The organism is Pontivivens ytuae (genome assembly GCF_015679265.1).
GTDB lineage: Bacteria > Pseudomonadota > Alphaproteobacteria > Rhodobacterales > Rhodobacteraceae > Pontivivens > Pontivivens ytuae.
Genome location: NZ_CP064942.1, coordinates 900,001 through 1,007,382, shown reverse-complemented (window position 1 = coordinate 1,007,382; position 107,382 = coordinate 900,001). Strand labels below are relative to the sequence as shown.

The window sequence follows — 107,382 nt, the reverse complement described above, 5'->3', positions numbered from 1 at the left end:
GCGCACACCTTCGCGGACGCTTGGCGGCCCGGGATCAAGGTGCCCGAGATGGACGAGGCGCTGCACACGGCGCGGCGGGGACCGCAAGAGCTGGTCCGCGCGCGGGACCTCACCGACGGGGCACTCTTCACCGACGGGAACGCGGCGTGGCTCACATATCGAGGCGCCGCGCACCGCTGGAGTTTCGAGGGCTACGGTCCGCCCGAATGCCTTCCGGACGGACCGGTCCGTCCGTTGACGCCTCTCCCGACGATCGCGTTGCTCGCCGCAGGCTATTCAGTTCAGATCGACCCCAGCGCCGAGGCCGACTAGCGCCCCACTACCGCGCTGCCGATGGGCCGCCAGCGGACCACGTAATAGGGACCCGCGGGCTCGGTGCTCGCGCCTGCATTGAGCGGCGGCGTGTTGTTGAGGCGGTTGACCGTCGCGTACATCCAGCCGTCCGGCCCCGCCGACATCCCGTCCGGCCACTCGATGCGCGGGTCCGCGACCAGCACGCGGTAGCGCCCGTCCGGCCCCGTCACGCCGATCGCATTGCCGCCGCCGTCCGTGATATACACGTTGCCGATATCGTCCACCGTGATCCCGTCGGAGGGCGGCTTGTCGCCATAGCGCTCGACCAGGGCGGCCAGCTCCTCGGCAGGCAGCTCGGGATCGGCGAGCGCCGCGGTCGGCACCCGCCAGACCGCCGTCCCGTTCATCGCGCCGTAGTACACCCACTCATTATCCGGGCTGATGGTAATCGGATTGAGCGCCACCCGCGCGCGCGAGCCATCGGGGTTCCGCAGCAGCTCCCCGCGCACGATGAAATCCACGTCTTCCGCCATGGTGGAGACGTGGCCGTCCAGCGCCCGGCGCCCCTCGCCGGTCTCGAGATTTATGATCGCGAAACCGCCCGCGATGTCGGCGGTGTAGGCGAGCGGCCGCTCCGCATCGAGGGCGAGGTCGTTGTGGAAGGATCCCTCCACCGACGCCTCCGCCGGGATGTCGATCGCCGCCTCCAGCTCATCGGTCTGTGTGTTCCAGCCGACGAGGCGCTGCTGCACCTGCCCTCCGCTGCCGTTGTCGAGCATCCAGACGACGCCGTCGGCGGAGCTCCGTAGGCCCAGCACGGCGGCGAGGCCCGTGCCGTCCGCCTGCCGCGGCCCGGCCCAGCGGGGCGTGGGGAAGGGGACGAGGCTGCCATCCTCGGTCAGCTCCACCACCCGCATCTCGGGCGCGTAGAACTGGTGCAGGCTGAGGATGATCCGGCCGTCCGGTGTCACGGTGACGTTACCCGGCCCCTGGTCGAGCTCGGCGACGACCTCGAAGGTCTGGGCGGTGAGGGGGGTGGCCGCGACCAGCGCGGCAAGGGCGATACGGGCGATCATGGGGACGCTCCTCTCCTGCAATTCACGGGCAGGGAGATAGCGCGTCGGACCCTGCCTGCTACCGATCTCCGAGGGCGAGCGCACCGGCAAATGTCAGGAACAGCGAGCCGGTGATGCGGCTGCGCCAGCGCGCCACCCGCGCCGATGCGCCGAGCCGCCCGCCGGCCCAGGCGAAGACCAGCGCCAGCCCCGCGCACCAGACCGCGCCGCCGAGCGCGAAAGTGAGGCCGAGCGTGGCAAGCTGTGCCGTCAGCGCCCCCGCTGCCGGATCGGCGAATTGCGGCAGGAAGGCGAGGAAGAAGAGTGCGACCTTGGGGTTCAGCACGTTGATCGCCGTGCCCTTCGCGATGATGAGGAGCGGCCGCTTCGGCGGCGCGCCCGCAGCCTCGGTCCGCCCGTCGCTGCGCAGCGCCTGCCAGCCCAGCCACGCGAGGTAGCCGACGCCCGCCCAGCGCACGACCTCGAACGCGACCGGCGAGGCGGCGAAGATCGCGCTGACGCCGAGCGCGGCGGCGAGCGCATGGATGCTCGCCCCGACCACGGTCCCGGTGGCGGCGAGCAACCCGCCGCGCCGCCCGCCAGAGAGCGAGTTCGCGGCGATGTAGGCCATGTCCGGCCCCGGGATGACGTAGATCACGATGCAGGCGGCGAGAAAGGCGAGCAGCGTTGCGGGATCGACGGGCATGGCGGCCTCCTTACGGTCCTGCCCAGCCTGCGCCCGGACCCGCCGCCGATCAAGCTCCGCGCCGCAGGCGCGGCCCGGCCCAACGGGAGGAAGCCCGCAAGGGCGACCGACGGGCGGGAGCGTCCCGGCTCAGGCGATCACGGCTCCCAAAAGCCCCAGCCGTCCGGAGTATAGCCGCGGGTGAGCGCGATCTTCGTCGCGCGCTCCTCCTGCGTCCAGACACCGTCCAGCGTCAGGGGAACACCGCCGATGGAGGCGGAGATCATGCCGTCCTCCTGCACCTCGACCTCGTAGCCGAAGCTCGTCAGCGCCTTTGCGCACGCCTCCGCATCCGCGCCGTCGCCGGGCAGGAATTCGAGGTCGAGCGTGACCTCCACCGCCTCGTCGAGGTCGCCTTCCTCGGCGATCTGCTTCAGCGTCAGGGCCGTGACGGCCTTCTGGTGCTCGTAATCCCAGTCGCTCACGCGGCCTCTCCCGGTCCCTGGTAGTCTGCGAGGATGCGGTCGGCATCCTCCATCACCCGGCGCACGTTGCGCGCGGCCTGTCGGATGCGCTGTTCGTTCTCCACGAGGCCGAGGCGGACGTAGCCCTCGCCATACTCGCCGAAGCCGACGCCGGGCGAGACCGCGACTTCCGCCTCGCGCAGGAGGATCTTGGAGAATTCCATGGAGCCCAGATGCCTGAACCGCTCCGGCACCGGCGCCCAGGCGAACATGGTGGCGGGCGGGGCGGGGATGTCCCAGCCTGCGCGGCCCATCGCCTCGACCAGCACGTCGCGGCGAGATTTGTAGATGCCGCGGATCTCCTCGATGCAGTCGTCGGGGCCGTTCAGAGCTGCGGCCGCGGCCACCTGCACCGGGGTGAAGGCACCGTAGTCGAGATATGACTTGATGCGGGTCAGCGCCCCGATCAGCCGCTCATTGCCGACGGCGAAGCCCATGCGCCAGCCCGGCATGGCGTAGGTCTTGGAGAGCGAGGTGAACTCCACTGCGATGTCCTTCGCCCCCTCGACCTGCAGCAGGGAGGGCGGCGGATTGCCGTCGAAATAGATCTCCGAATAGGCGAGATCGCTGAGCAACCACAGGTGGTTCTTCTTCGCGAAGGCGACGAGGTCGCGGTAAAAGTCGAGATCGGTCACCTGCGCCGTCGGGTTCGACGGGAAGCTGACGACGACCGCGACGGGCTTGGGCACCGAATGGATCACGGCCTGTTCGAGGGCGCGCAGATACGCCTCCGGATCGAACTTGCCGTCCACCAGCGTCTGAATGTGGCGCAGGGTCCCCCCTGCGATCATGAAGCCGTAGGGGTGGATCGGGTAGCTGGGGTTCGGGACCAGCATCACGTCGCCCGGTGCGGTGATCGCCATGGCGAGGTTGGCGAGCCCTTCTTTCGAGCCCAGCGTCGCGATCACCTCCGTCTCCGGATCGAGCTTCACGCCGAAGCGGCGGGCGTAGTAGCCCGCCTGCGCGCGGCGAAGCCCCGGAATGCCCTTGGAGGCGGAATAGCGGTGTGTCCGCGGCTTCCTGACCGTCTCGCAGAGCTTGTCGACGATGTGGCTGGGCGTATCCATGTCAGGGTTGCCCATGCCGAAATCGATGATGTCCATCCCGCCCGCTCGGTACTCCGCCTTCAGACGGTTCACTTCGGCGAACACGTAGGGCGGCAGGCGCTTGATGCGGTAGAACTCTTCGGACATCGGCTCGGATCTGTCTGGAGGTTGCAGGTTCCGCCGTTATGGAGAGCCCCGGCAGGGGGTGCAATGTCCGATGTGTGTCGCAACGCGGCATTCCGGTGAACAGATATTGCGCCGTTGCCGTGGTGGCACGGATGGTCAGCCGCGCCGGGTGGTGAGCTCGGGGTCCTCGGCGTCATAGACGACGTCGTTGTCCTCCTCCGGCCACCTGGTGCTCGCCGAGCGATACGTCGGATGGCCGTCGAAGCCGCCGACCTTCACCAGCGTATCGCCGTTCTCGAAGGACATCAGCAGGCCCTGCTCCAGATCCCAGCCGCAGCTGCAGGAGATCATGACGTAGTCGTTTCCGCGCCAGTCCTCGACATAGACCGCCTTTGGCCGGACGTGGTTCCAGATCTCCTCGGCGCTTTGCGGAACCTCGTCCATGTCCTCCTCGATATAGTCCGGGTAGATCGCGTACATGTCGCTGAAATAGGCCCAGACATGGCGGGTATGGGCGTCGCGGTCCTTGGAGGTGAGGGCAAGAAAACGGTCGAAGGCCGGGTGCCCTTCGGCGTCCTCCCGGATGGTGACGTCTTGACCGGGGAAGTAGGGGACGGTCGGCATGTCTGGCGCTCCTGTGCAGGCGGTGCAGGGAGCTATCCGCCCCCTTGTGTCTGTTCGGGGCTCCGCCCGTTCGGGCCTGAAACGCGATGCGTTTCCGGGATAGCGCTTACCTCCGAGGATATTCCGGCAGAGAAGAAACCCTCATGACAGCCCGGCTTCCGCCTCTGCCCGCAGCCGCGCCTTCTTGCGGCGGGCCATGAGGTTGAGCCCCTCGATCAGCCCGGCAAAGGCCATGGCGGCGTAGATGTAGCCCTTCGGGATCTTCGCATGGAACCCCTCCGCCACCAGCGTCGTGCCGATCAGCAGCAGGAAGCCGAGGGCGAGCATCACGACCGTCGGGTTCTCGTTGACGAAGCGGGACAGCGGACCGGCGGCCACCAGCATGCAGATCACCGTGAAGGTGATGGCGATCACCATGATCGGCACATGCGGCGTCATGCCCACGGCCGTGATGATCGAGTCGATGGAGAAGACGAGGTCGAGCAGCAGGATCTGAACGATGGCCGCGCCCAGCGTCATGCCGACCGCCTTGCCGACCAGGATGTCGCCCTCGGGCTCCGGATCCACATGGTGGTGGATCTCCTTCGTCGCCTTCCAGATCAGGAAGATACCGCCCGCGATCAGGATCAGATCCTTCCACGACAGCGCGAGCTCGCCGACATTGAGCACCGGCTCCACCAGCCCCACGATCCAGGCGATGGCCATCAGGAGGCCCAGCCGCATGATCAGCGCCAGTCCGATCCCGAGGTTGCGGGCGAAGGCGCGCTGCCGCTCGGGCAGCTTGTTGGTGATGATCGAGATGAAGAGGAGGTTGTCGATGCCCAGCACCACCTCCATGACGATCAGGGTGAGCAGGGCGGCCCAGTTGGTCGGATCGGTCAGCAGTCCAAGCACGCTTTCCATGCGGTGTCTCCGGTGACGAATCAGATGGGGCGAAGAGATAGGGCCGCGCCGGGTGCGCGGCGAGGGATCAGGGCCGGGACGCCCGGGCGCGCAGGGCCGCGGCCCGTTGCTGGAGGAGGCGCGCCTCCGTTGCCGAGCCGCTGACCCGCGCGGCGCGGGAGGATTGCGAGGCGGCACGGTTGAGAAGCGCACGGCCCTCGGGGCTCAGCGTCGCGGTCTGCCCGCCGATTTCCGCCGTTTCGGCCCTGAGCGCGATCGCCCGCGCCTCCAGCGTCGCGGTGTCGAGCAGCGCGCCCGCGTCGGCCTGCAGGAGGTCGACCTCCTCCCGCGCGCCGCGGACCTCGCCGGGGGTGAGCAGGACGAAGCCGCGCGCCTCGATCTCCTCCAGCCCCAGAAGCTCCGGATAGGGCCCATCGCCCACCACCAGCTCCGTGCCTTCGGGGATGTCGTAGAACCCGATCGTCTCGCCGATGGCGCAACCGCTGAGGGCGAGGAGAAGGAGCGGCGTTCGCATCAGGGTTTTGCCTTGCGAGCTGTTTGCTTTAGCATCGCTGATAAAGCATCCGGCCAAATCGGTACAGGGTGCGCGGGAGGATCGCCGGGAGGACGTTTATGAGTGACGCCGGGGGCGAACGCGACGCCGTGGAGGCGTGGATGCGCGAAAGCGCGGAGTTCACGCAGAACATGGCGCGGGTCAGCGAGACGAGCGCGGAGATCTGGCAGAAGGTCTTCGCCGCGCAGGCGGCCAATGCCGACAAGCCGGCCACGCCCGACCCGCTCAACACCCTGCCGACCTTCACCCGGTTCGCCCAGGTCCTCGCCGATCATCCGCAGGAGCTTGCCGCCGCCACCATGGCCTGGTGGCAGGCGCAGGCCGAGCTCTGGCAGAGCGCGTGGTCCCGCTGGATGGGCGAGCCGTCCGAGCCCGTGGTCGAGCCCAAGCCCGGCGACAAGCGCTTCAAGCACGACCAGTGGTCGGAGAACGTGCTCTTCGACTATCTCAAGCAATCCTACCTGCTGACATCGAGCTACATGCAGGGCACCGCCCACTCGATCGGCGATCTCGACCCGCACGAGCGCAAGAAAGTCGAGTTCTACACCCGCAGCTTCGTCGAAGCGATGAGCCCCTCGAACTTCTTCGCGCTGAACCCTGAAGTGCTAGAGGCGACGGCCTCCCAGAAGGGCGACAACCTCGTGCGCGGGCTGAAGATGATGCTTGCCGATCTGGAGCGGGGGAAGGGCAACCTGCTGATCCGCCAGACCGACATGGACGCCTTCGAGGTGGGCCGCGACATGGCGGTCACCCCGGGTGCCGTGATCTGGCAGAACAACGTGCTCCAGCTCATCCAATACGCGCCGACGACCGAGCAGGTGCATGCGCGCCCGCTCCTCTTCATCCCGCCCTGGATCAACAAGTACTATGTGCTCGATCTCAACGAGAAGAAGAGCCTGATGAAGTGGCTGGTGGGCCAGGGCTTCACCGTCTTCATGATCTCCTGGGTCAATCCCGACGAGCGGCAGGCCGGCGAGACGTGGGAGAGCTACATGCAGGCCGTCTCCGACGCGATGGACGTCGCGATGAAGGAGACGGGACAGAAGAAGATCAACCTCGCCTCCTACTGCATCGGGGGCACGATGGTGGGCAGTTTCCTCGCCCGTGCGGCGAAGCGGAAGGACACGCGCGTCGCCTCCGCCACGCTCTTCACCGCGCAGCTCGATTTCGCGGATGCGGGCGAGCTGCAGGTCTTCGTCGACGACAAGACGATCGCGGTGGTCGATGACGAGATGCAGAAGGGCTACCTGCCGGCCGAGAAGATGGCGAGTGCGTTCAACATGCTGCGCTCCGCCGACCTGATCTGGGGCTACTGCGTCAACAATTACATGCTGGGCAAGGACCCGTTCCCGTTCGACCTGCTCTACTGGAACGCGGATTCCACCGCGATGCCCGCGAAGGTCCACCGTTTCTATCTGGAGAGCTTCTACCGCGACAATTCCTTCGTCGACGGTACGCTGAAGGTCGACGGCGAGACGCTGAGCCTCGCCGACATCCGCGGGCCGGTCTACCACGTCGCCACGCGCGAGGATCACATCGCGCCCGCGCCCTCGGTCTATCGCGGCGCGCGGATGATGGAGAACGCGGAGGTCCGCTTCATCCTCGCAGGCTCCGGCCACATCGCGGGCGTCGTGAACCCGCCTGCCGCGCAGAAATACCAGTACTGGGTCAACGACGACCTCAGCGCCCCGACCCTCGCCGAATGGATGGAGCAGGCGGAGGAGCATCCCGGCTCCTGGTGGGTCGATTGGGAGGCATGGCTCATCGGCCATTCGGGCCGCAAGGTGAAGGCCCGCGAACCCGGCGCGAAACACGGTGTTCTCGAGCCCGCTCCGGGCGAATTCGTCAAGGTCCGCTTCGATCGCAGGTGACGGCAGGTCCTTGCCGCTCAACCTTCACGAAAGCGGCCCGCTCCCTCGAAAACCCATGGGGACGGGCCACATATCTACGAAATGCGCCCTCGAATGGCGTCACAAAAATGATACGGGGAAACGATAGGTGCCCGCCATGCAGGAGAAGATCGACGAACTCATCGCGGAGCGGGCAGGCTGGATCTACCGGGGCGGCCCCGCCATGCGGCCGATCCGGGGCCTGCTGCATCTGATGCTCGGCTACGACCGGACGGTCGAACTCGGCACGGAGCTGGAGAACGAGCCGACGGCCGAGATCATGGACCGCATGTCCGAGATGATCGCGCGGCGGGTCGAGCATGACGGCCTCGACAACATACCGGCCACCGGCCCGGCCATTATCGTCTGCAACCACCCCACCGGCATCGCCGACGGCATCATCATGTACCACCTGCTGAAGGAGAAGCGGCCCGACCTCTTCTTCTTCGCCAACGGGGACATCCTGCGGATCATGCCGCAGTTCATCTCGATGATCGCCCCGGTGGAGTGGCGGGAGGACAAGCGCAGCCACGCGAAGAACCGCGAGACGCTGACCTACGCCCGCGGTGCGTTCAAGGAGGGGCGGCTCGCCGTGATCTTCCCCGCCGGGCGGCTGTCGAAGCGACGCGGGCTGCGGCTGCATGAGCGCGAATGGATGCCCTCCGCGGCGATGCTGGCGCGCAAGTACGAGCTGCCGATCATCCCGATGCGGATCACGGCGCGCAACTCGCTCCTGTTCTACCTCTTCGACAAGCTGCACCCGACGCTGCGCGACATCACGCTGTTCTACGAGGTGCTGAACAAGGACCGGCAGCGCTTCCACGTCCGCGCGGGCGAGCCGATCCACGGTGCGAGCCTGCCCTCGGACGGGGCGGAGGCCACGCAGATCCTGTTCGATGCGGTGGATGCCCTGCGCTCCGGCGAGCGGGAGAAGGATCTCTTCGTGGAGCGGCCGCGGCTTCTGAAGCCGCAGCCGCGTCTGACTTAAGCGGCGACGGCCGCGGTCAGCTCTTCGATCTGGCGCTCGGCGGCCTCGACGGTCGCCTCGCCCTTCACCATCTGCTGGTCGGCGCGGACTACGGTCACATCCGTGATGCCGAGGAAGCCGAGCACGTGGCGCAGGTGCGGCGTGGCGTAGTCCACGTCCCCGAACGCCTCGGTCCCGCCGGAGGCGACGACGATGAAGGCGCGCTTGCCGGTCAGCAGGCCGCGCGGCCCGGTGTCGCCGTACTCGAACGTCACCTTCGAGCGCGCGACCTGGTCGATCCAGGCCTTGAGCGCCGCGGGCATCCCGAAATTGTAGATCGGCAGGCCGATGACGATGGTGTCGGCCGCCTGCAGCTCTGCAACGAGCGCATCGGAACCGCTGAGGCGCGCGTGCTGCGCATCCGTCCGGTCGGCGGCCGGGGTGAAGTTCGCCCCCACCCAGTCGCCATCGACGAATTCGGGGCCGGGGGCCACGTCACGCTCCACGATCGTGCCGCCGAGGCGCTCTGCAAGCTCCCGGCTGAGACGGCGGGTGACGGAGGCGTCGGTACGGGCGCTGGACTGGACCAGCAGGATGTTATCGGAGGTCATGGTCGGGATCCTTTCGGACGAAATCAGGCTGTGGTGAATGTGTTCCGTTTCCTGATTCCGAAAAACCGTCCGATCAGCCTCAAACTGTCGCCGATCCGGAAACCGCGCCGTCTTCGCTCTCGATGTACGGGGGCAGATCGTCCCGGAACCGCATCGCGGTTCGGGCCCGGACGGGTGGGCCAAGGATCCGGAGCAGCGCCCCGGATCCGTTCTTCAAGCCGCGCCAGCCTCCAGCGCGGGCCAGTGCGTCAGATGAAGTACTGGCCGCCGTTCGCCGTGATGGTCGAGCCGGTGATAAAGCCCGCATCGTCCGACGTCAGGAACGCCACGCATCGCGCGATCTCGTCCGCCTCGCCGAGGCGGCCGACCGGGATCTGGCCGATGATCGCCTCGCGCACTTTCTCGGGCACCGCCATCACCATGTCGGTGGCGATGTAGCCCGGGCAGATCGCGTTCACCGTGATGCCGTAGCGCGCGCCTTCCTGCGCCAGCGCCTTGGTGAAGCCGAGATCGCCGGCTTTGGAAGCGGAGTAATTCGCCTGCCCGAACTGCCCCTTCTGCCCGTTGATGGACGAGATGGTGACGATCCGGCCGAACTTGCGCTCGCGCATGCCGACCCAGACGTTGTGGGTCATGTTGAAGACGCCGGTGAGGTTGGTGTCGATCACCTCGGACCACTGCTCCGGCGTCATCTTGTGGAACGGCGCGTCGCGGGTGATGCCGGCATTGTTGACCAGGATGTCCACGGGGCCGAGATCGCTTTCCACCTGCGCGATGCCGTCCTTGCACGCGGCGTAGTCGGCGACGGAGAACTTGTAGGTCTTGATGCCGGTCTCGTCGGTGAACTTCTTCGCCGCCTCGTCATTGCCGCCATAGGTCGCCGCGACCTCGCAGCCCTGCGCCTTGAGCGCCGTCGCGATGGCCGCGCCGATGCCGCGGGAGCCTCCGGTGACGATTGCCACACGTGCCATGGTCGTTTCCTCTCTGTTTTTGTCTTGGGGTGGTCGTGTCGGGAGGGGTGTGGCCCGGCGGCCCGGAGGCCGCCTTGACCGGAATCAATCAGTCACGCTCGACACAGAGCGCGACACCCATGCCGCCGCCGATGCACAGCGTGGCGAGGCCCTTCTTCGCGTCGCGGCGCTTCATTTCGAAGAGGAGCGTGTTGAGCACGCGGCAGCCCGACGCGCCGATCGGGTGGCCGATGGCGATCGCCCCACCGTTCACGTTCACGATCTCGGGGTCCCAGCCCATCTCTTTGTTTACGGCACAGGCTTGGGCGGCGAAGGCCTCGTTCGCCTCCACCAGGTCGAGGTCGGAGACGGACCAGCCCGCCTTGTCGAGCGCCTTCTTCGAGGCATAGACCGGCCCCACGCCCATGATCGACGGGTCGAGGCCCGCGGTGGCGTAGCTCGCAATCCGGGCCAGCGGCTCGATCCCGCGCTTCTCCGCGTTCTCCGCGGTCATCAGCAGCGTGGCAGCCGCCCCGTCATTGAGGCCGGAGGCGTTGGCCGCCGTGACCGAGCCATCCTTGGCGAAGGCGGGCTTGAGCTTCGCCATCGCGTCCAGCGTCGCGCCGTGGCGGATGTACTCGTCCTTGTCGACCACGATGTCGCCCTTGCGGGTCTTTACGGTGAAGGGGATGACCTCGTCATCGAACTTGCCGGCCTTCTGCGCGGCCTCCGCCTTGTTCTGGGAGCCGACGGCGAAGGCGTCCTGATCGTCGCGGGTGATCTGCCACTGGTTCGCGACATTCTCCGCCGTCTGACCCATGTGATAGCCGTTGAAGGCATCCCAGAGCCCGTCCTTGATCATCGTGTCGGTGAAGCTCATGTCGCCCATCTTGCGGCCCGCGCGCAGGTGCGCGGCATGGGGGGCGAGGCTCATGCTCTCCTGCCCGCCGGCGACCACGATGTCGGCATCGTCGAGCATGATGTGCTGCGCGCCGAGCGCGACCGCCCGCAGGCCGGAGCCGCAGACCTGGTTGATGCCCCAGGCCGCACTCTCCTTCGGCAGGCCCGCATTGATATGCGCCTGACGCGCAGGGTTCTGGCCCTGTGCCGCGGTCAGCACCTGCCCGAGAATGGTTTCGGAGACCTCGCCCTTGTCCACGCCCGCGCGCTCCAGCACGCCCTCGATCACGGCCGCGCCCAGGTCATGGGCGGGGGTGTTGGCGAAGGAGCCGTTGAACGAGCCGACGGCCGTCCGTCCGGCCGCTGCGATCACCACGTTGGTCATGAGAGGTCTCCCCAGAGTTTTCCGATTGTTGCGCTGCAACATAGGTGGGGCGACACGAAATTGCACCCCCTAAGTTGAGTCTCTAGCAGATACGCACGTTGTCGAGGAAGTCGACGATAGGCTCGAACACCTCCGCGCGCGCCTTCTGCCCGACGATCATGCCAACGTGGCCCGTATCGGGGCGGGCGATGCGGGCGCCGGGAATGGCCCCCGGCAGCGCGTCGGCATTGGCAGGCGGCGCGATGCGGTCGCGGCGGGCGCAGAAGCTGAGCGTGGGGCAGGCGATGGCGTCGGGCGTGACCGGGCCGCCCATGACCTCCCACACGCCCGCGGCGAGGGTGTTGTGGAGTTGCCAGTCGATCAGCACCTCCTCGGCCACCGCGGGGGCGAGCGGCACGGGCCGGTTCAGCCAGTCCTCCACCGCGACGAAGAGCTCGGCCTCCAGCCCCTCCATCCGCGTGAAGCGGGCGAACTTGCGCAGGGCGAGGCCGGGGTCGAGCCCGGCGAAAAGCGTCTGCACCGCATCGTGCGGGATCAGGCCGAAGCTCGCGCCCATGGTCTGCAATGCGGCGCGTGCCATGGCGGGGTCGGGGCGCACCAGCTCGCGGACCATGCGCGCGATCCAGATCCCCTCCTGACAGTTCCAGGGCGTGCCGATGGTGACGAGCGCGGCCACGTCGCTCGCCCGCCGCGCCGCCGCGGCGGCCGCCATCGCGCCGCCCATGCAGTAGCCGAGTACCGGCACCGGACCGCCCGCCAGCACCCGCGCGACGGCGAGTGCGGGGCGCAGGCGCAGGTCGGCATAATCCGCCAGCCCGAAGCCGTGCTCCTCCGCGCCCGGCACACCCCAGTCGAGCAGCAGCGGCCGCAGACCCGCCGCGCGCAGCGTGCCCAGCAGCGAGCGCTCCGGATGGATGTCGAGCACCTCACTGCCGTTGATGAGCGAGGGCAGCACCAGCACCGGCCTGCCGGTGCCGCCGCCATGGTCTCGCAGCTCCGTCGCACCGTCGGACCAGAGCACCGGCGCGCGCTCCTCCGGCCGACGCCACTCATGAGCACGCCACCGGGCGATGCCGGCCAGCATGTCCTCCAGCATGTCGCCCGCGGCCGCCGCCCGATCGAGCGGCAGCGGTCCGGGCTCCGGCGAAAGCGTCGCCTGGCCCACCAGAGCGGCCGCCTGGGCGAGGTGCAGGGGCAAGGGGCTCGGCCCGGCCCGGCGCGGATCCGTCGGCAGGCCCGGCCTCATTGCTGCGGGTCGCGCTCCGCGGGGCGGGGCGCCGGGCCGTCGCGCATCAGGCGCGCCACGTCGGCAAGCCAGCGCTCCAGCCAGTCGCGCGCGGCGGCATTCGTCTCATCGTCCCCTCTCATGGGGCCGGACCCTATCACGCCGGGCTCACGCCGCATCCGCGAAATTTGCGTTGCGGTGCAAGTGTGCAGCGCACTATGCTGCGCAGCACACGTCCGCGAAGAGACGTTCAAAACAACCTTTGGGGGAGCGATCGGAGTGGCCAAGACACCCACCGAGACCGATCAGCCGGTCGTCATCAAGAAGTACGCGAACCGCCGTCTCTACAACACGGCGAAGTCGAGCTACGTGACCCTCGAGCACCTTGCCCAGATGGTGCGCGACGGCGACGACTTCGTGGTCAACGACGCGAAGACGGGGGAGGACATCACCCGTTCCGTCCTCACGCAGATCATCTTCGAGGAGGAGGCGAAGGGGCAGAACATGCTGCCCACGAACTTCCTGCGCCAGCTCATCCGGCTCTACGGCGACACGCTGCAGGGTTTCGTGCCGGGCTATCTCGACGCGTCGATGGACACCTTCGCGCGCAACCAGGAGAAGATGCGCGATCAGGTGCGCGCGGCGTTCGACGCCAACCCCGCGATCCAGAACTACGAGGCGATGACCCGCGCCAACATGGAGTGGTTCGAGAACACGATGCGCATGTTCTCGCCCTTCGCCACCGGCAGCGCCGCGGCGCCTGAAGATGCCAAGGCCGACGCCTCGGCCAAGGATGTCGAGCTCGACGAGCTCAAGGACCAGCTCGCCCGGATGCAGGAGCAGCTCTCCGAACTGGTGCGCAAGTCCTGATCCCGGTCACGCCACTCCGGCCGAGGGGTGCGCGACGCCGAGGGTCAGCTCCGGCCCCGCCGCCCCGATGAAGTGGCCTTGCAGGCAGTCGATACCCAGCGCCGAGAGGCTTGCCGCCTCCGCAGCCGTCTGCACGTATTCCGCGACCGTGAACATCTCGAAATGCCGGGCGATGTCGACAAGCGCGCGGATCAGGCACTGGTTGTCGGCACTCGCCTCGATCCGGCGGGTGAAGAAGCCGTCGATCTTCACGCCGTCGAGGGCGAGGTCGCGAAACTGCCGGAACGCGGTGTAGCCCGCCCCGAAATCGTCGAGCAGCACCGCGGGTCCCAGCGCGCGCACCGCGCGGGTGAAGCGGGCGGCACGGTCGTTGTCGAGCAGCGCAGTCTCCGTCACCTCCACGATCAGGCGGTCGGTGAGGCCGGGCCGGTCCGCCGCCTCCCGCCGCAGGAGGTCGATCCACGCCGGATCACCGAGCGTCTGTGCACCGACATTCACCGAGATCCGCGTGCCCGGCGTCGCCTCCAGCGCGGCCAGCGCATGGCGCAGCACGAAGCGGTCGAGCTTCGGCCCCAGCCCCGCCGCCTCCAGCACGGGCAGGAAGGCGCCCGGCGCCAGCAGCCCGTCCGGCGTGCGCAACCGCGCGAGCCCTTCGAAGAACGCGATCCCGCCGCGGGTGCGCAGCACCGGCTGGAAGGCGAGCTCGACCCGTCCCGCCGCCAGCAGCGCCTCCGGCCGCAGATCCGGGTCCGGCGCCTCGTCCTCGATCACGCTCAACATCTTCTCGCCCGGCCCTCCGTTCCCCGCTACTGTTCGCGGAATGTTCTGAACGAATCGTAAAGGGGGACCGATGGGGCCGAGATGCGCGTGGTGCGGGACCGACCCGATCTATGTGGACTACCACGACACCGAGTGGGGCGTGCCGGACAAGGACGCCCGCGCGCTGTGGGAGAAGCTGATCCTCGACGGCTTCCAGGCCGGGCTGAGCTGGATCACGATCCTCAAGAAGCGCGAGGCGTTCCAGGCCGCCTTCGACGGGTTCGAGCCGGAGCGGATCGCGCGTTATACCGAGGCCGACGTGACTCGCCTCCTCGCCGATCCCGGCATCGTGCGGCACCGCGGCAAGATCGAGGCGACGATCGGCAATGCGCGCGCCTATCTCGCGATCCAGGAACAGGAGGGCTTCGACACCTTCCTCTGGCGCTATATGGACGGCGCGCCGCTGCAGAACGAGTGGGCGAGCATGGCCGAGGTTCCGGCGGAGACCGAGCTGTCGCACCGCATCTCCAAGGACCTAAAGAAGGCCGGGTTCAAGTTCTGCGGCCCCACGATCGTCTACGCCTTCATGCAGGCGGTCGGCATGGTGAACGACCACACAACGGACTGCTTCCGTCATCAGGAGGTGAAGGCGCTGGGGCGGTGACTTCCTGGCGCAACCGTCCCGGCCGTAGCGCCGGGACCTTTGACAAATGTACCGTCACATCCTCGTGCTCGACCCGAGGATCCCCCCATGCAGGAGATGGCCGGGTCAAGCCCGACCATGACACCCCTCCCCACCGTCCCGGCCTAGGAGCCGGGACCGTTCCCAACTCGGCACCTCGGAGCCAAAGACCCCGGACCAAGTCCGGGGTGGTACCGCCTCGAAGCACCATCCCGCCCGGCGGCCACGCCGGGCCGCGCCCGATCTCCCCCCGTAGGACGCGTTGGCGATGTCGGAAAAAGAATTCGCCAGATCGATGCTTGAAAGAGCGCGCTTAGCAAAGGCGTTGGGCAAGTGCCCTCCAGGTCGGGCGCGACCCTCGTCTCTCGAGGAGTGCCGCTGGGATTAAATCAGCGCCAGACGTCCGAGCCTCACACCCCGCTCTGCGCCATGATCTCCGTCAGCACGGCCCGCGCGTTCTCGTCGTTCCAGTGCGCGCCGCCCTGCAACCGCGCAAGCTCCATCCCGTCCGGTCCCATGATCACCGTCACCGGCAGGCCGAGCACCCCGGCGCGCCGGGCGAGCTGGCCCTGAGGGTCGAGCAGGATGGGCAGCGCCTCGATCTCCTCCTCCTGGAAGAAGGCCCGAATGCCCGCCAGCGAGTTCCGGCCCGTCGCGATCGTCACCACCTCGAACGCATCGCCGCCGAAGGTCTGCTGGAGCGCGTCGAGATCCGGCATCTCCTCGCGGCACGGCGCGCACCAGGTCGCCCAGAAGTTCACCAGCACGACCTGGCCCGCGTAGTCGGCCAGCGAGTACTCGCCGCCGTCGGGATCGGTGAAGGTCTGGTCGGGCAACTCCACCGGCTCGGAATGCACCACGAGCTTGCGCATGTCGCCTTCGCGCATGGGCTCCACCACTTCCGCCAGCGACTGTGCCGCCGCCCCGTTTGCCATCGCCAGCGGTGCTGCGTAGAAGAGGGCCGAGGCCACGAGGCTCAACGCCTTTCCGGTCATGCGCATGTGAAATTCCTCCCCACAACGAGGCCCCGAATGCCCAACGACACCAAGGCCGCCAAATCCTCCAACGCGATGTGGGGCGGCCGCTTCGCCGACGGCCCCGACGCGATCATGGAGGCGATCAACGCCTCCATCGGGTTCGACCGGCGTCTGGCGAAGCAGGACATCGAGGGCTCGCGCGCCCACGCTGCCATGCTCGCCGCCACCGGCATCCTGACGGATAGCGATGCGGAGGTGATCCGGGAAGGGCTGCTCACGGTCTTGTCAGAGATCGAGGCGGGGGAATTCGCGTTCTCCACCGCCTTGGAAGACATCCACATGAACGTGGAGGCGCGGCTGAAGGAGCTGGTGGGCGAGCCTGCCGGGCGGCTCCACACCGGGCGCTCGCGCAACGACCAGGTGGCGACCGACTTCAAGCTGTGGGTCCGCGATCAGCTCGACGCAATGGATGCGGGGCTGACCGCGCTGATGAAGGTCTTCGTCGCGCAGGCCGAGGCCGGGCCGGACATGGTGATGCCGGGCTTCACCCATCTGCAGACCGCGCAGCCGGTGACCTGGGGCCACCACATGCTGGCCTATGTCGAGATGTTCGCCCGCGACCGCTCCCGCGTCCGCGACGCGCGCGCCCGGATGAACGAAAGCCCGCTGGGGGCCGCAGCCCTCGCCGGCACCGGCTTCGCGATCGATCGGGAGATGACGGCGAGCGCACTCGGCTTCGACCGGCCCACGGCCAACTCTCTCGACGCCGTGTCGGACCGCGATTTCGCGCTGGAGTTCCTGAGCGTGGCCTCCATCTGCGCCATGCACCTCTCCCGCTTCGCCGAGGAGCTGGTGATCTGGTCGTCGGCGCAGTTCCGGTTCGTGACGCTCTCGGACCGCTTCTCCACCGGCTCCTCCATCATGCCGCAGAAGAAGAACCCGGATGCCGCCGAGTTGCTCCGCGCCAAGGTCGGCCGCATCACGGGTGCGCTGATCGCGCTGCTCACGGTGATGAAGGGCCTGCCGCTCGCCTATTCCAAGGACATGCAGGAGGATAAGGAGCAGGTCTTCGACGCGGCGGACTCCATGATGCTGAGCCTCGCCGCGATGACCGGGATGGTCGCGGACCTGAAGCCGAACCCCGAGGCCCTGCGCGCCGCCGCCGCCGCGGGCTTTTCCACCGCGACCGACCTCGCCGACTGGCTGGTGCGCGAGGCGGGGCTGCCGTTCCGCGATGCGCACCATGTGACGGGCGCGCTGGTGAAGATGGCGGAGGATCGGGGCTGCGACCTTGCCGACCTCGCTTTGGAGGACATGCAGAGCGTGAACGACCAGATCACCGAAGGTGTCTTCGACGTGCTGACGGTCGAGGCCTCCGTCGCCTCCCGCATCTCCTATGGCGGCACCGCGCCGGTGCGCGTCCGCGAACAGATCGCCCGCTGGAAGGAGGCGCTCGCATGATCCGTCTGATCCTGATCGCCGCCATCCTGCTCGCCCCCGTCGCCTGCGGGCGCAAGGGCGATCCCGTGCCGCCGCAGCCGGAAACGGAAGCTACGTCCGGCTGAGCACCCGGGTGCGGCCCGCGAGGGTCAGCGCCCAGCCCAGCCCGACGAAGAGCGTGGTGAGCCCCGTCACCCAGATCGCGACGCCGGCCCAGCCGATGTCGCTGGGATCGATGAAGTAGTAGGGGAACCGCCCGTCGATCAGCCCGCGCCCCAGCGCGTAGACCAGATAGGCCATCGGGAACCCGGCCCAGATCACGGCGTCGCGCAGGCCGAGCCCCGCCTTCTCCGCCCGTAACGCCCAGTAGCCGAAGACCGTGAGCGGCACGACCGTGTGCAGCATGTGGTCGGTCCAGAAATCCGGCTGGCTGGGCACGAAGCCCTGGTTGAGCAGCGCGTGATAGACCAGCCCGACAACGCTTATCCAGACCGTTGCCGCCCCGGCGAGCGAGGCGCCCGGGCCGCGCCCGGTCAGCGCCGCATGGGTAAAAATCAGCGCCACCGTCGTGTTGGTGAGAAACGTGAAGTAGCGCGCCTGCGTCCAGATCGCCTCCCCCGGACCCTCCCCGCGCGAGATGCGTAGGGCCGTGTTCGCGATCACCGCCGACCACGCCAGCAAGGCCACGATTGTTTCCGCGCGCATCGGCAATCCCTCCGGTTCGTCTCGCAAAATGCTACCCGCATGGGCATCTGGTGCAAGCGGGCCTCACCGTTTCGTGGCGGCACGCGAGCGCCGTGGACTTGCGACATGGCGACGCTACTCTCGCTTAAGGAGAGAAGGAGAACGCCCGTGATCAAACTGGCCGCTATGACGCTCATCGCCCTGTCCCTGTTGGGCTGCGGCGCCAGCAACGACCTTGGCCGCGACCTCGTGCCGGCGGAGACCTTCTCGCCTGATCCCACGGCGCGAAACGATTGATCGCGGGAACTCCGTCAGGCGGAAGGACGTTCCACTGCCGAACACAAAACGGAGTATCACCATGAAAAAGCTCACCATCCTGATCGTGTCCGCCTTCGTCCTCGCCGCCTGTGCGCAGGGTCCGCTGACCGACGGCGAGACCGTGGACGACGAGGGCATCGCAACTTCGGGGGCGGATGCGCTCACCTTCTGAGCGTCGCTTGAACCTTCGGCGATCTCCCGCTAGGGGACGGCAATTGCCGCCCCGTCCGGGAGATTGCCCATGTCGCCCCTGCGCCTGACCTACCTCGCCCTTGCGATCATCGGCACCGTCCTGCCCATGGCCTATTTCCTGCCGTGGCTGGCCGAGAACGACTGGTCCCTCGCCGCGATGATCGAGGCGTGGAACGTGAGCGACGCCACCACCGGCCTCGTCTACGACCTGACAGTCGCCGCCGCCGCCCTCACCGTCTGGATCATCGCCGAGGTGCGCGTGCGCCGCGACTGGTCCTCGCTCATCGCGATCCCGGCGATCTTCTGCATCGGGGTGAGTTGCGCGCTGCCCCTCTACCTCTTCCTTCGTTCGCGCGGACAGAGCTGACCATGGACCATTTCCTCTATCGCGACGGCATTCTGCATGCCGAGGACGTGCCGGTGCCCGAGATCGTTCGCGCCGTCGGCTCCCCGGTCTATGTGTACTCCACCGCCACGCTGGAGCGTCATTACCGCGTCTTTGCCGAGGCGCTGGCGGGCATGCCGCACCTGATCTGCTACGCGATGAAGGCCAACTCCAACATGGCCGTGCTGCGGGTCATGGCGCGGCTCGGCGCGGGCATGGATGTCGTCTCCATTGGCGAGTACCGCCGCGCGCGGGCCGCTGGCGTTCCGGGCGACAAGATCGTGTTCTCCGGCGTCGGCAAGACCACGGCGGAGATGACCTACGCGCTCGAGAACGGCATCCGCCAGTTCAATGTGGAGAGCGAGCCGGAGCTCGCCCGCCTCTCCGCCGTCGCGACCTCGCTGGGCAAGACCGCGCCGATCACCATCCGCGTGAACCCGGATGTGGACGCACGCACCCACGCCAAGATCGCCACCGGCAAGTCGGAGAACAAGTTCGGCATCCCGATCTCCAAGGCGCGGGAGGTCTATGCCATGGCCGCCGTCCTCGACGGGATCGAGGTGGTGGGCATCGACGTCCATATCGGCTCCCAGCTTACGGAGCTTGAGCCCTACGAGGACGCCTTCAACAAGGTTGCCGCGCTGACGCTTGCGCTGCGCCAGGACGGCCACGACATCCGCCGCCTCGACCTCGGCGGCGGCCTTGGCATCCCCTATCGCCGGGCCAACGAGGCGCCGCCGCTGCCCTTCGACTATGGCGAGGTGATCCGGCGCACGGTCGGCGATCTGGACTGCGAGATCGAGATCGAGCCCGGCCGCCTGATCGCGGGCAATGCGGGGCTCTTGGTCAGCGAGGTGATCTACAACAAGGCGGGCGAGGGGCGGGACTTCCTGATCCTCGATGCCGCGATGAACGACCTGATCCGGCCCGCGATGTACGACGCCTGGCACGACATCGTCCCGGTGATCGAGCCGCGGGCGGGCGTGAATCTGCAGCCCTTCGACGTGGTGGGGCCGGTCTGCGAGAGCGGGGATACCTTTGCGAAGGCCCGCGACCTGCCGGCGCTGGAGGCGGGCGACCTCGTCGCCTTCCGCTCCGCCGGGGCTTACGGCGCGGTCATGTCCTCCGAATACAACTCCCGCCCGCTGATTCCGGAGGTGCTGGTGAGCGGCGACCGCTACCACGTGGTCCGCGCCCGCCCGACCTACGAGGAGATGATCGCGCGCGACACCGTGCCCGACTGGCTGGTCGATGGCTGAGCCGCTCGGCGCGCTGCTGGCAAGGACGCGGCGCGCCGGTGCGCGGCTGGCGGCCTATCCGGAGCGTGCGCCGGTCGACCTCGTCGAGGGCTACCGCGTGCAGGACGACATGGCCGAAGCCATGGGCCGCCCCGTCATCGGCTGGAAGATCGGCCTGACCTCCCACGCCGCGCAGGAGGCGATGGGCGTGGGCGAGCCGATCTGCGGCCCGCTCTTCGACGGCCTCGTCCATGCCTCGCCTGCGCATCTTGTCGTGAGTGCCGACGACCTGCGCGTGCTGGAGGCCGAGATCGCCGTGCGCATGGCGCGGGACCTTCCCCGGACCGACGCCCCCGTCAGCCGCGAAGACGTCACCGCGGCCATCGCGACGGTCCACCCCGCCTTCGAACTCGCGACCAAACGGCTGCCCGGCACGATCCGCGAAAGCGCGCCGTGGATCGCCGCCGACGGCGCGGTGAACCAGCATCTGGTCCTCGGTGAAGGCATCGACTGGCGGCCCGATCTGGACCTCGCGAAGGAACCGGTGGAGGTCGACGCGGGCGACACGACCGTCGCAACCGGCATCGGCGCCAACGCGCTGGGCGATCCGCTCGCCGTGGTCACCTGGCTCGCCAACCACCTTCACGAGCGCGGCCGGACGCTGCGCGCGGGCGATATCGTCTCCACCGGCCTGCTGACGGAGATGATCGTGGCGGCGTTCGGGACGCCCTACACCGCCCGTTTTGCCAATCTCGGCACCGTGACAGTCCAACTCGACCAAGCCTGATCCCGCCCTTGCGTCATCACGTCCGCGCAAGTTGAATGGCTGCGGCCTTGGTCCTGCCCAGCCCCTGCGCTACGCTTCCAGCTAAGTGATGCGCTCGGCCGCGTGTCGCGGGAGGCGTATATGCAGGACAACCACACCGACACCGACAGCATCCGCAGGCAGATCGCCCGGCGGATCTCGCGCACCCGGCTGGTGATCGCCTCCGAACGGGCGGCGCGCGTGTTCTGGCCGGTCTGGACCTTCCTGCTCGCAGTTGTGGCTTTTGTAGGTTTCGGCGGGGCTAACCTCGTAAACAGCTGGGCCCCCTGGCCTGCCATTCTGGTGGTGCTGATCGCAGGGGGACTCTTCGGCCTCGGCGCCGCCCGTTTCCGCTGGCCGGACCGCAATGACGCCGCCCTTCGCCTCGATCTGGAAGGGGAAGGCCGTCCGCTCGCGACCCTCGACGATCGCCCGGCCGAGGAGCCGACCTCCGCCCAACGTGCCGTGTGGGAGGCGCACCGCCGCCGCGCCTTCGAGCGGGCCAGTGAGCGTGAGGTACCGCCCGCCGACCTGCGCGTCGCGCGGCAGGACCCGCTCGCACTCCGCCTGCTCGCAGCCACCGCCTGTGTCGCCGCGCTGCTCTTCGTCCGCGGCGGCGATGCCGATCCCGGCGCCCTGATCGGCGGTGGCCCCGCCGTCGCCGCCGGCCCGGCTTTCGAGGCCTGGGCCACGCCGCCCGGCTATACCGGCGCCCCCACCCTCTACCTGACCGAGCGCGCCGGCGAGGCCGCAGCGATCGCATTGCCCGCCGGGACCGAGATCGTGATGCGCGCCTATGGCGACGACTTCACGCTGGAGGAAACGCTGAGCGCCGCGGGCAACACCCCGCTCACCAGCCTCGCCCCCGGCCTCGCCGATGCGAGCTTCACGGTGGAGCAGGGCGGCCGCATGAGCCTGCGCCGCGGCCGGTCCGAGCTTGCGAGCTGGACTTTCACCGTGGATGGCGACCTCTCCCCCACCATCCGCTTCGACGGGGAGATCGCGCGCGCGCAGGCGGGGGCCACCGAAGTGCCCTTCGCTGCCACCGACGATTACGAGGTCGCGCGGGCCGAGATGACCGTGACCCTCGACCTCGATGCCGTCGACCGTCGCTACGGCCTCGCCGCCGAGCCCATGGCGCGCGAGCCGCTCGTCGTCGACCTGCCGCTGCCCGCACGCGTCGTTGGGCAGGAGCTGACCGAGATCATGGTGCAGGACTTCTCCACCCATCCCTTCGCCGCGATGCCGGTGCAGGTGCATCTCACGGTCTATGACGGGGCCGAGCAGTCGGGTCGCAGTGAGACGCGGGAGCTCGAACTGCCCCGCCGCTCCTTCTTCGACCCGCTGGCCCGCGCCATCGTCGAGCAGCGCCGTGATCTCCTCTGGGCGCCGGAGGAGAACGCCCGCCGCGTCAGCCAGGTTCTGCGCGCCGTCTCCTACCGGCCCGAGGAGCTTGAGGTGCCGTCCGGCGCCTTCCTGCAACTGCGCACCGCGATCCGTGCGCTCGACGCCGCGCGGGACGAAGGCACGGTACTCGACCGCACCGACGAGATCGCCGAGCAGCTCTGGGCCACCGCCCTCTCCATCGAGGATGGTCGCCTCGCCGATGCCGCCGCCGCCCTGCGACGCGCCCAGGAACGCCTCAGCCAGGCACTGGAGGAAGGCGCGAGCGACGAGGAAATCGCGGAGCTGATGCAGGAGCTGCGCGAGGCCATGCAGGACTACATGCGCCAGATGGCCGAGGCGCTGCAGGACAATCCGGAGGCACAGCAGCGCGCCGAGCAGTCCATGGAAAACGGCATGACCATGAGCCAGCAGGACCTGCAGGACCTGCTCGACCGCATCCAGGAACTCTCCGAACAGGGGGACCGGGACGAGGCGCAGCGTCTCCTCGATCAGCTCGCCCAGATGATGGAGAACATGACCATGGCCCTCAACGGCCAGGGGCAGGGCGAGGGCCAGCCCGGCGGTCCGGGTGAGGGCGGCACCCCGCAGGAGGGCGTGCAGGATCTCCTCCGCCAGCAGCAGGAGCTCGCCGACCGCTCGTTCGAGGAGCTGCAGCGCCAGTTCCGCGAGGGGATGGGGCAGGGCCAGGGTCAGCAAGGCCAGCAGGGTCAGCAACAGGGCACGCCGAGCCAGCCGGAAGGCGGCCCGGGCGGTCAGGGCCAGGGTCAACAGGGCCTCCAGGGCCTCGCCGAAACGCAGGAGGCGCTGCGCCGCCTGCTCGACGAGCTGGGCGAGGGCCTGCCGGGCAACGGCAGCCGCGACGCGCTGGACGAGGCCGAGCGCGAGATGGCCGACTCCCGCGATGCACTGCAGCGCGAGGATGGCCGCGGCGCACTCGACAGCCAGGCGGAAGCCATGGAGTCGCTGCGCGAGACCCTTCGCCAGCTTGATCAGGAGACCGAGGCGAACCCCTCCCCGAACCAGGGCGATGTCGCCGCCGAATCCGGGGAGAACGGCGATGCCCGCGACCCGCTGGGCCGGCCGACCGCCAATGGCCGTGCGCTCGATGGCGAGGGCGAGATGGTGCCGGATGTCGGCCCGCTCGGCTCCGTTCAGGACCTGATGGACGAGATCCGCCGCCGCTCCGCCGAGCAGGACCGACCGGCGGAAGAGCGCGAATACCTGCGCCGCCTGCTCGATCGGTTCTGAGGCGCGCAACGAAAAACGGCCCGCCGGGGCGGGCCGTTCTGCATCCGTCAGTTAAGAGAGATCAGCCGGAAGTCGGTCCTGCGGCGCCGCCCGTCAGCCCGCGATAAGTGTCGCTGATCGACAGCCGCAGCGCGTCGACGCTGCTGGCATAGGCGTCAAGCACCGGCGCGGCCGGTGGAACCGCGGCCGACAGGCTCGGCGCGATCATGTAGACGACGGCGAGCACGACGAAGAGCATGATCGCGACGGCAAAGCCCAGCACCCCGCGGCCCCGTGCGGGCACATCGTCTGCGGCGATGGCGGCGGCGGAAATCTCGGTATCGACGGTGTCCGGTTCCTGCTCCGGCAGGGCAGTGGCCTCGGAGGCACCCGGGCGCTTGGGCCGCGGACGGCGGGAGAGGGGCACGACGCGGTCGTCGTCGCCTGCCTCCGTCGCAGCCTCGCTACCCGGACGCGGCGGACGCTCGCGGCGTGGACGGCGCGGTGCCGCCGGCATCTCCTCGACCGTGTTCTCGCTCTCAGTCGTCTCGGGCTGCGCGTCGTCGCTGTCGATCAGGCGGCGCAGGTCGGCCATGACGTTCGGATCGCTCTCGGCCGTCTCCGCCTCGGTGGGCGCGTCGTCCTGCGGCTCGACCTCGGCGCTGGCTGCGGCCTCCTCCTGCTCGCGCTGCGCGGCGCGAGCGGCCCGGCGGGCGGCGCGACGGGCGCGCATCGCCTCGAAGGCGGCGTCGGCGCTCTGTCGCACGCTGCTCTCGGGCTGCGGCACGGGCGGGATCGACATACCGTCGGTGGTGTCCTCGCCCTCCGGCGTGCGCGGCGCGTCCTCGCTGGCGTCATCCGATGCTTCGGCGGTGAGCTCCTCGGAAGGCTCCTCCTGCGCCACGGCGGCCACATCGTCCTGTTGCTCGAAAGCCTCATCCGACGCGGCATCTTCGGTGTCGTCCGCGCGCGGAGCGTCATCTTCCGTCTCCGCCACCTCTTCCGAGGCGAAAGACGGGGCTTCAACGTCCTCCTGCGGCGCCTCTTCGACAGCCTCCGCCGTCTCTTCCGAAGCTTCGTCCTTCGTCACCGGCCGGGCAAGCAGCTCGCGCAGCACGTTGGCGTCGAAGGCGGGCTGACCGCTCGTCTCTTCCGCAACCGGTGCAGCCTCGGCCTCGACCACCGGCTCTTCGGCGGCGGGCGGCGGCGTCTCCTCGACAACCTGTTCCGGTTCAACGACTTGCGCGGCTTCCTCCGCCACAACCTCGGGCGGGCTGACGTGCCAGCTATTGCCGCAGTTCCCGCATTCGACCTTCCGACCCCGCGCCGGGATGGCGCTGTCGGGCACCTCGTATTGCGTGGCGCAGTTCGGACAGATCAGCCGCATGTTCGTTGTCCCCTCCCCTCGGTCCGCGCACGTGCGCGGCGCGGTCATTCAACCCCTAAACGACCGGTCGGGGAAATCTAGCGCGCAAATCGCACAGTGCCTAGAGCCGAAGAGATTGTGACCTTCGTGCCGATCTGCGATGGTCCCGCCGGGGGCAACAAGAAGAAACGGGGCAGCCGTGATCGAATTCGAAGAGGCGGGCTTCAGCTACGGTCAGGACCGGATCCTGTCGGGGCTCACGCTGCAGGTGACGCCGGGCTCGTTCCACTTCCTCACCGGGCCGTCGGGCGCGGGAAAGACCACCTTCCTCAAGATGTGCTACCTCGCGCTGCGGCCGAGCGAGGGGCGGATGCTGAGCTTCGGGCGGGATGCGGCCGGCATGGACCGGGACGACATCGCGCGCCAGCGGCAGCGCATGGGCGTGATGCACCAGAACTGCCAGTTCCTCGACCACCTGAGCCTGCGCGACAACATCATGTTGCCCTTGCGCGTCAGTGGCCGTGCGGATGGCAACAGTGACCAGGACCTCGACGACCTCCTGAAATGGGTGGGGTTGGAGCATCGCGCGACCGCCCTGCCGCCGGAGCTTTCGGGCGGCGAGCGTCAGCGGGCGGCGCTGGCCCGCGCCATCATCGTCGCCCCCGACGTGATCGTCGCGGACGAGCCCACGGGCAACCTCGACTGGGCGATGGCGGAGAAGGTGCTGCGCCTCCTCGTCGAGCTCAACCGGCTCGGCAAGGCAATCCTGATCGCGACCCACGACCTCAACCTGATCCGCGCGGCGAAGGCCGACGTGAACGCCCGCGTGCTGCGCCTCGCCAAGGGGCGGATGACCGTCGCGGGGACCGACCTGTGAGCGCCCTGCGCCCGGCCGCAAAGGCGGAGAACATCGTCCCGCCCTCGGGCTTCACCGCCTGGCTCGTCAGCGCCACGGCCATCGCGATGGCAGCCCTCGCGGTTGCGGCGCTGGCAGCGTCCCTTGCCGCGGGCCGGCTTGCGGAGCGCTGGTCGGCGGAGCTCGCCCGCTCCTCCACCATCACGGTTCTCGCGAGCGCGCCGGACATGGACGCGCAGGCTGAGGCGGCGCTTGCGGCTGCCGAGACGACGCCCGGCATCATCGCGGCGCGGCTCCTCACGCGGGAGGAACAGGCGGATCTGCTCACACCCTGGCTCGGCACCTCGCTCACCCTCGACGTGCTGCCGCTGCCCCGCATCATTGTGATGGAGGAGAGCGAGGCCGGCCCGGATATGGAGAGCCTGCGCCTGCGCCTCGCCGGGGAAGCGCCCGATGCGGTGCTTGACGACCATACGCGCTGGCGGCGGCCGATGGTGTCCGCCGCGCGGCGGCTCGGGGTCTTCGCCCTCGGCGCGCTGGTGCTGATCCTTGCTGCGACCGCCACGATGATCACGCTCGCCGCACAGGCAGCATTGGCCGCTAACGCCCAGCTCATCCGCACGCTGCGGCTGATCGGGGCTCAGGACCGCTACATCGCCCGCGCCTTCGTCCGCCGCTTCACCCTGCGCGCAGGTGCAGGCGCCGTGATTGGCACCGGTCTCGCCGCCCTCGGCCTCGCGCTGATGCCCGACGTGGCGCGCGAGGCGGCCTTCGTCACGCGGCTCGGACCGGAGGGCGCGGAATGGGCGCTCTTCCTCACCATCCCCTTGATCGCGGCGCTGACCGCGTTTATCGCGACGCGCATGGCGGCCTTCGCCATGCTGCGCCGTCTCGAGGATGGCTGAGGACCCCCGATGCTGCTGATCCGATCGCTGATCTTTTCCTTCGCCATGTATGTCGTGATGGCCGTCATGGGCCTCATCGGCGCGATCCCCGCGGTGCTGTCGCGCGACGCGGCCTACTGGTTCATGTCTCGCTACTGCTACGTCGTCTTCTGGCTCGCCCGGAACCTCATCGGCCTGCGGGTCGAGATCCGCGGGGCGGTGCCCCAGGGGGCGTGCATCGTCGCGTCCAAGCACCAGAGCTTCCTCGACATCATCATGATGATGGGCACGCTGCCGCGCCCGAAATTCGTGATGAAGAGCTCGGTGAAGTGGACCCCCATCGTCGGCTTCTACGCGATGCAGATCGGCTGCGCGCCGGTCAATCGCGGGGAGAAGGGGGCGATGGGCAAGATGGTCGAGGATGTGGGCCAGAAGCTCGATGAACCCGGGCAGGTGGTGATCTACCCGCAAGGGACCCGCGTCGCGCCGGGCCAGGTCGCCCGCTACAAGCGGGGGGCCGCGGCGCTCTACGAGGCCTACGGGCTTCCTTGCGTGCCCGCGGCGACCAATGCGGGGCTCTTCTGGGGCCGCAACTCGGTGCTGCGCCGGCCCGGTGTCGCGGTCGTGGAGTTCCTGCCGGAGATCCCGCCGGGCCTCGACCATGCGGAGTTCATGGCGCGGCTCGAAGCCGAGATCGAACCGGCGTCCGACGCCCTTCTGCCCGACCCGGCCTGAGCTGGGAGGCGCCTCCGGCGGGCGTACTTGGCGAGAGTGATCGAGCAGGCGCCTAGAGCGCCGTACCGCCCATCTCCAGGAACTTGCGGCGGCGGTCGGCGACGATGGTCTTGGCGTCCTTGCCGCTCAGCTCCTTGAGCATCGCGCCGATCGCGCGGCCGACACCGGCGATTGCCTGCTCTCGGTCGCGCTGCGCGCCGCCCATCGGCTCCTCGATGATGCGGTCGATGACGCCGAGCTTCTTGAGGTCCTGCGCGGTAAGCCGCAGCGCCTCGGCCGCCTCGCGCATCTTCTCCGCGTCCTTCCAGAGGATCGAGGCGCAGCCTTCGGGTGAGATCACGGAGTAGATCGAGTGCTCCAGCATCGCGACCCGGTCCGCGGTGGCAAAGGCGACGGCACCGCCCGAGCCGCCCTCGCCGATGACGACGGAGACGAGGGGCACGCCGATCTGCAGGCATTTCTCGGTGGAGCGGGCGATGGCCTCGGACTGGCCGCGCTCCTCCGCCCCCTTGCCGGGATAGGCGCCGGGCGTGTCCACCAGCGTGATCACCGGCAGGCCGAAGCGGTCGGCGAGGTCCATCAGGCGCACCGCCTTGCGATAGCCCTCAGGCCGCGCCATGCCGAAGTTGCGCGCGATCCGCGTGGCTGTGTCGTGCCCCTTCTCCTGCCCGATCACCACCACCGGCTTGTCCTCGAACCGGGCGAGGCCACCCATCACCGCGTGGTCATCCGCGAAGTTCCGGTCGCCCGCAAGTGCCGTGTACTCGGTGAAGAGCGTGTCGATGTAGTCCTTGCAGTGCGGGCGGTTGGGGTGGCGGGCCACCTGCGCCTTCCGCCATGGGGTCAGGCCCTTGTAGAGCTCTTCGAGCAGGCCCTTGGCCTTGGCGTCGAGCGCGCTCGCCTCCTCATCGACCTTCATCTCCGGGTCCTGGCGGGCGAGGGCGCGCAGTTCCTCGGCCTTGCCCTCAATCTCGGCCAGCCCCTTTTCGAAGTCGAGATAGTTCTGCATGTCGCCCCGCTCGTTCACGTCCGCCGCGATATAGGCCTTCCGCTACGGGAATTGCAATTCTTCGAGATAGCTGACAAAGTCAGGTAAATCGGAGGAGCCATGCTGGACACCATCGACACCATCCGCGCCTTCAACCGCAGCTGGACCCGGCGCATCGGCCTGCTGGAGGAGAGCCTCGCGCGCTCCGGCTACTCCCTGCCGGAGATGCGGGTGCTCTACGAGGTGGGCGCGATGGGCGGGCCGCAGGCGGCACAGATCGGGGCGGCGCTCGGGCTCGACAGTGCGTATCTCACCCGGATCGTGGCGCGGCTGAAGGCCGACGGGCTGGTGGAGACGCGGCCCGATCCCGCGGACGGGCGGGCGCGGCTCCTCTCCATGACCGCGGCGGGCGAGGCCGCGATGGACGGGTTCATCGCGGTTCAGCGCGCCGCGATGGAAGAGGTGCTGGAGCCGCTGAGCCCCGCCGCGCGAACTGCACTCGCCGATCATCTTGCGGGCGTGGATGCGTTGCTGGCGCCGGCGGGTCAGGTCGCGCTGCGGCCGCCCGAACTCGGCGACCTCGGCTGGATCGTGGAGCGCCACGGCACCGTGCAGGCCGCCGAACTCGGCTGGGGATCGCGCTTCGAAGCACTGGTCGCGCAGATCGTCGGCGACTTCGGCAGCGGCCACGACCCGGAGCGCGAGCGGCTCTGGATCGCCCACGATGGCCCCCGCCGCCTCGGCTGTGTGTTCTGCGTGCAGACCGACGATCCGGAGCTCGCCAAGCTCCGCCTGCTCTATGTCGATCCTGAGGCCCGCGGCCGCGGCGTCGGCGGGATGCTGTTGGACGAATGCCTCCGCTTCGCCCGCGCCGCCGGTTACACCCGCATCACCCTCTGGACCCAGCCGGAACTGGACGCCGCCCGCCGCCTCTACGCCGCCCGTGGCTTCGAGCTGGTCGAGAGCTTCCCCCACGCCGAGTTCGGCATCCCGCTCATGGGCGAGCGGTGGGTGCGCTCCCTCAACTGAGCAAGATTTGCGAAGCGGCCCCGTGCCATGCACTCTCCACGGAACGAGGACCGGAGGGCCGATGCAGAGCTACGAGGACCGCATCCTGCGCGTCGTGGACCACATCCACGACAACCCCACGGGCGACCTGTCGCTCGACGCGCTCGCGGATGTGGCGGCCATGTCGCGCTTTCACTGGCACCGCATCTACCAGGCGATGACCGGCGAGACGCTGGCCCAGACCGTCCGGCGGATGCGGCTGCACCGTGCCGCCTGCTGGCTGGTCCAGCGCGACTGGCCGATCGCGGAGGTGGCGAAGCGCGCGGGCTACCCGAACCTGCAGAGCTTCACCCGCACCTTCGGCGAGGCCTACGGCATGTCCCCCGGCGCGTTCCGGCAACGCGGTGAGCTGCGCTCGCCGCTCCAGCAACCGGACAGAGGAGACTATCCCGTGCATCCCGTTGATATCGCCGAGGTCCCGCCCCGGCGCCTCGCCGCTGTGCCTCACAAGGGCGCCTACATGGAGATCGGCAAGGCTTTCGAGAAGGTGGGCAACATCTTCACCGCCCGTGAGCTCTGGCCCCACGCCCGCGGCATGGTCGGCGTCTACCACGACGACGTGACCGCGGTGCCGGAGGCCGAGCTGAACTCCCATGCCGGGGTCGTGGTCGAGGACGGCTTCGAGATGCCCGACGTGCTCGAGGACCTGCGCCTCGCGCCGGGGCGCACCGCCGTCATGCACTACAAGGGTCCCTATGCGGGCCTGCGCGCGGCCTACGACTACCTCTACGGCGTCTGGCTGCCGAAGAGCGGAGAGGTGCCCGGCGATGCGCCCCCCTTCGAGGTCTATCTCAACTCGCCGATGGACACGCCGCCCGAAGAGCTGCTCACGGATGTCTGCGTCCCGCTGAAGTGATCGCACCCGTCTCCTTGTCGTTCTCTCACTTTAGAATTATTCTAATCTGAGACCGGCAAGGAGACATGTCATGAGCGGCATCACCCAGCCCTGCGAGCGGGAGGATTGCCCCCGCCGCGCCGAGGGAACACCCTCGGAAAAGGAACGCGAATTCGTCCTCGTCTATGTGCAGCCCGGCCTTGCGGGGCTGATGGACGGCTCGATCTCGACCCTCGCGCCGATCTTCGCGGCGGCCTTCGCGACGCAGGACACCTGGCAGACCTTCCTCATCGGGCTCGCCGCCTCGCTGGGGGCCGGGATCTCCATGGGCTTCACCGAGGCTGCAGCGGATGACGGCGTGGTCACGGGCCGCGGCTCGCCGATCAAGCGGGGTATCGCGACGGGGGTGATGACGACCGTTGGCGGGCTCGGCCACGCGCTGCCCTACCTGATCCCCGACTTCTGGATCGCCACCTGGACGGCGATCGCCGTGGTCTTCGTCGAGCTCTGGGCGATCGTCTACATCCAGAACCGCTGGATGAAGACCCCGTGGAAGCGCGCGACGATCCAGGTCGTGCTCGGCGGTGCCATCGTCGTCGCGGTGGGCATGGGGATCGGGCAGGGATAGCGATGGAGATCGAGACCGCGTACCGCCCTGGCCTCATAGCTGAGATCCTGCAGCTGCACATGGACTACTACGCACCGGTCTGGGGGCTCGGTTCGACCTTCGAAGCGTATCAGGCCCGCAATCTCGGCGACTTCCTCGCGCAGTATGACGCGAACCGCGATCTGATCGCGACCGTCAGGCACGAAGGGCGGCTTGCGGCGAGCATGGTGGTCGATCTGACCGAGCCCGATGCCGGGCAACTCCGCTGGTTCATCATCAACGACGCCCTGCGCGGGCGTGGTCTGGGGCGAACGCTGATGGAGCAGGCCTGCGCGCATCTCGACGGCAGCGGCGTGGTACGTGCTTGGCTGAGCACCTATCGGGGGCTCGATGCGGCGCTGCACCTCTATGGCCGGTTCGGTTTCGTCCGGCTCTCGGAAGAGCCGGATCCTTGGGGTAGCGATCTGCGCTATCAGGTCTGGGAACGGGTGAGGCCCACAGCGGGCTAGCCCGCGATCATCTCGGCCTGCTTCACGATGACCTCCGCTTGGCGGATCGAGGCGAGGTCGACGAGGCGGCCCTTGTAGACCGCGGCGCCCTGGCCGGACTTCTCCGCCTCCTCCATCGCGGCGAGGATCTCGCGCGCCTCGGTCACTTGGGCGTCGGAGGGCGTGAAGACCTCGTTGGCGAGCGCCACCTGCTTGGGGTGGATCGCCCACTTGCCGACCATGCCGAGCGTGGCGGAGCGCTTGGCCTGCGCCGTGAAGCCCTCGTCGTCGGAGAAGTCGCCGAAGGGCCCGTCCACCGGCAGCAGGCCGTGGGTGCGGCAAGCGGCGACGATGGCCACGATCGGCGCGTGCCACGGGTCGCCCCAGTGCTGCGCGCGGTCGGGCGTGACCATGTAGTAGTTCTCCTGCGTGCCGCCGATCCCCGTGGTCTGCATCCCCATGGAGGCGGCGTAGTCCGCGGCGCCGAGGCTCATCGCCTGCATCCGGGGGGAGGCGGCCGCGATCTCCTCGACATGGGCGAGGCCAGCGGCGGTCTCGATGATGACCTCGAAGCCGACACGCTTCGTCCGGCCCTTCGCCATTTCCACGGCGCTGGCCAGCGCATCGACGGCGTAGATGTCGCCTGCATTGCCGACCTTGGGGATCATGAAGCGGTCGATCCGGTCGCCTGCCTGCTCCAACACATCGACCACGTCCCGATACCAGTACGGCGTGTCTAGACCGTTAATGCGCACCGACAACGTCTTGTTGCCCCAGTCGATATCGTTGACCGCTTCGATCACGTTCTTGCGCGCGCCGTCCTTGTCGGACGGGCTCACCGAATCCTCCAGGTCGAGGTTGATCACGTCGGCGGCGGAGGCGGCCATCTTCTCGAAGATCGCGGGGCGCGAGCCGGGGCCGAAGAGCTGGCAGCGGTTCGGAACGGCGGGGGCCTGCGGCTGGACCTTGAAGGACATGGGATCTCCGTCGCGTAAGGAAGTTTCGCGGATTGCGGCTCAATCGCTATTTCGTTGCGCAGTCTGCGTCAAGCGGAATGCTGCGGGTGCGAAGGTTAACGCCGAGAGCGGCGTATGATTTGCGTATGACATGCGTGCACAGGTCGTACGACATCGTGGTGTACCGTGGAGAGGTTAGCGGTGCTTCCTGAGCTTTCCCCCTCCCCAACCCTCCCCCGAAGCGGGGGAGGGGGCTGTTGCGCAGGTGGGAGGCGGTCGGCGTCGGGCATGGGTTGCGCTCCGGCGCGGGCGGGGCTATCTCCACAACTGAGAGGTTGGCGCGGGCAGGCGCCTCGCCAACCCGGTCAGGTCCGGAAGGAAGCAGCCGTAACGAGCCCCGCTTGGGTCGTTGTCCAGCCTCTCACCCATCCACGATGAAGACCGGTCTGCCATGTCCCCTGTTCGTTTGATTGTGCGGGGCGCGACCGCTCTCGTCCTCCTGCTCCTCGGCATGATGCTCTATCAGGAACGGATGCTGCCGGTGGCCGTCGCCGATGTCGCGGCGACACCCGGCGTCTTCACCGAAGAGCGGCTGCCGCGGCCCATGAGCTTCGGCAGGCAGGGCACGACCTATGTAGAGCGGGACCAGGGCCAGCGGACCTTCGAGACCGACGGCGTCACCTGGCACATGCTCGATTTCGGCGGCAGCCTCACGCCCCGGCCTGCGGTCGTGCTGTTTCACGGCGCGGGGCGCACAGGCCTGTCGCAACTCGACATGTGGCGCGCGGTGGCCCGGCAGCACCGGCTGGTGCTGATCGCGCCGGATGCGGATGGCGGCTGGTCGATCCGGCAGCACGGGGCCGGTGCCGTGGCGCGCATACTGGAGGCGGCAGGCGCCGAGGCGCGGATCGACTCCGAGCAGATCTTCCTCTTCGGGCACAGCGCCGGCGGGATCCATGCCCAGACGCTCGCCAACGGGACGGACGGCCCCTGGCAGGCCGTCGCCGTCCATGCCGGAACCCTGCCGCAGAGGCGCATCCGGGCGAAGGAAGGCGCGCCGGACCTGCTCCTGATCCTGGGCACCGAGGATCTCAACTTCCCGCTCGACGATGGCCGTGCCTCCGCCCGGGCGCTGGCCGAGGCGGGGCACGACGTTCTGTTCCGTCCCGTGCTGGGGCACGATCACTGGTTCTACGCGATCGGCCCCTCGATCGCCGCGACGGCGTGGGACTGGTTCGCAGAGCGCGGCTAGGCGTTCTCCAACACGCTGTCGGGATGCGCCTCGGCCCAGTCGGCGAGCAGGCTTTCCATCTCCTCCGTCCCCGCATCGGTGATGTCGCTGCGATGCAGTGGCGAGCCCGCCTCCAGCACCAGCCGCGCACAGGTCAGGTGATCGCGCCGCGCGCGGGCCGGTGCGTTGTCGGAGCCGTGGATGACGGTGCCCAGCAGGTTGCCGCCATACATGTTCTTGTATTCGAGGTCGGGGTCGAAGGTGAGGAGCCACGCGACTTCGTCGGCCAGCCCCTCCCACCCCGCGATGTGGATGGCGGACATGTCCTGCTCGTCCCGCCAGTCCGGATCGATGCCGAGGGCGACGAGGCGCTTGGCGTGCTCCAGCCGTCCCTCGAACCCGAAGAGGCGGGTGAGGATGCAGTGGATGTCGGCACTCAGCGCCTCCTCCGTCACGCGCCCGCGCGGTGCGCCGTCGGCGGCCTGGGCGAGGAGCGTCTCGACGGGGTCGAGCGGGGTGGCCTGGCCGTGCGCCTCCAGCACCCGTGCTACGGCGTGATTGCCCATGATCCGGGCCTGGGCGTAGGCGGTGTGCTCGCGGTAGGGCACGGTGCCGTCCGCGCCGTGGTCGATCAGCAGCTCCGCGACCTCGGCGGAGCACATGCGCCGCGCGGCCTGATGGAGGGCGGGGATCACCGCGGGCGGCTCACAGGAGGGATGCTCCGCGATCCCCTCGTTCGGATCGGCCCCGGCCTCGAGCAGCAGGCGCACGCCCTCGGCATTGTCGAAGTCCAGCATCCGGGGCAGGGCATTGGTGCCCGCGATGGTCACGCCGTGCTCCAGCAGCAGCCGCACCCCGTCGAGATGGCCGAGCTCCGTCGCGTGATAGAGCGACTCGTTGTCGTCCGGCGTCGCCCCATGCTCCAGCAGCCAGCGGGCGAGCGGCAGGTTGTCCGCGTGCCCCAGCGCGCCGTAGAGGGCGGAGAGGCGATGCTCCGCGCCCTGCTGGAACGGATAGCTCGCGTTCACGTCGGCGCCGTGGGCGACCAGCGTTTCGGCGATCGCGAGCATCGCCTCCCGCTTCTCCGGCGCCCGCTGGTGGTGGCGGGAGAAGGTGAGGTGCAGGATCGGCTCCCGCGGCCCGGCGACGAGGCGGGTCGCGGCCTGCGGATCGCGGGCCAGCATGCCGCCCACGCCCTCCAGATCATAGAGCGCACAGGCAAGGCCCAGATTGGCCCGCGCCAGCGTCGGATCGGCGGCGAGCAGGCTGTCGACCCGCGGATGGTTGCCGAGATAGAGCGCATATTTCAGCGCCTCCTCCCGCGCCGCGCGGTCCATGGAGGCGGTTTCGGCGGCGAGCACGAGTGCCGGCCAACTCTCGTGGCTATGGTCCTGCGCGATGACGTGCAGGGCGTCGGCGTGGCGGGGCGTGCCCTTGGCGACGGCTTCCAGACGCGCCGCGGCGGCGGCGTCCCCGGCGCGGGCGGCCCGCAGCAAAGCCTTGGCATCTCGGCGCAAACGGTTCGGATCGAGGGTCATGACGGGGTCTCCTGACATCGGCCCGGCGATCCGTTGAGGCGGGCATCAGGTCAACCCGAGGGTGCTGATCGTATGTCAGGGGTGCGCGCGGCGCTGTCCACGGATCGGGCGGCCGCCCCGGTCGGCCTCTTTCAGCCTACGCCCGGGGCCGCGTTCCGCGCAAGTCTCAGACCGAGCGGCGGGCGTTCAGCGCCGCCGTGATCGTCCCGTCGTCGAGATAGTCGAGCTCGCCGCCCACCGGCACGCCCTGCGCCAGCGAGGTCACGCGCACGCCGCGCCCCTCCAGCATGTCGGCGATGTAATGAGCGGTGGTCTGCCCGTCGACGGTGGCGCCGAGGGCGAGGATCAGTTCCTCCACCCCGTCCTGCTCGACGCGGGCGGCGAGGCGCGGCAGGTTCAGATCCTCCGGCCCGATGCCGTCCAGGGCCGAGAGTGTGCCGCCCAGCACGTGGTAGCGGCCCTTGAAGACCTGCGCCCGCTCCATCGCCCAGAGATCGGCGACGTCCTCTACGATACAAATCGTCCGCCCGTCCCGCTTGGGATCGAGGCAGATGTCGCATTTCTCGCCCGTGCCGACATTGCCGCAGATGAGGCACTCGCGCACGCTCGCGGCCACCTCCGCCATGGCCCCGGCCAGCGGCTCCAGCAGCACCTTGCGCTTCTGCACCAGAGCCAACGCTGCCCGGCGGGCGGAGCGCGGCCCCAGCCCCGGCAGCCGCGCCATCAGCGCGATCAGCTCGTCGAGCGCCCCGCTCACTTCATCTGTCCCCAAATATCCCCGCCGGAGGCATGGCGCTATGCCACCCGCCGCACGATGACCGAGCCGACGGAGTAGCCCGCGCCGAAGGAGCAGATCACGCCCAGGTCGCCATCCTCCAGATCGTCGGAATACTTCGAAAACGCGATGATCGACCCCGCCGAGGAGGTGTTCGCGTAGTCTTGCAGGATGTTCGGCTGCTCCTCCCGCGTCGGCTCGCGGCCCATGACCTTCTTCCCGATCAGGTCGTTCATCGACTTGTTGGCCTGGTGCAGCCACATGCGCTTGACCTGATCCGGCGCGATGTCGTTGTCCGCGAGGTGCCTGGTCATCAGCTCGGCCACGATCGGGACCACCTGCTTGAAGACCTTGCGGCCCTCCTGCACGAACTGCATGTCGCGCCGGTCCTCCATCCCGTGGGGGCGGGTGCGGCGCAGGAAGCCGTTATTGTTGCGGATGTTGTTGGAGAACTGGGTGAGCAGCCGCGTGTCGAGAATGTCGTAATGCGGGCCCTTCGCGTCCTCCGCCCGCTCGACCACCACGGCGGTGCAGACATCGCCGAAGATGAAGTGGCAGTCGCGATCGCGCCATTCCAGGTGGCCGGACGTGATCTCCGGGTTCACCATCAGCACCCGGCGGGCGGAGCCCGAGCGGATCATGTCCGCGGCCTGCTGCAGCCCGAAGGTGGCGGAGGAGCAGGCGACGTTCATGTCGAAGGCGAAGCCGCCCTCGATGCCGAGCTCCTGCTGGATCTCCACGGCCATCGCCGGGTAGGCCCGCTCCATGTTGGAGGCGGCACAGATCACCGCGTCGATGTCCTTCGCCTCGATCCCCGCCTGCGCCAGCGCGTCGCCCGCGGCCTTCACCGCGATCTCGGCCATGAGGGAGGGCTCATCATCGGAGCGTTCGCGGAAGCGGGGGAACATCCGCGCGGGGTCGAGCACGCCGTCCTTGTTCAGGACATAGCGCTGCTCGATGCCGGAGGCGGCGAAGATGAACTCGGCGTTCGAATGGGTCTTGGCCTCGACCTCACCGGCCGCAATCGCCTCGGCATGTTCTTCGTTGTAGCGGTCCGCATAGGCGTTGAACGCCGCGACCAGCTCGTCATTGGTGATGATCTCTGACGGGGTGAAGACCCCGGACCCGGTAATCGCGGGCTGATGCATAGGTTCCCCTCGTCTTTTTTCTGTCACGACACTATTGCCCGAACGATCGAAGGGCCAGAGGGGTTCGGGGCCGTTTTGATGGGACGTTCGGGAACGGCGCGGCCGTGACCCGCGCCCACCGTCCCGGCCGAAGCGCCGGGACCGCCGGCGTCCTGCTTCGAGAGTGGTCGTCCTGTTTCGAGCGACCCCGGATCAAGTCCGGGGCGGTTGCGATCCAGTTCTACCATCCCGGCCGGAGAGCCGGGACCGTAAGCCAACTCCTTCGAGCCTGCTCACTTCGTAGAGCGCGGACCCGCATCGGGTTCGGGGCGGGCGCGAAGCCGCCCTTCAGAACGGCAGCTTCATGCCCGGCGGCAGGGGCAGGCCGTCGGTGACCTTCGCCATCTCTTCCTGCGCGCGGGCCTGCGCCTTTTCCTGCGCGTCCTTCACGGCGGCGACGATCAGGTCCTCGACCACCTCGCGCTCCTTGGGCTTGAAGAGCTCGTCGGCGATGGTGAGCCCCACGAGGTCGCCCTTCGCTGTCGCCCGCGCGCGGACGAGACCGGCGCCCGCCTCGCCCTCGACCTCGATCGTGTCGAGGGCGGCCTGCGCCTCCTGCATCTTCTCCTGCATTTCCTGGGCCTGCTTCATGAGCTTGCCCATGTCGCCCAGACCGCCGAGACCCTTGAACATCGCGCGCTCCCTTGTTTCGCTGTCGGGATGACAGATACGCCTGCGGGGCGGGAGGGACAAGCGATGGAGGAGCGGGAGGCCCGCGCCTTGCTCGACGATCTGATCGCGCAACTCGATGCGGAGGAAGGCGCCAACGCGGATGCCCGCGATGTGGTGGTGCTCGACCAGCAGTCGGTGGGGCGCCTCAGCCGGATGGACGCGCTGCAGGGCCAGGCGATGGCGAAGGCCCAGGCGGCCCGCCGCGCCGCGCGCCGCCGCGGGATCGAGGCGGCAATCGCCCGGCTTAAGGACGGCACGTTCGGCTGGTGCGAGGCCTGCGGCGACGAGATCCCCGAAGCCCGTCTCCGCCTCAACCCCACCGCCACCCGCTGTGTCGGTTGCGCGGGCTGACCGGCCTCCGGCGGGGATATTGGAAGAAGAGAGAGCGCCCGATCGGCGCTTTCCAGCTTGTCCAAATATCCCGGGGATGAATGGCCGTCAGGCCAGAAGGGGCAGCGCCCCTTAGACCCCACCCGATTTGGCGCAGAACCGAACCAAAACCGGGGGCGGTGTCATGGACCTGTCGTGAGCGCGCACGATATACCAAAAGCATGACCCAGGCCGATTTCCTCAATTCCACCGCCTCCGATCCGGTCGAGCTTCCGGGCTTCGATCCGGCGGGCCCGCAGCGCTTCTTCAACCGGGAGCTGTCGTGGCTCGCCTTCAACTGGCGGGTGCTGGAAGAGGCGCAGAACCCGGCCGTTCCGCTGTTGGAGCGGGTGCGGTTCCTGTCGATCTCGGGCTCCAATCTCGACGAATTCTACACCGTGCGCGTCGCGGGCCTGCGCGGGCTCGTGCGCGGCGGCGTGGTCAAGCCCTCGGCCGACGGGCTGACCCCGGCCGAGCAGCTCGACCAGATCGACGCGGATGCGCGTGCGCTGATGCTGCGCCAGCAGGACTGCTGGGCGGAGCTGCGGCAGGAGCTCGCGCGCGAGGATATCTGCGTTGTCGGTCCCGGCGACCTGACCAAGGCGGATGCGGAGCGGCTGGAGCAGGTCTTCATGGACCAGGTCTTCCCGGTCCTGACGCCGCTCGCCATCGACCCTGCGCACCCCTTCCCGTTCATCCCGTCCGCCGGGTTCGCCATGGCGCTGCAGCTCAAGCGCCGCAAGGACGGCGCCCCACTGGAGGCCCTGCTGCCGGTGCCGAGCCAGGTCGACCGCTTCATCCGGCTGGAGGGCGGGCGCCCCGGCATCACCCGCTTCCTGCCGCTGGAGGGGCTGCTGGAGCTGTTCCTCGACCGGCTGTTCCCGGGCTACGAGACGGCGGGCCTCTGCACCTTCCGCGTGCTGCGCGACAGCGACCTGGAGGTGGAGGAAGAGGCCGAGGACCTCGTGCGTGAGTTCGAAAGCGCGCTCAAGCGCCGCCGCCGCGGCGAGGTGATCCGCCTCAAGATCTCCGCCGATGCACCCGCCGATCTGCGCGCCATGGTGATCGAGGAGCTGGGCGCCAGCGGCGAGGAGGTGATCGAGATCGAGGGCGTGATCGGCATCTCCGACCTCAGCGAGCTCGTGATCTCCGAGCGGCCCGAACTGCTGTGGCCCGCCTACAAGCCGCGCATGCCCGAGCGGGTGCAGGACCACGAGGGCGACATTTTCGCCGCCGTCCGACAGAAGGACATGCTGCTGCATCATCCTTACGAGACCTTCGACACGGTCGTCGACTTCATCCGGCAGGCGGCGCGCGACCCGGACGTGCTGGCGATCAAGCAGACGCTCTATCGCACGTCGAAGAACTCGCCGATCGTGCAGGCGCTGTGCGAGGCGGCGGAGGACGGGAAGTCCGTCACAGCACTGGTCGAGCTCAAGGCCCGCTTCGACGAGGCGGCGAACATCCGGCTGTCGCGGCAGCTCGAACGCGCCGGGGCGCAGGTCGTCTACGGTTTCATTGACTGGAAGACGCACGCCAAGATCTCCACCGTCGTGCGGCGCGAGGGGGGCGAGCTTGTCACCTACTCTCACTTCGGGACGGGCAACTATCATCCGATCACGGCGAATTTCTACACCGACCTCAGCCTCTTTACCTGCGACAAGCCGCTGGGCCGCGATGCGACGAAGGTCTTCAACTACGTCTCCGGCTACGCGATGCCCGAGGGGTTGGAGAACCTGCACATCTCCCCCCACAGCCTGAAGAGCCATATCCTCGAGAGCCTGGAAGCGGAGATCGCCCATGCGAAGGCCGGGCGGCCCGCGGCGGTCTGGGCCAAGGTGAACTCCCTGATCGAGCCCGACGTGATCGATGCGCTCTATGCCGCGAGCCAGGCGGGCGTGCAGGTCGACCTCGTGGTCCGCGGCATCTGCGGCGTGCGCCCCGGCGTGAAGGGGTTGAGCGAGACCATCCGGGTGAAGTCGGTGGTGGGCCGCTTCCTCGAGCACTCGCGCATCGCCTGCTTTGGCAACGGCCACGGCCTGCCGTCGGAGGAGGCGCGGGTCTACATCTCCTCTGCCGACTGGATGGGCCGCAACCTCAATCGGCGGGTGGAGACGCTGGTGGAGATCACCAACCCCACTGTCCACGCGCAGATCGTCGATCAGGTGATGGCGGCGAACCTCGCCGACGAGGCGCAGACCTGGGTGCTGCGCCCGGACGGCACCTATGTGCGCCCCGGCGCGCCGGAAGGGGAGGAGGCGTTCAACTGCCACCGCTTCTTCATGGAGAACCCGTCCCTCTCGGGCCGCGGCCGCGCCGGCAAACAGGACGCGCCGCGTCTGACAAAGCAGACGGTAGCGCCGGTCGAGGCGACGGGCTGAGCGGGCCAGGCGGATCGGTTGAACTGGGCGCAACCACCCCGGACTTGATCCGGGGCCGTTGGCCCAAGCGTGCAAACCAACGAAGCTATGCGTCGTCATGGGGCGATGCGGTCCGATCAATGGGACCTCGCCCCCGGTTGTTCCATTGCAGCGAAAGGTCCCGGCGCTTCGGCCGGGACGGTTGGATTGGTAGCCCCCGCCCCGGACCCCGATCCGGGGCCGCCCACCCTCAACAGCACCGTTCGGCGTCATTCCGCCCCAGCCGGCCCAACTGCTCGGCTCACAAGCGACCCTTCGCGCGATCCGGGGCCTGTCCGTCCGGCCGACGGACCCTGCCGAACCCTTTCCAATCCTTCGGATCGAACGTGTTCGCACAGCACACAATGAGGGCGGTGGCAAACACCGCGTAGCTCCTCCCGCCGTCGATCAGGCGGTCGTACTGGGAGCCGACGAAGAACAGGCCCAGCAGCAGCAAGAACATGAAGTAGTGAAAGGCCGAATGCTGCGGAAACCGCCCGCCGAAGATCATGCCGATGTAGAGTGCGGTCGTAATGATCAGGTAGGCGTTCGGGTCGATCATCGCGTGCAGCACGAGGAGCACGCCGCATCCGACATGCGCCCATTTCTTGAGGATGCCGATCAGACCCCTCCAGTATCGGTCGATGACATTCATGCCAGTGCCCCACCTCCGGCGAACGCGCTTCGCCCCCACTCGCGGCGTGTGCTCTCCACACGCACCGTCCTCCGCCGCTCACACGGTCTCATCGTGGGGCCGCCCAATCAAACGGGCAAACGGGAAACGGGGTCGAGACCTCGATCCGTGCCGGCGACGGCGGAGTGCGGCGTGGGCGCATCACGTCGATTTCCTGCTTCATCGACCACCGGTATACGGGCGGTTGCGGGTCCCAACCGGTTTGATTTCCTTTTTCCACAGGGTAGGTCAGTGGCACGACTTGGTCCGGTACGGGATGACAGGATGAACGAACTCGCGCCCGAGCCTTCGACGGCCATCGACCTTTCGCGGGTCGGGGTGGTCGATGTGGGGTCGAACTCCGTGCGGCTGGTGGTGTTCGACGGGGCGGCGCGCAGCCCGGCCTACTTCTTCAACGAGAAGGTGCTGTGCGGGCTCGGCCGGGGCATCGCCTCGACCGGGCGGCTGCATCCCGAGGGGCGGCAGCAGGCGGTCGCCACCATCCGGCGCTTCACCACGCTGGCCGAGCGGATGGAGCTCACCACCCTGATCGGCGTCGCAACCGCCGCCGTGCGGGAGGCTGAGGACGGCCCCGACTTCGTGGCCGAAATCGCGCGGGAGACCGGGCTGGAGCTGCGCGTTGTCGAGGGGCTGGAGGAGGCGCGGCTGGCCGCGCAGGGCGTGCTCGTCGGCTGGCCGGACGCGGTGGGGCTGACGGTGGATATCGGCGGCGCCTCGATGGAGCTTGCGCGCATCCATGGCGGGCGGATCGGGACGTGCCTCACCTCGAAGCTCGCGCCCCTGTCGCTCGCTGATCTCACGGACAAGGAGGTCGACCGGACGATCGCCGACACCCTCTCCGATCTGCGCGACCGGATGCCCGGCAAGGTGGAGGAGATGTTCCTCGTCGGCGGCTCCTGGCGGGCGATCGCGGCACTGCACATGGCGCGCCACGAGTACCCGCTGCACGTCCTGCACGCCTACGAGACCACGCCGGAGGAGATGCTGGAGACCGCCGAATGGGCGGTGGAGCAGGACCTCGACACCTTCAAGTCGCTCACGACGACCTCCGACGCGCGGCTGGCGCTGGTGCCGATGGCCGCGCGGGTGCTGCGCGGGCTGATCCCGGCCTTCGCGCCCGAGCGCATCGCGATTTCCTCCTACGGCCTGCGCGAAGGGGTGCTCTACGAGGTGATGAGCGAGGCGGCGCGGCGGCTCGACCCGCTGATCGAGGCGTGCCGGCATATGGAGCTGGCCGCCGCACGCTTCCCGGGCTTCGGCGAGGCGCTCTACGAGTGGATCGACCCGCTCTTCGATGACCTGGAGCCGCATCACCGGCGGCTGATCCACGCGGCCTGCCTGCTCCACGACATCAACTGGCGCACGCATCCCGATTTCCGCCCCGCCGTGAGCTTCGAGGCGGCGACGCGGGCCAATCTGGGTGGGATCACCCATCGCGGGCGCGTCTTCCTCGGCCTCGTGCTGTCGCATCGCTACAAGAGCGGGCGGCGCGCGCGGCCCGACGAAGCGCTGCTGGCGCTCCTCAACCAGGAGGAGGTGACGCTGGCCGAGACGGTGGGCCGGGCGCTGCGGCTGGGTGCCATGCTGACCGGCGCCTCGGCGCAGGGCCTGCGGGAGGCGCGGATCGCGCGCGAGGACGGCAAGCTGGTGCTGGAGCTCGCCGGCGAGATGACGGCGCTGGGTGGCGAGGTGGTGGAAAAGCGCCTCGCCAAGCTCGCCACCAGCCTGGAGCTGGAGCCGGAGATGCGGAGCTCCTGACCGGCTGCAGGCGCGCTTATGCCATGCCCGGCCTCCCTACGCCTAAAGTCTCATTGCGCAACCGATGCGGAACGTGCTCTGCCGGATGCTGCAAAAAGCGACGTTCAAAGCGCAAGGCGGCCCGGCTGTGCTGCCGGGCCGCCTTGCTGTCTCCCCAGACTTGGGCCGTCTCTGCGGCTTTGAGGGGACAATAAACACTCGATTTCGCGCCGTCACCTGGAAATTTTCTTTCTGGCTCAGCGATTTGCTGATGAAGGGTCAGGCTATTGCCCCCTTTTTGGGCACCATTTTGCCGCACCCCGCGCGCCGGGGCCGCGGCTCGATTCGCGTGATTGCCCCGTCGCGGCGCTTCCACTATGCACGGCGAAGCCCGTTATCGCCTCAGGAGACGCCGATCCATGCGCCTGTCCCGCTACTTCCTGCCCGTGCTCAAGGAGACGCCCGCCGAGGCGCAGATCGCCTCGCACCGCCTGATGCTGCGGGCCGGCATGATCCGGCAGGCGAGTGCCGGGATCTATTCCTGGCTTCCGCTGGGGCTGAAGGTGCTGCGCCGGCTCGAACAGATCGTGCATGAGGAGCAGCAGCGCGCCGGCCACCACCCGATGCTGATGCCGACGATCCAGTCCGCGGACCTGTGGCAGGAATCCGGTCGCTACAACGCCTATGGCAAGGAGCTGCTGCGAATCGAGGACCGACACGGGCGCGACATGCTCTACGGACCCACGAACGAGGAGCTGATCACCGACATCTTCCGCCGCGAGGTGACGAGCTACAAGCAGCTGCCGCTCACGCTCTACCACATCCAGTGGAAGTTCCGGGACGAGATCCGCCCCCGCTTCGGCGTCATGCGCGGCCGCGAGTTCCTGATGAAGGACGGCTACAATTTCGACGTCAGCAAGGAGGACGCGCTGCACGCCTACAACCGCCACCTGGTGAGCTACCTGCGCACCTATGAGCGGATGGGTCTGCAGGCGATCCCGATGCGCGCCGACGGCGGGCCGATCGGCGGCGATTACACGCACGAGTTCCTTGTGCTCGCCGAGACCGGCGAGAGCGAGGTGTTCTACGACAGTGCCGTGACCGACCTGCGGCTGGGCGACCGGGCCATCGATTTCGACGACCGCGCGCAGTGCCAGGCGATCATGGAGGAGTTCACCACGCCCTACGCCCGCACCGATGAGACCCACGACGACGCGATCTTCGCCGAGGTGCCCGAGGAGCGGCGGCGCAAGGCCCGCGGCATCGAGGTCGGCCAGATCTTCTATTTCGGCACCAAGTATTCCGATCCGCTGAAGGCCCTCGTGCAGACCGCCGAGGGGGAGCAGGTGCCCGTCCACATGGGTTCCCATGGCATCGGCGTGTCGCGGCTGGTCGGCGCGCTGATCGAGGCGAACCACGACGAGAACGGCATCATCTGGCCCGAGGGCGTGGCCCCCTTCGGCGCGGCCATCGTCAACCTCAAGCAGGGCGACACCGATTGCGACTGGGTGTGCGAGGAGCTTTATGCCGGGCTGAACGCCGCCGGTGTCGAGGCGCTCTACGACGACCGGGAGGAGCGCGCGGGCGCGAAGTTCGCCACCATGGACCTGATCGGCTGCCCCTGGCGCCTCACCGTCGGCCCGCGCGGCCTGAAGGAGGGCAATGTCGAGCTCACCTCCCGCCGGACGGGCGAGAGCGAGGCGATGAGCCCCGCGGCCGCGATCGATCGACTTCGAGGTATTTTCGCCGGTCTGTGAACCGAAGTCAGATGGGCCGGGGCGGCGGCGCACCCTATCTATCGGGTCATTAACCACGACCCGGAGATTTGAGATGTCCCGTTTCCCGATCCTGGCCGCGACCGCGCTCGTGCCCATGGCGCTCCTCGCGCAGCAACCCGTGGACCAGGGCCCGGCCAACGTTCCCTCCAACACGCCGGCCTTTGCCGAGCAGACCCGCGCGCCTGCTTCCGACAGCGGGGTGGAGTTCGCGGTGGAGGAGCTGGCGACCGGCCTCACCTTCCCCTGGGGCATCGCGGAGCTTCCGGACGGCGGCTTCCTCGTGACGGAGCGGGAGGGCCGCCTGCGCGTGATCGGCGCGGACGGTCTGCGCGAGACACCGGTCGCGGGTGTGCCGGAGGTCGTGGCCCAGCGGCAGGGGGGCCTCCTCGACGTGGCCCTCGATCCGCAGTTCGAGAGCAACCGGGTGATCTACCTCACCTATGCCAAGCCCCAGCCGAACAACATGAGTGCGACCGCCGCCGCCCGCGCGGTTCTCTCGGAGGACATGACCGAGCTCCTGGAGGTCCAGGACATCTTCGTCCAGACCCCGCCCTCGCCGACGCCGATGCACTACGGCTCGCGCATCGTGCTGGACGGGGAGTACGCCTACATCACCACCGGTGAGCACTCGCGGGAGGCCGAGCGCGTCTTCGCCCAGGACATGGACAAGACCTACGGCAAGGTCGTGCGCCTGACGCCGGAGGGCGAGGTGCCCGCCGACAACCCCTTCGTGGGGCAGGAAGGCGCATTGCCCGAGATCTGGACCACGGGCCACCGTAACGTGCAGGGCGCGGACCTGCATCCCGAGACCGGTCAGCTCTGGACGCTGGAGCACGGACCCGCGGGCGGCGACGAACTCAACCTCGCGACGCCCGGCCTCAACTTCGGCTGGCCGGTGGTGAGCTACGGCGAGAACTACAGTGGCACGCCGGTCGGGACCGGGCAGGCGCGGCACGAACCCGAGTTCACCGAGCCGCGCTACTACTGGGACCCGGTGATCGCGCCGGGGGGCTTCGCGTTCTACGAGGGCGAGCTCTTCGGCGACTGGCAGGGTGACATCCTCGCGAGCTCCCTGCGGCCGGGCGGTCTCGTCCGGCTGGAACTTGATGGGGACACGGTCGTGGGCGAAGAGCGGCTGCTCGGCGACGTGGGCCGCGTGCGCGACGTTGAGATCACGTCGGACGGGGCGATCCTGGTACTGATCGACGATCCGGAAGGCTCCGTGCTGCGGCTGACGCCGGGGCCCTCTAGCTGAGCCCACCTCCCTAATTCTCCCTGCGCCCCCCTCCCTAACCCTCCCCCTTTCTGGGGGAGGGGATCGCGTTGCGCTTGTTCTGCCGGATCGCGTCGGTGCTCTTACCCTGGCAGCCCATTGGAGGCGGCTTTCGGCTCAATAAAGGCGTGACCCGGCCGCACGTCGCACTCCACGCCGCAGCCAGACGGATCCGCCGGGTTCCTTCGCACGGACCCATCCCTCACCCCTGCCTAGCGCCACCGCATCTCATCCCCTAGCACCGAACTGCCTCATCACTCTCGTCAAATACGCCCGCCGGAGGCGTCTTGCCGTCCAACACGCGACCGCCCGGATCGCCCCGCCGTCCGCTCCTGACGCCGCCCACCCCATCACTCTCGCCCAATACGCCCGCCGGAGGCATCCCGCAGTGCAGCACGCGCCGCCCTTGACCGCATCGCGCCCCCGGCCCATCTTCCGCGCGCATTGCCGGAGGTACCATGGCCCAGACCGCGCCCCCCTTTTCCGCCTATGAGTTCCTGATCGCGTGGCGCTACCTCCGTGCGCGCCGCCGCGAGGGGGGCGTCAGCGTCATGACCTGGATCAGCCTGATCGGCGTGGCCCTCGCCGTCTTCGCCTTGATCGCGACGCTTGCCGTGCGCTCGGGTTTCCGGACGGAGTTCGTGGGCACGATCCTCGGCGCCAACGCCCATGTGCAGGTGCTCCAGACCCCCTACCGCAACGAGGCGGGCGTGGTCGTACGCACCCTCGACGACTTCGATGCGCGGGCGGAAGCCGTGCGCAATGTCGAGGGCGTGACCCGCGCGGCTCCCACCGTGCGCGGGCAGGTCATGGCCTCGGCCAACAACCGCAACGCGGGTGTGGACGTGCTAGGCCAGCGGGTCGAGGATGTGGCGACACTGCCGCTCCTCGCCGACCCCGAGATGAGCTTTGGCGACCTGTCGCGGCTCGATGAAGGCATCGCGCTCGGCAGCCGCCTCGCCGCCAATCTGGGGGTTGGCATCGGCGATCCGGTGCAGCTGATCTCACCCAACGGGGTGCAGGGGATCTTCGGCAGCAACATCCGGACCTCCACCTTCGAGGTCGTCCATATCTTCCAGGTCGGCCGCTTCGACGTGGACAACGTGCGCGCCTATCTGCCCCTCGAAGAAGCGCAGCGCTTTTTCAACCGCGAGGGGGTGGTGGACGAGCTCGAAGTACTGGTCGACGAGCCCGAGAACATCGACGCGCTGGTCCCCGACATCCTAGCCGCCGCGGGCCCGAACACCTATTCCTGGACCTGGATGCAAAGCGCGGGCGGCTTCCTGCGCGCGCTGGAAATGGAGGACAACATCATGTTCGTCATCCTCTCCATCCTCGTGCTCATCGCCTCGCTCAACATCACCTCGGGCCTCATCATGCTGGTGAAGAACAAGGGCCGCGATGTCGGCATCCTGCGCACGATGGGGCTGAGCCAGGGGGCGATCCTGCGGGTGTTCTTCCTGTGCGGCTTGTCCATCGGGATCTTCGGCACGATCATCGGTGTGATCCTGGGCTGCCTCTTCGCGATCTATATCGACCCGATCTTCAACGCGGTGAACTGGCTCTTGGGCGGCGGGGTCTGGGACCCCTCGATCCGCTTCATCAGCCAGCTTCCGGCGGAGCTGCAACTGGCCGACGTGCTGAAGGCGGTCGGCCTGTCGCTTAGCCTCTCCTTCGTCGTGACGATCTTTCCGGCGCGGCGCGCGGCGCGGATGAACCCGGTGGAGGCGCTGCGATATGAGTGAGGCGGTGCTGCGCCTCACCGGCGTCTCGAAGACCTACAACCCCGGCACGCCCGGCGAGATCCGGGTGCTTTCGGACCTCGACCTGAGCCTTGCACCCGGCGAGGTCGTGGGGCTGGTGGCACCCTCCGGTTCCGGCAAGTCCACGCTCCTCCACATCGCGGGGCTGCTCGACACGCCCGATGCGGGCGAGGTGGAGATCGCGGGGCAGGCGACGGCCAAGCTCGGTGATCGCGGCCGCACGCGGCTCAGGCGCGACGCGGTGGGCTTCGTCTACCAGTTCCACCACCTGCTGCCGGAGTTCTCGGCCGCCGAGAATATCGAACTGCCCCAGCGCGCCAACAACGTCTCCGCCAGCGCGGCGCGGGCGCGGGCCGCGGATCTGCTCGCCGCCGTGGGTCTCGCCGAGCGGGCGACGCACCGCCCCTCCGAGCTGTCGGGCGGGGAGCAGCAGCGCGTCGCCTTCTGCCGCGCGCTCGCCAACGCGCCCGCGGTGCTGCTCGCCGACGAGCCCACCGGCAACCTCGACCCCGGCACCTCCGATCAGGTCTTCGGCGTGCTGATGGACCTGGTGCGGGAGACGGGGCTATCTGCGCTCATCGCAACCCACAACCTGGAGCTTGCGAGCCGCATGGACCGGGTGCTGCATCTCAGCGACGGCCGGGTGGTGGCGGACTGAAGATGCGCCAGCTCCGCCTCTCCGACCCGCCGCTGGAGGTGAAGGTGCGCGCCCCCGCCGACCCCAAGGCGCTGGACCTCGCGCTCAGCACGCTCGAGGGCGTCCGGGCGCGGCGGGAGGATGACGGCTGGATCGTGCTGGCGGGCGACAGCGAGGCCGGGCTCGACGCGGTGATCGACCCACTCGCCACCTCGTTGGAGCTGGAGGTCGGCGCACCCCAGGTCGCCTTCCGCGAGACGGTGACCAGGACCGCAGAGGCGCATCGGGAGTTCAAGAAGCATGGCGGCCTCGGCCGCTTCGCCGACCTGACGCTCGAGGTCGCCCCGGCCCCGAGCTTCGACTTCAAGGACCGGTCCGGCCGCAGCCTGCCGGACCGCCTGCTCAAGGTCGTGCGCGACGCGATCGATGTCGATCTTGAGAAGGGCCCGGTCGGCGGCTTCCCGGTCGTGGGACTGCGCGTGGCGCTGTTGCAGGCCCGCTCCCACCCGATCGATTCCGATCCCTTCACCTTCACGCTCACCACGCGGCGGGTGTTGCGCGATGCGATCCGCGATGCGAAGCCGGTGATCCTGGAGCCGCTCGCCCGCCTCGACCTCAACGTACCGCAGGCGCAGGCCGCCGACGTCCTCGCCGACCTCAAGACCCGCCGCGCGCGGGTGGAGAAGAAGGATGGCGGGCACCTGCGCGCGCTGGTGCCCTACGGAAACATCTTCGGGTATCGCGCGGCCCTGGCCGGGATGACGGGCGGCACCGGCACCTTCATCCGCAGCTACGCCCACCACGCGCCACTGCCGATCCACGTCGCCCCTATCGGCAGGCCGCCTGGAGCGTGAGCCAGTCGCCGTCGCTGAGCGCGGGGCGGTAAGCGGCCGTGCCGATCGTGTCACCCGCCTGCAGCCGCTCCACCCGTGCCTCGGGCGCGCCGGTGCGGGCGAGGAGGAGGCCGAGCGGCAGGCTCGGCAGGCCCGCGCTCTCCAGCCGCCGCAGCGCCTCGGCATCCATCGCGTCGCTGCCGATCCTGCTGAGGTCAACCAGGGCCGCCAGCACCTCGCGCCGATCCTCGGCGGGTAGGGTGCCGGAGCTCGCGAGGCGCAGGAGGGCGGGCAGGCCCAGCTCTTCGACCACGGTGTCGCGCGCGGCTCCACTGGTGCGCTGGGCGGCGGCGAGGGCGGTGAGCCCTGCTATCTCCTCGACCTGGCCCGCACTCTCGATGGCGCCGGCGTCGATCAGGAACACCGGGCCGGGCAGGGGCAGCCACGGCCGCTCCATCCGCACCAGGATCGGGCGCAGGCGCGGCATGTCGGGGCCGAGCCGCGTGGCGATGCGCGCGAGCTCCGCCGGCGCACGACGGCCAAGCGCGGGGCAGAGCGTCACGCCCGGCGCCGCCAGCGCATCCTCGGCCAGCTGTTCGGAGAGGTTGACCCAGGCCTGCTCCGTGATGCGGTTCGCGAGTGCCGCCTGCGCCGGGACACGCAGGAACACCGCCGCCCCGGCCAGCAGGACGGCGAGCAGCAGCAGCGGGACGAGGCGGGAGGCGCGGCGCCCCTCCGCCTCCTGCCGCTCGGTGTGGGAATGCACGGCGCGGATCGCGGCGATCATGTCGGTGTCCCGGATCTCCAGCCGCTCACCGCTCGCCGGATCGGGGCTGAGCGTGAGGCCGGGGCCGTCGCATTCCTCGACGGCGGCCAGAGACCAGTGGGCGAGCGGCGCCTCCGCGCTGTCCATCAGAGTGAGCGTGGCGTTGCCGAAGGTGACGATGACCTCGCGCGGGCTCGCATCGGCCGCGGCCTGCCACAGGCCCACGGCCTCGAGCCGGTCATACTGATCGAGTGCGGTCATTGCCTGTTCCACTGCCTGCGCGGCCGGACCCTAGTGCAAATCGCGACGAGGGCGAAGGGGGCGCGGGGGATCGGATCAGCGGCGTGGCCGCGGGGGCTCGGGTTGAGTTGGGGTGGAGGAGAAGCCGTCATGCTCCGGCTCGACCGGAGCATCTGTCGGATGGAGCGCGGCGGCAGGAGATCCTCGGGTCAAGCCCGAGGATGACCGTCTCTGATCGAGGGATGATCTCCGCTGCGACGTGCGGGCATTGCCTGCGCACTCCGAGGCGCCCTCCAACCAGTAGTCATTCTCCGGCCCTAACGGTGTACCCCGCCAACCGATCACCGTCGCGAGCGATCCGCGAGCCGGAAACTGAAAACGACCACTCACCTCAAGCCGGCAGCGCATACCCCCGCTCGTTGAGCTGCTGGCGCAAAGTCAACTTCGAGATCTTGCCAGTCGCCGTGTGCGGCAGCTCCTCGACGAAGAGTACGTCGTCAGGCACCTGCCACTTGGCGAAGCGCGTCGCGACGAGGTCGAGGATCGCCTGCTTGTCGGGCTCCGTCCCCGGCGTGGGCACCACGACCAGCACCGGGCGCTCGTCCCATTTCGGGTGCGGCACGCCGATGGCCGCGGCCTCGGCCACATCCGGATGGCCCACCGCCACGTTCTCCAGATCGATCGAGCTGATCCACTCGCCGCCCGACTTGATCACGTCCTTCGAGCGGTCGGTGATGCGGACATAACCGTTGGGATCGATCGTCGCGACGTCGCCGGTGTCGAACCAGCCGTCTGCGTCGTGCGCCTTCTCCCCCATATGCAGGTATTCGCCCACGATGGCCGGGCCGCGGCACCAGAGACGGCCCTGCGCCGCGCCATCCTCCGGCAGGCGGTTGCCCGCATCATCGGTGATCTTCAGCTCCACGGTGTAGGGCGGGTGGCCCACCGTCTCCTGCACGTCGAGGCGCTTGTCGTCGGGCAGGGCCGCGACCTCGGGCTTGAAGGAGCAGACGGTGCCGAGCGGGCTCATCTCCGTCATGCCCCATGCGTGGAGGACCTGGACGCCGTAGGTGTCCTGGAAGGTCTCGATCACCGCGCGCGGGCAGGAGGAGCCGCCGATCACCACGCGCTTGAGGGTGGAGAACCGCTTCTCCGGGTTCTCGCGCAGCCAGCCGAGGAGGCCGAGCCAGACCGTAGGCACCGCGGCGGTAAGCGTGACGCCCTGCTCCAGCATCTCGTAGATCGCGGGCGGGGTCATGTCGCGGCCCGGCATGACGATCGAGGCCCCGGCGAGCGGCGCGGTGTAGCCGATGGACCAGCCATTGGCGTGGAAGAGGGGCACGACCGGCATCACCGTGTCCGCCGCGCCGAGCCCCAGCATGTCGGGCGACTGACTCGACAGCGCGTGGATCACGTTGGACCGGTGGGTGTAGACCACACCTTTCGGATTGCCGGTGGTCCCCGACGTGTAGCAGATCCCGCAGGCGTCCCGCTCATCGCCCATGTGCCAGGCGGTGTCGCCATCCTCGGCGGCCACCAGTTCCTCGTAGCAGAGCATGTCGAGCGTCGTCTCCGGCATGTGGGCGCGGTCGGTCAGCACGATGATGTGGCGGATCTTCTCCAGCCGGTCGGCGATCCCCTCGATGATCGGCACGAGGTCGGGATCGACCATCAGCACGCTATCGCCCGCGTGGTTGATGACATAGGTCATCTGCTCGGCGAAAAGGCGAGGATTGAGCGTGTGCAGCACAGCACCCGCGCCCGGCACGCCGTACCAGACCTCCAGATGCCGCGCGGTGTTCCACGCCATTACGCCCACCACGTCGCCGGGCTGCACGCCCAGCCGCCGCAGTGCCTGCGTGCAGCGTCGCGCGCCCAGATGGATGTCCGTCCAGGTGGTCCGCGTGATCGGCCCCTCCACCGAGCGGCTGATGACCGGCCGGTTCGCGTGGTAGCGCGCGGCGTGGTCGAGGATCGAGCCCACGCGCAGCGGCCAGTCCTGCATCAGGTTATGCATCGTCATCCTCCCTCCGAACGGGCCTTGTGGCGGCCCTTTCCCCGACTATGGCCGGGGGGTGGGGGCGACGCAATATCGCGCCCTGCATCCCTACGCCGCGCGGTGCGTTGGTCTGGAATTGAAGGCGAATTGAAGGATTTCAAACGGATGACCAGCGAATTTGATCGCAAGGCCAGCATTGCGCGCAACGACGCCCCCGACCTGACCGCCCGCCGGGTGCGGGAGGCCAAGCTGCCCCGCTTCATCGGGTTCGAGGATGGCCAGTACCAGTGCCTCGATTGCGGCGCGCGGGCCGAGGATATGGCCGCCCTTGAACACGCGCCGGACTGTCCGCATGGCGCCTGAGGGCAGCTTCATCACTCTCGGCCAATACGCCCGCCGGAGGCAGGTTTCCTAACCCGCGGTCAGAGCCGTTCCAGCGCGATGGCGATGCCCTGGCCGCCGCCGATGCACATGGTGATGAGCGCGCGCGTGCCGCCGGTCCGCTCCAGTTCGTGCAGCGCCTTCACCGTGATGATCGCGCCGGTCGCCCCGACCGGGTGGCCGAGCGCGATGGCGCCGCCATTCGGGTTTACCTTGGCCGGGTCCAGGCCAAGGCCGCGGTTCACCGCGATCGCCTGCGCGGCGAACGCCTCGTTCGACTCGATCACGTCGAAATCGTCGACGGTAAGCCCCGTGCGCTCGATCAGGTTCTGCACCGCGGGGATTGGGCCGATGCCCATGACCTCGGGCCGGACCCCCGCATGGGCGTAGCCGAGCACGCGGGCACGCGCTTTCAGTCCCGCCTTCTCCGCCGCATCGGCGCTCGCCAGCACCAGGGCCGCCGCTCCGTCATTGATGCCGGAGGCGTTTCCGGCCGTCACCCGGCCCTCCTTGCGGAAGACGGGGCGCAGGCCCGCCAGCGCCTCGACGCTGGTGGCCTTGGGATGCTCGTCGGTGTCGAAGGTGACCATCTCGCGCTTGCGCTTGACCTGAACGCCCACGATTTCATCCGCGAAGCGCCCTTCGGAGATCGCCGAGGCGGCGCGCTCCTGCGAGGTCATGGCGAAGGCGTCCATGTCCTCCCGGCTCACCTGGTGCTCGTCCGCGACGTTCTCCGCCGTCACGCCCATATGGCCGGTGCCGAAGGGGCAGTTGAGCGCGCCCAGCATCATGTCGAGCGAGCGCACGTCGCCCATCTTCTGACCCCAGCGGGCCTCCGGCAGGATGTAGGGCGAGCGGCTCATGCTCTCCGCCCCGCCGGCGAGCGCGAAGTCGGCGTCGCCCAGCATCAGCGCCTGCACGGCCGACACGACGGCCTGCGCGCCGGAGCCGCAGAGCCGGTTCACGTTCATCGCGGGCGTGGTGTCGGGCACGCCCGCCTCCATCGCCGCGACGCGGCTCAGGTACATGTCCCGCGGTTCGGTGTTGATGACGTGGCCATAGACGACATGGCCGATCTGGCCGCCCTCGACCCCGGCGCGGCTCAGCGCCTCCTTCGCCACGGTAGCGCCCAGCTCGATGGGCGGGGTGCCGGCGAGGCTGCCGCCGAAGGTGCCGATGGCGGTGCGTGCGCCGCTCAGGATCACGATGTCGCGGGTCATGGCTGGTCCTCCCTTAGCCTTTGCGCGCCACCATGCGCCCGTCAGGCAGGAGGTCAAGCCGGACCGCGCGTCGCCTTCAGTCGCCGGTCAGACGATGCAGCCAGGCGAGCGTGACATAGCCCTTGCAGAGCTCCACGTCGGGCAGCTTGTGCTCCCCGTCGCCCAGATGCGGCAGCACGGCGACGGCGTCGCTGTAATCCTCGCCGGTGGTGTTGGCACCCGGCGTGGCGATGCAGGGAATGCCCGCGGCGACGGCGGCCGAGACGCCCTGGGCATTATCCTCGATCGCGAGAGGGTGGCTCACGTTGAGCCGTTCGAGCGCGAGGTTGTAGGCGTCGGGCGCGGGCTTGCCCTCCTCGATCATCTCGCGCGTGACGATCAGGTCGAAATCGTCGGGCCGCAGGATGCCGCTGGTCGCCGTGAGCAGCGCGTCCACGTTCTCCTTCCCCGTGGCGGTGACGAAAGCGACGGGCAGCTTCTCCTTCCGCGCCTCGGTCAGCAGGCGGCGCACGCCGGGGCGCGGCGTGAGACCGGTCTCCTGCATCTCCTTGTCGAAGATCTCGGTCTTGCGGGCATGGAGCCGCGCGATGCGCTCGTCATCTAGGTCGGGGCCATGCTGATCGGCATAGCGGCGGATGCGGTCGGCCCCGCCGGAGCGGGTGAGCATGTCCTGGTAGAGCTCGCGCCCCCAGTCCCAGTCGAGCCCGTCCTCAGCAAAGGCGGCGTTGAAGGCCCGGCGCTGCATCTCCGACGTCTCGGCCACGGTTCCGATCGATCCGAAGAAGAGTGCATCCATGTCGAGCCGTCCTGCCGTTCCCTTGGTTTTCGCAGCAGGTAAAACGACCGCGCGCACTGACCACCGGTTTCTTGGTGGCGGTTCAGGACGATAGCGGTGCGATGACCTCGCGGAGCGCGTCGAGCCCCTCGGTCAGCGCCGCGGGGCCGGGTGCGAGGAGGAGCGGGCTCTTGATCTCGTGGATGCGGCCATCGCGTACCGCGGGGACGTCCTGCCAGCCGGGGCGTGCGGCGATGCGCTCTGGCCGGACCTTCTTGCCGCACCAGGAGCCGATGATGATCTCGGGGGCGGCGGCGATCACGTCGGCCTCCTCCACGATCCGGCCCTTCGCATCGGCGGTCAGCCGGTCGGCGAAGATGTCCCGCCCGCCCGCGATGTGGATCAGTTCCGAGACCCAGCCGATGGCGGAGATCAGCGGCTCGTCCCACTCCTCGAACCACACTGTCGGGCGATGCGCGGGGGCGGGGATGGCGGCAATCCGCGCCTGCCAGCCCGCGATCATCTCCGCCGCCCGCTCCTGCGCCCCGGTCAGTGCACCCAGCGTCGCCACCATCGCGTAGATCCCCGCCACGTCGCGCTGGTTGAAGGCATGCACCGCGATCCCCGCCCGGATCAGCTCCGCCACGATATCGGCCTGCAGGTCGGAGAAGGTGAGCACCAGATCCGGCTCCAGCGCCACGATTGCGGGCACGTCGGCGGAGGTGAAGGCGCCGACCCGCGGCTTCTCACGCCGCACCTGCGGCGGGCGCACGGCATAGCCCGTGACGCCGACGATCCGGTGCTCCTGTCCGAGCAGGTAGAGCGTCTCCACCGTCTCCTCGGTCAGGCAGACGATGCGCCTGGGGCCGTCGGTCACGCGAGCTCCAGGTCGTAGACTACGATCCCGTCCGCGCCGCCCTCGCACATCTCGACCAGACGCGCGCCGAGCGCACGGTGCTCCGGATGCTCCGCATAGGCCGCCAGTGCCGCCCGGTCGCGGAAGCGGGCGACGAAGCCCTCCTCGTGGTCCGGCGACTTGCCCTCCACGTCGATGTTCACGCCGAACTCCACCGCCTCCAGCCCGTCGATCAGCGGGACGAGGGCGGCGATGGCGCGCAGCACCTCCAGCCGCTCGGCCCGGCCATACCGCTCGCTGAAGTTCAGAAACACGCAGTGGAGCAGCATGTCGGCCCGCCCTTTCTTCGCCGGGCGATTGCGCTCGCCCATCCGGCACCTATGTGAGCCCCTGCGACCCCAACGCGCAATGCGGCACCGGGGGTCATGGACACGGGCCACTTCGCTGCTAGTGTCCGCTTCGGCCAGCACAAAGGAGAGCGCGATGACCAAGTTCGGAACCAGCCAGTCGGTCCGCCGGACCGAGGATGTCCGCTTCCTGACCGGCCACGGCCGCTACGTGGACGACATCGCGCCCGAGGGGGCGGCCTTCGTTGTCTTCGTCCGCAGCCCGGTGGCCCACGCGACCATCGCCTCCCTCGACGTGGAGGAGGCGCGGGGCGCCGATGGCGTGCTCGCCGTCATCACCGCCGCGGACCTCGAGGGCGAGCTCGACAACCGCATGGACGCCTCCGTCGTGAACAACCGCGACGGCTCCCGCGGGGCGCGGCCCATCCGCCCGATGCTGGCGGGCGACACGGTGCGCTACGCGGGCGAGGCGGTGGCCGCCGTCGTGGCCGAGACGAAGCAGCAGGCTCAGGATGCCGCCGAACTCGTCATGGTCGATTACGACGACCTGCCCGTGCACATGGCGACCGCCACCGGCGGCGCGGCCATCCACGAGACAGCACCCGAGAACCGCGCCTATGACTGGGCCCATGGCGACGAGGCGGCGACCGAAGCCGCGTTCGCCGAGGCCGCCCACCACGTCACGCTGGAGCTGATCGACAACCGCGTTATCGCCAACCCGATGGAGCCGCGCGGCGCCTATGCCGAGATCATGGAGGACGGGCGCCTCCACGTCTCCGTCAACGGACAGGGCGTCTGGGGCCTGCGCGATGCGCTTGCCAAGAAGCTGGGCATGGATGCGGGCGACGTGCGCGTCACCAACCCCGATGTGGGCGGCGGCTTCGGCATGAAGTCCTTCAACTACCCCGAACACTTCGTGCTGGCGCTGGCCGCGAAGCAAACGGGCCGGGCCGTGCGCTGGATGGCCGATCGCGGTGAGGGGCACATGACCGATGCCTCGGGCCGGGACCTCGTGACCACCGCCGAGGCGGCCTTCGACGCGGATCACCGCCTGAAGGCCCTGCGCTTCCACACCGTGTCGAACCTCGGCGCGTACAACTCGCCCTACGGCCAGTTCATCCAGTCCGAACTGGCGCTGAAGGTGATGCCGGGCACCTACGACGTGCAGACCACCTTCTTCCACGTCGAGGGCGTCTACACCAACACCACGCCCGTCGATGCCTATCGCGGCGCGGGCCGGCCCGAGGCGATCTACGCGCTGGAGCGGCTGATGGACGCCTCCGCCCGCCAGCTCGGCGTGAGCCCGGTGGAGTTGCGCAAGAAGAACTTCATCCCGCGCGAGAGCTTCCCTTACGTGACCGCCTCCGGCGAGACCTACGACGTGGGCGATTTCGCCCGCGTGCTCGAACGGGCCGAGGTCGAGGCCGACCTCGCGGGCTTCGAGGCGCGCAAGGCGGAGAGCGCGCGCCACGGCAAGTATCGGGGCCTCGGCCTCTGTTACTACATCGAGTCGATCCTCGGCTCGCAGGACGAGACCACCAAGATCGAGTTCACCGAAGATGGCGGCGTGAACCTCTATGTCGGCACCCAGTCGAACGGGCAGGGGCACGAGACGGTCTTCGCCCAGATCCTGCACCAGCGCGCCGGCATCCCCTTCGACAAGATCGTCTTCGTGCAGGGCGACAGCGACCGGATCGCCACGGGCGGCGGCACCGGCGGCTCCCGCTCGGTGACGATGCAGGGCAACTCGATCAACGCCGCGGCAGACGAGATGATCCGCAAGTACCGCCCCCTAGCCGAGGAGGAGCTTGAGGTCGCCGCCGCCGATCTCGACTTCGAGGACGGCGCGTTCCGCGTCGCGGGCACCGACAAGACGGTGACGCTGATGGCGCTCGCCGAAACGGCGCGCCAGCGGGGCCTGCAGGAGCTGCTTGTGACGGAGCTCGAAAACACCGTCCCCGGCCGCTCCTACCCCAACGGCGCGCATTTCGCGGAGGTCGAGGTCGATCCCGAGACCGGCAAGACCACGTGCGTGAAATACACCGTGGTCGACGATTTCGGAGTGCTGATGAACCCGATGCTGGCCGAGGGGCAGGTCCATGGCGGTGTGGCCCAGGGCATCGGGCAGGCGATCACCGAGCAGGTGGTCTACGACGCGGACGGCCAGCTCCTGTCGGGCTCCTTCATGGACTACGCGATGCCGCGCGCCTACGACGTGCCGTGGATGGACTTCCACGCGGAACTGGTACCGTCGACGGCCAACGAGATCGGCATGAAGGGCTGCGGCGAGGCCGGTACCGTCGGCGCGCTCGCCGCCGTGACGAACGCGGCGCTCGATGCGGTCTGGGATGCCGGCGTGCACCACGTCGACATGCCGATCACCCCGGTGCGTATGTGGGGCTGGCTCGACGCGGCGGGGAAGATGGCCGCCGAGTAAGGCGCTCCCGCCCGTCTTTGAGGCCTGCCGGCCCCTCATCCCGTTGGGCCGTGCCTGCGGCACGGAACCCCCTCCCTGACCCTCCCCCGAAACGGGGGAGGGGAACTGCCGCGGAGTGAGGTTCGCCTGTGGTTCTGCTGGGCGTAACGGCCCTACGTCCAGTTAAAAGGCGCCCGCCGACCGTACGGCTCCCCGTGCCTGAACTTTTCCAGTTCGGATCGTCAGCTACTGTGGAACACGGATGCCCTAGCCCGTCTTGCAGGCCCCTTCGCGCTTCATCCTGCGGGACAGGGCCGCGCCGTCGGAACAGTTCCCCTTCCTGACCCTTCCCCGGATCTGGCGAGGGGAGCTGCCGCTGGGTGAGGTGCGCTCGCGTGTTTCCTGAACTGAGCTACCCGTCGCCCTGCTTGGCCGGATGTCGTCGGCAATGCAGCTATCCCACCCTCGTCCGGTTGAATGCGGTGAGGGAGCCGCCCCGGAACACAGGTGCTCCCGTACACCTTCGACGCCTGCCCGCGCTTTACTCCGCCTTGGAGGGCCAGTCGCTCAGCCCCCTCCCTAACCCTCTCCCCGATCTGGGGGAGGGCAAAGGCCCTGCTCTTCTTCTTTGTCCCAAACACGCAAACGCGACGCGTGCCTCCCCGCGGCTTAGTCGGCGAAGGCGCCGGGGCCGAGGGGGATGGGGGCGGGCCGGTCCACCCGGCATAGGTCGCAGAGCCTGAGCGCCGTCAGCACGCCTGAGCGCATCAGATCCTCGTCGCCCGGCAGGACGTAGGGATCGGCGGCCTCGTAGCGCACCTCGTAGCCGAGGTCGGCGAACGAGGCGATGGTCATGCGGCTCAGCGGCCGGTCGGTGCCCGACAGGAACCCGGTCATCAGCTCGTCGCCGAAGGTGAGCTCGCGCCAGTGCCCGTCCCGCGTGCCGGCCCCACCCGTGTTCGCCACCGGCACCACCGCCGGGGCCTGGCCCAGAAGCTCGCCGTATTCCCGCGCTGCCGCCGCACCGGTAAAGACGGGATCCGGGCCGCCCTCGCCCTCGATCAGGCCGAGGATGCTCCACAACGTGCCGGCGCCCAGCACATGGCCCATCTCGTGCAGGATCACGTCCTCGAACGTGCCGTCCTCCTCCAACCGGCGGATGTCGGCCTCGTCGAACTCCATGACGCCGAGGGCGGGCAGGCGGGTGACCGGGCGCAGTACCGTGGGCCCGGCCTGCCCGAGCACGCCCGAAGGCCCGTCGATGGGCGTGATCGTCGCGTCGATGACGATCCCCTCGATCCGCTCCCCGCGGTAGCTGACCGGGGGCAGCGCTGTGTCGAGCACCGCGTTCCACCGCCCGGCTGCCCGCTGGAAGACGTCGCGCCGCCCGCCGGACAGGCCGGTTCCGTATCTCACCTCGATCATGATGCGCCCCCACGCCGTGACTGTTTCGTGACATGTCAGATGGGGCGCAGGGAGCGCGATGACCACGACAAAGCACCGTGAGCCGGTACGCGGATCTTCGGCGGCCGCCCGCCGACGGGCTCAGATGGTCAGTGTCAGCCGCTCTTCCGACAGGTCGAGCGCGATTGGGCGCCCGATCGTCGCGGCCTGCAGGCGGGCGAGCAGGAACTGCACCTCGCCCGCGCGGAAGGTCGAGACGTCCTGCGGGCTTTCGAGCGCCGCCGCGAGCCTGGGATCGAGCTTGATCCGCGGCCCCGTCCCCTCGATCCGCAGCTTCTCTCCCGTCACTGCCGTCAGCAGCCCGCCCAGCGGCAGCGCGCTGTCTGCGCAGAGCAGGGCAAGGGCCAGCATCTTCGCCTCGCTGCGCGCCATGTCCCGCGGCCCCCCCGCCCAGGAGAAGCGCAGCCGCGGCTTGGTGAAGCAGTCGGTGAAGAGCTGCTCAAGCTCCCGCCCGCGGCTCACCCCGTCCGCGCCCGCCGCTCCGAAGGCGAGCCGGAAGAGGCGTAGCTTTGCCGCAGCCGATCTTGCGCTTTCGCCGATCAGGACCATCTCGGGCGAAGAGGTGCCGACATTCATCGCTTCGATCAGCTCGACGCCGTTGTCGATGGCGCCGACCGGGCTGATCAGGTCGTGGCAGATGCGCGACGTGACCAGCGCCGCGAGCGCGCCCGTCGGGTCGTCGCCCGGCGTCTCCGCCGCGATGTCGGATTGGGACGATAAAGGCGAAGGACGGGAGGTCATGAACGAATTCCTCGAACCGGGCGCACTGGTGCGCCATCCAGACAAGCCCGATTGGGGAACCGGGCAAGTGCAGTCAGTCGTTGGCGGCCGGATCACCGTGAATTTCGAGCACACCGGCAAGGTGGTGATCGATGGATCGCGGGTGATCCTGACGCAGGTCTACGAACAGTCCGACACTGGCGGAAATGTCGCATCGCAAGGTTAACAGAAGATGACCGGGTGATAAGCGGCGGTTAACGCCGCAGCGGCGCCGTTGAACTTCACGACCTGCCCGCATAGGGTCCCTCGCACCCCGCAGGAACGGTCACGGTATGAAGATGCAGGTCGAAGCCCAGAAATTCGAGGTCCGCCTCGCGTCCGACGACGCCGAGGTGCGGGCCGCGCAACGTCTGCGCTACGAGGTCTTCGTCGAGGAAATGGGCGCGAAGGCCTCACCCGAGGATCATGCCGAGCGGCTGGAGCGGGACGCGTTCGACCCGCATTTCGACCACCTCCTCCTGATCGACCGGACACGGGCGGCGCAGGGCATCAACCGCGGCGTTGTCGGCGTCTACCGCCTGATGCGCGGTTCGGTCGCGGCCGCCGGTGCCGGCTTTTACGGCCAGCACGAGTACGACCTGTCGAAGCTCACCGCGCTGGGCCGCGAGACGGTGGAGCTTGGCCGCTCCTGCGTCCATGCCGACTATCGCGGCGGGGCGGCGATGCACCTGCTCTGGTCGGGCCTCGGTGAATACGTGATCGGCCACGGGGTGGAGATCATGTTCGGCGTCGCCTCCTTCCACGGCACGGATGTCGAGGAGCTCGCGCAGCCGCTCTCGCTCCTCCACCACCAGCACCTGGCGCCGGAGGAGCTGCGCGTGCGCACGCTGCCGGAGCATTTCGTGCCGATGGACCGGCTCCGCGCCGAGGAAGTCGACCACAAGGCGGCGATGCGCGCGATCCCGCCGCTCATCAAGGCCTATCTGCGGCTCGGCGGTTTCGTCGGTGAGGGCGCGTTCATCGACTGGGAGTTCAATACGGTCGACGTGTGCCTCCTGATGGACACGACCCGCATGGCCGACCGGTATCGCGAGATGTATTCCCGCCGCGCGCGGAGCGTGCAGGCGTGAGCACCTGGCACGGCCCGCCGCCGCCGGTCCTGCCGCGGCCCGGGCCGCTTCGCGCGATCGTCGGCGGACTGCGCATCGGGGTGCTCGCAGCGTGGCTCGCGGTGATGACCACGCTCTATGCGCTCCTGAAGGTCACCGAGCCGCTGTTTCTGGGCGCACAGCCGCGCTTCCTCGTGATGCGGCTCTGGGCGCGGGTCAGCCTGCGGCTGATCGGGCTGCGGCGCGTTGTGCATGGCCGCCCGCTGGGGCGGGGCGGCGCGATGGTCGCGAACCATTCGAGCTGGCTCGACATCATGACGCTCTGCTCCATCGGGCAGGTGGCGTTCGTGGCCAAGGCCGAGGTGCGGAGCTGGCCCGGCATCGGCTTCTGCGCCCGGCTGATGGACGCGCTCTTCGTCGAGCGGCGGGCCGCAGCGGCGGCTCAGCAGAAGCGCGACATGACCGAGCGGATCGACCGCGGGCAGCAGCTCCTCTTCTTCCCCGAGGGCACCAGCACCGACGGTCTGCGGGTGCTGCCGTTCAAGTCGGCCCTCTTCGCCGCCTTCCACCAGCCGGGCCTGGCCGAGGAGATGGAGGTGCAGCCCGTGGGCCTCGCCTACGTCCCGAACGAGAGCCTGCCGCCGGCCTTCTACGGCTGGTGGGGCGACATGAGCCTCGGCGCGCATATCTGGGCGATGGTCACGCGATCCTTCGGCGGCGAGGTGCATCTGAGCTTCGCCGACCCGGTGCGGCCTGCCGCTTTTGCCGACCGCAAGGCGCTGGCCGTCCATTGCGAGACGGCGGTGCGCGACGGCTGGGCCCGGTTCGCAGCCCTGCTCGAGCCCGAGCAGCCGGCGGCGGTTCCGGGCGAGTGACGCCGGGGGCTGCGCGCCCCCGGACCCTCGCGGCGTATTTTCGGAAAGATGAAGGGGATGGCGCGCTTCATCGGATTCCCTATGGTCCGGACCTGCTGAGCGGTGCCAGTGGGGGAGCGGCCGATGCAGACATCCGTGCAGGGCAACACGATCCGACTGCCATCGGTCTACTTCGCCGAACGGTTCGAGGTGATCGAGCAGGATCCGGTGCGCCTCGTCCTGTCGGGAGAGCGCCATTCGCGCCTGGGAAAGCATATCTTCTTTGCTGCCGCGGCTGTGAGTTTGACACTTGTCGTCATTCTCGCGATTTTCGAGGAGAACGATTATGTTCACCAAGACTACTATTTCATGGCGTTCCTAGTCGCGGGCGTCTTTTCGATGGTCGGGCTCCTGATCGTCAGTCTCATGACCTACAGCGTCATTACGTTTGATGTGACATCCAATCTGGTTCAACTGAGAAAGGTGCATTCGTTTCCGTCGAGGATGGCGGACGAGTACTATGTCTTCTCGGACCTCTCTGGATTTGATGTGTACCGGCGCGACGCGCTGTTCGTTTTTCCTGGTACCGGCACGGCACACGCAGCTCAGGTCATGGCAGTCGTGGGCTGGTTCGGAAGCCGGACACTCGTTTTCCAGGCCGCGCGGCAGGAGGAGGAGATTCGGGCCTGTCTCGAATGGGCAAGGGAGGCGGCGCGGCGGGCGCAGCGCTACCGGTATCCGCATTGAGATGATCTGTTACAGCTTTCCGGCCGCTCTCCGAAATCTGTAACGGATCTCAGTTCGGGTCAGTGGCGAGGCGGTCGGTGTGCAGCTCCATGGCGGCATCCTGGCGGAGGCCGCGGGGAAGGGACCCCCGGATCGTGCCGGGGGTCCCGAGAGGCGTTACTCGACCACGAAGAAGAAGGTCTCGCCCGAGCTGTCGTCGACGCCGTCATTGTCGGTCACGGCGTAGCGCGTGCCGTCGGCGGCGATGGCGAAGCCCTCGATCTTGTCGACGACGAAGCCGTTGTAGCTGGCGAGCTGGGGCAGGAAGTCGTGCGCCATGCTCTTCTCGACCACCGGCAGGTCTGTTCCGAGCTCCGCGAACTCCAGCCCGTCGAGGGAGACGGTGTAGAGCCGCTTGATCGCCGCGTTGGAGCCGATCTGGTTGTCGCGCTCGACGACGAAGAGCTGACCGTCCGACGCCGTGATCTCGGAGAGGCCGACCCAGCCCTGCTCACCGCTTTCGAGCGGATAGGCAACGGCGGCCCATTCCTCGGCCTCGATGTCGTAGCGGACGATCTTGACCTGGCCTTCGGGGTCGTCGCGCCACTCGCGCTGCATGGCGATGTAGAGCATGCCGCCGTCGCGGGTCACGCCCTCCATGCCGAAGCGGCGGTCGACGTCGCGCAGGGCCTCTGGCAGCGGGATCTCGTCCTGGATCACGCCCTCGCCGTCCACGTGGTAGAGCGCGTGCGGGATGTTGCGGTCCATCCGGCCTTCGGAGGCGAGCCAGAAGCCGCCCTCCCCATCGGTCGCGATGCCTTCGAGGTCGAGCTTCTGCGCCGCACCCAGATCCTCCCGCGTCACGATGGTCTTTGTCGTGATCAGCGCGGGGGTCTGCGTCGCGTCGATGCTGAAGATCGCCGGCGCGCCGCCGTAGAAGCTGTCGGAGACGGCGTAGAGCGTGCCCGCATCCGCCTCATCCGCGACGAGGCCGGAGAGGGCGCCCCAGCCGATCGGCAGGCCGTCCGTGTCGTCGCCGGAGACGATGGTGGGATAGACCGCCGTCTCGTCGCCGAACTCGTAGATCATGACGTGGGCGCGCACGCCGCCATCCTCGACCAGGTCCGCCTCGTTGGCGGTGACGAGGAGGTTGCGATCGGGCAGGGCGAGCAGACCCTCGGGCGCGATGCCCGACGGCAGGAGCTGGGCGAGCGCGGGGGCCGCGGGGTCGGTCATGTCGTAGACGCCGACGATCGAGCCCCGCTCGGAGCCGATGAAGGCCATGGGCGTGCCGCCGAAGGTGCCGACCTCGACACTCTCGGGTTCGACACCCTTGTTGCCCGAGCGCTCGTCGGGGTAGTGGCCCGCGCGGATCATGGCGTATTCGAGCCCGGTGCCGTCCTCGTAGACCACGGTGCCGTCGCGGTTGAAGACGGTCCAGCCGCGGGAGCCGCCCTCGTAGTCGCCTTCGTTCGCGGTGATGAAGTGGACGTCGTCGAACCACTTCACCGCGTCGGGCTCGCGCAGGCGGTTGGGCTGGCTGCCGTTCAGGACGATGGCGCCTTCCTCGATGGTGTCGATGTTCTCCAGATCCACGCCGCCGGCGGAGAAGTGGGACAGGACCTCGCCCGCCGCGGAGATCACCACCATGTGGTTGTTCTCCTGCAGGGACACGACGATCTCGTCATTGCCGTTGATGTCGAGGAATTCGGGCTCCGGATCGGTGGGCGCGGTCTCGGCAAGGCCGGTGACGTCGGCCACGATCACGCTGTCGCACTGGGGCACGCCGTCCTCAAGCGGGTAGATCGTGACGTTGCCGGCGGGAAGCTGCGGGATCACGCCGTCGTCGAGGTCCTCGTCGCGCTCGTTCTCGATCGCCACGGCCACGATGCTGTCGGTGGCGGCGATGGAATCGGGCTGGCCGCCGAGGTCGCAGCGGGCGAGCTCCTCACCGTCGATGGAGAGGGCGAGGAGGTGGCCCGACGGGTTCACGAAGTCTTCAGAGGTGTTCACACCTGCGAGAATGACATCATTCGACAGGGCGACGGAGGTCGGCTCGCCATCGAGGGCCACGGTGCCCATCCCGGCGGGGGCGGCCGGGTCGGTGATGTCAATCATGCCGAGCACGCCGGCGGGGCTGTCGGTGTAGACCAGCGTCATGCCGTCGGCGGTCGCGGCGATGATTTCGGGCGCGGTCTCCGCGCTCGCATCGGTTCCCTCTTGCGTGGAGACGTCGAAGCTCGCGATGCGGTTGAAGACCTGGGCGTGTGCCGGAAGGGCAACGCCGAGCATGAGGGCAGCGATGCCCGTGGCTCGGATGATCATGGTTGAGGCTCCCTGAATTTGTCGTTGGACCGGGTCCGTGTGCGTGGCCTTCGCAACGGTCTGGTGAAGCTCTTGTGACGGTTGGGTGACGGTCTCGTGGAACGGGTCTTGCTGCAGGCGCGTTCGGCTCCAGATTGCTCGGGAAGACGAAACACGAAGGGAGTTTCCCATGATCCGTCTGATCCACAGCTCCGTGGTGGCGACCCTGCTCGCGGGGGTGGCGCTGCCTGCCGCCGCCCAGCAGGTCGCGCTGGTGATCCAGAACGGGCCCTACACCAACCTGCCCGACGCCGAGGTCACGGACTTCGAGCGGCTGACGCTGGCCTACGAGGGTGCGGGCTTCGAGGTGCTGAGCGGGGAGAACCTGACGCGGACCGAGATGTTCACCCTGCTCACCAGCTTCCGCGACCGGGCCGAGGAGGCGGAGACGGTGGTCGTCCACCTCTCGGGCCAGACGGCGACGAGCGGGACGGAGAGCTGGTTCCTGCCCGCCGATGCGACGACGGACACGGTGATCCGGGTGGGGCTGACCGCGCCGACGCTCGACCTGCTCTTGGGCCTGACGGCCGGCGAGGGGCGGCACGGCGTGATGTTCGTGGGCACCGATCCGGAGGCGGAGATCGAGGGCGCCGGCATCGGGCCCGGCGTCGGGCGGATCTACGCGCCGCGCGACACGCTGCTGATCCACGGGCCGGTGGCGGAGATCGACACGCTCGCCCGCGAGGTGGCGCTGATCCCCGGCACCTCGCTGCGCGACGTCGTCTCGGAGATGACGGACGGGATGACGAGCGCGGGCTTCGCGGATCCCGAAGCGGTCGTGATCGCGGACGACAACCTGCTCGCCGCCGAGCCGGTGCTGATCGAGGGCGTCGACGATCTGGAGACGGCGGCGGCTGAGCCGGAACCCGAAGCCGAGCCGGAGCCGGAGGAGAACCAGGCCGAGGCGACGGAGGCCGCGCTGAACCTCGACCAGGAGGCGCGCCGCGCGATCCAGGAGGACCTGGTGCTCATGGGCTTCAACACCCGCGGCGTGGACGGGATCTTCGGCCCCGGCACACGTGCTGCGATCGTCGGCTGGCAGCAGAGCCAGGAGTTCGAGCAGACCTCGTTCCTGACGCAGGGCCAGATCGACCTCCTCTCGGTGCAGGGCGACAACCGCCGGGCGGAGATCGAGGCGGAGCAGGAGCGCCAGCGCGCCGAGCGCGAGGCCGAGGATCGCGCCTTCTGGGAGAACAGCGGGGCGCAAGGTACCGAGGAGGGGCTGCGCGCCTACCTGCGCAGCTATCCCAACGGGCTTTTCTCGGATGAGGCAGGCACGGCGCTGGCCGAGATCGAGGCCGAACAGCTCGCCGCCGCGAGTGCCGAGGTGCAGGCGGCCTGGACCCAGGCGCTGCAGACCGACACGGCGGACGGCTACCGCGCCTTCCTCGCGAGCTTCCCCGACAGCGAGTTCGCACCGACTGCGCAGGCCCGGCTCCAGCAGTTCCAGGAGCAGGACCAGCGGGAGGTCGCGGCGACGAACGGTGGCGCTGCGGCCGGTGAGCAGGCGCTGGGCCTCAACCTGGTGAACCGCACGTTGGTGCAGGCCCGGCTACGCTCGCTGGGCTACAGCGTGCCTTCGATCAGCGGCGAGTTCGACGCGGACACGCGGGAAGCGCTGGCCCAGTTCCAGCGGGAGTACGGCCTGGAGCCGACGGGCTTCCTGAACGAAGCGACGGTGCGCCAGCTCATCGTCCTCGCCCCGCCGCAGTGAGGTAAGGCGGGCGGGTTGTTCCCGCCCACTGTTCACTCGCCGTGCGTCGTTGTCGGTGTCATTTCAGGCGGTGAGGGCCGCGCCCGACCAGGAGGGCGCTGGTCGGACGGTATTGAGAGGCGGGCGCCCGCAAGCATAAACGCCGCTCGTTCAATAGGCGTCGTCGCCAGCGCGCCCTCCTGGGGGAGGGTGAACGCCGTCTTGCAAACGCTCCGGCGCAGCGTTTGAGGCACCAACGGGCGGAGCCCCGGGCGAACGCGGCCCGGCGGTGTCGCCGGGCGGCAGGGTGGTATAGTTTGCAACCGCCCCGGACGTGATCCGGGGCCTTTGTGTATTGGGCGCGTCGGTTTCTGAAAGGTCCCGGCGCTTCGGCCGGGACGGTGGGATCATAGGGCTGACACTTGCGCCCTCGCGCGACCGACGCTTCGAGCGGGCGTGGACCAAGTGGCCCGCCACCCCGCCACCCTCGTCAAAGCCCCAAGCTCACGTAGCTCGCCGCGACGCGGTCGATGCTCACGAGGTAGGCGGAGGTGCGCAGGTCGGTTACGCCGGGTTTCTCGTGCCAGATCTCGCGCATCGAGCCGTAGGCTTCGCGCATCGTGTCGTCGAGGCCGGAGCGGACCAGTTCGAGCTCGCCCGCGCCGTGCAGGTACTTCTTTTTGAAGCCGTCGGAGAGCTTGATGTTGGAGCCTTCGCCCGCCAGCCGCTCCAGCTCGTCGACCAAGAGCTCGTGGCGCGCCTCCTCCCGCCGCCGCTCCATCCGGCCGAAGCGGATGTGAGAGAGGTTCTTGACCCACTCGAAGTAGGAGACCGTCACGCCGCCCGCGTTCGCATACATGTCGGGGATGATGATCGTGCCCTTGCGGCACAGGATCTCATCGGCGCCCGCGGTGATCGGCCCGTTCGCGGCCTCGATGATCAGCGGGGCCTTGATGTCGGAGGCGTTGCGCTGGTTGATGACCCCTTCGAGGGCGGCGGGGATGAGGATGTCGCACTCGTCCTCCAGCGCCTTGGAGCCGCCGGGTGTGAACTCCGCCCCGGCAAAGCCCGCGACGCCGCCGGTCTCGGCGATGTGGGCGCGCACGGCCTCCACATCGAGGCCCGCTTCGTCTCGGATCGCGCCGTCCCGCTCGATGATGCAGGTGATCTTGCAGCCGTCCTCCTCGCTCAGGAACTTCGCGGCGTGGTAGCCCACATTGCCGAGGCCCTGCACGATGACGCGCTTGCCGTCGAGCTTGCCGGTGAGGCCCGCCTTCGCCACGTCCTCGGGGTGGCGGAAGAACTCGCGGAGGGCGTATTGCACGCCGCGGCCCGTCGCTTCGACCCGGCCGGCGATGCCGCCGGCGTTGAGCGGCTTGCCTGTCACGCAGGCGCGCGCGTTGATGTCGGTGGTGTTCATCCGGCGGTAGGCGTCGGCGATCCATGCCATCTCCCGCTCACCGGTGCCCATGTCGGGGGCCGGCACGTTCTGGGAGGGGTGGATCAGGTCGCGCTTGGCGAGCTCGTAGGCGAAGCGGCGGGTGATGCGCTCGAGCTCCGCCTCGTCCCACTCGCGCGGATCGATGGCGAGCCCGCCCTTGGAGCCGCCGAAGGGGGTCTCCACCAGCGCGCATTTGTAGGTCATGAGGGCGGCGAGCGCCTCGACCTCGTCCTGGTTGACGCCCATCGCGTAGCGGATGCCGCCCTTCACCGGCTCCATGTGTTCGGAGTGGACCGCGCGGTAGCCGGTGAAGGTGTGGATGTCGCCGCGCAAGCGGACGCCGAAGCGCACGGTGTAGGTCGCGTTGCACACCCGGATCTTCTCGACCAGGCCCGGCGGCAGGTCCATCAGCGCCACGGCGCGGTTGAACATGATGTCGACGGATTGGCGGAAGGTCGGTTCGTTCTGCGCATTCATGGGCGGTCGTCCTTTGCGGTGCGTTATCTCCCCGTGGGCGGAGCCTAGCCCGTTTTTTGTGCAGAAAAAGTTCATAAGCGGTGTTCGCGGTTCGTTCAAGGATACAACCTAAGGGTGTTTTCGTTCGCCCTGCGTTCGGGAAAGCGGCCGAAATCGCAGGGGCGAAGGGGGAACGTAAGTTGGCTCAATGTTGGGTGAGGCGTTGGGCGGGCCGCAATGGGCCTACAACTCGAAATTGTTTTCGGTGCTCGTGACCGCGGTCCGGGATGTGTTTCGGAGCGGTCGGCGTCGTGATCGAGACAGGCCTTCAGGTTGCCTCGATCCGCGCCCCGGCCGCGGTGGCGCGGTCGGTGAGGAAGCGGATGATGGCGGGGTCGTCGCTGAGGGTGATGGCGCGGGCGTAGGCCTCGGTGGCGTCCTCGCCGGCCTGGGCGAGGAGGTCGGCGCGGGCGGCCCAGTAGGGTTGGTAGCCGCGGATGTCTCGCGAGTCGATGGCGTCGAGGGCGCTCAGCCCGGCCCGGGCCTCGCCGGCGCGGCCCAAGGCGGCGGCGCGGTTGACGGCGGCGCCGAGGGAGGGGGCCTCGGCCAGCAGGAGGTCGTAGAGCTCGACGAGGGCGGCGGGCTCCACCGGGCGGCCCCATAGCGGGCGCATGTGGTGGGACTGGATCGCCGCCTCGATCTGGTAGCGGCCCGGTCGCCCGGCCCGGGCGGCGCGGTGCAGCAGGCCCTCGGCCCGCAAGGCGAGGGGGCGGGACCAGCGGGCGGGGTCCTGGGCGTCGAGGGGGACATAGGCGCCTTGGGCGTCGCGGCGCGCAGCACGACGCGCCTCGACGTAGCACATCAGCGCCATGAGGCCCGCAACCTCCGGCTCCTCGGCCAGGGCGGCGCAGAGGAGATCGCCGAGGAACAGCGCTTCGGAGACGAGGGCGGTGTCGGGATCCTCCCAGCTCTGGCCGAAGGCGGCGTAGATCGCGTCGAGCACCGGGGGCAGGCGCTCCTCCATCTCCTCCGCCGCGATGGTGCGGAAGGGGATGCCCGCGTCGCGGATGCGGGCCTTCGCGCGCACCAGCCGCTGGGCCATGGTGGCCTTCGGCACGACGAAGGCGCGGGCGACGCGGGCGGCATCAAGGCCCAGCACGGTCTGGAGCATCAGCGGCGTGCGGACGCCAGGGTCGATCGCGGGGTGGGCGCAGACGAAGAGCAGGTCGAGGCGGCGGTCGGGGAGGTCGCCCTCGACCTCCTCCTCCGCCATCAGCGCCAGGGCGGGCTCGGCGGCCTTCACCACCGCGTCGTGGCGCAGGACGTTGAGGCCGCGGCGCCGGGCGGCGGTGAGAAGCCAGGCCTCGGGATTGCGGGGGACGCCCGCCTCGGGCCAGCGCTCAAGTGCGGTCAGGAGCGCGCCGCCGAGCGCATCCTCGGCCGCGGCGATGTCGCGGGTCTGGCGGGAGATGAGCGCCACTAGACGCCCGTAGGAGGCGCGCGCCACTCGTTCGGCTTCGGCGCGCGCCTGCATGGGTCAGGCCGGGGCGGGGGCGTCGTGGAGCACGACGGGCCGGACCTCGACGCAGCCGAGCTCCGCCGCCGGGGACTTTGCCGCCCAGTCGAGGGCGGTGTCGAGATCCGGGACCTCCACCACGACGAAGCCGCCGAGCTGTTCGCGCACATCGGCGTAGGGGCCGTCCTGCACGCTGCGCTTGCCGTCGCGGATGCGCAGGGTGGTGGCGGCCTCGTTCGGGTGCAGCTCGTCGCCGTACTTCATGATGCCGGCTTCGTGCATCGCGCCCATATAGGCGCGCCAGGCGTCCATGTCGTGGACGACGTTCTCGCGCTCATCGACGAAGAGGAACATGTACTGCATCGGATCTCTCCCTTGAGGTTGGCGCAGGCGGGCCGCCTGCACCCCCATGACCCGCAGGATGCACCGCAATCGACAGGCGGGGCGATTTTTTTCTGAAGGTGCGGCAGGCGGTTGGGGTTCGGCTGGCGGCGCCTACCTGTATTGGGGCGGGTCGGAGGCGTCGCATATGGATCATCAGACGGTTATCGACGTGGTTGCGGAGGCCTTGCGCGACGCGCCCGGCATCCGCGGTCTGTTCCTGAGCGGCAGCTACGGGACGGGCATGGCGGATGCCTACAGCGATATCGATTTCATCCTGGTGGCCGAGGACGGCCCGACCGACGCCGTGGCGGCCCTGTGGCGGGAGGCGATCGAGCGGACCGGGAAGATCATCCTGTGGTGGGATCGCACGACGCGGCCCGCGTTGATCAACGCGATCACCGCCGACTGGACGCGCACCGACGTCGTGATCCTGAAGCCGGGCCAGATGGGCGGGCAGAGCCGGGATGCGGTGACGCCGCTCTTCGATCACGACGGGATCCATGGGAGCCTCGCCGAGCGTTCGGGCGACCCGCGGTCGAGCCCCGCGCGGTTGCGCTACCAAATCGAGGAGTTCATCCGGATCCTCGGCCTGCTCCACCTCGCGATGGGGCGCAAGGAGTACATCAACGGCGTGCTCGGCGTGTTCCACCTGCGCAACCATCTGGTGGAGCTGCTGATCGAGGAGACGGCGGCCCCGCATCGGGGCGGGGTGCTGCACCTCAACCGGCTGCTGACGGAGCAGCAGAAGGCGCTCGTGATGTCCCTGCCGGTGCCAGCGCCCGAGCGCGCCGCGATCATCGCGGCCCATCTCGACTTCGCGCGCGCCTACCTGCCGCGGGCACGCCGTCTGGCGGCGGAACGGGGCGTCGAGTGGCCCGAGCGCTTCGAGGCGATCACCTGGGCGATGCTGGCCGAAACCCTGTCCATCGAGCGGCCTTACACGCCGGAGTGAGGGTCGCTTTCGGGACCTGCAAGAATTGGTTGGCTTGCCCGCTTGACGCCCCCCGCGTGTCGTGGCAAACACCGCTCCACTTCCAGAGGGGCTTCGGCCCTGACGGACGGATGGGCGTATAGCTCAGCGGGAGAGCACTTCGTTGACATCGAAGGGGTCACTGGTTCAATCCCAGTTACGCCCACCATCCCATTCCGCCTGAGAAGGCAAACGTAACCGAGGCGCCTGGCCCGCCATGCGCGCCGCTGACATTGGAGAGAGGCTATGAAGGTCAAAAACTCGCTTCGCTCCCTGAAGCAGCGCCACCGCGATTGCCGCGTGGTGCGCCGCAAGGGCCGCGTCTACGTGATCAACAAGACCCAGCGCCGGTTCAAGGCCCGCCAGGGCTGAGCTGTCTGGCTTGGAGTTGAAGGAAGCCGCCCCTTAGGGCGGCTTTTTTCGTTTGAGCTGGTGTGACTAGGGTGATCCGGCTTCCCGGAAGCTGTCCGGTGGACAGTTTTGCCGGATCACGGGCGGAGCCTTGGGTGAACACCGTCTTGCAAACGCTCCAGTGGAGCGTTTGAGGCGTGAACGGGCGGAGCCCCGGATGGACGCGGCGAGTGGTGCAGCTGCGCGGGAGGGTTGTTCCCTGCGCTACCGCCCCGGACTTGATCCGGGGCCGTTCGCCGGGGTCCGCGAGGGCTGACGACGGTCCCGGCGTGTCAGCCGGGACGGTTGGTAGAATGGCCGCGACCCTTGCAAATCAGGGCCTGGCGTAGACGTCGAGCGAGTTGGCGCTGTCGGGCAGCTCCTGCAGCTGGATCCGGGTGGCGGCCGCGTCCTCCCAATCGGCGTGCCAGGCGTGGCTCTCGCCCAGCGACAGGCGGAAGCTCTGGAAGCCCAGCTCCGCCGCCCGGTCGAGTGCGGCGATTCCCGCCGCGCGCATCACCATCGTCACCTCGAAGCTCAAGAGCGGCACGGGGGCGGAGAGGCCGGAGAGGGCCTCGGCCTCGAACCCCTCCACGTCGATCTTGATGAAGTCGGGGCGGCCGTGCTGTGCGATCAGGGCGTCGAGCGTCGTGACCGGCACGTCGATCGCCCCGTCCCAGCGCTGGCCCTGCCACGTCTCGGCGAGCGCCGCGGTATCGGCCAGCTCCGAGGACAGTGTTGAAACGGTGGGGTTCGCCCGGTTCACGTGGAGCCGCGCGGTGCCTTCCGCCGCCCCTACGGCGGCCTGAAGAAGCGTCACCGCTTCGTCACGGCCGTGTAGTAGGCGCAGGAGGCGCATGGGGCCGGGCTGGGGCTCGACCGCCACCACGCGCGCGCCCAGCCGCCGGGCCACGGCGATCCGGTCGCCGAGATGCGCGCCGATGTCGAAGACGAGTGCGTCGTCACTCAGCAGCTCGGCGTAGAACGCCGTCAGGCTCGCCAGATGCTGCCGATCGAGGCGGTAGACGCGTAGGGAGCGGGCGAGCCCGCGCCAGCTTCTCAGGCGCTCAAGCATCGGGGACCTCCGTCTGTCCGGCGAGGCCCATCCGCCGCCCGATCTCGAAGAGCTCCGACATGAAGGCGGGGTCGAAGGCAGTGTCGGATTCGCCGTCGAAGCTCTCGGGCACGGCGATCACGTTCACCTCGGCCCCGTCCATGGCCGCGGAGGCGCGGATCGCGGCGATGTTGTCGCGGGTCTGCTGCTTGATCATCGTGGTCAGCGCCCGCGACGCGATGGAGAAGAGCGGTGTCTCCACCGGATCGTATTCCGGCGCGAGGGTGCCGTTGACGATGACGTGGTAGCGGATCTCGCCCAGCCCGCCGGGCAAGGCGTCGTCGAGCGCGGCGAGCGACACACCTTCGGGCAGAGCGAAGAGCGCGCGGGTCACGCCGCCGTCGACATGCAGCTCGCCCCGCTGCGCCTCGCCCTCGCCCACCGCGATCTCCACGGGGGGGAAGGCGCCGGGGATCGAGGCGGAGGCGAGGATGATGCGCTCGATCAGCGCCTCCGCCCCCGGACCGCCCTGCACCGCGATCTCGCCGATGTTCCAGACCACCGGGCGCTCGGCGTCGAGATTGGTGGTGCCGATCAGCAGGCGGCGGCCGCGGCGGTGCTCGTCCGCGATGCGGGCGACGACGGCTGGCGTGATCTCCCGATCGATCACTCCGAGGAAGGGCGTGGTGTCGGTGACGGCGGAGCCGCCGCGGAGCGCAAAGAGCGGCGCGATGCGGAACAGGTCGCTGTCCTGGGTCGTGGTGTAGAAGGTGCGCAGGCGCGAATCCTCCTGCGCGCCGATGAAGGCGAAGGGCGCGATGATCGCACCGGTGGAGATGCCGGTGACGACCTCGAATTCGGGCCGGGCGCCCGACTGCGTCCAGCCCTCCAGATAGCCCGCGCCGAAGGCCCCCCACGCACCGCCGCCCGACAGGACGAGGATGTCGAAGCGCCCGTCTTCGAGCAGTTCCGAGGCGCCAATCCGCGCGGCCTCGCTGCGCAGCGCCTCGTCGCGGAGCTGGGTGATGCGGTCGACCTGATCGGGGAAGAAGCGGATGTTCTCGAACCGGCCGGCCACGGCACCGTCGAGATCGGCGGGGCCGGCGGGCGCCAGCAGGCGGCCCGACGGCGCGCAAGCGGCGATGGCGAGCAGGAGGGCGAAGGCGGCTCTCACGCCGCGTCCCGCTGGGCGAGGAGCGTCTCCAGCATGTCGGCGAGCACCTTCGCGTCTTGCGCCCGGGCCGTGCCGCCGATGCCGAGCTTGCGGCCCATCTGCCACCAGAGCCCCGGCACCCAGGAGCGGGGGCGGGGCTCGTTCAGGACCAGCACGAAGCCGTTGGAGGGCTTGAAGGCGAAGATCCCGCGCTCGATCCGCACGATCCCGTCGAGGGAGGTCAGAAGCTCCCCGCGCTCATCCGTCAACGCGCTCTCGGTGAGGTGGATGGCGCGGTTCCCGGCCTCCAGCAGCCGCCAGCCCTGCCAGAGCGCGAGGCCGCCCGCGCCGAGCAGGACCGCGAGCGCCCAGGGTGCCTCCGGCGGGCGCTGGGCGGCCACCCAGATCAGCAGCAGGCCGAGCCCCGCCGTCACGACCGCGCCGGTCCAGCGCCGGACGGGGGACACGGTGAGGGTGAAGACGGGTTCGGTCATGCGGGCAGCTCCTTCATCGCGCCCCTCAATAGGGGGAATCGGGCGGTGCTGTCACGGGGGCAGCGCGCCTGATACGGGCGCGCGGGCCCGCTCCGTCGCGGCGGCCTTCGGCTTTCATCTTTCCGGCAAGTACGCCCGCCGGAGGCGGTGGCTCAGGCGGCCACCACCTCCTGCTCGATCGCGCCGAAGAGCGACCGTCCGTCGGGACCCGGCATCTCGATGCGCACCGTGTCGCCGGGGGCGAGGAAGGGGCTGCGGGCGGTGCCGTCTGCGATGGTCTCGATCATGCGCAGCTCCGCGATGCAGGAATAGCCCGCGCCGCCCTCGGCCACCGGTTTTCCGGGACCGCCGTCGAGCTTGTTGGACACGGTGCCCGAGCCGATGATCGTACCCGCCGACAGGCTGCGGGTGCGGGCGGCGTGCGCGATCAGCCGCCCGAAATCGAAGGTCATGTCGATGCCGGCGTCCGCCCGGCCGAACGGCGCGCCGTTGTGATCGACATGGAGCGTGCCGTGGAGCTTCCCGTCCCGCCAGCCGGGCAGGGCCGCGGGCGTGACCGCGACCGGGGAGAAGGCGGAGGACGGCTTGCCCTGGAAGAAGCCGAAGCCCTTGCCGAGCTCGCCGGGGATGAGGCCGCGCAAGCTGACGTCGTTGACCAGCATGACGAGACGGATGAGCTCGCGCGCCGTCTCCTCGTCGCAGCCCATGGGTACGTCGCCGGTGATGACCGCGACCTCGCCCTCGAAATCGGTGCCCCAGTCGGGGCGGGAGGGGATCGGGTCGCGCGGGGCGAGGAAGCTGTCCGAGCCGCCCTGGTAGATCAGGGGATCGTCGTAGAAGCTCGGCGGCATCTCGGCCCCGCGGGCCTTTCGCACCAGCTCGACATGGTTGATGTAGGCCGAGCCGTCGGCCCACTGGTAGGCGCGGGGCAGGGGGCTGAGGGCCTGACGCTCGTGAAACCGCTCCGCCGGGACCGAGCCCGATTCGAGGCCGCGCGCCATGGCTTCGAGTTCGGGCGCAACCGCGTCCCAGAAATCGAGGGCGTGCTGCATCGTGGGCGCGATGCGGTTCGCATCTGTGCAGCGTGTGAGGTCGTTGGACACGACGACCAGCCGCCCGTCGCGGCTGCCGTCCTTCAGGGTGGCGAGCTTCATGGGGTCTCCCGCGTTATCGTGGTTCCGTCCTCGGGGACGGTTATCGGGCCAAGATAGCCGCCCGCGCGCACCGCGGCGAGCCAGTCGCGCTCCCCCACCTCCGGATCGTCGGCAGGCAGCAGGTGGTGGAGGACGAGGCGGGCGGCGTTGGCCTGTGCGGCGATGCGGCCCGCGTCCTGCGCGGTGGTGTGGCTGGCGAGGATATGCTGGCGCAGGCGGGTGCCGTTCGCGGCGAGGCGCACGATCCGCTCCACCCCCTCGGTCAGCATCGCCTCGTGCACCAGGATGTCGGTGCCGTGGGCGAAGGGGGCGAGCGCGGGGTGGTAGGCGGTGTCGGCGGAGAACGTAACGGACCAGTCCGGAACATCGAAGCGCAGGGCGAAGCAGTCCTCCACCGGCGGGTGGTGGACGCGCAGCGCCTCGATCCGCGGACCGTCGCGAAGCCACGTGCCGTCGCTGTGTTCCTCGACGGTGACGAGGTCGGCGAGGTCGGGGCGGCCCTCATCCTCCACCCGCAGGGCGATGTCATAGGCGAGGGAGGCGCGGAAGCCGTCCCAGACGGCGCGGGTGCCGGGCGGTCCGAGCACGGTGACGGGCGTGGCGAGGCCGGAGGTCCAGGCGGTGTGGATGAGGGGCCCGAGCTCCAGCACATGGTCGCTGTGCAGGTGCGTGATGCAGATCAGGTCGAGATCGCGGAGCGCCATCCCGGCCTCGACCAGCGCGCGGGTGACGCCGAGGCCGCAATCGACCACCACGTGGCGGCCGCCGATGGTCAGCAGCGAGGAGGTCGGGTTCGGCCCGCCGCGGCGCACCGCCGGGCCGCCCTTGGTGCCGAGAAGGACGAGGCGGTCGGTCATCTCGTGATGCGCTGTGGCGCGGTCGCCATCGCCTTTAAGCAATGCCGGGGGTTTTCCACCCCCGGACCCGAGCGATGCTGGGGGTTTTTCACCCCCAGACCCCCGAAGGATATTTCGACAAGGTGGAAGGAGGTCATGCGGTCTTCTGGAGGAGCGTGGTGAAGCCGCCGAAGATCATGCGGCGGCCGGCCAGCGGCACGTCGCCGGTCATCAGTTCCGCCGCGCGGGGCAGGGCGGTCACTGCTGCATTCGCCGCGTCGCGGGTGGCACGGTCGGGATAGGTGATCCAGCTCAGGACCACAGTTTCATCCGCTTCGAGCTGCACGGCGCGGGGGAAGGAGGTGAGCTCGCCCACCGGCACATCGTCGGCCACCGTCTCAACCACCGAGAGGGCGCCGTGCTGCAGGTAGAGGTCGGCCATCTCGTCGGCAGCGGCGCGATACTCCTCGATGCGGTCCGCCTTCACCGGGACCACGAAGCCGTCGACATACATTGCCGCCTCCCGTCAGGCCGTCAGTTCGACAATGGGCGTGAAGCCGCCATAGACCATGCGCTTGCCGGCCACGGCTGGGTCGTCGCCCATGAAGACGCTCATCTGCGCCTGGCCGTCGGGGTCGTCGAAGACCTTCTTCTGGCCCGCGTCGCGGGTGGCCCGGTCGGGCCAGGTGATCCAGCTGAAGACGACGGTCTCGTCCTCCTCGAGCTGCACGGCACGGGGGAAGGAGGTGAGCTCGCCCGGATCGACGTCGTCGGCGACGGCCTCGGTCGTGGCGAGCGCGCCGTGCTTTAGGAAGATCTTGCCCATCGCCTCGGCCGCGGCGCGGTATTCCTCCAGCTTGACCTTCTTGACGGGGACGAGGAAGCCATCGACATACATCGCGTCTCTCCCTTACTTGATGCCCGGCGTCCCGTCGAACTTGCGCTCCAGCCCGTCCCAGCAGTCGGTGTAGTCGTCCTGCAGGGTCTCGAGCTCGGCGGCGTAGCGCGTGAGCTGCTGCGGGTAGCGCGTCTCGAACATGAACGCCATCGTGGCATCGAGCTTGACAGGTTTCAGGTCGGAATTCGATGCCTTTTCGAAACCTGTGAAGTCGGGGCCGTGGGGCAGCATCATGTTGTGGAGCGACATGCCGCCGGGGACGAAGCCCTCTTCCTTCGCATCGTATTGCCCGGTGATGAGGCCCATGAACTCGCTCATGATGTTGCGGTGGTACCAGGGCGGGCGGAAGGTGTGCTCGGCCACCATCCAGCGCGTCGGGAAGATGACGAAATCGACATTGGCGGTGCCCGCCTCCTCGGTCGGGGCGGTGAGCACCGTGAAGATCGAGGGATCGGGGTGGTCGAAGAGGATCGCGCCGACGGGGGAGAAGGTGCGGAGGTCGTACTTGAAGGGCGCGTAGTTGCCGTGCCAGGCGACCACGTCGAGGGGGGAGTGGCCGATTTCGGTCACGTAGTGCCTGCCGCACCATTTGACGTGGAGGCGGCAGGGCGTCTCCTTGTCCTCGTAGGCGGCGACGGGGGTCTTGAAGTCGCGGGGGTTGGCGAGGCAGTTCGCGCCGATCGGGCCGCGGTCGGGCAAGGTGAACTTGGCGCCGTAGTTTTCGCAGATATAGCCGCGGGCGGGACCGTCGCAGCCCACCTTCACCATCATGCCGCGGGGGATCAGGGCGATCTCCTGCGGTTCGACCTCCATGATCCCCATCTCGGTGAAGATCGTCAGCGTCCCACGCTCCGGCACGACCAGAAGCTCGCCATCGGCGTTGAAGAAGTAGTCATCCTCCATCGAGGTGTCGAAGGCATATGCGTGGGCGGCCATGCCGACTTGCGTCATCACGTCCCCGGCGGTCGTGACCGTGCGGATTCCATCGAGGAAGGTGGCGCCGGGCGCGTCCGGGATCGGGTCCCAGCGGAGCTGGCCGAGGGCGAGGGAGTGCTCCTCGACGCAAGGGGCGGTCTTCCAGTGCGGACGCTCGACCGGGGAGAAGCGGCCGGTGTGGCGCACGGAGGGGCGGATGCGGTAGAGCCAGCTCCGTTCGTTGGTGCCGCGCGGCGCGGTGAAGGGCGAGCCGGAGAGCTGTTCGGCGTAGAGGCCGTAGTTGCATTTCTGGGGTGAGTTCTGGCCCTGCGGCAGGGCGCCCGGCAGGCTCTCGGTCTCGAAATCGTTGCCGAAGCCCGGCATGTAGTCGAGCGCGTTGGCGCCGACCTTGGCGGCGGGGGCGGTCGTCTTGCCCTGAACGGTCATCCTGGTCTCCCTTGCGGAATGGTCAGGGCTCAGGATAAAGTTACTCATGTAACTATCAAGGCGGGCCGATGACCGATTTCGACCTCGACACCTTCATCCCCTACCGGCTCAACCGCGCGGCGGAGGCCGTGTCGCAGCGCTTCGCCAAGCTCTACCGCGACCGCTACGGGCTGACGCGGCCGGAATGGCGGACGCTGGCGGCCCTGGGCCAGCTTGGGCGGATCACGGCGACGCAGGTGGCGAAGCACTCGGCGATGCACAAGACGAAGGTGAGCCGCGCCGTCGCCTCGCTGGAGGAGCGGCGCTGGCTGAGCCGGGAGACGGACAGCGAGGATCGGCGGGTCGAATGGCTGGTGCTGACCCGGCAGGGCCAGGCGAGCTATGCGGACCTGTCGAAGGTGGCGCTCGACTTCCAGGCTGGGCTGGTGGCGAAGCTCGGCACCGATGCGGCGACGCTCAATCGCGAGCTGACGGCGGTCGAGCAGGCGGCGAGCCGTTAGGCCGCTTGCGCCCGCAGGATTTGCGTATTTGAGACAAAGAAGAAGGCGGGGCCGCGCTTTCGAGTTCGTTCAAATACTCCTGTCGGGCCGGCCGGGGCTGGCTCAGGCGGTCCTGTTGCGCCAGCCGACCTCGCCCAGCACCTTCCAGTAGGAGGGCGCGACGCGCATCTTGTCGCCGTAGCCCTTCTCCACCATCAGCTTGTGCAGCTTCGGCAGGTTGTAGGCGGGCATGTGCATCACGAGGTGGTGCTCCAGGTGGTAGTTCACCCAGTAGGGCGCCACGAAGAGCCGCCAGAGAGGGCCGGCCAGCGTGGTGCGCACGTTCTGGAGCGGGTTGTCCGAGGCCTCCGTCGCGCCGTGCTCGGCGATGTTGCGCAGGCGCAGGACGAGCTGGAGCCAGGTGAGCAGCGGCAGAAGCCAGAAGGCGAGGCCCCACCACCAGTCGCCGACGAGCCCCAGGGCCACGATGATGCCCGCGTTGACCGCAAGCGAGGTGCCGAAGCTGAGGCCCTTGAAGGCTTGTGCCATCTTCTCCTCGGCCTCTGCCGCCTCGACCGCGTCGTGGTCGCCTGCGAGTTGCATCCACACGACGATCTGGCCGACGAGCTGCTTCACGCCGGTCTGGCCGGTGAGGTCGCGGACAAACTTGCGGATCAGGCTCGCGCGGGTCGTGGGGAAGGGGGCGGAGAGCTTGAGGTCCGGATCCTTCTCCGTCTGGGTGAAGCGGTGATGGGTCAGGTGGTAGTGCCGATAGGCGACCATGTCGGCCATGATCGGGTGGCCGCAGAGCCAGCGCCCGGCGAACTCGTTCACCTTGCGGTTCCGGAAGAGCGCGTTGTGCGCCGCCTCGTGCATCAGGATCGCGAGGCCCAGCTGGCGGGAGCCGATCAGCATCACCGCCAGCAGGAAAGTCAGCGGGTTCGGCCACAGCGCAAAGAGCGCGATGGCGGCCGCGATGATCCCGTAGCAATGGAGCAGGAGAAGGGCGCCGGTGATGTTGGATCGTTCGGCGAGCGGGCGGATGTCCTCTGAGCTGAGGAACTGCTTTGCGTACTGCATTGTTCGTTTCCTCCACTCTCAAGGTGGGGATTGCCGCCGAGTCGTGTCAAACCTGACGCAGCGCCGCGACAGGCTGTCCCGCTTCATTCCTGATGTTTGTTCTGGCATTGTTCCGGGGTGGGAGGGGAATCCATGGCCGGTCGCGACATCAACCGAAAGCTCGAAATCCTCGCGGATGCAGCGAAATACGATGCGTCCTGCTCGTCCTCGGGCTCGATCAAGCGGGATTCGAGGAAGACGGGCGGGATCGGGTCCACCACGGGCTCCGGCATCTGCCATTCCTACGCGCCGGACGGGCGGTGCATCAGCCTTCTGAAGATCCTGCTGACCAATTTCTGCATCTATGATTGCCGCTATTGCGTGAACCGGGTGAGCTCGAACGTGGAGCGGGCGCGGTTCACGGTGGACGAGGTCGTGACGCTGACCCTCGATTTCTACAAGCGGAACTACATCGAGGGGCTGTTCCTGTCCTCCGGCATCATCCGCAACTCCGATTACACGATGGAGCAAATGGTGGAGGTCGCGCGCCGCCTGCGGGTCGAGCACAAGTTCGGCGGGTACATCCATCTCAAGACGATCCCCGAGGCGTCGCCCGAGCTGATCGAGGCGGCGGGGCGCTGGGCCGACCGGATGAGCATCAATATCGAGCTGCCGACGGACCGCTCGATCGCAGACTACGCGCCGGAGAAGTCGGGCACCCAGATCCGCAAGGCGATGGCCAATGTGCGCGGGCATCTGGAGGCGTCCACCCCGTCGAGGCAGGAGGTGAAGCGCGGCCGCAAACGCCCGCCCCGCTTCGCGCCCGGCGGGCAATCGACGCAGATGATCGTGGGGGCGGACGGGACCGATGACGGGGCGATCCTCAAGACCTCCACCTCGCTCTATTCCGGCTACAGGCTGAAGCGGGTGTTCTACTCCGCCTACTCGCCGATCCCGGATTCCTCGAAGGACCTGCCGCTGATCAAGCCGCCGCTGATGCGGGAGCATCGGCTCTACCAGGCCGACTGGCTGCTGCGCTTCTACGGTTTCGAGCGGGAGGAGATCATGGAGGGGGCGAACAGGGGGATGCTCGACCTCGACGTCGATCCGAAACTCGCCTGGGCGCTGAAGCGGCGGGAGATGTTCCCGGTGGACGTGAACCGCGCGCCGAAGGAGATGCTGCTGCGCATTCCGGGGCTCGGCACCACCGGCGTGGCGAAGATCCTGCGCGCGCGGCGGTTCGGGGCGCTGCGGCTCGCGGATCTGGGCAAGGTCGTGCAGAGCCTGAAGAAGGTGCAGCCCTTCGTGAGCTGTGTCGACTGGCATCCGGGCGGGCTGATCGACAGCGCGGGGCTGCGCGCGCGGTTCGCGCCGAAGCCGAAACAGCTCGAACTGCTGTGATCCGGGTCGCGCTCGCCTCCGAAACGGATTTCGACGGGTGGCGCGGGGCGGCGCGGGCGCTCGCCTCGAACGCGGTGCCGTCGGCCGACGTGGTCTGGCAGGTGGGGGAGGGCGGTTTGTTCGACACGCTGTCGGACCCGCTGCCGCCGATGCGGGGCGAGGTGCGGGTGCCCAAGGCCTTTGTCGGGCTGGCGCGCAACGTGATCTGCCACCGTGATTCCGAGCGGTTCGCGAAGCTCTACCGCATCCTGCTGTGTCTGCAGTTGCAGCCGGGGCTGCTGGCGCACGAGACCGATGACGACATCCGTTGGCTGAAGGCGTGCGACAAGGCGATCCGGCGTGACCTGCACAAGATGCACGCCTTCGTCCGCTTTCGGAAACTGGGGGAGCGGGACGGGCGGGAGGTCTTTGCCAGCTGGTTCGAGCCATCGCACCGGATCGAGGCGCTGACGGCGGACTTCTTCGTGAAGCGCTTCACCGGCATGGACTGGGCGATCGTGACGCCCGAGGCGCGGATCGTGTGGGAGGGCGGGCAGCTCTCCCTCGGCCCCGGCGGAACGCGCGACGAGGTGCCGGAGGACGATGCGATCGAGGATCAGTGGAAGAGCTATTTCCGCTCGATCTTCAACCCCGCGCGGCTGAAGCCGAAGGCGATGCAGGCCGAGATGCCGAAGAAATACTGGAAGAACCTGCCCGAGGCGCCGCTGATCCCGGAGCTGATGGCCGAGGCCGACAGCCGGGCGAAGGCGATGCAGGATGCGGCGCCTACGCTGCCCACTGCGTTGACGGACCGGTTGAAGCGCGGGCCGGTGGAGCATGACATCGCCACGCTGGAGGGCGCGCGAAAGGCAGCGGCGGCCTGCACTCGCTGCCCGCTGCATCAGGACGCGACGCAGACGGTGTTCGGTGAGGGGCCGGCGGATGCGAAGCTGATGATCGTGGGGGAGCAGCCCGGCGACCGCGAGGATCTGGCCGGCCGCCCCTTCGTGGGCCCCGCGGGCGAACTCTTCGACCGGGCGCTGGCGGAGGCGGGGATGGAGCGCGGGACGCTCCACCTCACCAATGCGGTGAAGCACTTCAAGTTCATCGCGCGGGGCAAGCGGCGGATCCACCAGAACCCCAGCACGGGCGAGATCGAGATGTGCCGCTGGTGGCTCGATCTGGAGCGAGAGCTGGTGCGCCCGAAGCTGATCCTCGCCATGGGCGCCTCGGCCGCGCGGGCGGTGCTGGGGCGGAAGGTCACGATCCGGGACGCGCGGGCCCGGGAGGAGGATCTGGGCGCTGCCCGCCTGCGGGTAACGGTGCATCCCTCCTACCTGTTGCGCCTGCCGGACGACGCGGCGCGGGCCGAGGAGTACCGGTGGTTCGTGGAGGATCTGCGGGCAGCGCAGGCGCGGGTCGAGGCGCTGGCCGCATGAGAAGAGGCGGGCCCGAAAGCCCGCCCTGAGCAGCTTACGCCGCGGTCTTGAAGTAGACGTGGTTGGTCACGCCGATCTCGGGCTGATGCGCGTCCTTGACGTTCGCCTTCGCGATCTCCCATCCGAACTTCAGGCTGGAGTTGGTCGAGGCCCAGATCGCGGCGTCCTGCAGATCCATGCGGATCAGCGCGAGGTCTGGATCGTCCTTGCCCTGCTCGTACCAGGCGGCGACGACGTTCGACCACATCTTCTCAATCTTCGCCTCGTCGTTGTCGAGGACCAGCGGCCCTTTCATGCAGGCGTGGTAGTCGTGATCGTCGGAGATCAGGGTGAAGTGCGCCATCGAGTTCGGCCCCATGGCCCGCACCAGATCGGTCGATTTCTTGGTGAAGAAATAGAGGGCCTTCGCGTCGCGATCGACGATATGCGCCATGGGCTGCATGTGCTGGTCAACGCCGTGCAGGCCGAGCATGCCGGCGGTCTGGTCGGCGAGTTGCTCCCAGAGCTGGGCTTCGGGATCGGTCTTGGCCAGTTTAAGGTCACTCATGAAATCTCTCCTTCAAAGGTCGTTGTCGAAATTGTCCACGGGGACGTGACGCAGCATCTTCTCGATCTCGTCGATGGGATGGTTGGTCAGGTCCTTGTCGAGCTCGCCGATCACCTTGTCGGCGACTTCCTTGTGGAGCTCCTTGCGCAGTTCGCCGAGGGTCGAGGGATCGGCGGCGATGACGAGGGCCTCGAATGCACCCTTGTGCGCCTGCTTGTAGAGGATGTCGGCGAGGTCCTTGGCGAACCGCTCCTTCTCGAGCTGGTGCCAGTCAGTGTCGTCCACCGCCGAGCGGTGCACGTTCGGGCCGTCGTTGAAACGGCCGGGGCGGTTGGCGGCCTGCTCGCGGGTGGGCGGATTGTCCTGCTCCTCCTCGCGGATCACGTCGAGGTTCGGATACTCCGCATCGCCGCGGTTCACCATGAAGAGGGCCTTCTCGCCATCGGCGACGACGACCCAGGTCTCGGGCTTGAGCTTGAAATCCTTCATTCCGCGTCCTCCTGCTCGGTGGCCTTGGTGACACGGGTCTTGCCGGCGGGGCGCTCGAAGGCGCGCTTCAGCTCGTCCTTCGTGCCGATCTCGCGGGCGAGGCGGCCGCCCTGGCGGCCTGCGCCGCCGATGGCGCCTTCCTCGGCAAGGTGGCTTTCGGCCTTGCGGCGCTTTTCGCGTTCTCCCATGCCGTCGGGCATCGTTCGTCCTCCAATTCCATTGCGTCAATGGAGGAGAAACGGATCGCCCCGGGGCCGGGTTCCGGCGCCGGGGCGGGCGAAAGGTCGCGAAGGAGGGGAATTAGGTGTTGGGATCGACCGCCGGTTCGCGGCGGGTGCCCAAGCGCGCGGCGAGCCCCTCGGCACTTCCTGCACGCGGTTCGGCGCGCATCCGCGCCCCCTCCGACACGCGCTCGCGCCCGAAGAGGAGGAAGGTCATGGTCTGCGTCTCGGTCCCGCCGAACATGCCCTTCTTGAGCGTCGCGGGCAGCGTTTCGGGCCGCAGGTAGGTCCAGCCGCCGCGGGCCTCCTCGTTCAGGACGTCCATGAGCGTGCGGTTGTACTGCTCGACCCGGTCCTTCACGCCCTTGTACTTGCGCGGCTTGGTGGGCAGCGGCACCGTCTTGTATTCCATATCGCCCATGGTTTCCCCCTCAGAGCCCCAGTTTGTCGCGGACGATCTGCTGGACCGCCTGCGGATTGGCCTTGCCGCCGGTGGCCTTCATGACCTGACCGACGAACCACCCGGCCAGTTTGGGGTTTTGCTGGGCCTTTTCAACTTGTGCGGGGTTCGCGGCGATCACCTCGTCCACTGCGGCTTCGATCGCGCCGGTGTCGGTGACCTGCTTCATGCCGCGTGCCTCGACGATCTCGGCAGGGTCGCCGCCCTCGGTCCAGACGATCTCGAACAGGTCCTTGGCGATCTTGCCGGAGATGTCGCCCTTGCCGATCAGGTCGATGATCCCGCCCAGTTGGGCGGCGGTGACCGGGCTGTCGGCGAGGGTGTGCCCCTCCTTGTTGAGACGGCCGAAGAGCTCGTTGATGACCCAGTTCGCGGCCATCTTGCCGTCGCGGCCTCGGGCGACCTCCTCGAAGAAGGCGGCACTGTCGGTCTCCGCCGTCAGGACGCCGGCGTCGTACTCGGTCATGCCGAAATCGGCGACGAAGCGCGCGCGCTTTTCGTCAGGCAGTTCGGGGAGGCTCGCCGCGATCTCGTCCACCAGCGACTGCTCGACGGTGAGCGGCAGCAGGTCGGGGTCGGGGAAGTAGCGGTAATCATGCGCCTCCTCCTTCGACCGCATGGAGCGGGTCTCACCCTTGTTGGGGTCGTAGAGCCGGGTTTCCTGATCGACGGTGCCGCCGTCCTCCAGGATCGCGATCTGGCGGCGCGCTTCGTAGTCGATCGCCTGCTGGATGAACCGCATGGAGTTCATGTTCTTGATCTCGCAGCGTGTGCCGAGATTGGAGAAGTCCTGCGTCGCCTGATACTTCTCGTAATCGCCGGGGCGGCAGACCGAGACGTTGACGTCGGCGCGCAGGGAGCCGTTCTGCATGTTGCCGTCGCAGGTGCCGAGATAGCGCAAGATCTGGCGCAGCTTGCGGACATACTCCGCCGCTTCCTCCGGGCCCCGGATGTCGGGGCGGGAGACGATTTCCATCAGCGCGACGCCGGTGCGGTTGAAATCGACGAAGGACATGTGCGGGTCCATGTCGTGGATCGACTTGCCGGCATCCTGTTCGAGGTGGATGCGCTCGACCCGGACCTTGCGGCCGACGCCGGGCTCCATGTCCACCAGGATCTCTCCCTCACCCACGATCGGGTGGTAGAGCTGGCTGATCTGATAGCCCTGCGGCAGGTCGGGGTAGAAGTAGTTCTTCCGGTCGAACTGTGAGAAGAGGTTGATCTCCGCTTTCAGCCCCAGCCCGGTGCGGATCGCCTGCTCGACGCAGAACTGGTTGATAACGGGCAGCATGCCGGGCATGGCCGCATCCACCAGCGCCACATTGGAGTTGGGCTCGGCCCCGAACGCGGTGGAGGCGCCGGAGAAGAGCTTGGAGGTGGAGCTGACCTGGGCGTGCACCTCCATCCCGATCACGAGCTCCCAGTCGCCGGTGGCGCCGGAGATGACCTTGGGTTTCGGTTCGGTATAGGCGAGCTCGGTCATGCGGGTGCGTCCTGTCGAATGCGTCGGATGCGGTTTACGACAGGGAGCGGGGGCCAGCAAGGGGAGGCGGGCGTGCGCCTCCGGCGGGGATATTTTTCGCAGGAGAACAGGGCTGGATTGCGCCTAGGGTCGGGCCATGTCGCGGGATGTGGACGTCAGGAGGGTGCGATGGCGGAACGCGACGAGGTCGAGGGCTGGGTGCGGACCTATTTCGAGGCGACCCGCTCGATGGACGCGGCGCGCGGGGCCGGCTGTTTCGCCGAGGGCGCGACGCTGGAGGATCCGGTAGGCTCGCCGCTGATCACGACGCCCGAGGCGGTGATGGAGCGCGGTGTTGGCTTTCTCGCCGCGTTCGAGGAGGTGGGCCTCCACGAGGAGTTCATCCATGTGAACGGACTGGAGGCCGTGGCGCGGTTCACGGGCCGGGGTCTCGCTGGCGGGCAGGAAGTGAGCTTCGAAGGGATCGACTTCTTCCGCTTCAACGAGGACGGCAAGATCGTTCTGTTGCGCGGGTTCTTCGATCCGCCCCGAGACTGATCAGCCGGGCGACTTGCGGGAGAGCAGCCGGTTCAGCCGCCCCTGCTGCCACATGGCGAGGCCGGTGATGACGGCGAGCGGGATCAGGCCGAAGGCGAGCAGGCTCTCGTAGGCGGCGCTATCGCGGAGCGGCGAGTAGAAGAAGGTGCCGATCGCGAGGCCCAGGACGATGTGGAACCAGCGGAGCGTGCGGCGCAGGGCGGCAGGGGACATCGGACATCCTTTCAATGTTAGAGGTAGTCACATTATGTGATCAACGCTCACATGAGGGGCCGTTGGCATCGCTTCAAGAGCGGCGGCGGCCGCCGCGCCGGGGCGTGTCCGCGCGGTGACAGGCTGCGCTCAGCGCCCGCCGGACACGTCGATGGTGGTGCCTGTCATGTAGCTGGCGCCTGGGGAGATCAGGAAGATCGCGACCGCCGCGATTTCGTCGGGCAGGCCGGGTCGGCCCATGGGGATCGTGTCTGCCATCTCGGCGGCGCGGTCGGGGCGGCCGCCCTTAGCGTGGATCTCCGTCTCGATGACACCGGGGCGGATGCCGAGGACGCGAATGCCGCGCGGCGCTAGCTCCTTTGCCAGCCCGATGGTCATGGTATCGACGGCGCCCTTGCTGGCGGCGTAGTCGACATATTCGCCCGCGCTGCCGCCGCGTGCGGCGACGGAGGAGATATTGAGGATCGTGCCGCTGGTCATGCGCCGCGCGGCCTCCCGCGCCACGAGAAGGGCACCGGTGGTGTTCACCGCGATCACGCGCGCGATCTCGTCCGGTGTCGCCTGCGCTAGCGTCCGGCTGCGCGGCGGGACGATCCCGGCATTGTTGATGACCGCTGTGGGCGGGCCGAACGCGGCCTCGTGCGTGTCGAAGGCTTTGGAGACGGCGTCGGGATCGGTCACGTCCGCGGGCAGAAGGACGGCGCGCTGTCCGGCCTGCTCGACCGCGTGGCGGACCGTGGCGGCGCCGTCGGCGTCCGAGCGGTAGTTGATGCCGACATGGTATCCGGCCGTAGCCGCCGCCCGGGCGATGGCCGCCCCGATCCCGGCGCTCGCCCCGGTGATCAGGACGGACGCCGTCACGCGCCGCCTTTCACGATGCGCCAGCGATGGGCCTTCCCGTCCGGTCCGTCGTCGTGGAGGACGTGGCCCTGCTCGGTGCAGAAATGCGGGATGTCCACGACGGCTGCCGGATCGTCGGTGCGCACGCTCAACGTCTCACCCGGCGCAAGCGCCTGTAGACGCTTGCGGGCCTTGAGGACGGGAAGGGGGCACAAAAGGCCCGTGGCATCGAGCTCGGCGGTCATGAGATCCGGCATAGCCGGGCGGCGTAGGCCCGTCCAGCGGGCTCAGTCGTCGGCACCGGCGAAGTCCGCGTCGTTGTTGGCGGCGCCGGGGTTCCCGCTGCACTGCCCGCTGCTGTCCCGGATGTTGCCCGCACCCGGGCAGGTGGGGCGCAAATCGGCCCCGCATGCGCTGAGAACGAAGGCGGCCAAGACGAGGCCGAGGGCGGAATGGGACGCGGGTCGCTGCATGGGAACTCTCCTTCCCGCCGCTACATAGCGCGTGTCGAAGGATTGCAACGGGCCACGCGTTTGTGACCGCATGCCGCGTGACGTGAAGGGCAAAGCCGCGATATGCCGTGAAGGGACGAAGGAGGCGGAATGCTCGGACTGGAGATCATGGACGCGTCGCTGGGCGTGGCGCTCGGCATAGCGATGCTGGGCGGGCTCATGAGTTTCCTGAGCCCCTGCGTGCTGCCGATCGTGCCGCCTTACCTCGCCTACATGGCGGGATCTTCGGTGGACGAACTGGCCGAGGGCGATCGCAAGGCAAACCGGGCGATGATCGTCGCGGCACTCTTCTTCGTGATGGGGCTTTCGACGGTGTTCCTGATCATGGGTGCCGCGGCCTCGCAGATCGGGCGGGCGCTGTTGGAGTACCAGCGAGAGTTCGCGATGGCCGCCGGGGCGGTGGTCACGATCTTCGGCCTGCATTTCCTCGGCATCTTCCGGATTGGGTTCCTCTATCGTGAGGCACGGGTGGATGCGGGCGACCGGGGCGGCAGCGCCTTGGGCGCCTATGTGCTGGGCCTCGCCTTCGCCTTCGGCTGGACGCCGTGCATCGGGCCGATCCTCGGTGCGATCCTGAGCCTCGCGGCGCAGGAGGCGAGCGTGGGGCGCGGCATCGCGCTGATGGCGCTCTACGCGATCGGGCTGGGGGTGCCGTTCCTGCTGGCCGCCGTCTTCCTCAACCGGTTCATGGGCGCGATGAAGCGGATGCGAAAGCATATGGGCATGATCGAGCGGGCGATGGGCGTGCTGCTGGTCGTCGTGGGCGTCATGATGCTCACCGGCGCCTTCACCGACCTGTCGTTCTGGCTGCTGGAGCAGTTCCCGGCGCTGGGCGCGATCGGCTGAACTCGCCTGACGCGCGAGTAAATCGAGGCACATTAGGGACATGACGGGCGCCGCTTGCGCGCGCTATCACCGGGACATGGAGCAGTCCGGTCCCGAGGTGCGCAGCCGCGCCGTGTTCTTCATCCCCGGTTTCGACCCGGTGGGCGCGCGGCGTTACCGGGAGCTCTACCGCAGCCAGGGGGCGGAGCAGGCGGCGATCTCGGGCTACACCCTCGCGGTCGATGGTACGCCCCGCGGCGACGGGCGCTACGGGTGGAGCGTGGCGTTCACCGAGGACGAGCGGACGAGCGAGGCGGAGGTCATCTTCCTCGGCTGGAACGACCTGGTGCGCGACGCGATGAGCGACAGCGCCTTCCAGTCCTACTGGCAGATGGCGCGCACGGCGTGGATCTATGTCTCGACGGGCGCGCTGTGGCGGCTGATCCGGCTGCGTTGGGTGCCGATGGTGATCGCGCTCTACCCGATCTTCATGCTGATCCTTTATTTCAACATCGCCTTCTGGTCCGCGGTCGCGGCTCACCGGCTGTCGCCGCAGGGGATCGATTTTCTCGTCGGGCTGATCGTGTTCCTGGGCCTGATGCGCGGTCTGCGGCGGATCGATCAGCGCAACCTCTACGCCTTCTACCTGATGAGCGACTATGCCTTTGCGGCGCAGGAGCGGGGACGGATGCCGCCGCCGCTTGCCGCGCGGGTGGAGGAGTGGGTGGAGGAGGTCGCGGAGCGGGTGCCGCATGTGGACGAGGTGCTGATCGTCGGCCACTCCTCGGGCGCGGCACTGGCGGTGCATGTGGCCGCGGGGCTGGCGCGGCGCGGCGTCGGGCCGGTGAGCCTGCTCACACTGGGGGAGGTGATCCCGATGGTCAGCTTCCTGCCCACGGCGGGCGATCTTCGGCGGGACCTCCGGACGGTGGCGGAGGCTGAGAGCGTCTACTGGCTTGACGTTACCGCGCCGTCGGACGGGGCGTGCTTCGCGCTCGCCGATCCGGTGGCGGTGTCGGGGCAGTGGGCGGAGGGGCAGGTGAACCCCACCGTGATCTCCGGCACGTTCCTGCGGACGCTTTCGGAGGAGCAGATCGGGGCCTACAAACGGCGCTATTTCCGCAAACACGTGCAGTATCTCTGCGCCTTCGGGCGGCCGGGACCCTACGACTATTTCCGGATCACGGCGGGGCCGGTGAGCCTGCGCTCGCGCTTCGGCGACCGGGGTTCGACGGCGAGCCGGATCGTGGCGCCCGAGAGCGGGTTTCGGGACGCCGATCCGTGCCCGTGACGCCGCCGCGCCCGGTCAGCCGGCCGGAGGGGGCGAGCGTGCTGGCCCGCTGGCGGGCCTTCCGCAAGGACATGTTCAGCTCGCAGCCCGAACGGCTCTACCGCGCGCGGGTGGCGGAGTTGAAGACGCCGGTTTATCGCAGCTTCACCGTGCCGGATCCCGCGCTCGCCCGGCAGGTGCTGGAGGATGCGGAGGGCTTTCCGAAGAGCGACGTGCTCTCCGCGACACTGGGGCCGCTGTTGGGCCGTTCGGTTTTCGTGACCAACGGGGCGGAGTGGGGGGAGGCGCGGGCGCGGATCGATCCGGCCTTTTCCGGCGGGCGGGTGCGGGAGATGGCCCCGCAGATCGAGGCGGCGGCGCGGACGATGTGTGCAGGCCTGTCGCCGGGTGAAGTCGAGGTGGAGGCGGTCACGGCCCGCGCCACGGCGGACGTGATCCTGCGGGTTCTGTTCTCCCGCCCCATCGAGGATGCGCAGGCGGCGGAGGTCTACGACGCCTTCCGCGCCTACCAGCGGGCGCAGCCGCTGGCCTCGCCCGCCGATCTGCTGCGCCTGCCGCGCTGGGTGCCGCGGCGGCGGCGCGGGGCGGCGGCGGCGCGGCGGTTGCGGGCGCTTGTGGCCGGGTTGATCGCGGCGCGAACCGGGGAGGAGGACGACCTGACCGCGCGGCTGGTGAAGGCCGGGTTCGAGGGGGAGCGCCTGCTGGATCAGGCGGTGATGTTCCTGCTGGCGGGGCACGAGACCTCGGCCTCGGCCCTGTCCTGGGCGCTGCTGTGCCTCGCGCTGGCTGACGAGGTGCAGGAGCGGGCGGCGGTTGAGGCGCTTGCGGCGCCGGAGGGCTTCGCCGGGCTGCGGCAGATGCCGTTCCTGCGGGATGTTTGGCGCGAGGTGCTGCGCCTCTATCCGCCCGTTCCGATGCTGCCGCGGCGGGCGGCGCGGCCCGCGCAGCTCCGCGATCGGGAGGTCGCGGCAGGCGCGGCAGTGATCCTCTCGCCGTGGCACAGCGGGCGGCACGAGCGGGTCTGGGACGCGCCCCATGTCTTCGATCCCGACCGCTGGTCGCGCGACGTTCCGTCGGAGGCGTGGTTTCCGTTCTCCGCCGGGCCGCGCATCTGCCCGGGTGCGGGGTTCGCCAATACCGAAGGCGTCCTGATGCTGGCGGCGCTGTTACGGCACTGGCGGGTGGCGCCGGTCGAGGGGCGGATGCCGCGGCCCGTGGCGCATCTGACGGTGCGCGCGGCGGACGGGATCTGGCTGCGGTTTTCTGAGCGGAGCTGAAGACTCTTCAGGATGAAGAGTCTTGGGAAGATCTTTCGGCCGAAAGATCTTGGGCGTCGGCCAGGACGAAAACGCGGATGGCCGAGGCAAGGCCCGTTTCGGGATCCCGGCTCTCGTCGATCTGCGAGACGAGTGCGTTGATCGCCACGCCGCGCCGGGCCGCAATCGCGCGGAAGGCGGCCCAGAACTCCGGCTCCAGGCTGATCGAAGTCCGGTGGCCGCGCAGGGTGACGGAGTGCTTTTCGGGCCGGCTCATTCCCGCTTCTTGCCGTCGAGGTCGCGCTCGGCCCGCTTTGCCTCTGTCAGACGGGCTACCTTCTCCGCCTTGCTCTCGCCATGGCGAGCGGCGTTGGCGTCGGCCTCCTTGCGCGCCTCTTCGCGGCCCCTCTGCTTCTTCCAGCGGCGCAGGTTGATCGGGGCGTCGGCCATGCTCACTCCTCCAACTCGAAGAAGTCGGTGAGTCCGCTGCGCAGGGCCTCGGCCGTGTCGGGTGACAGGCAATCCACGGCGACCGCCTCGAAGAAGATCTCGGCGGTGATCGGCGGGCCGTCATAGGCGAGGATCGCGTCGAGGATCTCGAATTCCAGCTCGAAGAGGCGCGGGCGCAGCTCGCCCGACATGTCGGGCACCATCTCGGGCGGGTCCTCCTCGCCCATGGACCAGCGGTGCATGAAGCAGGACTGGATCTCCTTCTCCGCCGCGTTCTTGGCGGTGAAGAAGGCGCGCGCTGCACCGGGGTCGAGACCGATGGCCTGCGCGTCGACCATGGCGCGCTGGAGCGAGATCGCCTCGCGCGCCAGATCCTCCACCGGCGCGTTGCGGGCATAGCGCCACGCGGCCTCGTCGCGCATCAGCTCCAGCCGCTCGTCGATCAGGGGCAGGGGACCGCCCTCGGCCCGGAGCGGGCCGGCGGCCAGAAGGACGAAGGCGATCGTTGCGGGGCGCATTACTTCGGCCCGAGCATGTCCCTCGGCTGGACGACACGGTCGAATGTCTCCGCATCGACGAAGCCGAGGTTGATGGCTTCTTCCTTGAGCGTGGTGCGGTTCTTGTGCGCGGTCTTGGCGACCTTGGTCGCGTTGTCGTAGCCGATCTCGGGCGCGAGCGCGGTCACGAGCATCAGGCTTTCCCACATCAGCTTGGAGATCCGCTCCTCATCCGCCTCGATCCCAACGACGCAGTTGTCGGTGAAGGCGACGGCCGCATCGCCCAGAAGCTGCATCGACTGCAGGCAGTTGTAGATCATCATCGGCTTGTAGACGTTGAGCTCGAAATGGCCCTGGCTGCCGGCGAAGCCGATGGCCGCGTCGTTGCCCATGACGTGGGCGCAGACCTGGGTCAGCGCCTCGCATTGGGTGGGGTTCACCTTGCCCGGCATGATCGAGGAGCCCGGTTCGTTTTCCGGCAGCATCAGCTCGCCGAGGCCGCAGCGGGGGCCGGAGCCCAGCAGGCGGATGTCGTTTGCGATCTTGAAGAGGGAGGCTGCGACGGTCTTCAGCGCACCCGACATCTCCACGATCGCGTCATGTGCCGCCAGTGCCTCGAACTTGTTGGGGGCGGTGGTGAAGGGCAGGCCGGTGATGTTCGCGATGTTGGAGGCGACCTTCTCGGCAAAGCCCACCTTGGTGTTGAGGCCGGTGCCGACCGCGGTGCCGCCCTGTGCGAGCGGATAGATATTGTCGAGCGCGTGCTTCACCCGGCGGATGCCCTGCTCGACCTGATAGGCGTAGCCGCCGAATTCCTGGCCCAGCGTCAGGGGTGTCGCGTCCTGGGTGTGGGTGCGGCCTATCTTGATGATGTCGCTGAACGCCTCGGCCTTGTCGGCGAGCGCGCGGTGCAGCGTCTCCAGCCCCGGCAGCAGCACGTCGACGGCGGTACGGGCCGCGGCGATGTGCATCGCGGTGGGGAACGTGTCGTTCGAGCTCTGCGACATGTTGCAGTGATCGTTGGGGTGCACCGGGTCCTTGGAGCCGATCTCACCGCCCAAGATCTCGATCGCGCGGTTCGCAATGACCTCGTTGGCGTTCATGTTCGACTGGGTGCCGGAGCCGGTCTGCCAGACGACCAGCGGGAAGTGATCGTCGAGCTTGCCGGAGACCACCTCGGAGGCTGCCTCCACGATGGCGTTGCCGAGCTTCGGCTCCAGGCTGCCGAGCTCCATGTTCGCCTGGGCAGCCGCCTGCTTGATGGCGCCGAGCGCGCGGACGAGGGCCACGGGCTGCTTTTCCCATCCGATGGGGAAGTTCTGGATCGAGCGCTGGGTCTGCGCGCCCCAGTACTTGTCGGCCGGAACCTCGAGCGGTCCGAAGCTGTCGGTTTCCGTGCGCGTCTTCTGCATGGGCTCCCCTCCCTGACGTATTCCGCGCCTCTCTTAGCGGCGCGGGCGGCGGCGGGCAATCAGGACCGTTGCCACAAGGCACCAGCCCAGGACGCCCTTCGCGTGGGCCGACAGGGTCGTGGACCCGGTAAAGCTCAGCAATGTCACGACGGCCCCCGCCTCCGGATACCAACCGATCACCCATTGTGGCGGCAGTCCCGGAATAATTAGTCGATAATAGGCATAATAGATTTGCGGTGAGAACCATACGAAAAGCGCGAATGACAGGATTGCGACGGTGAGGCGCAAAAGCATCGGTCGTCCGCGGGCGAGGTGCCGGGTGCCCACGATCCATCCGGCCGCGAGGGTGAGCGACAGGAGAAGCAGGCCCGCGCGTTCCGCAAGATCGAGGGTGAAGAAGCTGTCGCCGTGGTAGAGGGGCAGATCAGTGCTTGCGGAAGCTGTCGAGGCTCACGACCTCGGCGCCGCCCTCGTCCCCGTCATCGTCGAGGGGGTCGTCGAGCTCGGGCTCGTCCAGCTCAGCCTCGATGGGGGTGCCTTCGGTGTCCTCCTCGCTTTCCTCCTGCGGCTCGAAGCGCAGGCCGAACTCGACGGAGGGATCGACGAAGGTCTTCACCGAATCGAAGGGGATCACCATCGGCTCCGGCGAGTTGCCGAAGTTCAGCGTGACGGCGAAGCGGTCGTCCATGACGGCGAGATTGTCGAACCATTCCTGCATCACGATGGTCATCTCGTCCGGATAGCGCTCGCGCAACCAATCGGCGAGGTCGACGCCCGGGTGGGCGGTGTCGAAGGTGATGAAGAAGTGGTGCTCGCCCGGCAGACCGTCCGCCGCGACCCGTTCCAACACGTCACGCAGCAGGCCGCGGAGCGCGCGGTGCATCATCTGCCCGTAGTTAATTCGGTCCGACATGGGGTCTCTCTTTCCAGTGCCCCGACCATAGCCGATTCTGTGGATGTGAACAGGTCCGTGATCTCGCAGGTTGTTTTCGTTCGCAAAACGATATAACTATGATTCTAGTTTTTTAGTGGAGTGGTTCATGCGCAGCGAAGAAGCAGCCCAGGGATTTGCCGCGCTCGGGTCCGAGGCGCGGCTGGAGGTGGTTCAGGCTCTGGTGCGTGCCGGCGCCCCGGGCCTCAGCGTCGGAGACATCCAGGTGCGCACCGGCATGGCGCCCTCGACCCTGGCGCATCACCTGCGCTTTCTCGCGGCCGCGGGCCTCGTCGTGCAGGAGCGGCAGGGGCGCACGGTGATCAACCGCGCCGATTTCGACCGGCTGGAAGCGCTGGGCCGCTTCGCCATGGAGGAGTGCTGCATCGAGCAGCCGTCCGAGAAGGAAGAGCAGAATGGTTGAGATCCCCGTTTCCCGCCGCGCGCTGCCGCGGCCGACCGCCTGGTGGGTGGTCGTTGCCATCCCGCTAGCCGTAGCGCTCTTCGATCCGGCCGCGCTGGGCGGGGTGCTCGACTTCGCCGCCCGGGCGCTGGGCGGAACGCTGCCCTACATCCTCGCTGCCGTCCTGATGATCGCCGGGTTGAAGGCGACGGGGGCCGAGCGGGCCATCGGCGCCGCGTTCGAGGGGCGGGAGAGCCGGGCGATCGTGCTCGCGGCCCTGATGGGCGGGCTGGCGCCGTTCTGCTCCTGCGAGGTGATCCCGTTCATCGCGGGGCTGCTGGCGGTGGGCGTGCCTCTGGGGCCTGTGATGGCGTTCTGGCTCGCCTCCCCCCTCATCGACCCGCCGTCGCTGGCGATCACCGCAGGCGCGCTCGGCTGGGACTTCGCCATCGGGAAGGCGGTGTCGGCAGTGGCGCTGGGCCTTTTCGGCGGGTTCGCGATGAAGGCGCTGTCGGGCCTCTTCACCGATCCGCTGCGCCCGCGGCAGAGCGGCGGCTGCGGCTGCGGTGCCCCGAAGATGGGTCAGCCCGTGTGGCGGTTCTGGGAGCATGCGGACCGGCGCGCCGTCTTCGGGCAGGAGCTGCGGGTCAACGGGCTGTTCCTGCTGAAATGGCTGACGCTTGCCTATCTGCTGGAGGCGCTGATGGTCCGCTACGTGCCCGCAGGGGCCATTGCGGGGCTGGTCGGCGGGGACGGGGTCTTCACCGTGGCGTTGAGCGCCGTGCTCGGCATGCCCGCCTATCTCAACTCCTACGCAGCACCCGCGCTGGTCGACGGGCTGATGGCGGAGGGGATGTCGGCCTCGGCCGCGATGGCCTTCATGATCGGGGGGGCGGTGAGCTCGATCCCCGCCATGGCGGCGGTCTGGAGCCTCGTGCGGCCGCAGGTCTTCGCGGTCTATCTCGGGCTCGGCTTCACGGGCGCGACGCTGGCCGGGCTGGTCTTCGGGATGATCGTCTGACGGGAGGGAAGTGCAGGCTTCTGTTGCCAGGTGCCTGCGAACCCCGCACGACGCTGCTAGGCGCCGAGACTTAGATTTCGGTTTGGCTACCGCTTACGCGGCAACGGCCACCGGAGCATGGTTGTCATTTGCAACTATACTGTTCGGACCGATAACGGTGGTACCTCACCGAGTGAAAGCAACGTCGTTAGACGTCCGTCGATACTGTTTCGGCCCCATGGTCCCCCGGTGGGGAGGTTGGTGGAGCCGCCGGGTACCGCCCCCGGGTCCGATCCGCTTATTACACGCGCGTTTATCACCATAGTCCCGCAAGCGAGACACCCGAGAAGTAGGGCGTCGGCCCTGCGAATGCAAGGCGTTACCGATTAGATAAAATTTTAACTAGACTTTTATGACGAGTCGATGACGCGCTCAAATCAAAAAAAACAGCAAAAAGGGGAGTGTCAAAGTGAAAATGCCTCAAATCATCGGTGCCCTTCTAGGGGTCCTCATCACCGTAAATTCACCTAATTCAGCACAATCACAGGATGTAGTTGTCTACACGGATAGAGGGATCAACTTCCTCTCTCCCATCGTGGACGCCTTCTACGCGCAAACGGGCCTCACCGTTGCCGTGCGTCCGCTCAGCGGCGATGTCATCGGCGCGCTGCTCGAAGAAACCGATGCCGGGGAGGCGGATGTCTTCATCACCGCATCTGTGACCCGGCTCGACGAAGCCTTCCAGAACGGCCTGACCGAGCCGGTGTCGTCTTCTATGCTCGACCTGCACGTGCCGGCGCAATTCCGACAGTCGGAGGGGCACTGGTACGGTGTGACCCGGCGGGTGCGGGCGCTCTACGTCTCCAAGGACGCGCCGCTGCGGTTGCGCAGCCTCACCTATGAGGATCTCGCCTCTCCTTACATGCAGGGGCGGATCTGCATCCGGTCGGGCTCGCATCCCTACAACATCGCCCTCTTCTCCGCCTATGCCGCCCATCACGGGCGGGAGGAGACGCGGGCCTGGCTGGCCGGTCTCAAGCAGAACCTCGCCCGGCTGCCGGAGGGCAATGACCGCGCGCAGATGCGGGCGGTGGCCGAGGGGATCTGCTCCGTCGCCGTGGCGAACTCCTATTACTACGGTCTCGCGCAGACGAATTTCCGGCAGCGCGAATGGGCACACCGGATCGACATCATCTTCCCGCGGTTCGAGGATGGCGGCAGCCACGTGAACATGTCCGGCATGGCGATGCTGTCGAGCGTGCGGGACAGGCGGGCCGCGCAGTCCTTCATGGAGTTCCAGCTTTCGGCGGAAGCGCAGGCGATCTATGCCCGGCGCAACTTCGAGTACCCGATGCGCACCGATGTGGGCTCGGGCAGCTTCGTCGACATGTGGGGCGCGTTCGAGAGCGATCCGATCGAGGTGCAGCTCATCACCGATCTCCACCTGTCGGTGGAGGACATGATCAACGAGATGGCCTTCAACGAGTAGGGGCCGGTTCCTCCTCCGCCGCTTCTCCGATGAGGAGCGGCGGGTTCAGCTCGCGGATCAGCTTGCCCTTGATGAGTTCGGGATAATCCTCGAACCCGTTGCGGGCGATCAGGTGGAAGGCGTCGGGGCCTACGATCACCTGGTCGGCGTAGTAGCTGACCGGGTCCGGGTCGCCCCCCGCGATCACCAGCGCGTTGACCGTGATGCCGGCGGCGATCAGGCGGGGATGCAGCTCCGGCGCCGTGCGCCCGTCATTGTCCACCCCGTCACCGGACAAGTCGATCACATGGCGGTCGCAGCGTTCGGGCAGCCGGTCGAACTGCCGGATCGCGTATTCCAGCGCCGTGCCGATGCCGGTGGAGAAGTTCTGGTAGCGCCGCGTGTGGGCCGACAGGCGGTCGGCGAGGGCCGCGATCTCCTCTGCCGAGGACAGCCGCGTCCAGCCGCCGATCGCGTCCTGCTGCATCTGGCCGGACCACTCGTAGGGCAGGACCAGCACGTGCTGGCCGGGCACCGACAGGATCGCCTCGATCACCGCCTCGTCACGGAAGGCGGCGGCGAGGCCGTAGAGCTGCAGCTCGTATTCCCACGAATTGACCGAGGACGAGATGTCCATGCCGAGCGCCAGCGCCAGCCGGCAGCGCGCCTCCGCCGGGGCGGCGAGCGCGAGAGTGAGGAGGAGCGCCCGGATCACCGGTTTTGTCCGATCAGGAAGGTGGGCTGCAATTCGCGCAGCAGCTTGCGCCGGATCGCTCGTTCATAATCACCATAGCCCGCCGCCACCTCCACGAAGGCCTGCGGCCCGCGAATGACCTCGGTCTGGAAATAGGCGGTCAGCGACGGGTGCCGGTCGCCGCCGATCACCAGCGCGTTCACAGCGACATTGGTCCAGTCATAGGCGCGGTAGGCGGAGGAGGGCGGAAAGCCATCATTACTCTCCCCATCGCCGGAGACATCGATCGCCCGCGCCTCGCAATCGGCGGGTCCGTTCGCGAAGTGCCGGATCCCGAAGGCGAGGGCGGAGCCGAGCGCCGTGGGTTCGCGATTGGTCGTCCGCCGGTGGCCGCGCATGCGCTGGGCCACCCGGTCGAGGTCGAAGGCGGTCTGGATGGGCACCCAGTCCACGATCATCATCTGCTGACGCTGGCCAGACCACTCCCACACCGTGAGGTAGACCGTGGGCTCCACCAGGAAGGCGGCGCGGATCTCCGGATCCTCGAGCGCGCGGGCCGTGCCCTCCATCTGGAGGCCATATTCGCGCGGATCGACGGAGGACGAGATATCGAGGGCCAATTGCAGCGCGAGCCGACAGGTCTGTGACGCTGCAGGGCCGGTGAGCAGCATCACGATGAGAAGCACGCGACCGATCATGAGCGCAGCCTAGCGCGCAACTTTCCGCCGGGGAAGCGGGGAGGGCGGCCCTCCCCGCGACGTGATGCCTTACCAGTGACCGGTATTCTCCATCGAGGCCCAGGGCTCCTGCGGCGCCTTGGCATCCCCCTTCTGCAGAAGCTCGACGGAGATGTTGTCGGGGGAGCGGACGAAGGCCATGTGCCCGTCGCGGGGCGGGCGGTTGATGGTCACGCCCGCATCCATCAGCTTCTGGCAGGTCTCGTAGATGTCGTCGACCTTGTACGCGAGGTGCCCGAAATGGCGGCTGTCATCGGGCAGGGCGTCGTCGCCGTCCCAGTTGTAGGTCAGCTCGACATCCGCGCGGCCGTCGTCCTGATCGGGCGGGCAGAGGAAGACGAGCGTGAAGCGGCCCTTCTCGTTGTCGATGCGCCGCCGCTCCTTCAGGCCGAGGAGGTCGCAGTAGAACTTCTTCGATTCCTCGATGTCACGGACGCGCACCATCGCGTGCAGATATTCGATGCCCATGGGCCTCCTCCTTCGTCTCTGAAAGCCGGTCGCGATAGATCAGCGCGACCTGCACGAAGCTCACATAGAGGAGGAGGTACCACGATCCAGCCTTCGCGAGCGGGGCGAGGCGGAACCCCTCGTGACCGGCATAGACCCAGGTGCCGGTGGAGGTGCCCACACTCTCCGCGATCCAGAGGAAGATGGTGGAAAGCCCGGCGGCGAGGATCAGCGGCATGGCGAAGCGGCGGGTGACGGTGAAGCGCACCATCGTGCGGCCGTAGATCACGACGGTCAGCGTCATCAGGACGTAGCGCAGGTCCGGGCCGAAATGGTGCCAGAAGAAGTTGAGGTAGATCGCGGCCCCGAGCGCCCAAGTCATCCACTCCGTCGGATAGGGCACGAAGCGCATGTCGAAAAGGCGGATGACCCGCGCCATGTAGCTGCCGACGGCGGCATACATGAAGCCGGAGAAGAGCGGCACGCCGCCGACCTTCAGGAGCCCCGGCTCGGGATAGTCCCAGGAGCCCATGTGGAGCTTGAAGATCTCCATCGCCGTGCCGCTGACATGGAAGAGCAGGATCACCCACGCCTCCCGCCGCGACTCCAGTCCAGTGGCAAGGAACAGGATCTGGATGCCGACCGCGGCGAGGACGAGGAAATCGTAGCGGGCGAGCCACCAGCTGTCCTCCCAGATCAGGCTGGTGCCGATCAGCAGGAGCAGCATCAGCCCGCCGAACAGGCACGCCCAGCCCTGCTTGAGCCCGAACATGATGAATTCCGCGATCCCGTGCGGCAGGCGCGCCCGCATCCAGTCGCCGAGTCGCCGCTCGACGCCGAGCCGGTGGGATTTTTCCTGCATCTGGTTGTTCCCCACGATCAGTCGTCAAGATATTGTTCGGAGGAATCGCGCGAAGCAAGACCGGAGACCCCGAATGCCCATCACCCCCGACCAGCAGGCCGAGATCGACGCCCAGCGGGGGGAGAGCCGTCAGACGCTGCGCGCCACGGTGCCGGGGATGGAGGCGCATCTCTACAAGGCGCACGAGGTGCTCGACCACGGCTTCGTCCGGGTCATCGACTATATGGGCGACGACAGCGCCATCGTTCAGGCCGCGCGGGTGAGCTACGGCCGCGGCACGAAGGCGGTGCAGAACGATGCGGGGCTGATCCGTTACCTGATGCGGCACTGGCACTCCACGCCCTTCGAGATGTGCGAGATCAAGCTGCACGTGAAGCTTCCCGTCTTCGTCGCGCGCCAGTGGATCCGGCACCGCACGGCGAATGTGAACGAGTACTCGGCCCGCTACTCCATCCTCGATCGGGAGTTCTACATCCCTGCGCCCGACCAGCTCGCCGCGCAGTCGAAGCAGAACAACCAGGGCCGCGGTGCGGTGCTGGAGGGCGAGGAGGCCGAGCGGGTGCTGCGCCTGCTGCGCGAGGACTCCACCCGCGCTTACGACCATTACGAGGAGATGCTGAGCCAGGACGGCCAGCAGGGCCTCGCCCGCGAGCTCGCCCGGATGAACCTGCCGGCCAATGTCTACACCCAGTGGTACTGGAAGGTGGACCTGCACAACCTCTTCCACTTCCTGCGGCTGCGCGCGGATGCCCATGCGCAGTACGAGATCCGGGTCTATGCGGAGGCGCTGTGCGAGGTCGTCGCCGACTGGGTGCCGCTTGCCTATGCCGCCTTCGAGGACTATCGGATGGGAGGTGTGCAGCTTTCCGCGCGCGGCCTCGACTGCCTGCGCCGGATGCTGCGTGGCGAAGAGGTCAATCAGGACAGCTCCGGCATGTCGGCCGGCGAGTGGCGGGAGTTCAAGGCGATCATTGATGGCTGAAATGGCTGCGACCCGGATCGTCATCACCGTCTGCACCCGGAACCGGCTCGACCTGCTCGAACCCTGCCTGCGCTCGCTCCTCGATCAGCTGGTACCCGAGGGCTTCGACGTCAGCATCGTCGTCTGCGAGAACGATGACCCGCCGAAATCCGATGCGCTCTGCGCCGAGATGGGGCCGCGGGTCACCTATGTGCAGGAGCCCGATCCCGGCATCTCGCCCGCCCGCAACACCGCGGTGCGCACGGCGCTCGAGGCGAATGCCGACTGGATCGTGTTCTTCGACGACGACCAGGTGGCGGAGGAGGGCTGGATGACCGCCCTGTGCGGTGAGATCGCCGAGGACCGCGCCGACGTTATCACCGGCCCAGCGCTGCGCCGTTACGAGGCCGAGCCGCCCGAGTGGTATCCGCCCTTCTCCGGCAACCGGAAGCCGACGGGCACGCGGATCAAGCTCGCCGCGAGCAACAACACCGCCTGCCGCCGCTATCTCTTCGCCGAGGACGGGCTCGCGCTGCGCTTCGATTATGCGCTGCGGTTCGCGGGCTCCAGCGACACCGAGCTCTTCTGGCGCGCGAACCAGGCGGGTGCGCGGTTCATCTGGTGTGACGAGCAGGTGGCGACGGAGTTCTGGCCGGCGAGCCGTCTGACGCTGAAGAGCCAGCTCCAGCGCGCGCAACGCACGGCGGAGAACCGGCACTATATCCTGGGCAAGCGCCACGGCCGACCGACGGCGGCGTTCCTCACCGGCTTCAAGGCGCTGCGGCGGCTCCTTGCCGTGCCCTTCGGCGGGATCGCGGGTCTGGTGCTGCTGCCGATCGACCGGGTCGGTGGGAAACGCCGTCTCTATAGTGCGGGGCGCAAGCTCTATCAAAGCTGGGGGGCGGTCCGTGGGCTGCTCGGCCTGTCCATCGAGGCCTATCGCGGGCGGTAGGGCAGCGCCCGGTCGCATGATTCACCCTCTTCCACCCCGGCCGCAGCCCGCGCGCCGGGGTTTTTCGTGGGCGCGCGCAGCCCTCCGGCAGGAAAATGACCGCGAAACGGGGGGCTTCGTTGGCGGAAATGTCGTCCCGCCCCGGCGTCCGCGACACAAAAATGAGCCGGCGAAAAAAATGCATTTTTGTGTCAGAATGCGGTTGCAGGGTCGGGGGAATCTCCGTAGATACCCCTTCACCGGCGGCGGGGAGCACAACACTCCACACCGCGGGGCGCCAAGAAAGACACTGGAAACAGTAACTTATGCCGGCGACGCTCTTTGACATTGATGAATATCTGAAGGGATATGCGGGCGGTTTGGTTGTCGTTATCGACGGTTGGACTGACTGTATATCGGCCGGTTAGGGGCTTTTTTGGGGTCTCGATGATATCGGTGTCAGCTTCACCATTGTGCCGGAAGGCGGGTTTAGGCTCGCGTGAAGGAACGATGGAAGTGACGATGCGCCTGGCTGCGAGGTCGGGTGTGTCTGATGTGCATTGGTTCAACGTCAAGAATGCCTTCGGGCATTTCAACTTGAGAGTTTGATCCTGGCTCAGAACGAACGCTGGCGGCAGGCCTAACACATGCAAGTCGAGCGAGATCTTCGGATCTAGCGGCGGACGGGTTAGTAACGCGTGGGAACGTGCCTCTCTCTACGGAATAGTCCCGGGAAACTGGGTTTAATACCGTATACGCCCTTTGGGGGAAAGATTTATCGGAGAGAGATCGGCCCGCGTCTGATTAGATAGTTGGTGGGGTAACGGCCTACCAAGTCGACGATCAGTAGCTGGTTTGAGAGGATGATCAGCAACACTGGGACTGAGACACGGCCCAGACTCCTACGGGAGGCAGCAGTGGGGAATCTTGGACAATGGGCGGAAGCCTGATCCAGCCATGCCGCGTGAGTGAAGAAGGCCCTAGGGTCGTAAAGCTCTTTCGCCTGTGAAGATAATGACGGTAGCAGGTAAAGAAACCCCGGCTAACTCCGTGCCAGCAGCCGCGGTAATACGGAGGGGGTTAGCGTTGTTCGGAATTACTGGGCGTAAAGCGCGCGTAGGCGGACCTTTAAGTCAGGGGTGAAATCCCGGGGCTCAACCCCGGAACTGCCTTTGATACTGGGGGTCTTGAGGTCGAGAGAGGTGAGTGGAATTCCGAGTGTAGAGGTGAAATTCGTAGATATTCGGAGGAACACCAGTGGCGAAGGCGGCTCACTGGCTCGATACTGACGCTGAGGTGCGAAAGTGTGGGGAGCAAACAGGATTAGATACCCTGGTAGTCCACACCGTAAACGATGAATGCCAGTCGTCGGGCAGCATGCTGTTCGGTGACGCAGTTAACGCATTAAGCATTCCGCCTGGGGAGTACGGTCGCAAGATTAAAACTCAAAGGAATTGACGGGGGCCCGCACAAGCGGTGGAGCATGTGGTTTAATTCGAAGCAACGCGCAGAACCTTACCATCCCTTGACATCCTGATCGCGGTCCCGGAGACGGGTCTTTCAGTTCGGCTGGATCAGTGACAGGTGCTGCATGGCTGTCGTCAGCTCGTGTCGTGAGATGTTGGGTTAAGTCCCGCAACGAGCGCAACCCTCGCCGTTAGTTGCCAGCATTTAGTTGGGCACTCTAGCGGAACCGCCGGTGATAAGCCGGAGGAAGGTGGGGATGACGTCAAGTCCTCATGGCCCTTACGGGATGGGCTACACACGTGCTACAATGGCAGTGACAATGGGTTAATCCCCAAAAGCTGTCTCAGTTCGGATTGTCCTCTGCAACTCGAGGGCATGAAGTTGGAATCGCTAGTAATCGCGTAACAGCATGACGCGGTGAATACGTTCCCGGGCCTTGTACACACCGCCCGTCACACCATGGGAGTTGGGTTTACCCGAAGGTGGTGCGCCAACCGTAAGGAGGCAGCCAACCACGGTAAGCTCAGCGACTGGGGTGAAGTCGTAACAAGGTAGCCGTAGGGGAACCTGCGGCTGGATCACCTCCTTTCTAAGGATGATCCTAGATCGGGAGATTGCCTGGCAATTCCCTGACGTGGATCACTTAGCAGAGCCGGTCCTCTTCGGAGGCGAGAGCTCATACAAGACGGCCGGGCCGTCCTCATATCCCTTCAGCGAGACACGAAGCCGCCGGCTTCGGATGGTGGGACAGTGGTGCCCAGAACGGCATCCGGGTGCCTCTTCGCTACCTTGTCCTGGACAAGGTCAGCAACCGCACTCGGTACGATCGAGCAGAGCTCGATTGACCGTGGGTCGGTAGCTCAGGTGGTTAGAGCGCACGCCTGATAAGCGTGAGGTCGGAGGTTCAAGTCCTCCTCGACCCACCAACCGGCCTTTTGCAAAGCAAAAGGTCCGGGGTCGCAGCAGGGCATTCCGAAGGAATGTCCCGGGAGCGACACGGTTGAGCGGTGTGCTGCCGGTAATCCTAGTTCCTGCCCGAGCGCGAGCATCGGGGCCTTTCCCTCTCGGCATCTTTCCTGCGGAAAGAGCCTGACGGGTGACGGCCCCACAAGGTTCGCCGGAGGCGAACCTTGTGGGGCCTTAGCTCAGCTGGGAGAGCGCCTGATTTGCATTCAGGAGGTCAGGAGTTCGATCCTCCTAGGCTCCACCAACATTCCTCTGCGTGTCTCATGAGACCCGATCTTCAAGCGCATCGCGGATGCGTTTGGACGTCTGGTCGGACCTTCGGGTCCAGGAAGACGACCTTTTACATCGTTCAGAGAGCAATACACGAGACGTTGTCGGGTGCATCCGAGTGGGGATGTACCGGCGGGGCGCAAGCCTTGCGACGGCAACAGTCTTTCCAAGTCAAGAACACTGACCTGGGCATCCTGCCTGATCTTCGGATCGTTCGGGATGTCCTTGGGAAGGCGTCTCGGTCCATCGAGTTCAGGGCCGGGGCGTTATGTGACTTCTGATCTGGGAGAAGTGTTATGCAGTCGGCCCTCTTCTGGCCCTCTCGGGAGCTTTCCTTTGGAAAGCCCCTGTCGGGATCCAGAAGAAGAAAGACTGCATGACAGTCTTTCTTCTTCTGGATTGGATCAAGCGCGAGAAGGGCGTTTGGTGGATGCCTTGGCAGCAAGAGGCGATGAAGGACGTGATACCCTGCGATAAGCTTGGGGGAGCCGGGAATAGGCTTTGATCCCAAGATCTCCGAATGGGGCAACCCACCTGACACTGACTTATTGAGTGGCTTCGGTTACTCATTAGGCCGGTGAAACAGGTACTTAATTCCTGAATATATAGGGTTTTAAGAGCGAACCCGGGGAACTGAAACATCTAAGTACCCGGAGGAAAGGACATCAATTGAGACTCCGTTAGTAGCGGCGAGCGAACGCGGACCAGCCGAGGTCTGAGAGTGAGTGGAACCAGTTGGGAAGCTGGGCGAGATGGGTGACAGCCCCGTACACGAAGCTCGATGACACGTATTAAGTAGGGCGGGACACGTGAAATCCTGTCCGAAGATCGGGGGACCACCCTCGAAGGCTAAGTACTCCTTGCTGACCGATAGCGAACCAGTACCGTGAGGGAAAGGTGAAAAGCACCCCGACGAGGGGAGTGAAACAGTACCTGAAACCGGACGCCTACAAACAGTCGGAGGGCTTCATGCCTGACGGCGTACCTTTTGTATAATGGGTCAACGACTTGGTCTTACGAGCAAGCTTAAACCGATAGGTGTAGGCGCAGCGAAAGCGAGTCTGAATAGGGCGCGTGAGTTCGTGGGATCAGACCCGAAACCGAGTGATCTAGGCATGGCCAGGTTGAAGGTGCGGTAACACGCACTGGAGGACCGAACCCACATCTGTTGAAAAAGATCGGGATGAGCTGTGCCTAGGGGTGAAAGGCCAATCAAACTCGGAGATAGCTGGTTCTCCGCGAAATCTATTTAGGTAGAGCGTCGCACGAATACCCCCGGGGGTAGAGCACTGGATGGGTAATGGGGCCCCACAGGCTTACTGATCCTAACCAAACTCCGAATACCGGGGAGTACTATGCGGCAGACACACGGCGGGTGCTAAGGCCCGTCGTGGAAAGGGAAACAGCCCTGACCAACAGCTAAGGCC

General features: G+C 68.0%; 111 protein-coding genes, 3 tRNA genes, 2 rRNA genes, 2 other RNA genes and 1 pseudogene (2 of these 119 cut by a window edge). 55 read left to right on the top strand and 64 right to left on the bottom strand.

Annotated features, from left to right (window positions below; all coding sequences use genetic code 11):
- A protein-coding gene (locus tag I0K15_RS04770; protein ID WP_230374296.1) for a hypothetical protein crosses the window boundary here: on the top strand, nucleotides 1–312 show its final stretch. The gene continues 321 nt to the left of window position 1, outside the view; only the last 312 of its 633 coding nucleotides appear in the window; its start codon lies beyond the left edge, outside the window; its stop codon occupies nucleotides 310–312.
- On the opposite strand, the gene I0K15_RS04765 is transcribed toward I0K15_RS04770, so the two are convergent.
- The 7 genes from I0K15_RS04765 to I0K15_RS04735 all read right to left on the bottom strand — a co-directional run bounded on the left by I0K15_RS04765 (nucleotide 309) and on the right by I0K15_RS04735 (nucleotide 5,771).
- Nucleotides 309–1,370 carry an L-dopachrome tautomerase-related protein gene (locus tag I0K15_RS04765; RefSeq protein WP_196104262.1) on the bottom strand — a complete coding sequence of 354 codons (1,062 nt, stop codon included), beginning with the start codon at nucleotides 1,368–1,370 and terminating at the stop codon, nucleotides 309–311. The two genes, I0K15_RS04770 and I0K15_RS04765, sit on opposite strands and share 4 nt — an antisense overlap.
- Nucleotides 1,371–1,428: 58 nt before the next feature.
- Nucleotides 1,429–2,055 carry a LysE family translocator gene (locus I0K15_RS04760; RefSeq protein ID WP_196104261.1) on the bottom strand — a complete coding sequence of 209 codons (627 nt, stop codon included), beginning with the start codon at nucleotides 2,053–2,055 and terminating at the stop codon, nucleotides 1,429–1,431.
- Between the two features lie 137 nt (nucleotides 2,056–2,192).
- Nucleotides 2,193–2,519 (bottom strand): ribonuclease E inhibitor RraB, encoded by a 327-nt coding sequence (locus I0K15_RS04755; RefSeq protein ID WP_196104260.1) that lies wholly within the window; start codon nucleotides 2,517–2,519, stop codon nucleotides 2,193–2,195.
- Nucleotides 2,516–3,751, bottom strand: coding sequence for an LL-diaminopimelate aminotransferase (locus I0K15_RS04750; RefSeq protein WP_196104259.1), 1,236 nt, complete (start codon nucleotides 3,749–3,751; stop codon nucleotides 2,516–2,518). The genes I0K15_RS04755 and I0K15_RS04750 overlap by 4 nt, the downstream gene beginning before the upstream one ends.
- A 135-nt stretch (nucleotides 3,752–3,886) precedes the next feature.
- The gene (locus tag I0K15_RS04745) at nucleotides 3,887–4,354 is read right to left on the bottom strand and encodes a DUF6985 domain-containing protein (RefSeq protein ID WP_196104258.1); all 468 of its coding nucleotides are present in this window, start codon (nucleotides 4,352–4,354) and stop codon (nucleotides 3,887–3,889) included.
- Nucleotides 4,355–4,495: 141 nt separating this feature from the next.
- Nucleotides 4,496–5,257, bottom strand: a complete 762-nt coding sequence (locus I0K15_RS04740; protein ID WP_196104257.1) for a TerC family protein — start codon at nucleotides 5,255–5,257, stop codon at nucleotides 4,496–4,498.
- 67 nt (nucleotides 5,258–5,324) lie between these two features.
- A complete protein-coding gene (locus tag I0K15_RS04735; RefSeq protein WP_196104256.1) occupies nucleotides 5,325–5,771 on the bottom strand; it encodes a hypothetical protein in 447 nt (148 codons plus the stop codon).
- Between the two features lie 98 nt (nucleotides 5,772–5,869).
- Here I0K15_RS04735 and I0K15_RS04730 point away from each other — a divergent pair, with 98 nt between their 5' ends.
- Together I0K15_RS04730 and I0K15_RS04725 are read left to right on the top strand one after the other, a co-directional pair.
- Nucleotides 5,870–7,681: a PHA/PHB synthase family protein gene (locus I0K15_RS04730; RefSeq protein WP_230374295.1), complete on the top strand. Its 1,812-nt coding sequence runs from the start codon at nucleotides 5,870–5,872 to the stop codon at nucleotides 7,679–7,681.
- 136 nt (nucleotides 7,682–7,817) lie between these two features.
- Nucleotides 7,818–8,687: a lysophospholipid acyltransferase family protein gene (locus I0K15_RS04725; protein ID WP_196104255.1), complete on the top strand. Its 870-nt coding sequence runs from the start codon at nucleotides 7,818–7,820 to the stop codon at nucleotides 8,685–8,687.
- Here I0K15_RS04725 and I0K15_RS04720 read toward each other — a convergent pair.
- The 5 genes from I0K15_RS04720 to I0K15_RS21160 all read right to left on the bottom strand — a co-directional run bounded on the left by I0K15_RS04720 (nucleotide 8,684) and on the right by I0K15_RS21160 (nucleotide 12,880).
- Entirely contained in the window at nucleotides 8,684–9,277 is a 594-nt protein-coding gene (locus I0K15_RS04720) for an FMN-dependent NADH-azoreductase (protein WP_196104254.1), read from the bottom strand. The genes I0K15_RS04725 and I0K15_RS04720 overlap by 4 nt on opposite strands.
- A gap of 248 nt (nucleotides 9,278–9,525) precedes the next feature.
- Nucleotides 9,526–10,248 carry an acetoacetyl-CoA reductase gene (gene phbB / locus I0K15_RS04715; protein ID WP_196104253.1) on the bottom strand — a complete coding sequence of 241 codons (723 nt, stop codon included), beginning with the start codon at nucleotides 10,246–10,248 and terminating at the stop codon, nucleotides 9,526–9,528.
- Nucleotides 10,249–10,336: 88 nt separating this feature from the next.
- Nucleotides 10,337–11,512, bottom strand: coding sequence for an acetyl-CoA C-acetyltransferase (locus I0K15_RS04710; RefSeq protein WP_196104252.1), 1,176 nt, complete (start codon nucleotides 11,510–11,512; stop codon nucleotides 10,337–10,339).
- A gap of 82 nt (nucleotides 11,513–11,594) precedes the next feature.
- Nucleotides 11,595–12,710 carry an alpha/beta fold hydrolase gene (locus I0K15_RS04705; protein ID WP_196104251.1) on the bottom strand — a complete coding sequence of 372 codons (1,116 nt, stop codon included), beginning with the start codon at nucleotides 12,708–12,710 and terminating at the stop codon, nucleotides 11,595–11,597.
- 44 nt (nucleotides 12,711–12,754) lie between these two features.
- On the bottom strand, nucleotides 12,755–12,880 hold the full coding sequence (locus I0K15_RS21160; RefSeq protein WP_277882911.1) for a hypothetical protein: 126 nt from the start codon (nucleotides 12,878–12,880) through the stop codon (nucleotides 12,755–12,757).
- A 136-nt stretch (nucleotides 12,881–13,016) separates the two neighbouring features.
- Between I0K15_RS21160 and phaR the strand changes: the two genes are divergently transcribed.
- On the top strand, nucleotides 13,017–13,607 hold the full coding sequence (phaR, locus tag I0K15_RS04700; RefSeq protein WP_230374294.1) for a polyhydroxyalkanoate synthesis repressor PhaR: 591 nt from the start codon (nucleotides 13,017–13,019) through the stop codon (nucleotides 13,605–13,607).
- 6 nt (nucleotides 13,608–13,613) lie between these two features.
- On the opposite strand, the gene I0K15_RS04695 is transcribed toward phaR, so the two are convergent.
- Nucleotides 13,614–14,387, bottom strand: a complete 774-nt coding sequence (locus I0K15_RS04695; protein WP_196104249.1) for an EAL domain-containing protein — start codon at nucleotides 14,385–14,387, stop codon at nucleotides 13,614–13,616.
- Nucleotides 14,388–14,457: 70 nt separating this feature from the next.
- Here I0K15_RS04695 and I0K15_RS04690 point away from each other — a divergent pair, with 70 nt between their 5' ends.
- Nucleotides 14,458–15,030: a DNA-3-methyladenine glycosylase I gene (locus I0K15_RS04690; RefSeq protein WP_196104248.1), complete on the top strand. Its 573-nt coding sequence runs from the start codon at nucleotides 14,458–14,460 to the stop codon at nucleotides 15,028–15,030.
- 428 nt (nucleotides 15,031–15,458) lie between these two features.
- Here I0K15_RS04690 and I0K15_RS04685 read toward each other — a convergent pair whose 3' ends face one another.
- Complete coding sequence (locus I0K15_RS04685) at nucleotides 15,459–16,049, bottom strand: TlpA disulfide reductase family protein (RefSeq protein ID WP_230374293.1); 591 nt, start codon at nucleotides 16,047–16,049, stop codon at nucleotides 15,459–15,461.
- A 30-nt stretch (nucleotides 16,050–16,079) separates the two neighbouring features.
- On the opposite strand from I0K15_RS04685, the gene argH reads away from it, so the two are divergent.
- Nucleotides 16,080–17,486, top strand: coding sequence for an argininosuccinate lyase (argH, locus tag I0K15_RS04680; protein WP_196104247.1), 1,407 nt, complete (start codon nucleotides 16,080–16,082; stop codon nucleotides 17,484–17,486).
- A gap of 90 nt (nucleotides 17,487–17,576) precedes the next feature.
- Here argH and I0K15_RS04675 read toward each other — a convergent pair whose 3' ends face one another.
- Nucleotides 17,577–18,170 (bottom strand): Pr6Pr family membrane protein, encoded by a 594-nt coding sequence (locus tag I0K15_RS04675; protein ID WP_196104246.1) that lies wholly within the window; start codon nucleotides 18,168–18,170, stop codon nucleotides 17,577–17,579.
- A 147-nt stretch (nucleotides 18,171–18,317) separates the two neighbouring features.
- On the opposite strand from I0K15_RS04675, the gene I0K15_RS21155 reads away from it, so the two are divergent.
- The 6 genes from I0K15_RS21155 to I0K15_RS04655 all read left to right on the top strand — a co-directional run bounded on the left by I0K15_RS21155 (nucleotide 18,318) and on the right by I0K15_RS04655 (nucleotide 23,742).
- Entirely contained in the window at nucleotides 18,318–18,446 is a 129-nt protein-coding gene (locus tag I0K15_RS21155; protein WP_277882910.1) for a hypothetical protein, read from the top strand.
- Between the two features lie 61 nt (nucleotides 18,447–18,507).
- Nucleotides 18,508–18,639: a lipoprotein gene (locus tag I0K15_RS21150; RefSeq protein ID WP_277882909.1), complete on the top strand. Its 132-nt coding sequence runs from the start codon at nucleotides 18,508–18,510 to the stop codon at nucleotides 18,637–18,639.
- A 69-nt stretch (nucleotides 18,640–18,708) separates the two neighbouring features.
- Nucleotides 18,709–19,026, top strand: a complete 318-nt coding sequence (locus I0K15_RS04670) for a DUF2834 domain-containing protein (protein ID WP_196104245.1) — start codon at nucleotides 18,709–18,711, stop codon at nucleotides 19,024–19,026.
- Between the two features lie 2 nt (nucleotides 19,027–19,028).
- Entirely contained in the window at nucleotides 19,029–20,303 is a 1,275-nt protein-coding gene (lysA, locus tag I0K15_RS04665; RefSeq protein ID WP_196104244.1) for a diaminopimelate decarboxylase, read from the top strand.
- The gene (locus tag I0K15_RS04660) at nucleotides 20,296–21,069 is read left to right on the top strand and encodes a 2-keto-4-pentenoate hydratase (protein ID WP_196104243.1); all 774 of its coding nucleotides are present in this window, start codon (nucleotides 20,296–20,298) and stop codon (nucleotides 21,067–21,069) included. The genes lysA and I0K15_RS04660 overlap by 8 nt, the downstream gene beginning before the upstream one ends.
- Before the next feature lie 120 nt (nucleotides 21,070–21,189).
- Complete coding sequence (locus I0K15_RS04655) at nucleotides 21,190–23,742, top strand: TIGR02302 family protein (protein ID WP_196104242.1); 2,553 nt, start codon at nucleotides 21,190–21,192, stop codon at nucleotides 23,740–23,742.
- A gap of 61 nt (nucleotides 23,743–23,803) precedes the next feature.
- On the opposite strand, the gene I0K15_RS04650 is transcribed toward I0K15_RS04655, so the two are convergent.
- Nucleotides 23,804–25,108, bottom strand: coding sequence for a zinc-ribbon domain-containing protein (locus tag I0K15_RS04650; protein WP_196104241.1), 1,305 nt, complete (start codon nucleotides 25,106–25,108; stop codon nucleotides 23,804–23,806).
- Between the two features lie 178 nt (nucleotides 25,109–25,286).
- On the opposite strand from I0K15_RS04650, the gene I0K15_RS04645 reads away from it, so the two are divergent.
- The 3 genes from I0K15_RS04645 to I0K15_RS04635 are packed head-to-tail and all read left to right on the top strand — an operon-like array spanning nucleotide 25,287 to nucleotide 27,562.
- Nucleotides 25,287–25,964 carry a cell division ATP-binding protein FtsE gene (locus tag I0K15_RS04645; protein WP_230374292.1) on the top strand — a complete coding sequence of 226 codons (678 nt, stop codon included), beginning with the start codon at nucleotides 25,287–25,289 and terminating at the stop codon, nucleotides 25,962–25,964.
- Nucleotides 25,961–26,848, top strand: coding sequence for a cell division protein FtsX (locus tag I0K15_RS04640; protein WP_196104239.1), 888 nt, complete (start codon nucleotides 25,961–25,963; stop codon nucleotides 26,846–26,848). Before I0K15_RS04645 ends, I0K15_RS04640 begins: the two co-directional genes overlap by 4 nt.
- A 9-nt stretch (nucleotides 26,849–26,857) precedes the next feature.
- Nucleotides 26,858–27,562 carry a lysophospholipid acyltransferase family protein gene (locus I0K15_RS04635; protein ID WP_196104238.1) on the top strand — a complete coding sequence of 235 codons (705 nt, stop codon included), beginning with the start codon at nucleotides 26,858–26,860 and terminating at the stop codon, nucleotides 27,560–27,562.
- 52 nt (nucleotides 27,563–27,614) lie between these two features.
- Here I0K15_RS04635 and I0K15_RS04630 read toward each other — a convergent pair whose 3' ends face one another.
- Nucleotides 27,615–28,571, bottom strand: coding sequence for an acetyl-CoA carboxylase carboxyltransferase subunit alpha (locus tag I0K15_RS04630; protein ID WP_196105368.1), 957 nt, complete (start codon nucleotides 28,569–28,571; stop codon nucleotides 27,615–27,617).
- Nucleotides 28,572–28,670: 99 nt separating this feature from the next.
- Here I0K15_RS04630 and I0K15_RS04625 point away from each other — a divergent pair, with 99 nt between their 5' ends.
- From I0K15_RS04625 to I0K15_RS04610, 4 genes and pseudogenes are all read left to right on the top strand, one after another.
- On the top strand, nucleotides 28,671–29,579 hold the full coding sequence (locus I0K15_RS04625) for a bifunctional helix-turn-helix transcriptional regulator/GNAT family N-acetyltransferase (RefSeq protein ID WP_196104237.1): 909 nt from the start codon (nucleotides 28,671–28,673) through the stop codon (nucleotides 29,577–29,579).
- 61 nt (nucleotides 29,580–29,640) lie between these two features.
- On the top strand, nucleotides 29,641–30,474 hold the full coding sequence (locus I0K15_RS04620) for an AraC family transcriptional regulator (protein WP_196104236.1): 834 nt from the start codon (nucleotides 29,641–29,643) through the stop codon (nucleotides 30,472–30,474).
- A gap of 145 nt (nucleotides 30,475–30,619) precedes the next feature.
- Nucleotides 30,620–31,081: pseudogene (locus I0K15_RS04615) on the top strand (VIT1/CCC1 transporter family protein); the annotation flags it as partial.
- A gap of 2 nt (nucleotides 31,082–31,083) precedes the next feature.
- Nucleotides 31,084–31,569: a GNAT family N-acetyltransferase gene (locus tag I0K15_RS04610; protein ID WP_196104235.1), complete on the top strand. Its 486-nt coding sequence runs from the start codon at nucleotides 31,084–31,086 to the stop codon at nucleotides 31,567–31,569.
- On the opposite strand, the gene I0K15_RS04605 is transcribed toward I0K15_RS04610, so the two are convergent.
- Nucleotides 31,566–32,525: an HpcH/HpaI aldolase/citrate lyase family protein gene (locus I0K15_RS04605; protein WP_196104234.1), complete on the bottom strand. Its 960-nt coding sequence runs from the start codon at nucleotides 32,523–32,525 to the stop codon at nucleotides 31,566–31,568. The two genes, I0K15_RS04610 and I0K15_RS04605, sit on opposite strands and share 4 nt — an antisense overlap.
- A 308-nt stretch (nucleotides 32,526–32,833) precedes the next feature.
- Here I0K15_RS04605 and ffs point away from each other — a divergent pair.
- Nucleotides 32,834–32,930: signal recognition particle sRNA small type (ffs, locus tag I0K15_RS04600), an RNA gene on the top strand.
- 25 nt (nucleotides 32,931–32,955) lie between these two features.
- The gene (locus I0K15_RS04595) at nucleotides 32,956–33,756 is read left to right on the top strand and encodes an alpha/beta hydrolase family protein (RefSeq protein WP_196104233.1); all 801 of its coding nucleotides are present in this window, start codon (nucleotides 32,956–32,958) and stop codon (nucleotides 33,754–33,756) included.
- Here the strand turns inward: I0K15_RS04595 and I0K15_RS04590 are convergent.
- The 4 genes from I0K15_RS04590 to I0K15_RS04575 form a co-directional block, all read right to left on the bottom strand.
- Nucleotides 33,753–35,273, bottom strand: coding sequence for an ankyrin repeat domain-containing protein (locus tag I0K15_RS04590; RefSeq protein ID WP_196104232.1), 1,521 nt, complete (start codon nucleotides 35,271–35,273; stop codon nucleotides 33,753–33,755). The genes I0K15_RS04595 and I0K15_RS04590 overlap by 4 nt on opposite strands.
- A gap of 166 nt (nucleotides 35,274–35,439) precedes the next feature.
- A complete protein-coding gene (recR, locus tag I0K15_RS04585; protein WP_230374385.1) occupies nucleotides 35,440–35,997 on the bottom strand; it encodes a recombination mediator RecR in 558 nt (185 codons plus the stop codon).
- Nucleotides 35,998–36,068: 71 nt separating this feature from the next.
- Nucleotides 36,069–37,196, bottom strand: coding sequence for a beta-ketoacyl-ACP synthase III (locus I0K15_RS04580; RefSeq protein ID WP_196104230.1), 1,128 nt, complete (start codon nucleotides 37,194–37,196; stop codon nucleotides 36,069–36,071).
- Nucleotides 37,197–37,523: 327 nt separating this feature from the next.
- The gene (locus I0K15_RS04575; RefSeq protein WP_196104229.1) at nucleotides 37,524–37,868 is read right to left on the bottom strand and encodes a YbaB/EbfC family nucleoid-associated protein; all 345 of its coding nucleotides are present in this window, start codon (nucleotides 37,866–37,868) and stop codon (nucleotides 37,524–37,526) included.
- A gap of 27 nt (nucleotides 37,869–37,895) precedes the next feature.
- Here I0K15_RS04575 and I0K15_RS04570 point away from each other — a divergent pair, with 27 nt between their 5' ends.
- Together I0K15_RS04570 and I0K15_RS04565 are read left to right on the top strand one after the other, a co-directional pair.
- Complete coding sequence (locus I0K15_RS04570; protein ID WP_230374291.1) at nucleotides 37,896–38,258, top strand: TraR/DksA family transcriptional regulator; 363 nt, start codon at nucleotides 37,896–37,898, stop codon at nucleotides 38,256–38,258.
- A gap of 200 nt (nucleotides 38,259–38,458) precedes the next feature.
- The gene (locus tag I0K15_RS04565) at nucleotides 38,459–40,657 is read left to right on the top strand and encodes an RNA degradosome polyphosphate kinase (RefSeq protein ID WP_196104228.1); all 2,199 of its coding nucleotides are present in this window, start codon (nucleotides 38,459–38,461) and stop codon (nucleotides 40,655–40,657) included.
- Between the two features lie 280 nt (nucleotides 40,658–40,937).
- Here the strand turns inward: I0K15_RS04565 and I0K15_RS04560 are convergent, their stop codons facing one another.
- The gene (locus tag I0K15_RS04560) at nucleotides 40,938–41,330 is read right to left on the bottom strand and encodes a hypothetical protein (RefSeq protein ID WP_196104227.1); all 393 of its coding nucleotides are present in this window, start codon (nucleotides 41,328–41,330) and stop codon (nucleotides 40,938–40,940) included.
- Between the two features lie 303 nt (nucleotides 41,331–41,633).
- On the opposite strand from I0K15_RS04560, the gene I0K15_RS04555 reads away from it, so the two are divergent.
- The 6 genes from I0K15_RS04555 (at nucleotide 41,634) to I0K15_RS04530 (ending at nucleotide 49,411) form a co-directional block, all read left to right on the top strand.
- Nucleotides 41,634–43,127: a Ppx/GppA family phosphatase gene (locus tag I0K15_RS04555; RefSeq protein ID WP_196104226.1), complete on the top strand. Its 1,494-nt coding sequence runs from the start codon at nucleotides 41,634–41,636 to the stop codon at nucleotides 43,125–43,127.
- Between the two features lie 398 nt (nucleotides 43,128–43,525).
- Entirely contained in the window at nucleotides 43,526–44,863 is a 1,338-nt protein-coding gene (gene proS, locus I0K15_RS04550; protein ID WP_196104225.1) for a proline--tRNA ligase, read from the top strand.
- 73 nt (nucleotides 44,864–44,936) lie between these two features.
- Nucleotides 44,937–46,139: a PQQ-dependent sugar dehydrogenase gene (locus tag I0K15_RS04545; protein WP_196104224.1), complete on the top strand. Its 1,203-nt coding sequence runs from the start codon at nucleotides 44,937–44,939 to the stop codon at nucleotides 46,137–46,139.
- Between the two features lie 476 nt (nucleotides 46,140–46,615).
- Entirely contained in the window at nucleotides 46,616–47,902 is a 1,287-nt protein-coding gene (locus I0K15_RS04540; RefSeq protein ID WP_196104223.1) for a lipoprotein-releasing ABC transporter permease subunit, read from the top strand.
- Nucleotides 47,895–48,578, top strand: a complete 684-nt coding sequence (locus I0K15_RS04535; RefSeq protein ID WP_196104222.1) for an ABC transporter ATP-binding protein — start codon at nucleotides 47,895–47,897, stop codon at nucleotides 48,576–48,578. The genes I0K15_RS04540 and I0K15_RS04535 overlap by 8 nt, the downstream gene beginning before the upstream one ends.
- Before the next feature lie 2 nt (nucleotides 48,579–48,580).
- Nucleotides 48,581–49,411, top strand: coding sequence for a hypothetical protein (locus I0K15_RS04530; protein ID WP_196104221.1), 831 nt, complete (start codon nucleotides 48,581–48,583; stop codon nucleotides 49,409–49,411).
- Here the strand turns inward: I0K15_RS04530 and I0K15_RS04525 are convergent.
- A complete protein-coding gene (locus I0K15_RS04525; protein ID WP_196104220.1) occupies nucleotides 49,386–50,417 on the bottom strand; it encodes a hypothetical protein in 1,032 nt (343 codons plus the stop codon). The two genes, I0K15_RS04530 and I0K15_RS04525, sit on opposite strands and share 26 nt — an antisense overlap.
- Before the next feature lie 370 nt (nucleotides 50,418–50,787).
- Nucleotides 50,788–52,419 (bottom strand): long-chain-fatty-acid--CoA ligase, encoded by a 1,632-nt coding sequence (locus tag I0K15_RS04520; protein WP_230374290.1) that lies wholly within the window; start codon nucleotides 52,417–52,419, stop codon nucleotides 50,788–50,790.
- Between the two features lie 141 nt (nucleotides 52,420–52,560).
- Here I0K15_RS04520 and I0K15_RS04515 point away from each other — a divergent pair, with 141 nt between their 5' ends.
- Nucleotides 52,561–52,758: a hypothetical protein gene (locus tag I0K15_RS04515; RefSeq protein WP_196104219.1), complete on the top strand. Its 198-nt coding sequence runs from the start codon at nucleotides 52,561–52,563 to the stop codon at nucleotides 52,756–52,758.
- Between the two features lie 59 nt (nucleotides 52,759–52,817).
- Here the strand turns inward: I0K15_RS04515 and I0K15_RS04510 are convergent, their stop codons facing one another.
- The 4 genes from I0K15_RS04510 to I0K15_RS04495 all read right to left on the bottom strand — a co-directional run bounded on the left by I0K15_RS04510 (nucleotide 52,818) and on the right by I0K15_RS04495 (nucleotide 55,998).
- Nucleotides 52,818–53,996, bottom strand: coding sequence for an acetyl-CoA C-acyltransferase family protein (locus tag I0K15_RS04510; RefSeq protein WP_196104218.1), 1,179 nt, complete (start codon nucleotides 53,994–53,996; stop codon nucleotides 52,818–52,820).
- Nucleotides 53,997–54,072: 76 nt separating this feature from the next.
- Entirely contained in the window at nucleotides 54,073–54,792 is a 720-nt protein-coding gene (locus I0K15_RS04505) for an HAD-IA family hydrolase (protein WP_196104217.1), read from the bottom strand.
- 82 nt (nucleotides 54,793–54,874) lie between these two features.
- Complete coding sequence (locus tag I0K15_RS04500; protein WP_196104216.1) at nucleotides 54,875–55,648, bottom strand: cobalamin-binding protein; 774 nt, start codon at nucleotides 55,646–55,648, stop codon at nucleotides 54,875–54,877.
- Nucleotides 55,645–55,998 (bottom strand): Dabb family protein, encoded by a 354-nt coding sequence (locus I0K15_RS04495; protein WP_230374289.1) that lies wholly within the window; start codon nucleotides 55,996–55,998, stop codon nucleotides 55,645–55,647. The genes I0K15_RS04500 and I0K15_RS04495 overlap by 4 nt, the downstream gene beginning before the upstream one ends.
- 112 nt (nucleotides 55,999–56,110) lie before the next feature.
- Between I0K15_RS04495 and I0K15_RS04490 the strand changes: the two genes are divergently transcribed.
- Entirely contained in the window at nucleotides 56,111–58,411 is a 2,301-nt protein-coding gene (locus I0K15_RS04490; RefSeq protein ID WP_196104215.1) for a xanthine dehydrogenase family protein molybdopterin-binding subunit, read from the top strand.
- 648 nt (nucleotides 58,412–59,059) lie between these two features.
- Here I0K15_RS04490 and I0K15_RS04485 read toward each other — a convergent pair.
- Nucleotides 59,060–59,815, bottom strand: coding sequence for a leishmanolysin-related zinc metalloendopeptidase (locus I0K15_RS04485; protein WP_196104214.1), 756 nt, complete (start codon nucleotides 59,813–59,815; stop codon nucleotides 59,060–59,062).
- A 120-nt stretch (nucleotides 59,816–59,935) separates the two neighbouring features.
- Nucleotides 59,936–60,595 (bottom strand): histidine phosphotransferase family protein, encoded by a 660-nt coding sequence (locus I0K15_RS04480; protein ID WP_196104213.1) that lies wholly within the window; start codon nucleotides 60,593–60,595, stop codon nucleotides 59,936–59,938.
- Here I0K15_RS04480 and I0K15_RS04475 point away from each other — a divergent pair.
- From I0K15_RS04475 to I0K15_RS04460, 4 genes are all read left to right on the top strand, one after another.
- Nucleotides 60,594–60,800: a DUF3553 domain-containing protein gene (locus I0K15_RS04475; RefSeq protein WP_196104212.1), complete on the top strand. Its 207-nt coding sequence runs from the start codon at nucleotides 60,594–60,596 to the stop codon at nucleotides 60,798–60,800. The two genes, I0K15_RS04480 and I0K15_RS04475, sit on opposite strands and share 2 nt — an antisense overlap.
- Before the next feature lie 112 nt (nucleotides 60,801–60,912).
- A complete protein-coding gene (gene olsB, locus I0K15_RS04470; RefSeq protein WP_196104211.1) occupies nucleotides 60,913–61,704 on the top strand; it encodes an L-ornithine N(alpha)-acyltransferase in 792 nt (263 codons plus the stop codon).
- Nucleotides 61,701–62,558 (top strand): lysophospholipid acyltransferase family protein, encoded by an 858-nt coding sequence (locus I0K15_RS04465; RefSeq protein WP_196104210.1) that lies wholly within the window; start codon nucleotides 61,701–61,703, stop codon nucleotides 62,556–62,558. Before olsB ends, I0K15_RS04465 begins: the two co-directional genes overlap by 4 nt.
- A 123-nt stretch (nucleotides 62,559–62,681) precedes the next feature.
- Nucleotides 62,682–63,284, top strand: a complete 603-nt coding sequence (locus tag I0K15_RS04460) for a hypothetical protein (protein ID WP_196104209.1) — start codon at nucleotides 62,682–62,684, stop codon at nucleotides 63,282–63,284.
- A gap of 156 nt (nucleotides 63,285–63,440) precedes the next feature.
- Here the strand turns inward: I0K15_RS04460 and I0K15_RS04455 are convergent, their stop codons facing one another.
- Nucleotides 63,441–65,588, bottom strand: a complete 2,148-nt coding sequence (locus I0K15_RS04455; RefSeq protein WP_196104208.1) for an esterase-like activity of phytase family protein — start codon at nucleotides 65,586–65,588, stop codon at nucleotides 63,441–63,443.
- A gap of 169 nt (nucleotides 65,589–65,757) precedes the next feature.
- Here I0K15_RS04455 and I0K15_RS04450 point away from each other — a divergent pair, with 169 nt between their 5' ends.
- On the top strand, nucleotides 65,758–67,341 hold the full coding sequence (locus tag I0K15_RS04450; protein ID WP_196104207.1) for a peptidoglycan-binding domain-containing protein: 1,584 nt from the start codon (nucleotides 65,758–65,760) through the stop codon (nucleotides 67,339–67,341).
- 469 nt (nucleotides 67,342–67,810) lie between these two features.
- Here the strand turns inward: I0K15_RS04450 and I0K15_RS04445 are convergent, their stop codons facing one another.
- The 3 genes from I0K15_RS04445 to I0K15_RS04435 form a co-directional block, all read right to left on the bottom strand.
- Nucleotides 67,811–69,238: a Glu/Leu/Phe/Val family dehydrogenase gene (locus I0K15_RS04445; protein ID WP_196104206.1), complete on the bottom strand. Its 1,428-nt coding sequence runs from the start codon at nucleotides 69,236–69,238 to the stop codon at nucleotides 67,811–67,813.
- Nucleotides 69,239–69,545: 307 nt separating this feature from the next.
- Nucleotides 69,546–70,751 (bottom strand): RNA polymerase sigma factor, encoded by a 1,206-nt coding sequence (locus I0K15_RS04440; protein WP_196104205.1) that lies wholly within the window; start codon nucleotides 70,749–70,751, stop codon nucleotides 69,546–69,548.
- Between the two features lie 3 nt (nucleotides 70,752–70,754).
- Complete coding sequence (locus I0K15_RS04435) at nucleotides 70,755–71,096, bottom strand: YciI family protein (protein WP_196104204.1); 342 nt, start codon at nucleotides 71,094–71,096, stop codon at nucleotides 70,755–70,757.
- A gap of 166 nt (nucleotides 71,097–71,262) precedes the next feature.
- On the opposite strand from I0K15_RS04435, the gene I0K15_RS04430 reads away from it, so the two are divergent.
- The 3 genes from I0K15_RS04430 (at nucleotide 71,263) to ykgO (ending at nucleotide 72,459) form a co-directional block, all read left to right on the top strand.
- Nucleotides 71,263–72,069: a nucleotidyltransferase domain-containing protein gene (locus tag I0K15_RS04430; protein ID WP_196104203.1), complete on the top strand. Its 807-nt coding sequence runs from the start codon at nucleotides 71,263–71,265 to the stop codon at nucleotides 72,067–72,069.
- Between the two features lie 112 nt (nucleotides 72,070–72,181).
- Nucleotides 72,182–72,256, top strand: a tRNA-Val gene (locus I0K15_RS04425).
- Nucleotides 72,257–72,333: 77 nt separating this feature from the next.
- Nucleotides 72,334–72,459, top strand: a complete 126-nt coding sequence (gene ykgO, locus I0K15_RS04420; RefSeq protein WP_012177066.1) for a type B 50S ribosomal protein L36 — start codon at nucleotides 72,334–72,336, stop codon at nucleotides 72,457–72,459.
- Between the two features lie 352 nt (nucleotides 72,460–72,811).
- Here ykgO and I0K15_RS04415 read toward each other — a convergent pair whose 3' ends face one another.
- The 8 genes from I0K15_RS04415 to hmgA all read right to left on the bottom strand — a co-directional run bounded on the left by I0K15_RS04415 (nucleotide 72,812) and on the right by hmgA (nucleotide 79,428).
- Nucleotides 72,812–73,552, bottom strand: coding sequence for an FkbM family methyltransferase (locus I0K15_RS04415; protein WP_196104202.1), 741 nt, complete (start codon nucleotides 73,550–73,552; stop codon nucleotides 72,812–72,814).
- Nucleotides 73,545–74,705 carry a patatin-like phospholipase family protein gene (locus tag I0K15_RS04410; protein WP_196104201.1) on the bottom strand — a complete coding sequence of 387 codons (1,161 nt, stop codon included), beginning with the start codon at nucleotides 74,703–74,705 and terminating at the stop codon, nucleotides 73,545–73,547. Before I0K15_RS04410 ends, I0K15_RS04415 begins: the two co-directional genes overlap by 8 nt.
- Entirely contained in the window at nucleotides 74,702–75,178 is a 477-nt protein-coding gene (locus I0K15_RS04405) for a hypothetical protein (protein WP_196104200.1), read from the bottom strand. Before I0K15_RS04405 ends, I0K15_RS04410 begins: the two co-directional genes overlap by 4 nt.
- A 152-nt stretch (nucleotides 75,179–75,330) precedes the next feature.
- The gene (locus I0K15_RS04400) at nucleotides 75,331–76,332 is read right to left on the bottom strand and encodes a fumarylacetoacetate hydrolase family protein (RefSeq protein ID WP_196104199.1); all 1,002 of its coding nucleotides are present in this window, start codon (nucleotides 76,330–76,332) and stop codon (nucleotides 75,331–75,333) included.
- Nucleotides 76,329–77,189, bottom strand: a complete 861-nt coding sequence (locus tag I0K15_RS04395; protein WP_196105364.1) for an MBL fold metallo-hydrolase — start codon at nucleotides 77,187–77,189, stop codon at nucleotides 76,329–76,331. The genes I0K15_RS04400 and I0K15_RS04395 overlap by 4 nt, the downstream gene beginning before the upstream one ends.
- Nucleotides 77,190–77,322: 133 nt before the next feature.
- Nucleotides 77,323–77,682 carry a DUF1428 domain-containing protein gene (locus I0K15_RS04390; protein WP_196104198.1) on the bottom strand — a complete coding sequence of 120 codons (360 nt, stop codon included), beginning with the start codon at nucleotides 77,680–77,682 and terminating at the stop codon, nucleotides 77,323–77,325.
- Between the two features lie 12 nt (nucleotides 77,683–77,694).
- Nucleotides 77,695–78,066, bottom strand: coding sequence for a DUF1428 domain-containing protein (locus I0K15_RS04385; protein ID WP_196104197.1), 372 nt, complete (start codon nucleotides 78,064–78,066; stop codon nucleotides 77,695–77,697).
- A 12-nt stretch (nucleotides 78,067–78,078) separates the two neighbouring features.
- Entirely contained in the window at nucleotides 78,079–79,428 is a 1,350-nt protein-coding gene (gene hmgA, locus I0K15_RS04380; RefSeq protein ID WP_196104196.1) for a homogentisate 1,2-dioxygenase, read from the bottom strand.
- Between the two features lie 68 nt (nucleotides 79,429–79,496).
- Between hmgA and I0K15_RS04375 the strand changes: the two genes are divergently transcribed.
- Nucleotides 79,497–79,928 carry a MarR family winged helix-turn-helix transcriptional regulator gene (locus I0K15_RS04375; RefSeq protein ID WP_196104195.1) on the top strand — a complete coding sequence of 144 codons (432 nt, stop codon included), beginning with the start codon at nucleotides 79,497–79,499 and terminating at the stop codon, nucleotides 79,926–79,928.
- Between the two features lie 102 nt (nucleotides 79,929–80,030).
- On the opposite strand, the gene I0K15_RS04370 is transcribed toward I0K15_RS04375, so the two are convergent.
- Entirely contained in the window at nucleotides 80,031–80,987 is a 957-nt protein-coding gene (locus tag I0K15_RS04370) for a fatty acid desaturase family protein (RefSeq protein ID WP_196104194.1), read from the bottom strand.
- Nucleotides 80,988–81,119: 132 nt separating this feature from the next.
- Between I0K15_RS04370 and I0K15_RS04365 the strand changes: the two genes are divergently transcribed.
- Nucleotides 81,120–82,367 carry a putative DNA modification/repair radical SAM protein gene (locus I0K15_RS04365; protein WP_196104193.1) on the top strand — a complete coding sequence of 416 codons (1,248 nt, stop codon included), beginning with the start codon at nucleotides 81,120–81,122 and terminating at the stop codon, nucleotides 82,365–82,367.
- The gene (locus tag I0K15_RS04360; protein ID WP_196104192.1) at nucleotides 82,364–83,785 is read left to right on the top strand and encodes a UdgX family uracil-DNA binding protein; all 1,422 of its coding nucleotides are present in this window, start codon (nucleotides 82,364–82,366) and stop codon (nucleotides 83,783–83,785) included. Before I0K15_RS04365 ends, I0K15_RS04360 begins: the two co-directional genes overlap by 4 nt.
- Before the next feature lie 34 nt (nucleotides 83,786–83,819).
- Here I0K15_RS04360 and I0K15_RS04355 read toward each other — a convergent pair whose 3' ends face one another.
- The 5 genes from I0K15_RS04355 to gatB all read right to left on the bottom strand — a co-directional run bounded on the left by I0K15_RS04355 (nucleotide 83,820) and on the right by gatB (nucleotide 86,985).
- On the bottom strand, nucleotides 83,820–84,332 hold the full coding sequence (locus I0K15_RS04355) for a pyridoxamine 5'-phosphate oxidase family protein (protein ID WP_196104191.1): 513 nt from the start codon (nucleotides 84,330–84,332) through the stop codon (nucleotides 83,820–83,822).
- A gap of 12 nt (nucleotides 84,333–84,344) precedes the next feature.
- On the bottom strand, nucleotides 84,345–84,821 hold the full coding sequence (locus I0K15_RS04350) for a host attachment family protein (RefSeq protein WP_196104190.1): 477 nt from the start codon (nucleotides 84,819–84,821) through the stop codon (nucleotides 84,345–84,347).
- Entirely contained in the window at nucleotides 84,818–85,021 is a 204-nt protein-coding gene (locus I0K15_RS04345) for a hypothetical protein (protein ID WP_196104189.1), read from the bottom strand. The genes I0K15_RS04350 and I0K15_RS04345 overlap by 4 nt, the downstream gene beginning before the upstream one ends.
- Before the next feature lie 100 nt (nucleotides 85,022–85,121).
- Nucleotides 85,122–85,463, bottom strand: coding sequence for a DUF4177 domain-containing protein (locus I0K15_RS04340; protein ID WP_196104188.1), 342 nt, complete (start codon nucleotides 85,461–85,463; stop codon nucleotides 85,122–85,124).
- A gap of 10 nt (nucleotides 85,464–85,473) precedes the next feature.
- Nucleotides 85,474–86,985, bottom strand: coding sequence for an Asp-tRNA(Asn)/Glu-tRNA(Gln) amidotransferase subunit GatB (gene gatB / locus I0K15_RS04335; protein ID WP_196104187.1), 1,512 nt, complete (start codon nucleotides 86,983–86,985; stop codon nucleotides 85,474–85,476).
- 168 nt (nucleotides 86,986–87,153) lie between these two features.
- Between gatB and I0K15_RS04330 the strand changes: the two genes are divergently transcribed.
- Nucleotides 87,154–87,522 (top strand): nuclear transport factor 2 family protein, encoded by a 369-nt coding sequence (locus tag I0K15_RS04330; RefSeq protein WP_196104186.1) that lies wholly within the window; start codon nucleotides 87,154–87,156, stop codon nucleotides 87,520–87,522.
- Here I0K15_RS04330 and I0K15_RS04325 read toward each other — a convergent pair whose 3' ends face one another.
- The 4 genes from I0K15_RS04325 to I0K15_RS04310 all read right to left on the bottom strand — a co-directional run bounded on the left by I0K15_RS04325 (nucleotide 87,523) and on the right by I0K15_RS04310 (nucleotide 89,048).
- Complete coding sequence (locus I0K15_RS04325) at nucleotides 87,523–87,735, bottom strand: hypothetical protein (protein ID WP_196104185.1); 213 nt, start codon at nucleotides 87,733–87,735, stop codon at nucleotides 87,523–87,525. It abuts the gene before it with no gap.
- Nucleotides 87,736–87,864: 129 nt separating this feature from the next.
- Nucleotides 87,865–88,596, bottom strand: coding sequence for an SDR family oxidoreductase (locus tag I0K15_RS04320; RefSeq protein WP_196104184.1), 732 nt, complete (start codon nucleotides 88,594–88,596; stop codon nucleotides 87,865–87,867).
- The gene (locus I0K15_RS04315) at nucleotides 88,593–88,820 is read right to left on the bottom strand and encodes a sulfurtransferase TusA family protein (RefSeq protein WP_196105363.1); all 228 of its coding nucleotides are present in this window, start codon (nucleotides 88,818–88,820) and stop codon (nucleotides 88,593–88,595) included. Before I0K15_RS04315 ends, I0K15_RS04320 begins: the two co-directional genes overlap by 4 nt.
- 42 nt (nucleotides 88,821–88,862) lie before the next feature.
- On the bottom strand, nucleotides 88,863–89,048 hold the full coding sequence (locus tag I0K15_RS04310; protein WP_196104183.1) for a hypothetical protein: 186 nt from the start codon (nucleotides 89,046–89,048) through the stop codon (nucleotides 88,863–88,865).
- A gap of 129 nt (nucleotides 89,049–89,177) precedes the next feature.
- Here I0K15_RS04310 and I0K15_RS04305 point away from each other — a divergent pair, with 129 nt between their 5' ends.
- The 3 genes from I0K15_RS04305 to I0K15_RS04295 are packed head-to-tail and all read left to right on the top strand — an operon-like array spanning nucleotide 89,178 to nucleotide 92,480.
- Nucleotides 89,178–89,933 (top strand): cytochrome c biogenesis CcdA family protein, encoded by a 756-nt coding sequence (locus tag I0K15_RS04305; RefSeq protein ID WP_196104182.1) that lies wholly within the window; start codon nucleotides 89,178–89,180, stop codon nucleotides 89,931–89,933.
- Nucleotides 89,934–89,973: 40 nt separating this feature from the next.
- Nucleotides 89,974–91,203 carry an oxamate carbamoyltransferase subunit AllH family protein gene (locus I0K15_RS04300; RefSeq protein WP_230374288.1) on the top strand — a complete coding sequence of 410 codons (1,230 nt, stop codon included), beginning with the start codon at nucleotides 89,974–89,976 and terminating at the stop codon, nucleotides 91,201–91,203.
- On the top strand, nucleotides 91,194–92,480 hold the full coding sequence (locus I0K15_RS04295) for a cytochrome P450 (protein WP_338420756.1): 1,287 nt from the start codon (nucleotides 91,194–91,196) through the stop codon (nucleotides 92,478–92,480). The genes I0K15_RS04300 and I0K15_RS04295 overlap by 10 nt, the downstream gene beginning before the upstream one ends.
- A gap of 7 nt (nucleotides 92,481–92,487) precedes the next feature.
- Here I0K15_RS04295 and I0K15_RS04290 read toward each other — a convergent pair whose 3' ends face one another.
- From I0K15_RS04290 to I0K15_RS04265, 6 genes are all read right to left on the bottom strand, one after another.
- Nucleotides 92,488–92,736, bottom strand: a complete 249-nt coding sequence (locus I0K15_RS04290; protein WP_196104181.1) for a ribbon-helix-helix domain-containing protein — start codon at nucleotides 92,734–92,736, stop codon at nucleotides 92,488–92,490.
- On the bottom strand, nucleotides 92,733–92,909 hold the full coding sequence (locus I0K15_RS04285) for a DUF4169 family protein (RefSeq protein WP_196104180.1): 177 nt from the start codon (nucleotides 92,907–92,909) through the stop codon (nucleotides 92,733–92,735). Before I0K15_RS04285 ends, I0K15_RS04290 begins: the two co-directional genes overlap by 4 nt.
- A gap of 2 nt (nucleotides 92,910–92,911) precedes the next feature.
- Nucleotides 92,912–93,427 (bottom strand): chorismate mutase family protein, encoded by a 516-nt coding sequence (locus tag I0K15_RS04280; protein ID WP_196104179.1) that lies wholly within the window; start codon nucleotides 93,425–93,427, stop codon nucleotides 92,912–92,914.
- Entirely contained in the window at nucleotides 93,427–94,818 is a 1,392-nt protein-coding gene (gene fumC / locus I0K15_RS04275) for a class II fumarate hydratase (protein ID WP_196104178.1), read from the bottom strand. The genes I0K15_RS04280 and fumC overlap by 1 nt, the downstream gene beginning before the upstream one ends.
- Before the next feature lie 33 nt (nucleotides 94,819–94,851).
- Nucleotides 94,852–95,112 (bottom strand): hypothetical protein, encoded by a 261-nt coding sequence (locus I0K15_RS04270; RefSeq protein WP_196104177.1) that lies wholly within the window; start codon nucleotides 95,110–95,112, stop codon nucleotides 94,852–94,854.
- A 130-nt stretch (nucleotides 95,113–95,242) separates the two neighbouring features.
- Nucleotides 95,243–95,731: an SspB family protein gene (locus I0K15_RS04265; RefSeq protein ID WP_196104176.1), complete on the bottom strand. Its 489-nt coding sequence runs from the start codon at nucleotides 95,729–95,731 to the stop codon at nucleotides 95,243–95,245.
- 127 nt (nucleotides 95,732–95,858) lie between these two features.
- Between I0K15_RS04265 and I0K15_RS04260 the strand changes: the two genes are divergently transcribed.
- Together I0K15_RS04260 and I0K15_RS04255 are read left to right on the top strand one after the other, a co-directional pair.
- Complete coding sequence (locus I0K15_RS04260; protein WP_196104175.1) at nucleotides 95,859–96,173, top strand: ArsR/SmtB family transcription factor; 315 nt, start codon at nucleotides 95,859–95,861, stop codon at nucleotides 96,171–96,173.
- Entirely contained in the window at nucleotides 96,166–97,173 is a 1,008-nt protein-coding gene (locus tag I0K15_RS04255; protein WP_196104174.1) for a permease, read from the top strand. The genes I0K15_RS04260 and I0K15_RS04255 overlap by 8 nt, the downstream gene beginning before the upstream one ends.
- A 9-nt stretch (nucleotides 97,174–97,182) precedes the next feature.
- On the opposite strand, the gene ssrA is transcribed toward I0K15_RS04255, so the two are convergent.
- Nucleotides 97,183–97,531: a transfer-messenger RNA gene (gene ssrA / locus I0K15_RS04250) on the bottom strand.
- Nucleotides 97,532–97,747: 216 nt separating this feature from the next.
- Between ssrA and I0K15_RS04245 the strand changes: the two genes are divergently transcribed.
- Nucleotides 97,748–98,641 (top strand): extracellular solute-binding protein, encoded by an 894-nt coding sequence (locus tag I0K15_RS04245; RefSeq protein ID WP_196104173.1) that lies wholly within the window; start codon nucleotides 97,748–97,750, stop codon nucleotides 98,639–98,641.
- On the opposite strand, the gene I0K15_RS04240 is transcribed toward I0K15_RS04245, so the two are convergent.
- The 4 genes from I0K15_RS04240 to I0K15_RS04225 all read right to left on the bottom strand — a co-directional run bounded on the left by I0K15_RS04240 (nucleotide 98,631) and on the right by I0K15_RS04225 (nucleotide 101,360).
- Nucleotides 98,631–99,335, bottom strand: coding sequence for a DUF1194 domain-containing protein (locus I0K15_RS04240; RefSeq protein WP_196104172.1), 705 nt, complete (start codon nucleotides 99,333–99,335; stop codon nucleotides 98,631–98,633). The two genes, I0K15_RS04245 and I0K15_RS04240, sit on opposite strands and share 11 nt — an antisense overlap.
- A complete protein-coding gene (locus I0K15_RS04235; protein ID WP_196104171.1) occupies nucleotides 99,332–100,012 on the bottom strand; it encodes a DUF1194 domain-containing protein in 681 nt (226 codons plus the stop codon). Before I0K15_RS04235 ends, I0K15_RS04240 begins: the two co-directional genes overlap by 4 nt.
- Before the next feature lie 69 nt (nucleotides 100,013–100,081).
- Nucleotides 100,082–100,519: a VOC family protein gene (locus I0K15_RS04230; protein ID WP_196104170.1), complete on the bottom strand. Its 438-nt coding sequence runs from the start codon at nucleotides 100,517–100,519 to the stop codon at nucleotides 100,082–100,084.
- Entirely contained in the window at nucleotides 100,479–101,360 is an 882-nt protein-coding gene (locus I0K15_RS04225) for a DUF817 domain-containing protein (RefSeq protein ID WP_230374287.1), read from the bottom strand. Before I0K15_RS04225 ends, I0K15_RS04230 begins: the two co-directional genes overlap by 41 nt.
- Nucleotides 101,361–101,433: 73 nt before the next feature.
- Here I0K15_RS04225 and thyX point away from each other — a divergent pair, with 73 nt between their 5' ends.
- From thyX to I0K15_RS04195, 6 genes are all read left to right on the top strand, one after another.
- Nucleotides 101,434–102,342, top strand: coding sequence for an FAD-dependent thymidylate synthase (gene thyX, locus I0K15_RS04220; protein WP_196104169.1), 909 nt, complete (start codon nucleotides 101,434–101,436; stop codon nucleotides 102,340–102,342).
- Nucleotides 102,335–103,273, top strand: coding sequence for a glycosyltransferase family 2 protein (locus I0K15_RS04215; protein ID WP_196104168.1), 939 nt, complete (start codon nucleotides 102,335–102,337; stop codon nucleotides 103,271–103,273). Before thyX ends, I0K15_RS04215 begins: the two co-directional genes overlap by 8 nt.
- A 572-nt stretch (nucleotides 103,274–103,845) precedes the next feature.
- Nucleotides 103,846–105,308 (top strand): 16S ribosomal RNA (locus I0K15_RS04210).
- A 260-nt stretch (nucleotides 105,309–105,568) separates the two neighbouring features.
- Nucleotides 105,569–105,645 (top strand) — tRNA-Ile (locus I0K15_RS04205).
- 208 nt (nucleotides 105,646–105,853) lie between these two features.
- A tRNA-Ala gene (locus I0K15_RS04200) sits at nucleotides 105,854–105,929 on the top strand.
- A 428-nt stretch (nucleotides 105,930–106,357) separates the two neighbouring features.
- A 23S ribosomal RNA gene (locus tag I0K15_RS04195) occupies nucleotides 106,358–107,382 on the top strand; it runs 1,805 nt beyond the window's last position.
- Together the 16S and 23S rRNA genes with 2 tRNA genes alongside form the textbook arrangement of a ribosomal RNA operon.

What these genes read in the sequence shown, in the direction of transcription:
- I0K15_RS04765 (WP_196104262.1), bottom strand. Translation starts at nt 1,370, where the DNA reads ATGATCGCCCGTATCGCCCTTGCCGCGCTGGTCGCGGCCACCCCCCTC.
- I0K15_RS04760 (WP_196104261.1), bottom strand. Translation starts at nt 2,055, where the DNA reads ATGCCCGTCGATCCCGCAACGCTGCTCGCCTTTCTCGCCGCCTGCATC.
- I0K15_RS04750 (WP_196104259.1), bottom strand. Translation starts at nt 3,751, where the DNA reads ATGTCCGAAGAGTTCTACCGCATCAAGCGCCTGCCGCCCTACGTGTTC.
- I0K15_RS04745 (WP_196104258.1), bottom strand. Translation starts at nt 4,354, where the DNA reads ATGCCGACCGTCCCCTACTTCCCCGGTCAAGACGTCACCATCCGGGAG.
- I0K15_RS04740 (WP_196104257.1), bottom strand. Translation starts at nt 5,257, where the DNA reads ATGGAAAGCGTGCTTGGACTGCTGACCGATCCGACCAACTGGGCCGCC.
- I0K15_RS04735 (WP_196104256.1), bottom strand. Translation starts at nt 5,771, where the DNA reads ATGCGAACGCCGCTCCTTCTCCTCGCCCTCAGCGGTTGCGCCATCGGC.
- I0K15_RS04730 (WP_230374295.1), top strand. Translation starts at nt 5,870, where the DNA reads ATGAGTGACGCCGGGGGCGAACGCGACGCCGTGGAGGCGTGGATGCGC.
- I0K15_RS04725 (WP_196104255.1), top strand. Translation starts at nt 7,818, where the DNA reads ATGCAGGAGAAGATCGACGAACTCATCGCGGAGCGGGCAGGCTGGATC.
- I0K15_RS04720 (WP_196104254.1), bottom strand. Translation starts at nt 9,277, where the DNA reads ATGACCTCCGATAACATCCTGCTGGTCCAGTCCAGCGCCCGTACCGAC.
- phbB (WP_196104253.1), bottom strand. Translation starts at nt 10,248, where the DNA reads ATGGCACGTGTGGCAATCGTCACCGGAGGCTCCCGCGGCATCGGCGCG.
- I0K15_RS04710 (WP_196104252.1), bottom strand. Translation starts at nt 11,512, where the DNA reads ATGACCAACGTGGTGATCGCAGCGGCCGGACGGACGGCCGTCGGCTCG.
- I0K15_RS21160 (WP_277882911.1), bottom strand. Translation starts at nt 12,880, where the DNA reads ATGAGAGGGGACGATGAGACGAATGCCGCCGCGCGCGACTGGCTGGAG.
- I0K15_RS04695 (WP_196104249.1), bottom strand. Translation starts at nt 14,387, where the DNA reads ATGTTGAGCGTGATCGAGGACGAGGCGCCGGACCCGGATCTGCGGCCG.
- I0K15_RS04690 (WP_196104248.1), top strand. Translation starts at nt 14,458, where the DNA reads ATGGGGCCGAGATGCGCGTGGTGCGGGACCGACCCGATCTATGTGGAC.
- I0K15_RS04685 (WP_230374293.1), bottom strand. Translation starts at nt 16,049, where the DNA reads ATGCGCATGACCGGAAAGGCGTTGAGCCTCGTGGCCTCGGCCCTCTTC.
- argH (WP_196104247.1), top strand. Translation starts at nt 16,080, where the DNA reads ATGCCCAACGACACCAAGGCCGCCAAATCCTCCAACGCGATGTGGGGC.
- I0K15_RS04675 (WP_196104246.1), bottom strand. Translation starts at nt 18,170, where the DNA reads ATGCGCGCGGAAACAATCGTGGCCTTGCTGGCGTGGTCGGCGGTGATC.
- I0K15_RS21150 (WP_277882909.1), top strand. Translation starts at nt 18,508, where the DNA reads ATGAAAAAGCTCACCATCCTGATCGTGTCCGCCTTCGTCCTCGCCGCC.
- I0K15_RS04670 (WP_196104245.1), top strand. Translation starts at nt 18,709, where the DNA reads ATGTCGCCCCTGCGCCTGACCTACCTCGCCCTTGCGATCATCGGCACC.
- lysA (WP_196104244.1), top strand. Translation starts at nt 19,029, where the DNA reads ATGGACCATTTCCTCTATCGCGACGGCATTCTGCATGCCGAGGACGTG.
- I0K15_RS04660 (WP_196104243.1), top strand. Translation starts at nt 20,296, where the DNA reads ATGGCTGAGCCGCTCGGCGCGCTGCTGGCAAGGACGCGGCGCGCCGGT.
- I0K15_RS04655 (WP_196104242.1), top strand. Translation starts at nt 21,190, where the DNA reads ATGCAGGACAACCACACCGACACCGACAGCATCCGCAGGCAGATCGCC.
- I0K15_RS04650 (WP_196104241.1), bottom strand. Translation starts at nt 25,108, where the DNA reads ATGCGGCTGATCTGTCCGAACTGCGCCACGCAATACGAGGTGCCCGAC.
- I0K15_RS04635 (WP_196104238.1), top strand. Translation starts at nt 26,858, where the DNA reads ATGCTGCTGATCCGATCGCTGATCTTTTCCTTCGCCATGTATGTCGTG.
- I0K15_RS04630 (WP_196105368.1), bottom strand. Translation starts at nt 28,571, where the DNA reads ATGCAGAACTATCTCGACTTCGAAAAGGGGCTGGCCGAGATTGAGGGC.
- I0K15_RS04625 (WP_196104237.1), top strand. Translation starts at nt 28,671, where the DNA reads ATGCTGGACACCATCGACACCATCCGCGCCTTCAACCGCAGCTGGACC.
- I0K15_RS04620 (WP_196104236.1), top strand. Translation starts at nt 29,641, where the DNA reads ATGCAGAGCTACGAGGACCGCATCCTGCGCGTCGTGGACCACATCCAC.
- I0K15_RS04610 (WP_196104235.1), top strand. Translation starts at nt 31,084, where the DNA reads ATGGAGATCGAGACCGCGTACCGCCCTGGCCTCATAGCTGAGATCCTG.
- I0K15_RS04605 (WP_196104234.1), bottom strand. Translation starts at nt 32,525, where the DNA reads ATGTCCTTCAAGGTCCAGCCGCAGGCCCCCGCCGTTCCGAACCGCTGC.
- I0K15_RS04595 (WP_196104233.1), top strand. Translation starts at nt 32,956, where the DNA reads ATGTCCCCTGTTCGTTTGATTGTGCGGGGCGCGACCGCTCTCGTCCTC.
- I0K15_RS04590 (WP_196104232.1), bottom strand. Translation starts at nt 35,273, where the DNA reads ATGACCCTCGATCCGAACCGTTTGCGCCGAGATGCCAAGGCTTTGCTG.
- recR (WP_230374385.1), bottom strand. Translation starts at nt 35,997, where the DNA reads ATGGCGCGGCTGCCGGGGCTGGGGCCGCGCTCCGCCCGCCGGGCAGCG.
- I0K15_RS04580 (WP_196104230.1), bottom strand. Translation starts at nt 37,196, where the DNA reads ATGCATCAGCCCGCGATTACCGGGTCCGGGGTCTTCACCCCGTCAGAG.
- I0K15_RS04575 (WP_196104229.1), bottom strand. Translation starts at nt 37,868, where the DNA reads ATGTTCAAGGGTCTCGGCGGTCTGGGCGACATGGGCAAGCTCATGAAG.
- I0K15_RS04570 (WP_230374291.1), top strand. Translation starts at nt 37,896, where the DNA reads ATGACAGATACGCCTGCGGGGCGGGAGGGACAAGCGATGGAGGAGCGG.
- I0K15_RS04565 (WP_196104228.1), top strand. Translation starts at nt 38,459, where the DNA reads ATGACCCAGGCCGATTTCCTCAATTCCACCGCCTCCGATCCGGTCGAG.
- I0K15_RS04560 (WP_196104227.1), bottom strand. Translation starts at nt 41,330, where the DNA reads ATGAATGTCATCGACCGATACTGGAGGGGTCTGATCGGCATCCTCAAG.
- I0K15_RS04555 (WP_196104226.1), top strand. Translation starts at nt 41,634, where the DNA reads ATGAACGAACTCGCGCCCGAGCCTTCGACGGCCATCGACCTTTCGCGG.
- proS (WP_196104225.1), top strand. Translation starts at nt 43,526, where the DNA reads ATGCGCCTGTCCCGCTACTTCCTGCCCGTGCTCAAGGAGACGCCCGCC.
- I0K15_RS04545 (WP_196104224.1), top strand. Translation starts at nt 44,937, where the DNA reads ATGTCCCGTTTCCCGATCCTGGCCGCGACCGCGCTCGTGCCCATGGCG.
- I0K15_RS04540 (WP_196104223.1), top strand. Translation starts at nt 46,616, where the DNA reads ATGGCCCAGACCGCGCCCCCCTTTTCCGCCTATGAGTTCCTGATCGCG.
- I0K15_RS04535 (WP_196104222.1), top strand. Translation starts at nt 47,895, where the DNA reads ATGAGTGAGGCGGTGCTGCGCCTCACCGGCGTCTCGAAGACCTACAAC.
- I0K15_RS04530 (WP_196104221.1), top strand. Translation starts at nt 48,581, where the DNA reads ATGCGCCAGCTCCGCCTCTCCGACCCGCCGCTGGAGGTGAAGGTGCGC.
- I0K15_RS04525 (WP_196104220.1), bottom strand. Translation starts at nt 50,417, where the DNA reads ATGACCGCACTCGATCAGTATGACCGGCTCGAGGCCGTGGGCCTGTGG.
- I0K15_RS04520 (WP_230374290.1), bottom strand. Translation starts at nt 52,419, where the DNA reads ATGACGATGCATAACCTGATGCAGGACTGGCCGCTGCGCGTGGGCTCG.
- I0K15_RS04515 (WP_196104219.1), top strand. Translation starts at nt 52,561, where the DNA reads ATGACCAGCGAATTTGATCGCAAGGCCAGCATTGCGCGCAACGACGCC.
- I0K15_RS04510 (WP_196104218.1), bottom strand. Translation starts at nt 53,996, where the DNA reads ATGACCCGCGACATCGTGATCCTGAGCGGCGCACGCACCGCCATCGGC.
- I0K15_RS04505 (WP_196104217.1), bottom strand. Translation starts at nt 54,792, where the DNA reads ATGGATGCACTCTTCTTCGGATCGATCGGAACCGTGGCCGAGACGTCG.
- I0K15_RS04495 (WP_230374289.1), bottom strand. Translation starts at nt 55,998, where the DNA reads ATGGGCGAGCGCAATCGCCCGGCGAAGAAAGGGCGGGCCGACATGCTG.
- I0K15_RS04490 (WP_196104215.1), top strand. Translation starts at nt 56,111, where the DNA reads ATGACCAAGTTCGGAACCAGCCAGTCGGTCCGCCGGACCGAGGATGTC.
- I0K15_RS04485 (WP_196104214.1), bottom strand. Translation starts at nt 59,815, where the DNA reads ATGATCGAGGTGAGATACGGAACCGGCCTGTCCGGCGGGCGGCGCGAC.
- I0K15_RS04475 (WP_196104212.1), top strand. Translation starts at nt 60,594, where the DNA reads ATGAACGAATTCCTCGAACCGGGCGCACTGGTGCGCCATCCAGACAAG.
- I0K15_RS04480 (WP_196104213.1), bottom strand. Translation starts at nt 60,595, where the DNA reads ATGACCTCCCGTCCTTCGCCTTTATCGTCCCAATCCGACATCGCGGCG.
- olsB (WP_196104211.1), top strand. Translation starts at nt 60,913, where the DNA reads ATGCAGGTCGAAGCCCAGAAATTCGAGGTCCGCCTCGCGTCCGACGAC.
- I0K15_RS04460 (WP_196104209.1), top strand. Translation starts at nt 62,682, where the DNA reads ATGCAGACATCCGTGCAGGGCAACACGATCCGACTGCCATCGGTCTAC.
- I0K15_RS04455 (WP_196104208.1), bottom strand. Translation starts at nt 65,588, where the DNA reads ATGATCATCCGAGCCACGGGCATCGCTGCCCTCATGCTCGGCGTTGCC.
- I0K15_RS04450 (WP_196104207.1), top strand. Translation starts at nt 65,758, where the DNA reads ATGATCCGTCTGATCCACAGCTCCGTGGTGGCGACCCTGCTCGCGGGG.
- I0K15_RS04445 (WP_196104206.1), bottom strand. Translation starts at nt 69,238, where the DNA reads ATGAATGCGCAGAACGAACCGACCTTCCGCCAATCCGTCGACATCATG.
- I0K15_RS04440 (WP_196104205.1), bottom strand. Translation starts at nt 70,751, where the DNA reads ATGCAGGCGCGCGCCGAAGCCGAACGAGTGGCGCGCGCCTCCTACGGG.
- I0K15_RS04435 (WP_196104204.1), bottom strand. Translation starts at nt 71,096, where the DNA reads ATGCAGTACATGTTCCTCTTCGTCGATGAGCGCGAGAACGTCGTCCAC.
- I0K15_RS04430 (WP_196104203.1), top strand. Translation starts at nt 71,263, where the DNA reads ATGGATCATCAGACGGTTATCGACGTGGTTGCGGAGGCCTTGCGCGAC.
- ykgO (WP_012177066.1), top strand. Translation starts at nt 72,334, where the DNA reads ATGAAGGTCAAAAACTCGCTTCGCTCCCTGAAGCAGCGCCACCGCGAT.
- I0K15_RS04415 (WP_196104202.1), bottom strand. Translation starts at nt 73,552, where the DNA reads ATGCTTGAGCGCCTGAGAAGCTGGCGCGGGCTCGCCCGCTCCCTACGC.
- I0K15_RS04405 (WP_196104200.1), bottom strand. Translation starts at nt 75,178, where the DNA reads ATGACCGAACCCGTCTTCACCCTCACCGTGTCCCCCGTCCGGCGCTGG.
- I0K15_RS04400 (WP_196104199.1), bottom strand. Translation starts at nt 76,332, where the DNA reads ATGAAGCTCGCCACCCTGAAGGACGGCAGCCGCGACGGGCGGCTGGTC.
- I0K15_RS04395 (WP_196105364.1), bottom strand. Translation starts at nt 77,189, where the DNA reads ATGACCGACCGCCTCGTCCTTCTCGGCACCAAGGGCGGCCCGGCGGTG.
- I0K15_RS04390 (WP_196104198.1), bottom strand. Translation starts at nt 77,682, where the DNA reads ATGTATGTCGACGGCTTCGTGGTCCCGGTGAAGGCGGACCGCATCGAG.
- I0K15_RS04385 (WP_196104197.1), bottom strand. Translation starts at nt 78,066, where the DNA reads ATGTATGTCGATGGCTTCCTCGTCCCCGTCAAGAAGGTCAAGCTGGAG.
- hmgA (WP_196104196.1), bottom strand. Translation starts at nt 79,428, where the DNA reads ATGACCGTTCAGGGCAAGACGACCGCCCCCGCCGCCAAGGTCGGCGCC.
- I0K15_RS04375 (WP_196104195.1), top strand. Translation starts at nt 79,497, where the DNA reads ATGACCGATTTCGACCTCGACACCTTCATCCCCTACCGGCTCAACCGC.
- I0K15_RS04370 (WP_196104194.1), bottom strand. Translation starts at nt 80,987, where the DNA reads ATGCAGTACGCAAAGCAGTTCCTCAGCTCAGAGGACATCCGCCCGCTC.
- I0K15_RS04365 (WP_196104193.1), top strand. Translation starts at nt 81,120, where the DNA reads ATGGCCGGTCGCGACATCAACCGAAAGCTCGAAATCCTCGCGGATGCA.
- I0K15_RS04355 (WP_196104191.1), bottom strand. Translation starts at nt 84,332, where the DNA reads ATGAGTGACCTTAAACTGGCCAAGACCGATCCCGAAGCCCAGCTCTGG.
- I0K15_RS04350 (WP_196104190.1), bottom strand. Translation starts at nt 84,821, where the DNA reads ATGAAGGATTTCAAGCTCAAGCCCGAGACCTGGGTCGTCGTCGCCGAT.
- I0K15_RS04345 (WP_196104189.1), bottom strand. Translation starts at nt 85,021, where the DNA reads ATGCCCGACGGCATGGGAGAACGCGAAAAGCGCCGCAAGGCCGAAAGC.
- I0K15_RS04340 (WP_196104188.1), bottom strand. Translation starts at nt 85,463, where the DNA reads ATGGGCGATATGGAATACAAGACGGTGCCGCTGCCCACCAAGCCGCGC.
- gatB (WP_196104187.1), bottom strand. Translation starts at nt 86,985, where the DNA reads ATGACCGAGCTCGCCTATACCGAACCGAAACCCAAGGTCATCTCCGGC.
- I0K15_RS04330 (WP_196104186.1), top strand. Translation starts at nt 87,154, where the DNA reads ATGGCGGAACGCGACGAGGTCGAGGGCTGGGTGCGGACCTATTTCGAG.
- I0K15_RS04325 (WP_196104185.1), bottom strand. Translation starts at nt 87,735, where the DNA reads ATGTCCCCTGCCGCCCTGCGCCGCACGCTCCGCTGGTTCCACATCGTC.
- I0K15_RS04315 (WP_196105363.1), bottom strand. Translation starts at nt 88,820, where the DNA reads ATGACCGCCGAGCTCGATGCCACGGGCCTTTTGTGCCCCCTTCCCGTC.
- I0K15_RS04310 (WP_196104183.1), bottom strand. Translation starts at nt 89,048, where the DNA reads ATGCAGCGACCCGCGTCCCATTCCGCCCTCGGCCTCGTCTTGGCCGCC.
- I0K15_RS04305 (WP_196104182.1), top strand. Translation starts at nt 89,178, where the DNA reads ATGCTCGGACTGGAGATCATGGACGCGTCGCTGGGCGTGGCGCTCGGC.
- I0K15_RS04300 (WP_230374288.1), top strand. Translation starts at nt 89,974, where the DNA reads ATGACGGGCGCCGCTTGCGCGCGCTATCACCGGGACATGGAGCAGTCC.
- I0K15_RS04290 (WP_196104181.1), bottom strand. Translation starts at nt 92,736, where the DNA reads ATGAGCCGGCCCGAAAAGCACTCCGTCACCCTGCGCGGCCACCGGACT.
- I0K15_RS04285 (WP_196104180.1), bottom strand. Translation starts at nt 92,909, where the DNA reads ATGGCCGACGCCCCGATCAACCTGCGCCGCTGGAAGAAGCAGAGGGGC.
- I0K15_RS04280 (WP_196104179.1), bottom strand. Translation starts at nt 93,427, where the DNA reads ATGCGCCCCGCAACGATCGCCTTCGTCCTTCTGGCCGCCGGCCCGCTC.
- fumC (WP_196104178.1), bottom strand. Translation starts at nt 94,818, where the DNA reads ATGCAGAAGACGCGCACGGAAACCGACAGCTTCGGACCGCTCGAGGTT.
- I0K15_RS04270 (WP_196104177.1), bottom strand. Translation starts at nt 95,112, where the DNA reads ATGCTTTTGCGCCTCACCGTCGCAATCCTGTCATTCGCGCTTTTCGTA.
- I0K15_RS04265 (WP_196104176.1), bottom strand. Translation starts at nt 95,731, where the DNA reads ATGTCGGACCGAATTAACTACGGGCAGATGATGCACCGCGCGCTCCGC.
- I0K15_RS04260 (WP_196104175.1), top strand. Translation starts at nt 95,859, where the DNA reads ATGCGCAGCGAAGAAGCAGCCCAGGGATTTGCCGCGCTCGGGTCCGAG.
- I0K15_RS04255 (WP_196104174.1), top strand. Translation starts at nt 96,166, where the DNA reads ATGGTTGAGATCCCCGTTTCCCGCCGCGCGCTGCCGCGGCCGACCGCC.
- I0K15_RS04235 (WP_196104171.1), bottom strand. Translation starts at nt 100,012, where the DNA reads ATGATCGGTCGCGTGCTTCTCATCGTGATGCTGCTCACCGGCCCTGCA.
- I0K15_RS04230 (WP_196104170.1), bottom strand. Translation starts at nt 100,519, where the DNA reads ATGGGCATCGAATATCTGCACGCGATGGTGCGCGTCCGTGACATCGAG.
- I0K15_RS04225 (WP_230374287.1), bottom strand. Translation starts at nt 101,360, where the DNA reads ATGCAGGAAAAATCCCACCGGCTCGGCGTCGAGCGGCGACTCGGCGAC.
- thyX (WP_196104169.1), top strand. Translation starts at nt 101,434, where the DNA reads ATGCCCATCACCCCCGACCAGCAGGCCGAGATCGACGCCCAGCGGGGG.
- I0K15_RS04215 (WP_196104168.1), top strand. Translation starts at nt 102,335, where the DNA reads ATGGCTGAAATGGCTGCGACCCGGATCGTCATCACCGTCTGCACCCGG.